We start from the raw sequence: 115,343 nt of genomic DNA, 5'->3' as shown, positions 1-115,343 counted from the left end.
GCGTACCGGAGGGCGGCGGCCAGCAGCCGGTCGCCGGTGGCTTCCCAGTGGGCGCGGGTGTATCCGGTGTGCGGGCTGAGGGTGCGGTCTTCCTCGGGGGCGGCGGGCAGCGGGTGTTCAGGCATGGGAGGGGCCACGTCTCCTGTTCGTTGCGTCAGTTTCCGAAAGTCCGTTCCGAGGCTTCCGAAAGCGGCTGCGATGGGCAGGTCGGGTCAGGCGAGCCGGGCCAGGTGTTCGGGCCGGACGGGGTGGGCGAAGGGGCGGCCGAGGGCGTACGACTCGATCTCGGTCAGTGCCAGGTCGGCGAGGCGGCGCAGTTCGCCGCCCTTCGAGCCGGCGATGTGCGGGGTGATGAGGACGTTCGGGCAGTCCCACAGCGGGGAGTCGGCGGGCAGTACCTCCGGCTCGGTGACGTCCAGGACCGCGTTGATGCGCCCGGACACCACCTCGCCGGTGAGAGCGGTCTGGTCGACGACCGCGCCGCGCGCGGTGTTGATCAGCGTGGCGCCCGTGCGGAGCCGGCCCAGCAGTTCGCGGCCGACCAGGCCGCGGGTCTCGGGCAGCAGCGGTGTGTGCACGCTGAGGACGTCGCTGACCGTGAACAGATCGGGCAGGGAGACCGGCTCCGCCCCGAGATCGCGCGCCTCGGTGTCCGTGACGAAGGGGTCGTGGAGCAGCACGTTGAGATCGTGCGGGCGGAGCAGGTCGATGACACGGCGTCCGATGACGGAGGCGCTCAGGATGCCCACGGTCCTGCGGTAGTTGCCCGCGTCGGGGTGGCGTGCGTTCCAGTCGATGCGCCGGCGCTCGGTGCGGTAGGTCCGGGCGGTGTCGAGGACGCGTTTGTTGGCGAGCAGGATCATGGCGAGGGTGTACTCGGCGACCGGCACGGCGTTGGCCGCGGCGGCGGAGGACACGGTGAGGCCGCGCTCCCAGCAGGCGGCGGTGATGTGGTGGCGTACGGTCCCGGCGGTGTGCACGACGGCGCGCAGCCGGGGCGCGGCGTCGAGTACCGCCGCGTCGATGGGCGGGCAGCCCCAGCCGGTGACGAGCAACTCGGCGTCGGCGAGCGCGCGATGGGCGGCGGGGGTGGTGAGGTCGTCCAGGACGAGCTGCGGATCGATGTCGGTGAGGGCGGCCAGCCGGGCCCGTACATCCGCGTCGAGGACCTGCTCCGCGGTCCTGTGTGCCATGGCGAGCACGGCACGCGGGCGTGGACGGGGCCGGAGGTCGGGGTGGGTCACTGGATGCTCCTACGGATCAACTGGGGCTCCTTGCACATCACTTGACGGCACATCACTTGACGCTTCCGGCGGTCAGGCCGGACTTCCAGTAACGCTGCAGCGTGACGAACGCGACGATCAGCGGGACGACGGCGAGCAGCGAGCCGATGACGACGAGCGGGTAGTACTCGGGCGAGACGGTGGCGGAGCTGTTCCAGGTGTAGAGCCCAAGGCTCAGCGGATACAGGTGCTGGTCGGAGAGCATCACCATCGGCAGGAAGAAGTTGTTCCAGATGGCGGTGAGCTGGAAGAGGAAGACGGTGACGAATCCGGGTCCGAGCATGCGCAGACTGACGCGTACGTACGTCTGCAGTTCGCCGGCGCCGTCCACGCGGGACGCCTCCAGTACCTCGTTGGGTACGTAGCCGCTGCTGAGCAGGCGGGCGAGGTAGACGCCGAAGGGGTTGAAGAGGACGGGGATGAAGACCGCCCAGAAGGTGTTGACCAGGCCGATCTCGGAGGCCACCAGATAGAGCGGGAGGGCGAGCACGGTCTGCGGGACCATGACGCCGGTGAGGACGAGACCGAACAGCTTCTCCTTGTGCCGGAACTCGTACTTGTCGAAGGCGTATCCGGCGGAAACGCTGATGAGGGAGCCGACGAGGGCGCCGCCGACCGCGTACAGCAGGCTGTTGAGGTACCACTCGCCGTAGAGGCCGCCGTCCATGGCGAACAGGTCGGAGAGGTTGCGGGAGAGGGAGAAGTCGCCGAGGGAGAAGATGTCGCTGCCGAAGAGGGCGTCGGCGTTCTTGGTGGACGCGAACAGCAGCCACAGGGCGGGCAGCATCGTGTAGAGGGCGGCTATGAGGATGACGGCGTTGGCGACGCCGCGGCTGGTGAGTCCGGACTTCCCGAAGGGGCGGCCGAGTGGCTTGGCGGGCGGCCCGCCGGAGGTGGTCGTGGGTGAGGTGGTCGTGGGAGTCGTCGTGGTCATTTCGCGCTCCGTTCCCGGCGGCCGGCCCAGCGCGTCACGGCGAACGACAGGGCGCAGGTGACGACGAGGAGGATGACGGAGGCCGCGGAGGCGAGTCCGTAGTTGTTGCGGCGGAAGGCCGCGTCGTAGATGTACATGTTCGGTGTGAAGCGGGAGTTGACCATCGGCGTGGCCTGGTTCATCAGCATGGGCTCGGTGAACAGCTGCAGGGCACCGATGAGGGAGAACATGCACACCATGAGGACGGACCCCCTGATGATGGGGATCTTGACCTGGAACGCGGTGCGGATGCCTCCGGCCCCGTCGATCCTGGCCGCTTCCAGCACCTCGCGCGGAAGCGCCTGGAGGGCGGCGTAGAAGATCACCATGTTGTAGCCGAGGCCGCTCCACAGGGCGATGTTGACGATCGACGGGAGCACGGTGTGCAGGCCCAGGAAGTCGATGGTGATGTCGGCCTCGGCGAAGAGCTTGATGACCGGGCTGAGCCCCGGTGTGTAGAGGTACAGCCAGATGACCGCCGCGATGATGCCGGGCACGGCGTGCGGCAGGTAGAGCAGCATCTGGGCGGTGCGCCGCAGCCGGATCAGTCCGGAGTCGAGCAGCAGGGCGAGGCCCAGGGAGCCGGCGACGACGAGCGGGACGAAGATCACGCAGTACAGGGCGATCGAGCCGAAGCCGGAGACGAAACTCGGGTCCTGCAGTACGGCGAGGTAGCTGCGCAGTCCGGTGAAGATGGTGCGACCGCCGCCGAAGCCGAGGCCGTCGTGGTCCTCGGAGAAGAAGCTGAGGTAGACGGCGTAGCCGACGGGGACGAGGAACACGGCGACGAGCAGTGCCGTGAACGGGGCGAGGAGCGTGACGTAGGCGAACCTCTGCTGTCGGCGTCCGGCTCTGCGGGTGCGGGCGGGGTCCGCCGGTGGCGGTGTGGTCCCCGCCCGTTTTCTGGGAGTCGTCAGTGTGCTCACGGATGCACCTCGGATCCAACCTGATGTGCGGCTCTGGAGGGGTGGTGTGCGGGCGCGTGGTGTGCGGGGGCCTGGTGTGACGCGGCGGCGTGTGGCACGGCGGCCGGTCAGCGGGTGGTGACGGACAGACCGAGGCTCTTCAGGTCGGGCAGGGTCTTGCTCTGTGCCTCCCGGAGGGCCTCCAGGATGGTTCCGCTGCCGACACCGGCCCGCGCGAGGCCGTCGTCGCCGGAGCTGATCGTCGAGACCATGCGCGGTCCCCACTTCCATCGGGTGGAGATCAGCTCGGCCTCCCGCTGGAAGAGGGAGAAGATGTCCTGGCCGCCGTAGTAGCTGGTGTCCATCTCCTTGCGGGCGACCGGGACCAGATCGGGCACGGTCGGATACGCGCTGCTGACACCGCTGGCGAGCTTGGCCTTCAGCGCGTCCGGGCTGGTGACCATCCACGTGATGAACTCCAGGGCCTCCTCGGGGTGCTCGCTGTCCTTGGTGACCATGAAGGTCGAGCCGCCCTGGGTGCCCAGGGACGGCTTCTCCGGGTCCCACTGCGGGGAGGGGGCGATGGCCCATTTGCCCTTGCCGCCCGGGGTGGAGGCCATCATCGAGCCCGCCGCCCAGGCGCCCGCCAGCCAGCCGGCCGTCTCACCGCTCTGCAGATGCGCCCGCCACTGCTGACTGGACGAGGGCTCGACCCGCACCAGGTCGTCGTCCACGAGGCGCTGCCAGTACGCGGCGACCTTGCGGGTGGGGGCGTCGTCCATGGAGACGTTCCAGGACGTGTCGGAGGTGTCGTACCACTGGGCGCCGGCCTGCCAGCTGAGGCCGGCCATGGCGAGGGTGCCGCCGGTGGTGAAGAGGGAGGCGATACGGGAGTCGGGCCTGACCTTCTTCAGCTTGCGGGCCGAACTCTCGAACTCCGCCCAGGTCCTGGGCACAGGGATGTCGTACTTGGTGAACAGGTCCTTGCGGTAGAGGAAGACCATCGGCTCGATGTCGACCGGCAGGGCGTAGGTGCGCCCCTCGAACGTGGTCAGGTCCATCGCCTGCGGCAGGATCTTGCGGCGCACCGAGTCGGGCAGCATGTCCGTGATGTCGCGGGGCACACCGTCGATGGCGTAACTGGGCAGCTGGGGATACTCGATGGTGGCGACGTCGGGGGCGTTGCCCGCCCGGGCGGCGTTGCTGAGTTTGGCCCAGCCACCCTGGTCGCCCGAGGGGACCTGCTCGAAGTCGACCTTGATCCGGGTGTGGGTGCGGTTGTACTCGTCCACGACCTCCTGGCTGCCGCGCAGCGCCGACCAGAAGGTGACGTGCACCGGCCCGTCTCCGGCGCTGTCCGCCTTCCCGCCGCCGGAGCAGCCCGCCGCCAGCAGCATGGCGAAGATCGTGAGCAGTGCCGTCACGGCCGCACCTGAGCGTCTGACTGCTGGGCGTTGAGCAGGCATGGGCCCTCCCGCGTCGTTGCTGGGTCATGGGCATCCTCAGCGTCAGACGAAAAAGGCGTCAATACATCGAACAGAAGAAACTGAAGCGGTCAAACGAACAAAATGGAGCACCAGGCGACTTCCGACGGGGGTCAGACCACCGGCGCGGCCGTGGACTCCCTGATCACGAGACCCGGCAGCAGTTCCACGTGCCGGGTGGCCCCGGGCCGCAGCCCGCCGCCCGCCATGTCGAGCCGGCGCAGCAACAGCTCGATGCCGGTCCGGCCCAGCTCCGTCTTGGGCGGGGCGACGGCCGTCAGCGGGACCGGCCCCATGTCGGCGACCACGTCGTTGTAGGCGACCACCGAGCAGCGTCCCGGCACGTCGATTCCCGCCGCCAGCAGGCGTTGCACCAGCATCAGAGCGTCCATGTCGCTGTGAATCAGCACCGCCGTCGCGCCGCTCTCCCCGACCGCCTCGACCAGGTCGGCCGCCCGTGGATCGGCGACGCGCGGGTCGGGTCCCGCGGTGCTCGAACTGAGAATCGTGGGGCATCCCTCCGCGAGCCCCCGGGCGGCGGTCTGCTCGGCGAACTCGGCGCGGATGACCCGCGCGGTGGGGCTGTCGTCGCGCGCCGCCAGCACGATCCGCCGGTGCCCGAGGCCGACCAGGTGCCCGAGCGCCAGATGCACGCCGTACGCGTGGTCCGTACGCACACAGTCCAGTGAGTAGATCCCGCCGGACCGGGCGGGGCGCCGCTCCACCAGCACCGCGGGGACGTCCAGGGCGGCCAGCCACGAGTGGTCCGCCTCCGCCTCCGCGCGGGTGCGCCAGTGCGGTGACAGCAGCAGGCCGCGCGCTCCGGCGTCCACCGCCTGGCGCACCGCGTCGCGCTCCGACCCGCCGTCACCTGCGGTGATGTGCAGCGCCAGCCGCAGACCGGCCTTCGCCGCGGCCTCCCGCGCGCCCTGCACGGCCTCGGTGAGATAGGTGTTGCTCTCCGGTACGACCATGGCGACCGCGTCGCCGCCGACAGGAGCCTCCTCGGGCACCGGCCGCAGTGAGCGCGCCACCCCATGCCCGCGGCGCACCTCCCCGCGCCGGGCCAGGTCCTCGACGTCCCGGCGCACGGTCACCACGGAGACGCCGAGTTCGCCGGCGAGATCGGTGATGCGCGCGACACCCCGCTCCCGCACCGTCTCCGCGATCCGGTCCTGCCGCGTCCGCGCCGACTCCCGCATGTCCCCACCGCTCCCGCCCACATCGGCCGCGCCGCCCGGCCCCACCACCGCACGGCGGCTCGCGCGATCGAGTTTCGCGCGATGTCCTCATCGTAGCGATCAATCGATCAAAGTGACGGCCACGGCCGAGGTTCGTTGGACCGGTCACTGGACCGGGCGGGCGGTTTCCGGCGTGCGGCCCAAACATCGAAGAATGAACGTCAAATGAACGCCGACGGAGGGAATCGCATCTACCTCCCCAGTAGCCCCTCCCGTCCCGCCCGATCTGCCCGCTCTGCCCCAGGAACAGCCTTCATGCGCGTACAGCCGTTCTCCGTGGTCGCCACCGCACCCGCCGGCCCGGACGGTGTTCTCGACGTCCCCCGGAAGCCCGCGTACCGGCCGCTCCGGTTGTGGGCGGGCCGCGTCCCGGTGATCGCGGTCCTCGCCGTCCTTCCGCTGTACGGGGTGTGGGCGACGGTCCTCGCGACGGGCGGCGGCGACCTCGCGGCCCAGTACGCCTGGGCGGGCTTCTTCGCCCGGAACCCGGACTCGGTGTACGGACTGTTCTGGTACGGCGGTACGCACACCGCCAACTACAGCGTGCTGTCCCCTCCGTTGATGGCGATGCTGGGCGTACGGACCGCCTCCGTCCTGGCCGGGGTGGCCGCCACCTGGCTGCTGGGCTCGCTGCTGGAGCGGACCGTCGCCAGGGTGCCGCTGTGGCCCGCGCTGCTCGGCGCTCTCGGACTGTGGGCCAACGTCGCCTCGGGGCGCACCACGTTCGCCCTCGGGCTGGCCTTCGGACTCGCGGGACTGCTGGCCGTGGCGGGCCGTCCGGAGCGGCGGGACCGGCTGACCGGGGGCGCCCTGGGAGCGCTGCTGGCCACCCTGGCCAGTCCGGTGGCCGGGCTGTTCCTGCTGGTGGCCGGTGCCGGGTATCTGCTCGACCGGCGGTACGCCAAGTGCCTCGCCCTCTCGGTGCCGCCCGTCGTCGTCTGCGCGTCGACGGCATTGCTGTTTCCCTTCCAGGGCGAGCAGCCCATGCCCGCGGTCCGCGTGCTGCTGCCCCTGCTGCTGGCCGGCGCGGTGCTGTGGGCGGCTCCCCGCGGGTGGCGGGTGCTGCGGGGCGGGGCGGCCGTGTACGCCGTCGGAGTCGTACTGACCTGTCTCGTCCCCTCGCCCATCGGCACCAACGTGGAACGGCTCGCGGCACTCTTCGCCCCGGCGGTGCTGCTCCTGTGCCTGCGGGGCGCGGCCGGGTCCGGTGACGCCTTGTCCGCCCTGCGGACGGCCTTCGTACGGCGGGCTTTCGTACGGCAGGCCTCCTGGTGGCGGACCTCCGTGTGGCAGGCCTCCTGGTGGCAAACCTCCTCGTGGCAGACCTCTTGGTGGCGGACCTCCCCGCGCTGGGTCGCCCCGGTCGCGCTCGCGCTCGCCGCGTCGGTCGCCTGGACCACCACGACGACCGCCAACGACCTGCGGGTCACCACATCGGTGCCGGCCTGGGCCACGCACACCGCCGGGGTGCTCGCCGAGCTCGACCGGCTCGACGCGGATCGCGACCGGGTCGAGGTGGTGCCCGCCCGCAACCACCGCGAGGCCACCCTCTTCGCGCCGCACGCGCAGCTGATGCGGGGCTGGAACCGGCAGTTGGACGTCGAGCGGGGACGGCTGTTCTACGAGGGCGCGCTCGACGCTCCGCGCTATCACGCCTGGCTGCGCCACTGGGCCGTGGGTTACGTCGTCGTGCCCGACGGGACGCCCGACGGTCCCGCCGAGCACGAGGCCGCCCTCGTCACCTCGGGTCAGGACTGGCTGGAGCCGGTGTGGCACGACGCGTACTGGAGGATCTACCGCGTCCGGGACGCGGAGCCGCTCGTCTCGGCTCCGGCGCGGGTGGTGCGGGCGGGCGAGGCGGCCGTGGTGCTGAGGGTGCCGGGGCCCGGGACGGTGACCGTCCGGGTCCGGTACTCGCCGTGGCTGCGGGCCGCCGGGGCCTGCGTACGGCAGGACGGTCCCTGGACACGGCTGACCGTGCGGCGGGCGGGGCTGTACCGGCTGGACTCCAGCTATGTGGACGGGCCCGCGGACGAGGACGGTTGCCTGCCGGCCGAGGACGGCTCCCGGCAGGGATCGCGGTGACCCGACTCGGACGACCGTGGCCCTGCACGGGCAGCAGCGGCACAGGCGGCAGCGGCACGGGCGGCGGCCGGTGAACCCGAACCGGGCCCGCCCGCCGGTCTCCTGGGACTCGGCGGGCGGGCCCGGCCCGGTACGTGCTCGTCGGCGGTCAGCCGACGAGCGTGATGTCCTGCTGTTGCCTCGCGTGGAAGTAGGGCAGCGGAAGCCCGCCGCCGGAGCGCAGTTCCATCACCGTGGCCTCGACACGGGCGGCGCCCGGCTTGAACCGTCCCGGCTCGGTGCGGTCGGTGTTCGTCCAGCGGTGCTCGGCACCGTCGCAGACCGCGCTGGTGCCCCCGACCCCCTTCCGTGACTTGCCCTCGCCCTGGCCCAGCGAGGAGCTCACGAAGACCGGTCCGCGGCTGCCTGTGCAGCGGTAGGTGCCGGAGAGGGTGACCCTGCCGTCCGCGGCGACACGGCCCGTCGGGTCGATTGTCACCGTCTCGAACGGCGCGGACAGTCGGGAGGGTTCGAGCGAGGGGGCGACCGCGTGCGCGGACGACGGGGCAGCGAGCAGCAGCAGCGCGGCACCGGTGGCTGTGGCCATGACCTGGCGCAATGGCATTGGAGTACCTCCTGGAGTGGGGGTCTCCACAGGTACCGGCCCGGTGTGCTCGCGCGCGTGATCCTCACCCCTTTGGTGGCGAGTCCGCGCCAACCGTCCTGGGCACGTCCGAGTGTTGTCCGCGTGTTGTCACGCTTCCCTTCCCGCTGTTCCGATGAGTTCGCGGCAGGAGGATGGTCTGTCCGTAAGAGGCGGCGACAACGCCGCCGAACCCTTCGCACGTGGAGGTACGCCATGTGTTCCCACCAGTCTTCGTGCCCGCCCGCCGACCGCTCCGAGCGCTCCCACCGCGACGAGGCACACATCGTCTCCGCCCACCCCGAGCAGGGCTGGTATCTGCTGTGCGACGGCGCGATCGTCTTCGACGACACCGGCGCGCTGCTGCCCGACGGCAGTGTCGTCGCCCCGCACCGCGTGCCGGCCGGGCAGCTGACCATCGCGGCCTGACGCTCCCCGGATCCTGCCCGGCGCAGGCCGGGCCGCAGGGCGGCAAGGGCCGGCTATCGCGGCCCATTGACTGCCGTCAAGAAGCCGATACGCTCCTGGTGCGACCCCACCACGACAAGGGGGGCGAACCACCATGGAGCCCAGGAACCTCAGGAACCCCCGGGACGTCGACACCTTCCCGCGCGACAGTCTGCCGCCGCCGGACCAGTGGCCCGAGCTCCGCTTCGACCTCCCGGAACTGCGCCCGGAACTGCGCTTTCCCGAGCGCCTCGACTGCGCCGTGGAGCTCCTCGCCCACACCGCCCCGGACCGCCCGGTCTTCCGTACCGCCTCCGGTGACACCTGGACGTACGGCGAGCTCCGTACCCGCGTCGACCGCGTCGCGCACGCCCTGACCGGCGAACTCGGTGTGGTGCCCGGCAACCGCGTCCTGCTGCGGGGGCCCACGACACCCTGGCCGGCGACATGCTGGCTTGCTGTCCTCCGGTCGGTGGACGACCTGGCGAAGGCGGAGATCCCCGGCCTCCGGATCACCACGTACGGCGACGACTCCCCCGACGACCTCCTGAACCGGGCGTCAACCCGGCACGTGCGGAAGGCGGTTCCGTACGAACGGAAAACGATCCCGTGCCCGCGGAAGGTGATCAAGCGTGATGGTGACGATCTAGAGTGATCAACGTGTCCGAGCAGCACACTCCCCGGTCCCTCATCGTCACCTTCTACGGCGCGTACGGCCGCTTCGCCCCTGGTCCCGTACCCGTGGCCGAACTGATCCGGCTTCTCGCCGCGGTCGGCGTGGACGCGCCCTCCGTGCGTTCGTCGGTGTCCCGGCTCAAACGCCGCGGGCTGCTCGTGCCGGCGCGCACGGCGTCGGGCGCGGCCGGGTACGTACTGTCGCCGGACGCGCGGCAGCTCCTCGACGACGGCGACCGCAGGGTCTACGCGGCCTCACCCCCCGAGGACGACGGCTGGGTGCTCGCCGTGTTCTCCGTGCCCGAGTCCGAGCGGCAGAAACGTCACGTACTGCGTTCCCGTCTGTCCGGTCTCGGTTTCGGGACGGCCGCCCCCGGGGTGTGGCTCGCGCCGGCCCGCCTCTACGAGGAGACCCGCCACACGCTGGAACGGCTGCGGCTCGACGCGTACGTGGAACTGTTCCGCGGCGAGCACCTGGGCTTCGCGGCGACGGCCGACGCGGTCGCCCGCTGGTGGGACCTGGCCGCGATCGCCAAGCAGCACGAGGCGTTTCTCGACGCCCACGCGCGCGTGCTGCACGACTGGGAGGCGCGGGACGACATCCCCGAGGAGGAGGCGTACCGCGACTACCTGCTCGCCCTGGACACGTGGCGCCATCTCCCGTACGCCGATCCCGGGCTGTCTCCCGCGCTGCTGCCCGAGGACTGGCCGGGCGCGCGCTCGGCGGCCGTCTTTCGGGCGCTGCACGAGCGGCTGCGGGACGCGGGGGCGGCCTTCGCGGGCGTGCCGGAGAGCGCCCCCAAACCCGAAACCATGTGACACCGGCCACACTCTGGACCGCTAAGGCAACGCTCAGGCTGCTCAGTCCCTCTTCTCATAATCCTTACCTAGCGTCGTGACGCATGAGTCTGATGCGCAGTCTGAACCGGGCGCTCTCCGCCACCACCGGCCTCCAGGTGCGTAGGGCCACCGCCGTCGCGCCGCCCCGGCCGAAGAAGACGGCGGCGAAACCCGGGAAGCGGCCCACGCCGGTGTACCGATGTCCCGCGCCCGTGGACCTCGCCACGGACCGGCTGCTTCGGGAGCCGGTCTTCATCATGTCGCCGGTGCGTTCCGGCTCGACCCTGCTGCGGATGCTCCTGAACGCGCACTCACGGTTCCACTCTCCGCACGAGCTGCACATCCGCCGCCTGGAGGTCGACTTCGGCAGCAGGCTGTCGCAGCGCGCGATGAGCGCCCTCGACCTGGAGCGCGGCGATCTGGAGCATCTGCTCTGGGACCGGGTCATGCACCGCGAACTGGTCAGGTCCGGCAAGGACTTCATCGTCGAGAAGACGCCCAGCAACGCGTTCGTGTACCGGCGCATCCGGGACTGCTGGCCCGACGCCCGCTTCGTCTTCCTGCTCCGCCACCCGGTGTCCATCGCCCGGTCCTGGCACGAGGGCGACCCCGGCAGGCGGACCTTCGACGAGGCCGCCGCCGACGCGCTGCGCTACATGCGGGCCGTCGACAACGCCCGCAAGGGGATCACCGGCGGCCACACCCTGCGCTACGAGGACATCACCGCCGGCCCCGAGAAGGAGATGGCCCGCCTCTGCGCCTTCCTGAACGTGGACTTCGAGCCGTCGATGCTCGACTACGGCAGGAAGGACGACACACAGGTAGCGAAGGGCCTCGGCGACTGGCGGGACAAGATCCGCACCGGCCAGGTGCAGAGCGGCCGGGCCCTGCCCGCCGAGGACGAGATACCGGAGATCCTGCGACCGATGTGCGAGGCCTGGGGCTACACCTCGTGAAGCCGCACGCCGAGATAGCCGAGGTCTGGCCGCGCGACGGGCGCGTCAGACTCGTCGGACACATCCACGGGCACCCCGCCGAGGGCGAGTGGCGGCTGCTGCTCACCCTCCGGAGCCACGCGGAACAGCGCCTCGACTATCCCGCGCAGGTGAAGGGCGACCGTTTCGAGGGCGAACTGCCCGTCGCCGACCTGGCGGCGGCGACCGGCACCGCCGACACCGCCGAAGCCGGGATCGGGGCCAGGGCCGGGATCGAGGTCGAGGAGTGGGACATCCATCTCACCGACGGCGAGGTGGAGTTGCGGGCCGGACGGCGGCTCGACGACATCCACGGCAAGAAAAAGATCATGGTCTTCCCCGAGCAACGGGTACGCGGCTTCGGCGTGCGTCCGTACTACACGGTGAAGGACAACCTTTCGCTGGAGTGCCGCACGGGAGCCGCGACATGACGATCCATCAGATCGGAGGGCGGCCCAAGGTCCGCTATCTGCTCCTGCACGCGTACGGGCGCGGCGGCACCATCCGCACGGTGATGAACCAGGCCAACTCCCTGGTGCAGGCGGGCTGGCAGGTCGAGCTGGTGAGCGCGCTGCGCCGCCGTGACGACCTCCAGTTCCCGCTCGACCCAAGGGTGACGGTCACAACGGTCGTCGACCTGCGCGAGGAGGCGCACACCCCGCCGTCGGGCCTGGCCGGCCGCTGGCAGGACTGGCGCCGGGGCCGGCTCACCGGGCAGCCCGCGCGGCACATCCCCTCCGGCGAGTTCGGCTACCGCTACTTCAACCGGTATGTGGAGCAGCGGCTGATCGCGTACCTCTCCTCGCTGTGCGACGGGGTGCTGGTGACCACGCGGCCCGCGCTCAACTTCCTGGCCGCGGAGCACGCGACGGGCGGCGTGGTGCGTGTCGCGCAGGAGCACATGAACCACGGCACGCACAAGCAGGACGTGCGGCAGCGCATCCGGGAGACCTACGCGCGCTTCGACGCGGTCGCCGTCCTGACGGAACGCGACCGCGAGGAGTACGAGCAACTGCTGCCCGGCACCCGGGTCGTACGCATCCCCAACGCCGTGCACTCCCTCGACCAGGTGCCCTCGGACCACCGCTCGAAGATCGCGGTGGCGGCGGGCCGGCTCTTCCCGCAGAAGGGCTTCGACCTGCTGATCCCGGCGTGGGCGAAGCTCGTCGAGACCTACCCCGACTGGCAGTTGAGGATCTACGGCAGCGGCGAGAAGAAGGCCGAGCTGCGCGAGCTCATCGAGGAGCACCACCTCTACAACCACGTGTTCCTGATGGGCCACACGGACCGGCTCGACGACGAACTCGCCAAGGCCTCCTTCTACGTGCTCAGTTCGCGCTTCGAGGGGCTGCCGATGGTGATGATCGAGGCGATGAGCCACTCGCTCCCGGTGGTGAGCTTCGACTGCCCGACCGGGCCCTCGGACGTGCTCACACACGGAGTCGACGGTCTGCTGGTCGCGCCGGAGGACCCCGACGCGCTCGCCGACGCCATGGCCAGGCTGATGGGCGACCGGGCGCTGCGGGCGGACATGGGCGTCGCCGCCGTACTGACGGCGGCCTCGTACGGACCGGACGCCGTGCACCCCCGCTGGGAGGCCCTCTTCCGCGAACTCCACGAGGTTCGCGAACTCCACGACCTCCACGAACTTTCCGACCAACGGCACCGCGTCGCGGGCGCCTCGAAGGGACAGCGCGCATGACCACCACGGCCAGGGGCCGTCAGAAGCCCCCCACCGCCCAGGGAGCCACCATCTGGCTCACCGGGCTGCCGAGCGCGGGCAAGACGACCATCGCCCGCTTCCTCGCCGGCCGGCTGCGGTCCGAGGGACACCGCGTGGAGGTCCTCGACGGCGACGAGATCCGCCGCTTCCTCTCCGCCGGCCTCGGCTTCTCCCGCGAGGACCGCAACACCAACGTGCAGCGCATCGGCCTGGTCGCCGAAGTCCTCGCGCGCAACGGGGTGCTGGCGGTGGTACCGGTCATCGCGCCGTACGCCGACAGCCGCGAGGCGGTGCGCAAACGGCACGAGGCCAGCGGCACGCCGTACATCGAGGTGCATGTCGCCACTCCGGTCGAGGTGTGCAGCGAGCGGGACGTGAAGGGTCTGTACGCGCGGCAGGCGGCGGGGCAGCTGACCGGCCTCACCGGGATCGACGACCCGTACGAGCCGCCGCTGGACCCCGCACTGTCCCTGGAGACGCAGTCGCAGACGCCCGAGGAGTCGGCGGACGCGGTGCACGCGGTGCTGACGGCCAGGGGGCTCGTGTGACACCGGGCCCGACGACCGCCGACCCGACCACCGACCCGACCGCCGACCGTATGCACGCGCTTCCGCAGCACGCCCTTGCGCAGCAGGACGCGCTCCCCCGGCACGCGCTCTCGCATCTGGACGCTCTGGAGTCCGAGGCGGTGCACATCTTCCGCGAGGTGGCGGGGGAGTTCGAGCGGCCGGTGATCCTGTTCTCCGGCGGCAAGGACTCCATCGTCATGCTGCACCTGGCGCTCAAGGCGTTCGCGCCCGCTCCGGTGCCGTTCTCGCTGCTGCATGTGGACACAGGACACAACTTTCCGGAAGTCCTTGAGTACCGGGACCATGTGGTGGCCGCACATGGGCTGCGGCTCCATGTGGCCTCCGTACAGGACTACATCGACCGGGGTGTGCTGAGGGAACGCCCGGACGGGACGCGTAACCCGCTGCAGACGGTGCCGCTGACGGAGAAGATCCAGGCCGAGCGGTTCGACGCGGTGTTCGGCGGCGGACGCCGGGACGAGGAGAAGGCCCGCGCCAAAGAGCGGGTGTTCTCGCTGCGCGACGAGTTCTCGCAGTGGGACCCGCGCCGCCAGCGGCCCGAGCTGTGGAACCTCTACAACGGACGCCACGCCCCCGGCGAGCACGTCCGCGTCTTCCCCCTGTCCAACTGGACCGAGCTCGACGTCTGGCAGTACATCGCCCGCGAGGGCATCGAGCTGCCGGAGATCTACTTCGCGCACGAGCGGGAGGTCTTCCAGCGGGCCGGCATGTGGCTGACCGTCGGCGAGTGGGGCGGCCCGAAGGGCAGCGAGACCGTCGAGAAGCGACAGGTCCGCTACCGGACCGTGGGCGACATGTCCTGCACGGGTGCCGTCGACTCGGACGCGGTGACCCTCGACCAGGTCATCGCCGAGATCGCCGCCTCCCGGCTCACCGAGCGCGGCGCCACCCGCGCCGACGACAAGATGTCCGAGGCCGCGATGGAAGACCGCAAGCGCGAGGGGTACTTCTAAAGATGACCAGCACCACCGTGGACACCCTGCGGTTCGCGACCGCCGGGTCCGTAGACGACGGCAAGTCCACCCTGGTCGGCAGACTGCTGCACGACTCCAAGTCGGTCCTCACCGACCAGCTGGAGGCCGTGGAACACGCCTCCCGCAACCGCGGCCAGGACACACCCGACCTCGCACTGCTCACCGACGGCCTGCGCGCCGAGCGCGAGCAGGGCATCACCATCGACGTGGCCTACCGCTACTTCGCCACCGCCCGGCGCCGGTTCATCCTCGCCGACACCCCCGGACACGTGCAGTACACCCGCAACATGGTCACCGGCGCCTCCACGGCCGAACTGGCGATCATCCTGGTCGACGCCCGCAACGGCGTCGTCGAGCAGACCCGCCGCCACGCCGCGATCGCCGCGCTGCTGCGCGTCCCGCACATCGTGCTGGCCGTCAACAAGATGGATCTCGTCGGATACGAGGAGAAGGAGTTCGAGCGGATCGTCGAGGACTTCGCGGGCCACGCCGCCGAGTTGGACCTGCCCGGTTTCACACCGATCCCCGTGTCGGCCCTGGCGGGCGACAACGTGGTGGACCGCTCGACGCGCATGGACTGGTACGAGGGTCCGGCGCTGCTCCGGCATCTGGAGTCCGTCCCGGCCGGCGGCGACCGCTCGGGCGAACCCGCGCGCTTCCCCGTCCAGTACGTGATCCGGCACGCCGAGATCCGTTACTACGCGGGCCAGTTGGCCTCCGGCTCGCTGCGCGTGGGGGACCGCGTGACGGTCCACCCGTCCGGCGAGACGTCCACGATCACCGGCATCGACGTACTCGGCGAGGACGCGCGGGAGGCGTACGCCCCGCAGTCACTGACCCTGCGCCTGGCCGACCAGCGCGATGTCTCGCGCGGCGACATGATCACGACCGGGGCGGACGTGCCCGCGCTCACCCGGGACGTCCGGGCCGCCGTCTGCCATCTGGCCGACCGTCGACTGCGGGTCGGAGACCGGGTCCTGGTCAGGCACACGACCCGTACGGTCAAGGCGATCGTGAAGGAGCTGGGCGGGGCCGCCGAGCTGGCCGCCAACGACCTGGGCGGGATCACCCTGCGCACCGCCGAGCCGCTCGCGCTCGACGACTACGCGGACTCGCGCCGCACCGGAGCGTTCATCCTGGTCGACCCGGCGGACGGGGCGACGCTGACGGCCGGGATGGTCGATCTGGGGGAGGCCGGCTCGCCCGCGTGAGCCGGTCTCCCCCACGCCCACCACCCGTCCGTCCGGACAGGGCCGTGGGAGGTCAGGCACCGACGTGCCTGGCCTCCCACGGCCCTGTTTTGTTTTGGTGACTTCCGTCATGGATGCGCGACAACGCGGTCACGGAGTCACGACTCGTCGATAGGCCGGTAACGACGGGTGCAGAACGCGGGATGCGGACCGTTCACCTGGGTAAGCAGCCCGATACCAGGTCGAACGTCCCGAAAAAAGCCCGCCGAGCGCCTCTGTCCGGTTGCGTCGTACCATTCCTAAAGTTGAAAGCAGGACATCCTGCTCCATGAACGGACCCGCCTTGCACGATCCCCACGCTCCAGCCTCCTGGCGCATCGCTCTACCGCACACCGCTGCGGCAGTGCCTGTTGCCCGTGCCCTGGTCCGTACCGCGCTCGCCGAGCTGGAACACGCCGCCGACAGCGACACCGCCGAACTGCTCACCGCGGAGCTGGTGGCGAACGCCGTGGAGCACACCAAGGGCGACCGGCCCATAGAGCTGGTCGTGGAGCTGCTGCCGACCGGCTGCCAGGTCGAGGTGCACGACCCGGACCCGGCCCCGCCGGGCGATCTCACGATCCCCGACCCGTCGGGCGAGCCCGACCCCTGGCAGGAGCACGGCCGCGGGCTGCTGCTGATCCGCGCCCTCAGCTCGTCGTGCGGGCACCGCCCCACGGACTCCGGGAAGGCGGTCTGGTTCAGACTGCCGGTGGTGCCGCACCAGCGGAACCCGCTGTAGCGCAGGCGTCACCCGCCGCGCCCGCCGCACCCCTCGCAGCCGTCACGGCCCTAGCGACCCTCACAGCCCTTCACAGCCCTCACAGCCCTCAGGCGAGGGTCGCCACCAGCATCGCCTTGATCGTGTGCAGCCGGTTCTCCGCCTCGTCGAAGACGACCGAGTGGGCCGACTCGAAGACCTCGTCGGTGACCTCCAGCGAGTCCAGGCCATGCCGCTCGTGAATGTCGCGGCCGACCTTGGTGCCCAGGTCGTGGAAGGCCGGCAGACAGTGCAGGAACTTGACGTCCGCGTTGCCGGTGGCCCGCAGGACGTCCATCGTCACCGCGTACGGGCCGAGGGCGACGATGCGCTCGTCCCAGACCTCCTTGGGCTCCCCCATGGACACCCAGACGTCGGTGGCGACGAAGTCGGCGCCCGCGACCCCCTCCGCGACGTCCTCGGTGAGCGTGATCCGCGCCCCGCTGCGCACGGCGAGCTCGCGCGCCCGCTCGACGATCTCCTCGGCCGGCCAGTAGGCCTTCGGCGCGACGATCCGTACGTCCATGCCGAGCAGCGCGCCGGTGACCAGGTAGGAGTTGCCCATGTTGAAGCGCGCGTCGCCGAGGTAGGCGAAGGCGGTCCGGTTCAGCGGCTTGGTGGTGTGCTCGGTCATCGTGAGGACGTCGGCGAGCATCTGCGTCGGGTGCCAGGCGTCGGTCAGACCGTTGTAGACGGGCACGCCCGCGTGGGCGGCCAGCTCCTCGACACCCTCCTGGCTGTCCCCGCGGTACTGGATCGCGTGGAACATCCGGCCGAGCACCCGCGCGGTGTCCTTCACGGACTCCTTGTGTCCTATCTGCGAGCCCGAGGGATCGAGGTAGGTGGTGGAAGCTCCCTGGTCCGCGGCCGCGACCTCGAACGCGCAGCGCGTGCGCGTCGAGGTCTTCTCGAAGATCAGCGCGATGTTCCGGCCCCGCAGGTACTGGGTCTCCGTCCCGGCCTTCTTCGCCGCCTTCAGCTCTGCGGCGAGCCCGATCAGGCCGCGGAACTCCTCCTCCGTGAAGTCCAGCTCCTTCAGGAAGTGGCGGCCGGCGAGGGCGTACGGGACTGTCGCCATGGGGGCGCTCCAGGGTTACGTAAACAGGGACTCTTGGAATTCTATACGATGGTCCACATTTCTATACGGAATAATTGTCGAGACGTAGGACTCACTTTCGAGGCCCCGGACCTCCGGTTCGGCCGCTAGCCGACCGGATCCCGCACCACCGGACAGCTCATGCACCGCGGACCGCCCCTCCCCCGCCCCAGCTCGCTGCCGGGGATCTCGATCACCTCGATGCCCTGCTTGCGCAGATGCGTGTTCGTGGTCTGGTTCCGCTCGTACGCGACGACGACGCCCGGCTCGACCGCGAGGACGTTGCAGCCGTCGTCCCACTGCTCGCGCTCGGCGGCGTGGACGTCCTGCGTGGCGGTCAGCACGCGGATCCGGTCGAGCCCCAGCGCGGCGGCGATCGCGCGGTGCATGTGCTCCGGCGGATGGTCGGTGACCTTCAGCTCCTTGTCGCCGACGCCCGGTTCGATGGTGTACGAGCGGAGCATGCCGAGCCCCGCATACTGGGTGAAGGTGTCGCCGTCGACCATCGTCATCACCGTGTCGAGGTGCATGAGGGCGCGCTTCTTGGGCATGTCGAGCGCCACGATGGTCTGCGCCGAGCCGGTGGCGAACAGCTTGTGCGCGAGCATCTCCACGGCCTGGGGCGTCGTCCGCTCGCTCATCCCGATGAGCACGGCGCCGTTGCCGATCACGAGCACGTCGCCGCCCTCGATGGTGGACGGGTAGTCGGCCTGCCCCTCGGACCAGACATGGAACGGCTCGTCCTGGAACAGCGGGTGGTGCCGGTAGATCGCCTCGAAGTGCACGGTCTCGCGCTGGCGGGCGGGCCAGCGCATGGCGTTGATGGAGACGCCGTCGTAGATCCAGGCGGAGGTGTCGCGGGTGAAGAGGTGGTTGGGGAGGGGGCCGAGGAGGAAGTCGTCGAGCTCCATGACGTGGAAGCGCACGGAGGTCGGCTCGGGGTGCGCCTCCAGGAACTCGCGCTTGGTCATACCGCCGACCAGCGCCTCCGCCAGCTCGCCCGCGGGCAGCGACTCGAACGAGGCTCTGAGGTGGTCGGTGGCCAGCGGCCCGTACTCCTTCTCGTCGAAGACCCTGTCCAGGACGAGCGATCTGGCCGCCGGGATCGCCAGGGCCTCGGTCAGCAGGTCGCCGAAGAGGTGGACGGTGACTCCGCGGTCGCGGAGCACGTCGGCGAAACCGTCGTGCTCCGCGCGGGCCCTGCGCACCCACAGCACGTCGTCGAAGAGCAGGGCGTCCTTGTTGCTTGGGGTGAGCCTTTTGAGCTCAAGATCCGGCCGGTGCAGGATGACGCGGCGCAGCCGCCCGGCTTCGGAGTCGACGTGGAATCCCATGCCTCCATCCTGACCACCGGTGACCGTCTTCACCCCCCGGTCGACCGTTTCCGCGTTTTCTCGTTCTCGTCCCCTTGACGATTAAAGGTGGCGGCGATTATCGTCGTGTTGACGAAAATGAATGAGGGGGACGCACACACATGGCCGACATCACCCGGCGCCTGGGCTGGCGCCATCTGCGCGGTGCGCCGACGGCACACGTCCGGCACCACCGGGGCGGCAAGCTGCTGCACGACGGGCCGGGACTCAGCTTCTGGTTCCGCGCGCTCACCGCGGCACTCTCCGAAGTCCCGGTCGACGACCGGGAGTTGGCGATGACCTTCCACGCCCGTACGTCCGACTTCCAGGACGTGGCGGTGCAGGCGACGGTCACCTACCGGGTCAGCGACCCGGAACTCGCCGCCGCCCGGCTGGACTTCTCCATCGACCCGGACACCGGGGTGTGGCGGGGCGCGCCACTGGAACAGCTGGGCACGCTGCTCACGGAGACGGCCCAGCAGCACGCACTCGACGTCCTCGCCCGTACGACACTGTCGGCGGCCCTGGCCGACGGGGTGGCGGCGGTCCGCGAGCGCGTCGCCGCCGGTCTGGGCGCGGAGCCCCGCCTGCCGGCCACCGGTATCGAGGTGGTCGCGGTGCGCGTGGTGGCGCTGCGCCCGGAGCCCGAGGTGGAGCGCGCCCTGCGCACGCCGGCCCGGGAACTGATCCAGCAGGAAGCCGACCGGGCCACGTACGAGCGCCGGGCGGTGGCCGTCGAGCGGGAGCGGGCCATCGCCGAGAACGAACTGGCCAGCCAGATCGAACTCGCCCGCCGCGAGGAGCAGTTGGTCGACCAGCGCGGCACGAACGCCCGTCGCGAGGCAGAGGAGCACGCGGCGGCGGACGCGGTACGGGCGGGTGCGGAGGCGGCCCGGACGGTACGGCTTGCCCAGGCGGAGGCCGAGCGGTCGGTGAAGCTGGCGGAGGCGGAAGCGGAGCGGTCGGTCAGGCTCACCGAGGCCGAGGCGGCACGCACCGTGAAACTGGCCGATGCCGAGGCCGCCCGGTCCGTACGGCTCGCTCGTGCCGAGGCCGAGGGTGCGCGCGAGGTGGGCGAGGCACGGGCGCAGGCCCAGGCGGCGTGGCTGCGAGTGCACGGCGAGGTGGACGTGGCGACCCTGCACGCCCTCACCGGGACACGGCTCGCGGAGAACCTGCCGAACATCGAGAGCGTGACGGTGTCGCCGGACGTGCTCACCGGGCTGCTCGCCAGGTTCGGGACCGGAGAGCGGGCGTGAGTCTCGCACCGCGGATCGTGGTGGTCCATCGGACCACGGAGTACGCCGAGTTGGTGGCCCACCACGGCACGCACGGACAGGCCGCGTTCTTCCTCTCCTCCCGGGGCCGGGACATCGCGGAGATCGCCGAACGCCATCACCGAACCCGGCGCGCGCTGACCGACGTCACCTCGGCGATTCCGCTGACCTGGCGTCAGACGCTGGTCGAGCGGCGCGACTTGGACCGTTTCCTGTTCGCGCCGGAGGACGTGGTGGTCGTGGTCGGCCAGGACGGTCTGGTGGCGAACGTCGCCAAGTACCTCGCCGGCCAGCCGGTGTTGGGCATCGACGCCGACCCAGGCCGCAACCCTGGTGTCCTGGTCCGGCACCGCCCTGCGGACGCGCCGACTCTGCTCCCGGCGGCCCTCACCAGTGCCGTCGAGGAACTCACCATGGTGGAGGCCGTCGCCGACGACACGCAGCGGCTGGTCGCGCTCAACGAGATCTATCTCGGCGCCGTCGGCCATCAGACGGCCAGATACCGCCTGGGCCTGGAGGGCGACGGGGGTGTTGTCGAGGCCCAGGCGTCCTCCGGGGTGCTGGTGGGAACCGGCACCGGGGCGACCGGATGGCTCCGGTCGGTGTGGCAGGAGCGGGGCAGCTCCCTGCCCCTGCCACGCCCCACGGAGGACCGCCTGGTGTGGTTCGTCCGCGAGGCATGGCCGTCACCGGCGACCGGCACGTCCCGGGTCGCCGGCCAGCTCTCGGCCTCGTCCCACCTCAGCCTCACCGTCGAGTCCGAACGACTGATCGCGTTCGGGGACGGGATGGAGGGAGATGCGGTGGAACTGACCTGGGGGCAGACCGTGCGGGTGGGGGTGTGCGGGGAGCGGTTGCGGTTGGTGGGCTGAGACGCCCACCCGCTGCGCGGCGGCTGGAGCGGTCGGCTCGGCAACTGAGGTTCAGCCGGGGGACTTTGAGGCTGCGGACCGGTAGCTCCGGTGGGGAGGCCGCCACGCCGCCTCCCCACCCTCGGTGGATGCCTACAACCGCGGGTCCACCGGCTCCGACTCCAGCGCCAGCACCCCGAACACCGCCTCATGCACCCGCCACAGCGGCTCCCCCTCCGCGAGCCGGTCCAGGGCCTCCAGGCCGAGGGCGTACTCCCGCAGCGCCAGCGACCGCTTGTGGTTGAGGAAACGGCCGCGCAGGCGGTCGAGGTTCTCGGGACGGGTGTACTCCGGTCCGTAGATGATCCGCAGGTACTCCCGGCCCCGGCACTTGATACCGGGCTGCACCAGCCGCCCGTTCCCACCCCGCACCACGGCCCGATCGGGCTTGACGACCATGCCCTCGCCGCCGCGGCCGGTCATCTCCAGCCACCAGTCGACCCCGGCCCGCACCGACTCGGGATCCCCCGTGTCGACGAAGAGGCGCCGAGTGGTCTGAAGGAGCCCGGACGGGTCGTCCGCCACCAGCCGGTCGATCAGCGCGAGCTGCTCCTCGTGCGGCAGGGCCGCGAGACTCCGGCCCCGCACGGCGAGAATCTGGAAGGGCGCGAGACGAACACCGTCGAGACCGGACGTGGTCCAGCAGTAGCGCCGGTACGCGTCGGTGAACGAGGCGGCGTCGACGGCCCGTTCGCGCTGCTTGGTCAGCAGCTCCTGTACGTCGACACCACGCGCCGCGGCGCCTTCGAGCGCGGCCACCGCTCCCGGGAAGACAGCTCCGGCCGCCGCACCCACCGCGGCGTACTGCGAGCGCAGCAGCCCGGAGGCCTTGAGCGACCAGGGCAGCAACTCGGCGTCGAGCAGCACCCAGTCCGTCTCCAGCTCCTCCCACAGACCCGCCTCGGTGACGGCGGCCCGCACCCGCCCGAGGATCTCCTCGGTGACGGCGGAGTCGTCGAAGAAGGGGCGCCCGGTACGGGTGTAGAGCGCGCCCGACACCCCGGTCGCGCCGAACCGCTCGCGCGCGGTCTCCTCGTCCCGGCAGACCAGCGCCACCGCCCGCGACCCCATGTGCTTCTCCTCGCACACGACCCGCGCGACCCCGTCGGCCGCGTACTGCGCGAAGGCCTCGACCGGGTGCTCCAGATAGCCCTCCACCTTGGAGGTCGCCGTGGGTGCCATGGTCGGCGGCAGATACGGCATCAGCCGCGGGTCCACGGCGAAGCGGCTCATGACCTCCAGGGCCGCGGCCGCGTTCTCCTCGCGTACGGAGACACGTCCGGCGTGCCGGGTCTCGACGACCCGGCGGCCGTGCACGTCCGCGAGGTCCAGCGGACGCCCCTCGTGTCCGCCGGGCGCCTCGGAGGCCAGCGGCTTGGTCGGCTCGTACCAGACCCGTTCGGCCGGTACGTCGACGAGTTCGCGCTCCGGCCAGCGCAGCGCGGTGAGCTTGCCGCCGAACACGGCACCGGTGTCCAGGCAGATGGTGTTGTTCAGCCAGGTGGCCTCCGGGACGGGAGTGTGGCCGTAGACGACGGCCGCCCGGCCCCGGTAGTCCTCGGCCCACGGGTAGCGCACCGGCAGCCCGAACTCGTCGGTCTCGCCGGTGGTGTCGCCGTACAGCGCGTGCGAGCGGACCCGGCCCGACGTACGCCCGTGGTACTTCTCGGGCAGTCCCGCGTGGCAGACGACGAGCCGGCCGCCGTCGAGGACGTAGTGGCTGACCAGCCCGTCCACGAACTCCCGTACCCGCTCCTTGAATTCGTCGCTCTCGCCCTCCATCTGCTCGATGGTCTCGGCGAGGCCGTGGGTGTGCTGGACCTTGCGGCCCTTGAGGTAACGGCCGTACTTGTTCTCGTGGTTGCCCGGCACGCACAGGGCGGCGCCCGAACCGACCATGGACATCACCCGGCGCAGCACGCCCGGGGTGTCCGGGCCGCGGTCCACGAGGTCGCCGACGAACACGGCCGTGCGGCCCTCGGGGTGCACGCCGTCCGCGTACCCCAACTTGCCGAGCAGCGACTCCAGTTCGGAGGCGCAGCCGTGGATGTCGCCGATGATGTCGAACGGACCGGCGAGGTGGGTCAGGTCGTTGTACCGCTTCTCGGTGCGGACCTCGGCGCTCTCGATCTCCGCCACACCCCGCAGGACGTGCACCTTCCTGAACCCCTCGCGCTCCAAGTGCCGCAGGGAGCGCCGGAGTTCACGGGTGTGGCGCTGGATGACGCGGCGCGGCATGTCGGCGCGGTCGGTGCGGGAGGCGTTGCGCTCGGCGCACACCTCCTCGGGCACGTCGAGCACGACGGCGATGGGCAGTACGTCGTGCTTCCTGGCGAGGTCGATGAGCTGCTTACGGCTCTCCTGCTGCACGTTGGTCGCGTCGACGACCGTACGCCGACCCGCCGCGAGGCGCTTGCCCGCGATGTAGTGCAGGACGTCGAAGGCGTCGCCGCTGGCGCTCTGGTCGTTCTCGTCGTCGGCGACGAGGCCGCGGCAGAAGTCCGACGAGATCACCTCGGTCGGCTTGAAGTGCCTGCGGGCGAAGGTGGACTTGCCCGACCCGGACGCGCCGATCAGCACGACGAGGGACAGGTCGGTGACGGGCAGGGAACGAACCTTGTCGTCGGTACTGGTCATGCGGCCTTCTCCTCCTTCGTGTTCTGGTCCTTCGTGTTCAGGGCGCCCACCGTGAAAACGGCCATCTGTGTGGGCGGTCCGACCTCGGGGTCGTCCGGTCCGACCGGCACGAACTCCACGCCGTACCCGTGCCGTTCGGCCACCGTCCCCGCCCAGCCGCGGAACTCCTCGCGCGTCCACTCGAAGCGGTGGTCGCCGTGCCGGACATGGCCGGCGGGGAGGGTCTCCCAGCGGACGTTGTACTCGACGTTCGGCGTCGTCACGATGACGGTCCTCGGGCGCGCCGAACCGAACACCGCGTACTCCAGGGCGGGCAGCCGCGGCAGGTCGAGGTGCTCGATGACCTCGCTGAGCACGGCGGCGTCGTACCCCTTGAGCCGCTTGTCGGTGTAGGCGAGCGAGCCCTGGAAGAGCTGGACGCGCTCGGACTGCCGCTCGCCCATCCGGTCCAGCTTGAGTCGCCGCGAGGCGATGGTGAGCGCGCGCATCGAGACATCGACCCCGACGATCTCGGTGAACCGCGTGTCCTTGAGCAGCTCCTGCACCAACTGGCCCTGCCCACAACCCAGATCGAGGACCCGTGCGGCATCGGTGCCCTTCAGCGCGCCGACGATCGCGTCCCGCCGCTGGACGGCGAGCGGTACGGGCTTCTCCTCGGTGTCCGTCTGCTCGTCGACGGCGTTGTCGATCTCCTCGACCACGCTGTCGTCCGTCTCCGCGAGCCGGACGAGTTCGAGGCGCTCCATGGCCTGCCGGGTCAGCGACCAACGGCGGGACAGATAGCGGCTGGTGATCAGCTTCTGCTCCGGGTGCTCCGGCAGCCAGCCCTCCCCGGCCCGCAACAGCTTGTCGACCTCGTCGGACGACACCCAGTAGTGCTTGGCGTCGTCGAGCACCGGCAGCAGGACGTACAGATGCCGCAGCGCGTCGGCGAGCCGCTGCTCACCCTCCAGTACGAGGCTCACGTACCGCGAGTCGCCCCACTCGGGGAACTCGGTGTCCAGCGCCACGGGTTCGGCACGCACCGTCCAGCCGAGCGGCTCGAACAGCGCCCGTACGAGATCGGCGCCGCCGCGCGCCGGCAGTGCGGGCACCTCGACGCGCAGGGGCAGCGGGCGCGCGGGCAGGTCGGGCTTCGCCTGGCAGGTGCCCTTCATCGCGCTGGAGAACACGCTGCTCAGCGCCACGGCGAGCAGGGACGAGGCGGCGTACGGCCGGTCGTTGACGTACTGCGCGAGAGCCGCGTCCGGGGCTCCGCCGCGGCCCTTGCCCTTGCCGCGCCGGACCAGTGCCACCGCGTCGACCTCCAGCAGCAGCGCCGCCGTGCAGCGCTCCACACTCGCCTCGGGGTAGACGACATGCGCCTTGCCGTAGGAGGTGGAGAACGCCTGCGCCTTGTCGGGATGCTTGTGCAACAGGAAACCGAGGTCGGTCGCGGGGCGGTCTGGGGTGCCAGAGGTACTGATCGTCAGGAACACGGTGGTCTGCCTCGAAACGTCTTTCAGAACCGCTTCTGAACTGCGGAAATCGGGGGTGCCGCCGTCCGGCACCGTGCCCAACGTACAGCCAACCTCTCCGGAGAAGTCAGGCATTTTCCGTCCCCCGCGTACGGCAGGCGAGCGGCTCCCGGGCTGCACGCGGGTGGCTTCCGGGCCGTACGCGGACGGCTCCCGGGCCGATCGGACCGGACGCCTGGCCGGTCGGACCGGGAGCTTGGCCGGTCGGGCGACGTGGTGGCGTGCGGTGTCCGTCTAACGTCGGTCTCGTCAGGCCACACCAGCCCGAGGGGGACGTTCGATGCATCAGCGACCGACGACCGGAGCGCACGCCGACGCCAACGCCAGTGCCAGTGCCAGTTCCGCGATGGCCGGATTGGCCGGTGCGCCCACGGAGTTCGAGCTCGACGTCGTGGAACTGCTCGTGGAGGCGATCGGCGACGCGGTGAAGTCCGAGTCGCCGGCCGTGGGCACCGAGAACCTGCTGTCCGCGCTCGTGATGGGTGAGACGGAAGCCGGTTCGGCGATAGCCCCCGGGATGCGGAAGGCCGGCTCGCTCAGCGGTCTGGTCGCGGGCCGGGCCGGGAGCGGCGGGGCGGCCTGGGCGAACGACGACGGATACGGCAGCACTCCGGTGGAGGTGGACGCCACCGCCGAGGACGACGCCGAGGTCACCGCCGCCTGGCGCGAGGCACAGTGGCGCCTCGGGCTCAAGGCCGGCGAATCGCGTGGCTCGCGCAAGGCGAAGGAACCGGCCGGCGAGAGCGGCCGGCCGCTGCCCGGGATGACCGACGCGACACGGATGTGCCTGCTGCTCGCGCTCAGGTCGGCCCGCGCCGAAGGGACGGTCGCGGTGCGCTGCCGGCACGTGGCGCGGGCCCTGCTGAACCTGCCGGCGAGCCGCGCCCGGGAAGCGCTGGTCGTGGAGCGGCTGGACCCGGCCGCCGCGGCCACGGCGCTCGACGCACTGGACGCGAAGGCCTCGGCGGAGACCGAGGGACCGGAATCCCGTGGCGTCCTGCTTCTCCGCCGGGCCGGCACGCTGGGCAAGAGCGGCAACCGCCTGTCCCGGGCGATCACGTCGTGGACCGCCGGGTCGTCCATCTACGGCTCACCGGTGATCTTCGCGGTGAGCGTCGAGGCCGCACGGCAGGTGGCGCGGTACGGGCGCGGCAGGACGGAGCCCGTGGACCTCCTGCTGGGAATCCTGGCCCTGGACCGGGCTTTGGCCGTTGCCGGACGGTCGCTGCCCGAGGATCTGGCATCCGTCAGCACGGCCGCCGAACTGCTGCGCAGGCACGGCGTACGACACGGGTCCCTGGCCCGTTCGGCGACCGTCGACGTGCCGGCCGGCGGCCTCGACCAGACACAGCTCTCCGACTCCGCCCAGCAGGCCAGGGCGGTCGCGCAGCTCATCGCCGCCGAGCAGGGTGCGCCCACGGTCGGTACGGTCCATCTGCTGGCCGCGCTGCTCGAAGCACCCGCGGTCGACGCGGAGGCGGGGGACGAGGGCCGTACGGTCGGACGGCTGCTGACCGCCGAGCGGGTGGACACCGCCGCGCTGCGGGCGGAGCTGGGTCCGCGGCCGGGCGCGTGACAGCGGGGAGGGACCGCCGGGCAGCGACCTGTCCTGGCGCGGATACCGTTCCCTCCGGCGGATCCGTGACGCGCGGATCCGTGATGCCGGGGGCAGAGGCGAGCATGAGTCAAGTGACGCAAGAGGAACGGCAGTTGCCCGGACCGCCAGGGCGCGGGCCGGGCGACGCGGCACAGTGGCTGCGCCGCGAGGCGGCCGAGATCCGGGCCGCGGTACGAGCCGCTCCACGCCGTACGGTCGTCGCCGAGGGCCTGGTGTGTGTGCTGGCGGCGGCCTTCGGGCTGTTCCCGCTGCTGCTGATACCGCCGGACCGGCCGGTCCTCGCGGTGCTGGAGGCGTTGTGGGCGACACTGCTCGTCGCCGCGCGGCGCGGCCGGCCGGTCGCCGCGGTCCTGGGCACCTTCCCACTGCCGGCGGGCGCCAACGTATGGGTGCTGGCGGTGGTACCGCTGATCGTGCTGTCCGCCACCCGCCGCATCGCGCCGCCGCGCCGCGCGTGGCGGATCGTCGGGGTGACCTGCGCCGCACTCGGCGGACTGACCGTCGCCGTGGGCCTGTTCCGGTGGGAGACCCTGCCGATGACGCTGGCGGAGAACGCCGTCTCCGCCGTACTCCTGCTGCTGCTCCCCACCCTGGCCGGCACGATGCTGGGCCGGCGACGGCCCCTGGTCGACCTGCTGCGGGAGCGCAACGCCTATCTGGAACAGACCCGTACGCTGACCGCCGCGGCGGCCCGGCTGGAGGAACGGACCCGGATCGCACGGGAGATGCACGACCTCCTGGGCCACCGGCTGAGCCTCATCTCGGTGCACGCCGGGGCGCTGGAACTCGCAGCCGCACGCCAGGCCCCTCCGCTGGCCGGACAGGTGGAGCTGCTGCGCACGACCGCGGGGACGGCCATGGAGGAGCTCCGCGAGATCCTCGGTGTCCTGCGGCACGCGGACGTGTCGGACCTGTCGGACGAGACCGGGGGCGACCGGGGAACGTACGAGGACATCGCCGCTCTGGTGGCCCAGTCCCGGCAGACGGGTGGCGGCCCGGTCGAGCTGGTCTGGTCGGTTCCCGACACGGTCGAGGCGGGCGCCCGCGTCCGGCAGGCGGTTCACCGGGTGGTCCGCGAAGCGCTGACGAACGTACTGAAACACGCGTCCGGCGCGCCGACCCTGGTGGAGGTCAAGGGCACGGACGCGGGGACCGAGGTGTACGTCACCAACGGGGTGCCGCGCGTGCCTGGCGACTCCCGGGGCGGAACGAGCAGCGGGCTGGCCGGACTTCAGGAGCGGATCTCGTTGCTCGGCGGCACCTTCGGGGCGGGTGCCCTGCCGGACGGCGGGTTCCGCGTGACGGCGTGGCTGCCGTCCCACACGACGAACGGCCCCGTGCCCGCGCCCAACGGGCCTGTGCCCACGCCTTCGGAGGCCTACGCCGCCCCGTTGTCGGCCCAGACCCTGACCTGGCCGCGGGTCCTCGGCGCCGGCTGCGCGGCGGTGCTCGTGGTCCTGCCCACGGCGGGCTTCCTGATCGTCCTGCTGGTGTTGGCGGCCCTAGGATGAGCTGATGATCCGAGTGCTGGTCGCCGACGACGAAGCGCTGATGCGCGTCGGAATCCGGCTGATCCTGGAGAACGCCGACGACATCGAGGTCGTTGCCGAAGCGGGTGACGGCCTGGAGGCCGCTGCGGCCTGCCGCGCCCAGGACATCGACGTCGCCCTGCTCGACATCCAGATGCCGACCAGGGACGGCATCGCGGCCGCCGAGGACATCGCCCGGCTCTCGCCCCGTACGTGTGTGGTGATGCTGACGGCGTTCGGCGAGGAGGCCAGTGTGACGCGGGCCCTGCGGGCCGGGGCGAGCGGTTTCCTCCTCAAGGACACCGGTCCCGCCGAACTGATCCGCGCCGTACAGCTCGCCGCGAAGGGCGAACCGGTCCTCGCACCCCGGATCACGCGCCAACTGCTCGAACGGCACGTGCGGTCCGGCCGTGACACCGAGGCCGCCCTGCGCAGGACCGAGGAACTGACCCCGGCCGAACGGGATGTCCTGCGGCTGCTCGGTACGGGCCTGTCCAACGCGGAGATCGCCGACCAGCTGTACATGAGCGCCGGCACGGTCAAGGCCCACATCAGCCGGATCCTGACCCGCACCGGCTGCGCCAACCGCGTCCAGGCGGCGGTCCTGGCCCATGACGCGGGGATGCTGGCCGACGGCGGCTGCTGAGACGGGGTCCACGGCACGGGCAGGGGACGCTCGCGGCGTCGGCCTCGGTCCCGGCTTCGGTCCTGGTCCCGGTCCCGGTCCCTGCCAAAGGTGCTTCCGTCGGCCAGGGACCGGGGCGAATCCCACAACGGTCACCGGCCGACGGGCTGCCGGAGCGCGGCGACCACCCGGTTACTGCAGCTGGGACTGCACCTGGGAGGAGATCAGGTCCAGGTGGTCCAGGTCGTCGAGGTCGAGGATCTGGAGGTAGACCCGCTGGGAACCGATCTCCGCGTACCGGCCGATCCTTTCGACGACCTCGCCCGGCGTACCGGCCAGCCCGTTCGCCTTCAGCTCCTCCACCTCGCGGCCGATCGCGGCGGCGCGGCGGGCGACCTCCGCGTCGTCCTTTCCCACGCAGGCGACGAGCGCGTTGGAGTAGACGAGGTCGGTGCCCTTGCGGCCGGTCGCCTCGGCCGCCGCCCGCACCCGGCCGAACTGGCGCCCGCTGTCCTCGATCGACGCGAACGGCATGTTGAACTCGTCGGCGTAGCGGCCCGCGAGGCGCGGGGTGCGGGTGGCACCGTGGCCGCCGATGAGCACCGGCACCTTGGGCTGGGCCGGCTTCGGCAGCGCGGGCGAGTCGGTGAGCTGGTAGTACGTGCCGTCGAAGCTGAAGGTCTCGCCGACCTTCATCTCCCACAGCCCGGTGACGATCGCCAGCTGCTCCTCCAGACGGGCGAACTTCTCCTTCGGGAAGGGGATGCCGTACGCCTTGTGCTCCTCCTCGAACCAGCCCGCGCCCAGGCCCAGTTCGACGCGGCCGCCGGACATCTGGTCGACCTGGGCGACCTGGATCGCCAGGACGCCGGGCAGGCGGAACGTACCGGCGGTCATCAGTGTGCCGAGGCGGATGCGCTTGGTCTCGCGGGCGAGTCCGGCGAGGGTGATCCAGGCGTCCGTGGGGCCCGGAAGGCCGTCCGCGGAACCCATGCGGAGGTAGTGGTCGGAACGGAAAAACGCGTCGAAGCCGAGGTCTTCGGTGGCCTTGGCGACAGCGAGAAGGGTGTCGTAGGTGGCGCCCTGCTGGGGCTCGGTGAAGATTCGAAGATCCATGCCTCCATCCTGCACGGTCGAACGTCGGTCAACCCCATCGGTCCCGCCGGTCCTCCGCGTCCCCGGTCGGGTGAAAATCCGTCAACCGTGGGCGCGGGGGGAGACCGCGCCAGTGACCCGTCCGGACAGTGATCGTTGGCTCGGGCGGAGCCGGACCGCCCGGCACCCGTCGCCGGCGGTCGGCCGGTGCGTTGCTGGTTCTCCCCGTGGGGGAGGGCGAAGGCCGAGGAGGCCGTCATGTCCCAGGAAGCCGTTCCGTCGTCGCAGCCCAAGGGTTTGCTGCAGCAGATGGAGGAGCTGATGGCGGCGCTCAACGCGGATCTGTCGCAACTCGACGCGGATTTCCAACAGTCGGCCGAGCACCCGGCTCCGGCCGAGGGACCCGACCGCACCTGATCTGTTCGCCCCCGCCGCCCCTACCCATTCCCGTCACTTTTCGGGGGCCAGCCCCCGAACCCCCGCTCCTCAAACGCCGGAGGGGCTGAATAACCTAAGGGGCGCGGGGAACTGCGCAATCTTTTAGCGGGGGTTCGGGGGCGGAGCCCCTGAGTCAGGGACGGGAATGGGTAGGGGCGGCGGGGGCGAAAAAAGCCCTACCCCGCCGCCGCCCCCTGATCCCGTACCGCGAGTCTTCGCAGCATCTCCAGCACCCGGTCCCTGGACTCGTCCGCCGCGTCGATCGCTTCCATGCACTGCCAGTACGTCCCCTCGTCGCTGGCCGCGCAGGCTATCCCCACGAGGGCTATCCCGACCTCGCCGAGCAGCCCGCCGAGGTCGAGAAGAGCAAGCCGCGCATCCCCGAGCTCGGTGAGCTGCGCGGCCCGCAGGTCCACCACATCGAGCACCGGCGCATCCAGCACCCCGCATCCCCGCCCCGCCAACTCGGTCAACCCCAGCGCCTCGCCCCGTAATTCGGGCGGCCCGGACACCGCCAGCCGACTGCCTATCGCCTGGGCGAGGGCCTGCGCCTGCCAGGCCTCCGCCATGATCCCGGGAGCGTCCGCGCTCCCCATCAGGGCACACCTGCTCGCGCCGATGAGCCGCACCGCGTCCATGCGCTGACCCCGTCTGTCCCGACGCGCTCTTCACACGCCTGCCCGAACTCCGCCTGCCACTACCCAGAGTGAAGTGCTTCGGGACGAAAAGCCAGAGGAAGCCTGAAATCTGTGGACACGGAATTGATTGTGGACAGATCAACAACTCCGGAGAGTGACAAACGGGGTCTTCAAGTCCCTTTTCGGAAACACCTCATGGAGTCGAGCGAACATGAAGCGGCCATCAAGCGGACGGTCACGACCCCTCCCCCACCGGAAACCTCCGTTCATTCCGGTCGATCTTCGCATCGAGCGCCGCAAGGACATCGATACCGAGCACCTCGCACACCTGCAGCAAGTACGCGAGCACGTCGGCGACTTCGTCCGTCACCCGGGACGCCCGCTCCGGGTCGTCCATCACCCGGGCCGACTCCTCGGGCGTCAACCACTGGAAGATCTCGACGAGTTCGGAGGCCTCCACACTGAGCGCGGCGACGAGGTTCTTGGGCGTGTGGTACTGCTGCCAGTTCCGCGCCGCCGCGAACTCGGCCAGCCTGCGCTGCAACATCGGCACATCAAGTTCGGTCACGGTTCAAGGTCTACCACCGTCACCCCGCCCACCCCCGCCGCCCAGGACGCGTCGCTCACGGCCCCCACCAGCCGGATGTGCCCGCGCTCGCACATCCGCGCCGCCAGCCGTACGAGCCCCTCCCGCTGCCGTACGTCCAGATCGCGGTCGAAGCCGTCGGCGAGGACGGTGAGCGTCTGCAGTGCCGCGGGCACCTCGCCCGCCGTGTCGACCTCCAGCACGCCCGGCCCGGTGAGCAGCACCAGGGACAGCGCGAGGTACCTCAACTCCCCGTCCCCCAGCCGCCCGAGCGGTGTGCGCAGCCCGTCGCCCCGGTCGAGCAGCGCCTGGACCGTCCCATCGATCCCGCCGGTCCTGCCGGTCTCGCCGGGTTGCCGCTCGGCCAGCAGGTCACGGACCGGTCCCGTGCATCCCGCGCGCACCGCGTCGACCAGCAGCCCATGCCGGCGACCGCACTCCGACCGCGTACGCCACAGCACTTCGGCGAGGTTGCCGCAGCCGCGCAGCAGCCGTCCCGCGCCGAGCGGCACCGCCGTGCGCATCGAGCGGGGCAGCGGATCGCAGGCGAAGACCGACCGCAATGCGACCACCATCTGCTCGGCGGCGGCGAGGACCTGGCGCTGGCCGTCCGTCTTTCCGGCGACGCGGAGCGGCAGGAGCGGCGTACCGAGACGGTCGTCGGGCAGGGGCGCCCGGGTCACCGGGGACGAGCCCGCCGTGTGCCAGGCCGCCTGCACGGAACGCCTGCTCGGGTCGCGCAGGGCGGTCTCCAGCAGGGTCAGTCCGCCGGCCGTCAACCGCTCGCCCACGATGCGCAGTTCGGGCTCGGCCTGCACGGCGACATCGAGCCGTACGGGACCCTCGGGGCCGTCCGCCGTGCAGCCGATGCGGAAGCCGCGCCGCCGCTGGGCGTCGGGGCGGGCCCGCTCGGGAACGCACGCGACCGGGTCCGGGAACACCTCGTCCAGTTCGGCGCCGCCGCCGAGCCGGGCGAGTGCCTCGTACGCCCGCAGGGCACTGGATTTGCCGCTGCCGCTGGGGCCGGCGAAGAGGCTGAGCGGTCCGAGCGGGAATCCGGCGCGGCGGTGCGCGGCGAACGCGGTGAGCCGCAGTTCGACGACGCTCGGCCGGTCCGGACGTGCCTCGGCCTTCGCGCGGGACCCGAGAGATGACACGGTCATATCCGGACGGTAGGGCTCCGCGACCAGGCGGAACCGTTTCGTCCGCGAAACCTTCCTACGAACGGGGTACCGGGTCGAGGGTTGACACCCCGGACCGCCGGAAATCACGCCTCGGAATCACGCCCGCGTGCAACACCCCGCACGTCACGCCCCCGGACCCGGAATCACGCCCCGCGCGCAACACTCAGCGCGTCACACCCCGGGAATCCCCGCCCCCTCCATCAGCCCCGCCACCTCGGTTCCCGGCGGCGTGAGCAGGAAGACGTTCCGGTCGACCCGGTGCATCCCGCTCGCGAGGCCGAAGACGACACCCGTACTGAAGTCGAGTACGCGCTTGGCGACGTCCGTCTCGGCGCTGGTGAGGTCCAGAAGGACCGGGATGCCGGCCATCAGGGTCTCGGCGACCTCGCGGGCGTCCGCGAAGACGTTGACCCGGAGCACCACGAAGCGGCGTCGCGCCTCGGTCTCGGCCTCCGGTATCGCCCGGTGGCCGACCGCCGAGGGCCAGGCGTCGCGACCACGCAGCGGTACGACCTGGGCGAGTCCTTCCCACTGTTCATCGGTGACGTCGTGGCGGTTCACCGGTTCCCCCCGACCTGACTCGCACTGATTGCCTGCACCGGGCAATTCTTGCGCATGATCACCCGTTCGGCCCAATGCGACACGGTCCGCGGCGGACCGCGCCCCTATGCGTCCGCTCACACCTCGGTCACACCTCCGGGTCCCCTCACACCTCGCCGACGGCGGCTGTGTGGCGCGTGTAACTCCTCAAGATCGCGTCACGTGACACAGGCGTAACGGGCAATTCGTACGCTCATGGACCGAGGTTCTCCTCGGAGAAGCTCGGAATGGCTCGGAATGGCTCGGAAGGCCGGAGAAAGGCAGCGTGTGAGCGCCACCACCCCCACCTCGCAGGTACGCACGGTCTGCTCGTACTGCGGTGTGGGCTGCGGCATGGTCCTCGACATCGGGATGGGCCCCGACGGACGGCGTACGGTCCTGAAGGCGTCCGGGGACAAGGCTCACCCCGCGAACTTCGGCCGGCTGTGCACGAAGGGCGCGACCACGGCCGACATGCTCGCCGCGCCGGGACGGCTGGCCACCGCCCTCGTACGGGACGACCGCGGCGCGGAGCCGGTGCCGGCGCCCGTGGACGCGGCGATCGCCGAGACAGCGCGGCGGCTGAAGGCGGTCATCGACGAGCACGGTCCCGACGCCTTCGCCTTCTACGTCTCGGGGCAGATGAGCCTGGAGGCCCAGTACCTGGCGAACAAGCTGGCCAAGGGCTTCGTACGGACGAACCAGATCGAGTCGAACTCGCGGCTGTGCATGGCGAGCGCTGGCACCGGCTACAAGCTGTCGCTCGGGGCCGACGGGCCGCCCGGCTCGTACCAGGACTTCGAGAAGGCGGACGTCTTCCTCGTCATCGGCTCGAACATGGCCGACTGCCACCCGATTCTGTTCCTGCGGATGATGGACCGGGTGAAGTCGGCGGGCGCGAAGGTGATCGTCGTCGATCCGCGGCGCACCGCCACCGCCGACAAGGCCGATCTGTTCCTGCGGATCAGGCCGGGGACGGATCTGGCCCTGCTGAACGGGCTGCTGTACCTGCTTCACGAGAACGGGCACACGGATCCCGAGTTCATCGCGGACCGCACCGAGGGCTGGGAGGACATGCCCGGCTTCCTCGCCGACTACCCGCCCGCGGCCGTCGCGGAGACCACCGGCATACCGGAGGACGACATCCGTGCGGCCGCGCGGCTGATCGGCGAAGCGGGCGAGTGGATGAGCCTGTGGACCATGGGGCTCAACCAGTCCACACACGGCACCTGGAACACGAACGCGCTGGTCAACCTGCATCTCGCCACCGGTGCGATCTGCCGCCCGGGGTCCGGGCCCTTCTCGCTCACCGGGCAGCCCAATGCCATGGGCGGCCGCGAGATGGGGTACATGGGGCCCGGCCTGCCGGGGCAGCGGTCCGTGCTCGTCGACGACGAGCGTGCCTTCGTCGAGGAGCTGTGGGAGCTGCCGCCCGACACCCTCCGCAAGGACGGGGTCGGCAAGGGCACGATCGAGATGTTCCAGAAGATGGCCGACGGCGAGATCAAGGCCTGCTGGATCATCTGCACCAACCCCGTCGCCTCGGTCGCCAACCGCCGGACCGTCATCGAGGGTCTTGAGGCCGCCGAGTTCGTCGTCACGCAGGACGTCTTCGCCGAGACCGAGACCAACGCGTACGCCGATGTCGTCCTCCCCGGCGCGATGTGGACCGAGACCGAGGGCGTCCTCATCAACAGCGAGCGCAACCTCACGCTCGCCCGCGCCGCCGTGGAACCGCCGGGCGAGGCGCTCGCGGACTGGCGGCTCATCGCGCGGGTCGCCTGCGCGATGGGGTACGAGAAGGGGTTCTCCTACGAGAGCGCGGAGGAGATCTTCGAGGAGATCAAGCGCGCGTGGAACCCGAAGACCGGCTGGGATCTGCGGGGTGTGACGTACGAGCGGCTGCGGGAGACGTCCGTGCAGTGGCCGGCCGCGCGGGTGGAGGGGTCCGACCGGAACCCGATCCGGTACATCGACTCCGGAGGCCCCGTTTTTCCCACGGCCAGTGGGCGGGCCGTGTTCCATGCCCGGCCTCATCTGCCCGCCGCCGAGATGCCGGACGACGACTTTCCCTTCGCACTGAACACCGGGCGGCTTCAGCACCAGTGGCACACGCTCACCAAGACGGGGCGGGTGGCCAAGCTCAACAAGCTCAATCCCGGGCCGTTCGTGGAGGTGCATCCGGAGGACGCGGCGGCGCTCGGCGTGGCCGAGGGTGACCGGGTCGAGGTCGCCTCGCGGCGGGGGCGGGCCGTGCTGCCCGCGGTGGTGACGGACCGGGTTCAGCCTGGGTGTCTGTTCGCGCCGTTCCACTGGAACGATCTGTTCGGGGAGTATCTGAGCGTTAATGCCGTCACTAGTGACGCCGTTGATCCTTTGTCGTTTCAGCCGGAGTTGAAGGTGTGTGCGGTGTCGGTGGTGAGGGTTTCCTCCCCCAGCCCGCCCCTTCCCGAAAGCGGGGCTCTGCCCCGGACCCCGCTGGGGGCTCTGCCCCCAGGCCCCCGCTCCTCAAACGCCGGAGGGGCTGAAACTGCACGTGGCTCCGAAGCTGCCGGAGCCGGCCTTGTCAACGCCCTCGGACTCACCCCCACCCCTCCCCCCGTCCTCACCGCCCAGGAACGCCAGTACCTCACCGGATTCCTCGCCGGGATTCCGGCGGGTGCCCCCGGTGTGCCCGTGCTGCCGCCGGACGCGCCCTTCAGCCTTGACCACGCCCTGTGGGTGAACGGCGTCCTCGCCGGGATGTACTCGCGGGCGACGCAGACCGCTCAGACCCCGCAGGCCCCCGCCACTCCCCTCCGCGAAGTCGTCGTCCTCTGGGCCTCGCAGACCGGGAACGCCGAGGAGTTCGCGGTCGCGGCGGCCGAGCGGATCACCGCGACCGGGCACCGGGCGACGCTCCTCGGGATGGACGACGCCGACCCTCGTGCGCTGCCGCCGGGAGCGGATCTGCTGCTGATCACGAGCACGTTCGGCGACGGAGACGCGCCCGACAACGGCTCCGGCTTCTGGGCGGCGCTGGACGCGTCCGAGTCGCCGCGCATGGACGGCGTGCGCTATGCCGTACTGGCCCTCGGCGACTCCTCGTACGACGATTTCTGCGGGCACGGCCGCCGACTCGACCTGCGGCTGGGCGAGTTGGGAGGGGTGCGGCTCGCTCCGCGTACGGACTGTGAGCCGGACTACGAGCCCTCCGCGCAGGCCTGGCTCGACCAGGTGCTCACCGCGCTGGTGCCCGGTCAGCAGGGGCAGACACCCGCTCCCGCACCGGCTCCGAGCGCGGGTGCGGGCACGAGTGCGGGTGTGGGTGCGGGCTCCAGTGCCAGTGCGCCTTCGGTCTCGCGGAAGGCCGCCCCCGTCACCGCCCGGCTCATCGGCAACCGGCTGCTCAGCCTGCCGGGCGCGGGCAAGGAGGTCCGCCGGTTCACCTTCGACACGCGGGACAGCGAGACCCCGCTGTCGTACGAGGCCGGGGACGCGCTCGGCGTGCGGCCGGTCAACTCCCCCGCCCTGGTGGCGGAATGGCTGGAGGTGGCCGGACTGGACGCCTCGACGACCGTCGATGTGAACGGAGTTGGGCACACCTCCCTGGCCGACGCACTGGGCCGGCATCTCGACATCACCAGGATCACCCCGGACCTGCTGCGCTTCGTGGCCGAACGGACCGGTGACAACCGGGAGTTGAAGAGGCTGCTGCGTCCGGACAACAAGGACGGGCTGGCCAAGTGGAGTTGGGGACGGCAGGCCGTCGACGTCATCGCCGGGCACCCCGTACGGGCGAGCGCCCAGGAGTGGGCCGGGGTCCTGAAGCGGCTCCAGCCACGCCTGTACTCGATATCGTCCAGCCCGCTCGTCGACCCGCACCTCGTGTCGCTGACGGTGTCCGTCGTGCGGTACGAGAACCTCGGCGGACAGGTCCGGGGCGGTGTCTGCTCGCCCTTCCTCGCCGACGCCGAACCGGACACGCCGGTACCGGTGTTCGTGCAGCACTCCCCGCATTTCAGGCCCCCTGCGGATCCGGCGACCCCGACGGTGATGGTCGGGCCCGGCACCGGAGTCGCGCCCTTCGTCGGCTTCCTCCAGGAGCGGCGGGCCCTCGGTCACCGGGCGCCCAACTGGCTGTTCTTCGGCGAGCAGCACCGGGCCACCGACTTCTACTACGAGGACGAGCTGACGGCCTTCGTCGACGACGGCACCCTCACCCGTCTCGACACGGCGTTCTCCCGCGACCAGCGCGCCAAGGTCTACGTCCAGGACCGGATGCGCGAACACGGGCCGGAACTCTGGTCCTGGCTCCAGAGCGGCGCCCGCTTCTACGTCTGCGGCGACGCCTCCCGCATGGCCAAGGACGTCGACCGGGCCCTGCGGGACATCGCCGTCACACACGGCGGCCTGGGCGAGACCGAGGCCGCCGCGTACGTGAAGCAACTCGCGGCGGACAAGCGGTACGTGCGGGATGTCTACTGACAGATCGCCAGGAGCAGCCCCAGGAGCGAGGTCAGGGCCCGTGACCGCTCGGAGGGGAGAGTCACCGACGCAGGCCCGCCGGGGTCAGGCCTTGGCCTCGGCCGTCTCGGGAGTGGTGTCCGGTGCCGTGCCGGGCTCCGGCTCGGTGGCCGCCTTCGAGACCGGGATGAGGAACGCGACGGCCGCGGCCGCGAGGGCCACACCGGAGCCGATCAGCATGGCGACCCGGAACCCGTCCTCGGACGGCAGGGCGAACCCGCCGAAGTCCGTGGTCATCTGGGCCAGAACCACCGCCATCACGGCGGCCGACACCGAGCTGCCGATCGAGCGCATCAGCGTGTTGAAGCTGTTGGCGGAGGCCGTCTCCGACTGGGGCACCGCGCTCATGATGAGGGCCGGCATCGCGCCGTACGCGAAGCCGACGCCCGTGTTGGCGACGATGGTCACCGCGAGCAGGCCCAGCGGCGAGTCGGTGCCGATCATCGGCAGGGAGATGCCGTAGCCGAGGGAGATGATCAGGGCTCCGACGGTCAGGGTGACCTTGGGGCCGCGAGCGGCCGAGACCTTGGCGCCGATCGGCGACATCACCATCATCATCAGGCCCGCGGGGGCCATCCACAGGCCCATGGCCAGCATCGACTGGCCGAGACCGTAGCCGGTGGCCTCGGGCAGCTGGAGCAGCTGGGGCACGACCAGCGACTGGGCGTACATCGAGAAGCCGACCAGAATCGAGGCGATGTTCGTCATCAGCACCTGCGGGCGGGCGGTCACGCGCAGGTCGACCAGCGGCTCACGCGTCCGCAGCTCCCACCAGCCCCAGGCCAGCGGGACGACGACCGCGGTGCCGAGCAGTCCGAGGGTGGTGCCGCTCCCCCAGCCCCAGTCGGCGCCCTTGGAGACGCCGAGGAGCAGACAGACGAGCGCGACGCCCAGGCCGGCCGCGCCGAGCAGGTCGAAGCTGGTGCCCGCGGCGGTGTTCGCCCGGCCGACGGGCACGACGAACCAGATCAGGGTGCCGACCGCGAGGGCCAGGGCGGCGACGACCCAGAACAGCACGCGCCAGCTGGTGTTCTCGGCGATCGCCGCGGAGAACGGCAGGCCGAGCGCACCGCCCACGCCCATGGACGCGCTCATGATCGCGATGGACGAGCCCAGCTTCTCCTTCGGCACCACGTCGCGCAGGAGGCTGATGCCCAGGGGCACCACGCCCATGCCGAGGCCCTGCAGACCGCGTCCGGTGATCATCGGGATCACCGAGGAGGACAGGGCGCAGACGATCGAGCCCACGACGAGCGGTATCAGCGAGACCAGGAGCATGCGCCGCTTGCCGTACATGTCACCGAGGCGTCCCGCGACGGGCGTCGCCACCGCCGCGGCCAGCAGCGTGGCGGTGATCACCCACGAGGCGTTCGAGGCACTGGTGTCGAGCAGCTTCGGCAGGTCCCCGATCAGCGGTACGACCAGGGTCTGCGTGAGCGCGGCCACGATGCCCGCGAAGGCGAGGATGCCGACGACACCGTCTGAGCGGGACTCGGCCTTGGGACTGTCAGGACTTTCCACGGGGGGACTCTCCCTCTTGCGCTTCCGGATCACGGCGGGCGCGACGCACTGCACGGCAGGAATGCGGCATGCATAGAATGTGCATCGTACATGCCCAGTGCATCATGCATATTCGCGACGACGGCCGCGCGGCGCGATGCGGTGTCGCGCGGCGCGATGTCGCGGGGGTGCGGTGTCGCGCAGACGAGGGGACGTCCCGCCCCAGCAGGCCCAGAACCCCCTCCCGGGCCGCCCAACAACCTACGGAACCCGCATGGACAAGCCGACACCCCTGATCGAGTTCGAGGCCATGCTGCTCGGGCGCCACATCCACCTGCTCACCCCGCACGCACGGGGCCTGAACGGGCGGCTCGACCGCAGCGCCTATCTCCTGCTCAGCCGCATCCGGGCGGAGGGACCGATGTCCATCGGCCGGCTCAGCGCCGCCTTCGGGCTGGACGTCTCCACCCTCAACCGGCAGACCGCCGCCATGCTGCGCGCCGGCGTCGTGGAGCGCATCCCCGACCCGGACGGGGGCGTCGCCCGCAAGTTCGCCATCACCGCCGAGGGCGAGCGCCGCCTGACCGCCGACCGCGCCGAGAACATCCGGGGGCTGGAGAAGGTGGTGGCCGACTGGACACCGGAGGAGGTCACCGAGTTCGCGACCCTGCTCAGCCGCCTGAACCGAGACGTCGAACGCTACGACGGGCGCCCCTGGCCGCGGAGTTGAGATCAGGGGCTGTAGGGGCGATGTGTCGCTGCGACCTGATCCAGGCGACGCCCGCGAACTGCTTGACCCTCACTTCCCTACGCACGAATCCGACGGGTGACAGGCCCTCGGTTTCAGTGCACCGCCGGCCACCAGGTCGGTGGTGGCCAGCAGGTCATGCGGCACCCGGCCGGCTCTCGTCCACGCTTCACGATGACGGTGGCTCGACCGTGGTGTGCCAGCTGAACACCCGGTACCGCAGCGCTTCCGCGGTCGGCAGGTGTGAGTCCCTGACGCCCTCGCAGACCTCGTCCAGCAACGCGCTCAGAGCAGCGGGCTCCGACCGGCGGCGGCGTGCGACACCGCCCAGTGGGCTCAGGTCCAGTTCACGGTCGCCGACCAGGAGCAGCACGCTCTCCGGACGGCTGCCCACGGCCGGTACGTCCTCGGGCCACCAGATGTCCACCGGCGGGGACGACCATGCGAGTTCGCCGTCGTCCCCGCCGGCCGGTTCCATGGGGATGCCACTGGGCTGGTCGTAGGTGACCAAGGAGGTGCGGCCGCTCAGGCCCACCCCCAGCAGCCAGACGTACAGCTGGGCATGAGCGCGGCCCGCGACCAGGACCCGGTAACGGTCCCCCGTACGCAACCCGTCGTCGGCCCGGAACTCGCGGAAGTCATGGCTGCCCGGACTGGTCTCCACCTCCATCCGCGCCCGGAGACTCCCCGAGGGGAAGCCGTCGGGGCCCGGGTCCGTGAGTCCGCGCAGCCGCTCGCCCCGGGCGACCGTCTCCAACAGGTCGACGATCCTCCGAGCGGTGGACGGAGTCTCCGCCAAACCCGGCGTCTCCTCCGGACTGCGGTAGGCCAACCCTGCTCTGTCGGCCACTTCGAGCTTTCCCTCCCGTACCCGGACCAGTCCCAGAACCTCGCTCTCGCCGTCGGCCTCCGTCAGCCGGGGGGACGACGCGAGCCGCGTACGGAGGGCATCCGCCAAGGGACCGGTCACCTCGATGCGTACGGGATGACGTGTGTGGACGCGTACCGGGAGCGCGTGGGAGCCGGGCGGCAAGGGGGACGCGAGCACTCCTGGCGGCGGGTCCAGCAGGGCGTCGGCCGCGTCGACCGCCGTCACCCGGGCCTCCGCCTCGCTCCCGGGCCGCGTTCCGTCAGCGGGGAACACCAGTCGCACGAGGTCCATGGACCGCAGCCCGGACAAGACGCCTCCGACCACGCGCAGTTCACCGTCGTGCACCCGAAGCGGCAGCCGCTCGGGCTGTGGGGGCACCTCCAGGAAGAAGGGCAGCCTGCCCGATGGCCCGCCGGCATCGGGGCGTTGGAGCACCTGCGACTGCCGGACACGGTCGCGGATCCGGGCAATCAACACCGACCAGGGCACGGGACGTGAGTGGAAGTCCTCCAGCACCTGTGTCAGCGCGGCGGTGAACAGGCCCTGCCGCTCGTTCTCGAAGGCGACGCCCAGCCGCTGACACGCGACCAGCCTCACCACGTCCGGATCGGGCGGGCGCGGTGCGGTGGCGAGTCCGGCCGACCGCTCCACACCCGCCTCCACGGGTACGTCGCACCTCACGGACTTGATCCGCCATCCGCCCGGGGCGCGAACCATCCCGCCGGAGTGGCAGCAGTCCAGGATGCAGGTGACGTTCGGGGTGACCGTCGTCAGACGCCGCAGTACCGCGGTGAGTTCCTCGGCCAGGTAGCCGCGGAAGTCGGTGGGGGTACCGGACTCGTGGTCGCTGGGCACCAGGTACTGGAGGTGGGAGGGTCCCCCGGGATGGTGCGCGCGCAGGGCCGGGGGCAGGGGGAGGAGCGCACCGTGGCCCGAGTAGTAGACGACGACCGCGTCGCCCGTCTCCGCCTCGTCGGCCAGTCTCGTCAGCGCCTCGGTCATGCCGTGGTAGCCGGTCTCTGCGGGCTCCCGGCAGACACGCAGGTCCGTGAAGCCGCGGTCGGCCAGCAGCCGTTCCATGACGGTCACGTCCTCGGCCACGCCGGTCAGGTCGTAGGTCTGGGCTCCGATGAGCAGGCCACGCCTTGTCATGCGGCTACCTCACTTCGCTGTTTCCCGGTACTTCTCTGGTTCCCGGTACTTCTCTGTTTCCGGGTTGCGGGTCGACGCTCCTCAGGTGCCCACGTGGATGAAGGGCGCCCAGTGGAACGGGTGGTGCGGGTCGGTCCCGACCGGAGCGGAGCGGAGGCCGCTGTCGCGGGCCCGTACCCGTCGGCCGGCGGGATCCGCGGTCACGTCGGCACGCTCGGCGAGCCCGGCGTACTCCTCCTCCCGCTCCTCCGGTGAGGCTCTGCGGACCTCACGCTGGGCACGGGCCAGCGCGGTACCCACCGGCGGACGGTCCGCCGAGGTCAGGTGCCGGTACATCCGCGTCATCACCAGACAGCCCGTCACGTCGTCGACCGGCCAGAGCGACACCACCGCGTGCCGAGCCCCGCTGATGACGGCCGTACGGGTCAGCCCGAGCACGTCACCTCCGGCGGTCGCGGTGCCGCGTCCGGTGTCACAGGCGGACAACACGAGGAGTTCGGGGGTGAGTTCGGGGCTCAGCAGGTCGTCCACGCCGAGGTGGTCCTGGCCCGCGAGTGCCAGGCGGCTCAGGTAGGGAGTCAGCTCCTGGACGTCGCCGTGGGTCGCCAGATGCAGTACGGAGCAGCCCGCGGCCTGCTCCAGGACTCTCTCCCGATCGGCGTTCGGCCCGGTGAGCGCCCGGCACCGGGGGAGCAGCCGTTCGACGGTGGCGACCTCCGTCACGGTGCCGGGCAGATACGCCAGACGACGCTCGGGAGCGGTGGCCGGAGCGCCGACCAGCAGCGCCGTCGCTTCCCTCCAGTCGGGCTCCGGCAAGCGGGGACCGGGCCGGGTGAGCAGGGACGCCGCGGGCAGGTAGGAGACGTCGTGGGTCAGGCCGAGGACCGTCCCGCCCATGGGCAGGGCGTGGAACGGGACCAGGGAGAGCCGGGCGGGAGGTACGACCACGACCCTTCCGTAGCGGGAGAGGAGCGGTTCGCAGAAGCCGAGCAGGGCGTCGGAGAGCGCCCCTCCCGCCTCCGTCACGTCGGCACCCGACGCGCACGCGGCGTGGAAGCGACGGGCCATCGCCACCAGGTCGTCCGCCGACCGCTGACGACGGTCGGCGAGCACCCCTTCACGGGTCACTGCCCAGCCGACCAGGTCCTGGGCGAGGAGGTGGTATTGGAGGAGCACGGTGTCCGGTGGCAGTGCGCGTGCCACGGCGGCGGCGTCGGGCACCGTGCCGGGTTCCCGCCGGGCGGTGAACGCACCCGGGGCGAGCCGGCGCACTTCGGCCTCGGCCGTGCCGAGGGTCCGTTCGGTCTCGGTGAGGCGGCGCTGCACGGATTGCTCGTCGGCCGCGCCCGCCGGCCCCTGGGCCTGTTGCCCGGCCGGGGCCGGGCCGGTGCCCCGCAGATCGGCCGCCGCCTCCTCGAACCGCGCGGCCCACCGGGCTTCCGCCTGGAGCCAGCCACGTACCGCTCGTTGTGCCGCGGGCCGTCCGGCGGCGCTGTCGAGGGCGTGCACGGAGTCGAGGAAACCGGACCGGGCACGTTCCGCGGTCGCGAACGTCATGGCCTTCCCGCCGGGCAACTCCCACTGGGCCAGCACGGCGGTGTGATACGCGCGGGCCACCACCGGGTCGTCGGCCGACGCCGCCCGCAGGGTGTCCCGTCCCATCCTCGACCGGTGTTCCTCGTAGGCGGTGACGGCCTCCAGAGCCCGGTCCGCGGCGCCCCGCGGGTCGCCGAGGGCGAGGAGCGCCTCCGCCGCGATCGCGGACCTGTCCCAGGGCTTGTCCGGGTCCACTCCGTCCGTCCCGATGCGCCGTTCCGCCTCCGCGGCCCGCTCGGGCTGTCGCAGCCGTAACCGGAGCGCCGCCGACTGGAGTGCCGTCAGCGCGCCGCGTGCCTCCAGTCCGTCGGCCTCGCCCCGCGCCTCCTCGATGCGGCCCAACTCCACCAGGAGCGCACAGCGCGCGACGGAAGGCGGTGTACCGCGCTCGACGAGCGCCTCCGCCTCCCTCGCGGCACGTTCGGCCGGGGCCGACAGACCTGCCGACCTGTGCCGACGCAGCCGGTGCAGTTTCTCCACGGCATGTGTGGAACCCAGTCCGGCCCGCATCCCTTCCAGGGCATCGCGCAGGGGTCGCTCCGCGGCCGTGGGTCCGTCCTGCTCGCGCAGCAGACGCTCCCCGAGACCGATCACTCGTACGAGCCGGGGCCGGGCGGCGGCGACGATCTCCGGGTCGCCCAGCCCCACCGCCTCGTTGAGGAAGAGTTCGGCTGCGACCACCGCGGACAGCCAGGCGTTGATCATCGGGACCGAAACCCGCCATCGAGCGGAACCGGGCCGGGCGGCCTGCCCGTCGGAAGCCTCCCGGCACCGGTCCTCCAGCTGTCGCTCCCGGGCACGCAACTCGATGTCGGCGAATACGAGGGAGGCCAGCCGGTGGCGGGCCTCGTGGTACGCCCCCATCGGGCTCGTCCTCGGTGCGGTCGCCTGGTGAACGGCGGCGGGCACGGGCCCTCCCGCGACCGTCGGCAAGACCGGTTCGGCGAGCCTCTGCGCCAGCTCGTCCGCCTCCCGGCCGCGGACGATGTGACTCTGCCGGGTCCAGTCTCCGGCCCGCGCGGCAACCAGGTGGGCCATACCCAGAAGCCAGGAACCGCTGCCCACGGTCGCCGCCCAGTGGCGGACCTCCGCCACGTCATCGACGGGCAGCGGCCGGCCGTCCTCCACCGCGTCCAGCATCCGGTGCACCTTGAGCAGCGCCACGCACGCCCGGTCGTCGGCGACTTCGGCCAGGGTCAGCGCGCGGTCGACGCATGCGGTGCGGTCGTCCGGTTTCCGGCGCAGTCGGGCCACATGAGCGAGGCGCAGCTGGGCCGCTGCCCGCCCCCTGGACGCGCCTGCCTTTCGGAACAGCGCGTCGGCCTCCGCGTAGTGCTTCGCGGCGCGGTCGAGTGTCCGCCGCCCGGCGGAGAGGGGCAGAAGGCGTTCCGGGGCGCCGGGCGTCCCGAGTTCCGCGTCACCCGCCAGCAGCGACGACATCGCGGCCAGGGCCTGATCCCCGGGCAGGAGCCGCAGCGCCTCTTGGCGCAGCGCCTCACACCGGCGTCGGTCCCCCGCCCGGGCCCGCACGTCTCCCGCGACCAGCAGATGGTAGGCGACCGGTGCCACGAGGCCACCCTCGGCGATCTCCCGTGGCACCTCGTCGAACCATCGCACGGCCTCACCCACCTCCTCGGTGCCTCCGACCAGCGCGATCACCTCAGGGGGCTGGGCATCGAGGATCTCCCCGCTCCCCAGGACGGCACGGGCGACGAGCAGGTCGGGCAGGTACCGGGCGGCGAGGAAGGCGGGTAGCCGCAGCCCGGGATCCCTGGCGAGGATGGTCAGACGGGCGTGCGTTCCGTCCATGGCCTTCAGCAGGGCCGACTCGTCCCGGGCCGTCAGGGCCCAGCCGACCGGGCCACCGGGACTCCAGTTGACGTCCATGGCGGTGGCCGCGGTCCGCAGGGCACGCGTCACCAGATCGTCGTACGTCTCCTCGGGTTCGGGATCGTCCAGCACGGCCAGCGCCCGTCTGGGTTCACCGGCGGCGAGGGCGGCCCCCGCCGTCAGCCAGCCGCGCACGGGCTCGGCCCAGAGTGCGGGACTGACGGCGGCGGGATCGAGGCCCCTGAGGTCGGTCATCAGGAGATGCACGAGCAGCCGGATGCCGTCCGCCGTGTGCCGGCCCTCGTAGGTCACTTGAGCTTCCTGATGACCAGGACGAGCAGGAGGGTCAGCACGATCGTTCCGGCGGCTCGCGCCAGTCGCCGGGACCGGCCTGGTGCGGCCTGTCCTGTTGTCCCGCCGCGAGTCGGCTCAGGAGGTACAGGACCTCGTCCGCCCTCCCCAGAAACGGTTCCAGTCCGGCGACCAGTGCGCAGACCGAGGGCCGACAGGACTGCGGAAAGGGCCGCGGTGGCGAATCGTCGGAGGCGCGATAGGTGACGACCCCAGGGGGTCGTCACAGTGCTCCCTTCCATGGGGTACGGGTCGAGCTCCACGACCCGTACGGTCTCGCCGGTCTCCGGAGCGCCGAACGACGGCAGGGGGCTCACCGGACGGGTGGTCGTGTCGGCCTCGAAGAACGCCCGTACGTCCGCTCCGCATCGGCGGTGCACTTCGGCGAGGAGTTCCTGTGTGGCGGGCGGCCCGGAAGACGTCCGGCAGACGACCCCCTCGATCAGGGGCGTGCGCCGGGGCCCGCTCATCGCGTATTCGCCGTCCAGGCCCACGTCGGAGGCCTTGAGATAGACGACCCGGTACAGCAGGCGCAGCGACTCGGACTCGCGTACCCGGTACTCGCGTCGGTAGACGGCGTCATCGGTGGGGTCGCCGGCCGTCACGTCGTGGAGCAGGGAGTACCTGTCCTCGTCCACGAGGAAGTCCGGCGCGGCCACGATCCGGAAACCGGTGTTGACGGACCGGGTGAGAGCGAACGGCCACACCTGTACTGGCTCGGAGTGCTTCATGCCGTGGTCCACGACGATTCCCCCTTGATGAGCCGTGAGCCCGGGTGCTCGGCCTCGAACTCGGCGAGCTTGGCGTGGAACAGCGCGACCAGGCCGTTGAGCGCCTCCTTCTCGGAGGTGGCCTGCAGCATGCGGTCGCGCAGCTGGGTGATGTCCTGTTCGACCCGGTCGCCGTAGGCGGACATCTGGGTCTCCACGAACTGGAGAAAGGCCTCGGCCATGTGGTCCCGTACCAGGCGCATCACGGGTGACCTCGCTGCGGCCGCGCGCAGGAACGTCCGTGCCAGCGGCATCCTGTCCCTGGCCATGCGCACCCACGCGAGTCGCTGACTGCGCTGGTCGATCTGCTGGGACTGGGATGCCGTCGCCTGTCGCTCCATGTCCTTCAGCTGGGCCTCGAAGAGATCCAGCAGCACCGCCATGAACGGGATTTCCACGTTCAACGGCGCGGGAAATCCGCCCTTCTTGACCATCGTCATGCCGTCGGGTCCGAGAGCGGCGAAGTCCGGGCCCACGGAACTGACCGGGATGAAACGCACCCCCTTGGTACCGGCCGGAGACCGCAGCATGGTCTCGACGACGTCCCTGAAGTCCGGGTGCCGCAGGAGGCAGTCCATGACCGCCTGCACCGTGTGCCCCGCTGCCGAGAGGACGTCCCACTTGGTGATGACGAAGTGGACGATGCCCCGGCTCTTCATCATGTGGCTGAAGACGGCGACGAGATCCTCCGTCAGCCGCGGGTCTCCGTCCAGGAATCGCAGCACCTTGACCCCGTCCAGCAGGACGAGGAGGAATTCGGACTCCTCGATCCGGCTGAGGACCCGGCTCCCTGTTTCCACGCGCCCGTCCGGCTCGGTGAGATGCTCACCCGAGTAGTCCAGGTAGGTGATGGAGAAAGGGCTGTAGATCTCGTTGCGCGCGGTGCGGACGGAGCACGAGAACTCCCACTCCGATATCTCGGACCGGCGTGCGGGGTCCGGCCAGACGTCGGGGCTCGTGACCGTCTGGTAGATCCTGTTCAGCCTGGTCGACTGTTCCGGTGGCAGCTGGACATGGAACCCCAGGTCCGGTCGCGGGATCGCCAGTCTGCGGAACAGACTGGCGAGGTAGACGGTCTTGCCGGACTCGGCGGGGCCGAGCACGGTGACGGGAATGGCAGGCATGCAGCGCCTCGCAATGGCTTCACATGGTGGTCTCGCCTGACGCACGGGCGAGTACGGCGAACCGTGCGAGACGCTCCCCCGTACCCCTGCCGGTAGTGAAGCGTTCCGACGGCCGTCCGAACCGGTCGCAGTGCGGGTTCGGGAGAAGATCGGCGAAAGAAACGGTTCGGCGGGACGCGCACGAAGAACTCGTCGCCGGCCGGGCCCCCGGCTCAGTGAGCGGCGGCGATCGTCCGCAGTGCCGGAACGGAGTGGACGGTGAGGCGGCAGCGTCCGTAGCTGACGGCTCGCGCGGTCCTCAACTCCTGCAGCGCGTGCTGCACACGCCGTTCCCGCGCTCCGATGAACTCCCCCCACTCCGCGTGGGTCAGCCCGGGCCTGACCGACAGCCCTTCCGGTGTCCGGGCCCCGTACTGCTCCGTCAGATCCAGTACGGCGCGACACAGACGCGCGATGACGGGACCGCGGGTGAACTGGGTGCGGCGGCGGACCGCGGTACGACTGCGATGGGCCATGCTCCGGCTGACAGCCAACCCGGCTGCCGGGTACCGGGCCAGCCAGCCCAGCCACTCGTCCTGCGATATCCGCCGGACGGACACTCGCTCGGCCGCCGTGACCGTGGCCGAACGGGGCTCGTTGTCGAATGCCGCGGTCTCCCCCAGCACATCACCGGCGGCACGGATGTCCACCAAGAAGGTCACGCCCTGATCATCCGTCGTCGTCACTTTGGCGAAGCCGTTCAGCAGGACGAGCACGAACGTGTCCGTGGCGCCTTCGAGCAGCATGATCTCGCCGGCCTCGTAGGAGCGCGCGGTGCCGGCCTGCAGCAGGGCCGACCGCGCATGGACGGCGGACACCGGGTCCGTCCCGGCCGCGCCGTTCAGCTCCGACAGCAGGGTGCCTCGCGGGCAGCCGGCCGGTGCCGGACGAATCACCGGCCCGTGTCCCCCACCCGGTTGCTGCGCACTGTGCACACCGTCCCCCTCGCAGACGTCCGACCTGCGCGAAACCTAGCCGAGCTGAGGGACATACGACCCAAGGTGTGAACTTGGGCATGAAGTCGTACGTTTCTGTCTCGCCGTAGCTCTGACGCCGACCGATACCGACCATCTCGCTCGGAAGTTGGCCGACGCCGGCACTACGACCACCTGCGCCGATGGTTGTCCACACGTCGGCTCCGGACGGGTGGACAAGCACGTGAAGTCTCTGGCGGAGACGGTTCTCTTGATCGAAAACCCGTCTACCAGGGGCTTTACCTCGCCGTCAGCCCAACTGCACAACCTGCGGCGGCAGGTTGGCAAGGGTAACCTGGCTTGAATTCGTACGCGTACGGGATCAACCTTCCGGCGTCGGTCGTGGCCGAGCACCGCCTTCACTGCGTTTCCGCTGATAGAGCCCCGCCCTTTCCGGAATCCGGGTTTGCACTTGTCCTGAAAACGGCGACGCCCAGGGCGTCAAGGGGTGCGAATGAGTCACGTTTACAGCGACCCGCAACGGCGATTCTGAGCTTGATTTCCCTGATGACTATTGTAGTATTTATTTCCGTTCGATCGCCTGACTGCAGGGGATTCAGGGAGGTCATGACGGGGGAGTCCCGACGTCCAGGACAGAACACTTCGGCGGGAAACGGCGTGACGCCGCCGCGAAGGTCCACGACGTTATTTGCATGTTCTTAACATGCGCCAACACCGCGTAACTCCCATCATGTGACAGCTGGGCCGCTCAAGGGAGCCGGCCCGGCCCCGAATCATGCGCATGCTCGGCCAGAGTCAAGAAACTCTACTCAGCATCGGCAACAGGGGGAAGAAATGGGAATCAACGTACTGGTATCCGACAAGATGAATGTGTCCCGCTACGCGCTCACCGCCCTGCTCGAACAGGGCAAGGGGATTCAGGTCGTCGGATCGGTGGCCGGCAATCCTGATGCAATCGAGTTCGCCGATACACGCCATCCGGATGTCGTGATCTTCAGCTTCGACGGCGCGGACGGCAACGTTATCACCGTCGCCGAGAAGATCACCGGCCTTCCGAGGTGTCGATGTCTGCTGCTCGCCGAATCATTCACCCGGCCGGTCATACGCCAGGCATTCACCGCCGGAATCGCCGGAATGGTACAGCAGAGCGCCTCCCCGTACCGTCTATTCGAATCCGTCCATCGGGTACATCAAGGAGAAAGAGTCTTCGACACGGAGCTGACCGTGGCCGTGCTGGGAAATGACGACTGTCCGCTTTCCCAGCGGCAACTCTCCGTACTTGAGCGGCTGGCCCAGGGTGACACGCTCAGCGAGATCGCGGCACAGTTGCACATCTCCGACGGGACCGTGCGGAACTATCTCCTTTCCGCGGTGACGAAACTGGGCGCGCGTAACCGAATCGACGCGCTGCGTATCGCACGGGAAGCGCACTGGATCTGACATGTAGGACACCTCAACGCCACCTCCGGATCACTTCACGGTCATCTCTCGGGGTGCCTTTGTGTACGCCGCTGAACTGTGGCGATGTTCCGCGCACCAGGCAGAATCCCGGGATTTCCCATTCATACGTACGGAGGACCGATCATGGCGGATATCTCTCGCAGCGAAGAACTGATCATCGCCATCACGATGGCCGATATTGCCATCATCCTCGTCGTCGGATCCATCCTGGGTTGGCTGGTCCGATACGTACGCCAGCCGCCCGTCGTCGGCGAGATCATCGCCGGAATCGCCCTGGGGCCGAGTCTTCTCGGCCTGTTACCCGGGGATCTCCCCTCCCTGATCTTCCCGAGCGAAGTACGGCCGTATCTGTCGGCGATAGCCCAGGTCGGACTGCTCGTCTTCATGTTCGGAATTGGTTGGGAATTCGACAAAAAGTTACTGAAGGGCCGGGGCAGTACCGCGGCGGCGGTCTCCGTCACCTCGGTCGTGGTCCCGTTCAGCCTGGCGATCGGACTTGCGGCGCTGCTGTACCAGCGGCACGAAACCGTGAACGGAGATCAGGTCTCCTTCACCGCGTTCGCCCTGTTCATGGGTGCAGCGATGTCGATCACCGCTTTTCCCGTGCTGGCCCGGATGCTGACCGAACACGGAATGCTGGGAACACGGGTCGGCGCACTCGCACTGGCCAGCGCGGCCATCGACGATGTCATCGCCTGGTGCCTGCTCGCTCTGGTCGCGGCGATCGTGACCGCGTCCGGCGGCGCCGGGGACCTCGCGCAAACGGTGATATTCTCCGCGCTCTACATCACGGGGATGCTGGTCTTCGTGCGCCCGTTCCTGTCATTCCTCATGCGCCACTGTGGCCGTGACCGCATGACACCGCAGCTCATCGTCGTACTCGTCGCCGGGCTGTTCCTGTCGTCCTGTGCGACGACCTGGATCGGGATCCACGCGATATTCGGTGCATTCGCCTTGGGATTCATCATGCCGAGCGAGTACCGCGGCGTGTTCGGCGAAGAGGCCAGAAAGCCGTTCGCGGGGATCAGCATGGTGCTGCTGCCGGTCTTCTTCATCGTCACAGGACTGAATGTCGATATCGGGGCGTTGTCCGGACGCGATCTGATCGAACTGGCCGCCATCATCGCCGTCGCCTGCGCCGGCAAGATGATCGGCGCGTCCATGGTCGGGAGACTGTCCGGAATGCCGTGGCGGGAGGCCGGCACCCTCGGCATCCTGATGAACACCCGCGGCCTCACCGAACTGATCATCCTCAACGCCGGCGTCAGCCTCGGCGTCCTGGACAGCCGGATGTTCACCATGATGGTCGTGATGGCGTTGTTCACGACCGCGCTCACGGGACCGTTCCTCCCGAAGCCCTCGGTACGCGTCGGCCAGGCCGGACTCCGGACCCGCCCGGAGGAACTGGCCGGGGCGATCCGCTAGGCGCGGGCCGGCACACAGAGCGATCGCCGCCATGGCAGTGGATGCCATGGCGGCGATTCGCCGTACGAAGTCGATTCAGTCCAGCAGGAGTTCGGGCGCGTGCAGCTCCAGCCAGACATGCAGGTCGAGCATCCGCTCGACGTTGGACCGTACGGCCATCGACATGGCCGCCGGATCCTGTGACCCGATCTGCTGCGCCCAGGCACGGTCGACCAGCGCGAAGACCTGCGCGTCCGGTTCCGACACCAGCTCCTTCACCTGCTGCTGCAGATGAGCGGCGTACCCCGGATTCTGGGGCGAGGGGAACGGGCTCTTGACCCGCTCCAGCACCGAACGCGGCAGCACATGCGCCGCGGCCTGGCGGAGCAGGCTCTTCTCCTGGCCGTCGAACGACTTCATCGCCCAGGGCGTGTTGTAGACGTACTCGACGAGTTCATGACTGCAGAAGGGCACCCGCACCTCCAGCCCGACCGCCATCGACAGCCGGTCCTTGCGGTCCAGCAGCCCCCGGACGAATCGCGTGAGATGCATATGGCTCGTCATGCGCATGAGCCGGTCGAACTCGGATTCGCCGTCGAGATACTCGACCTGCGCGCGCGCCGTCGCGAACTGGTCGGCGGTGTAGGCCGCCACGTCGAGCCGGGCCCGCAGGCCGGGTTCGATGTGATCGGTCCGGGCCGCGAGACTCATCGGCGGGATGAACATCATCCACGGGAAGGTGTCCCCGCGCAGGGCCTCCGGGTGGTGGAACCAGGGATAGCCGCCGAACAGTTCGTCGGCCGACTCGCCCGACAACGCCACCGTCGAGTGCTCCCGGATCGCTTTGAACAGCAGATACAGGGAGCTGTCGAGATCTCCGAACCCGTTCGGGATGTCCCGGGCGCCGACCGTCGCGCGGCGCACCGCGGGGTCCGAGATGTCGGACGGATCGAGCATCACATCCCGGTGCGCGGAGCCCACATGAGCCGCGACGTCACGGACGAACGGCGCGTCGGACGTCTCGCGCATCTCGTCCGGGACGAAGTTCTTCTCCTGGCCGACGAAGTCCACCGAGAAGCTGCGCACCTGTTCACCGCGCATGCCCAGCCGCTCCGCCGCCAGCCCGGTGATCGCGCTGGAGTCCAGACCTCCCGAGAGCAGGACGCCCTGGGGCACATCGGAGATCAGCTGCCGGTCGACGATGCCGGTGAGCAGTTCCCGCACTCGGGCCACGGTGCCCTCGCGGTCGTCGGTGTGCTCGACCGCGCTCAGCCGCCAGTAGGTCCGCTCCCGCAGCCCACCCCGGTCGACGTTGATCAGCGTGCCGGGCACCATCTCGTGCATGCCCTTCCACAGCGCCCAGCCCGGGGTCTTGGTCTGCGCGACCAACTCCCGCAGCCCGTCGGCGTCGACCGCCTTCCGTACGAGGGGGTTCGCCAGGATCGCCTTGGGCTCGGAGCCGAACAGCACTCCGTCGGGCGTCGGGTAGTAGAAGAGCGGCTTGATCCCCATGCGGTCGCGCACGAGGAGCAGCCGCCGTTCGCGACCGTCCCAGATCGCGAACGCGTACATGCCGTCCAGATGGTCGACGACGCTCTCGCCCCACTGCAGATAGCCGCGGAGCACGACCTCGGTGTCGCTGTCCGTCCGGAACGGATGGCCCAACGCCTTGAGCCGGTCGCGCAGTTCCTGGAAGTTGTAGACCTCCCCGGAGTAGACCAGCACGATGTCACCGGCCGGCGTGCTCACCGTCATCGGCTGCGCTCCGCCGGGCAGGTCGATGACCGCGAGGCGTCGATGCCCGAGCCCGACCTCTGTACGCACATAGGTGCCGCGGCCGTCCGGCCCGCGACAGGCCATCGTCCCGGTCATCGCATCGAGCACATCACCCCGGTGCGTCAGATCGGCCTCGAACGACACCCAGCCTGCTATCCCGCACATCTCACGTCCTCTTTTCCATGGCGCCTATTTCCAATGAAGCAAGAACGCACGAATACGGCCAAACTAGCAGCGGCGCCATTACCCGACAATGTTCGTTTCACCCCGGCCGGCGTGGATTTTCCACGGCTGCGGAATGCTAGGATCGACCCACCCGTATGGAGGATGAGATGCCCGCAGAAAAATCCCGCGCCAAGGCCGTCGGCCGGCCACCTCATCTGTCCCTCGATGCCATCATCGCCGCGGCGGAACATATTCTGCAGACCGAGGGCGCGGGAAAGCTTTCCATGCGGCGCCTGGCGAACGAATTGAACAGCGCGCCGATGGCGCTCTACTACCACGTTCGCAACAAGGACGAACTGCTTCTGCTGCTGATGGAGGCCCAGGCCCGGCGCATCCCGCACCCGGAGCTGCCGGAGGACCCCCGGGAGCGGCTGATCGCGGTGTCGATCATGCTCTACGAGCTGCTCGCCGACCGGCTGTGGATCGTGCAGGTGGTGGCCGGCGGCGACCTCATCGCCCCGTCGGCGCTCTGGTTCGTCGAGGAGATGATCAGTGCGACCGTGGACTACGGACACACGCCGGAGCACGCCGTGTACATCTACCGGACGATCTGGTTCGCCATCGTCGGCGATCTGATCATCCGTGCGAACGGCAATCAGCGACGCGGCCGGGCCACCGGACCGACCTACGAGGACCAGGTCGTCGCCGGCCTGATGAGCGGTACGCACCCCCGGCTGGCGGCGGTCGCCGATCGATGGGCCGAGCTCAACGCCCGTGACACCCACCGCCAGGGCCTGACGGCGATCATCGACGGGCTGCTGCGGTCGGAGGAGACCGTGGAGGGCCGGTAGTCGGCGGCTTCACGGGGCGGACGGCCAGGGGACCGACATCTTCTCGGACGCCGTCCGCGCGCACGCCGCCAGGACTCCGACGACCGCGTCGCGGTGTTCGTCCAGGTAGAAGTGCCCGCCCTGGAAGGTGCGGAACGCGCATCCGGCGTCGGTGACCTCGCGCCACCCCTGGGCCTCGGCCGCTGTGATCTCCGGGTCCTGGTCGCCGTACAGCACCGTGACCGGAGTCCGCAGCCGCGCGCCGGGCGACGGCCGATAGGTCTCGCTCAAGCGGTAGTCGCTCCGGATCATGGGCAGGAAGGTCCGGACGAGCGGGGCGTCGTCGAGGAGGTCGAGCCGCGTCGCGTCGGTGCGGCGCAGTTCCTCGATCAGCTCCTCGTCGCTGCCGAGGTGGATCCGGCCCGGCCGCGTCAGCGCCGGGGCGGGGTGACCGGACACGGCCAGGCCCATCGGCGGGTCCCCCGCCGCCGTCAGATGTCGGGCGACCTCATAGGCGACGACGGCCCCCATGCTGTGCCCGAACAGAATCGTCGGGACCGGCGGCCCGTCGAGCGGGAGATCGGCCGCCAATACGGCGGCTAGCCTTTGAATATCGTCCGGCACCGATTCGGCGAATCTATCCTCCCGGCCCGGGTACTGAACGGCGAAGAATTCGATGTCCCAAGGTGCCGACCGGTCCCACGAACGGTAATAGCTCGCACTGCCGCCGCCGTGCGGAAAGAGAAGCACGCGGGCCCGGGCATAGGGGCGGGACGCGAGCCGGCGAAATGCTCCGGCCCGCCGGTCCCCCGACAAGGAATCGATACGCATACCCACTCATTCACTCGCTGCCGGTGCCATGGAAATGTTCCAGAATTCGGCGTAGCGGCCGCTCCGGGCGAGAAGCTCGTCGTGGCTGCCCTCCTCCACGATGTGGCCGCCCTCCAGGAAGAGGACGCGGTCGGCGCGCTGCACGGTCCGCATCCGGTGGGCGACCATCACCACGGTCCGCCCGGCCATCAGGCGCTCGATGCCCTCGTGGACGGCGGTCTCGTTGACCGGGTCGAGGGCGGAGGTCACCTCGTCCAGCAGGACGATCGGCACGTTCTTCAGCAACGCCCGTGCGATGGAGACGCGTTGGCGCTCACCGCCCGACAGCAGCGCGCCGCCCTCGCCGACGTTCGCCTCCCATCCGCCGGGCAGCCGCTCGATGACCTCGTCGAGCCGGGCCGCGGTCGCCGCCGCCCGGACGTCGGCCTCGTCGGCGTCGGGACGGCCGAGGCGCACGTTCTCCTCGATGGTGCCGTCGAAGAGATAGACGTCCTGGAAGACGATGGCGATCTGTGCCATCAGCACCTCGGTGTCGATCCCGCGCACATCCACGCCGCCCACGCGAACCGCGCCGGAGTCCACGTCGTAGAACCGGGCGAGCAACTGGAGCAGGGTGCTCTTGCCCGCACCCGACAGTCCGACCACTGCGAGCCGCTGTCCTTGGGGCACGGAGAAGGACACCTCGTCGAACACCGTGCGTTCGCCGTGCCGGAAGGTGACGGACTCGAACGCCAGGTCGTGGTCGACCGGCCGGACGGGCTCATGGGGTTCCGGCAGCGGCGGGGTGCTCAGGACCTTGTCGAGCCGCTCCAGCTCGGACGTGGCGCCGCGGAGCCCCGCGCCGATGTCCGACAGCGACAGCAGCGGATCGGCGCAGCGGGCCGCGAGCACCAGGATCGTCAGGACCTCCGCCGCTCCGATGCTCCCGCCGAGCGCGAGGGAGGTGCCCAGCGCCAGCACCGCGGTGAAGGCCACCTGCACCGCGACCGTCAGGCCCACCGCGCCGGGCAGCATCGCCAGCACGGTGCGCCGGGAGGAGCGCTGGACCTCCTGGAGCGAGTCGTCGAGCAGCTTGAAGCGCTCTCCGGTGCGGCCGCCGGCGCGCAGCACCGGCTGGGCCTGGAGGAACTCGATGACGCGGTCCGATGCCTCCTTGTCCCGTTCGTGGCGGTCCGCGTCGGTGCCCGCCATCGAGCGCGCGGTCCACTTCTGGATCGCCACCACGACGGGTGCGGCGAGCAACGCGGCCACGCCCAGCTGCCAGTTGAAGGCGATCATCACGGCGACGATCGTCAGGGGGGTCACCAGGGCGGAGATGAACGGGGCCAGCAGGTGCGCGGAGACGCCCATCGCCTGGAGCAGGCCGCGGCTGGCCATGACGGAGACCTCGCCGACCCGGCCGGCGTTGTACCAGCCGATCGGCAGCCGGGCCAGGTGCTCGCCCAGCCGGTAGTACATGCCGTGCAGCATCTTGGTGCCGACGCGCATGCCGGAGAGGTCGCTGACATAGCGCAGCACGGCGTAGACCGCGACCGCCGCCCCGAACGCGATCAGCCACGGCACGGCGTCGTCCGGCGTGCTGCCGAACAGTTCCCGCAGCACCGGGACGAGCAGCGCGTAGGAAAGACCCTCGACCATCGCGGTGATCGTCATCAGGACCACGGTGCGGCGCATCGCCTGGGCGTACTCGGGTCCGAGCACGCGCAGCAGCGTTCGAATCATCGGGGCTGTCCTCCTTGGGATCGCCAGAACTCGGCGAACTTTCCTTCCTGCGTCAGCAGTTCGGCGGGTCGGCCCCGCTCGACGATCGACCCGTTCTCCAGCATCACGACGGTGTCGGCGTCGGCGACCGTCTCCGGGCGATGGGCGATGACCAGAAGCGTCCGCTCGCCGCCCAGGCTCGCCAGGGCCTGGCGGATCGCCTGTTCGGTCTGCGGGTCGGCGAAGGCGGTCGCCTCGTCGAGCACCAGGACGGGTGTGTCGGCCAGCAGCGCGCGGGCGAGGGAGATCCGCTGGGCCTCGCCGCCCGAGAGCTTGACGTCCTCGCCGATCACCGTCTCGTAGCCGCCCGGCATGTCGAGGATCCGGTCGTGGATGTGGGCCAGCTTGGCGGCGCGCACCACATCGTCGCGCTCGGCGTGCGGCACCGCGAGCGCGATGTTGTCCGCGACCGAGGCGCGCAGCAGGCGGACGTCCTGGAAGACGAAGGAGACCGTGCGGTAGAGCTGCCGGCTGCCGATCTCGCGCAGGTCGACGCCGCCGATGGCGACCGAGCCCTGGCTCGGGTCGAAGAACCGCGGCAGCAGCTGGACCAGGGTCGACTTCCCGCTTCCCGACGGTCCGACGAGCGCGGTGAAGGTCCCCGGCTCCAGCACCAGGTCGACCCCGCGCAGCACCTCGCGGTCCTCTTCGTAGCCGAAGCGGACATCGCGCAGTTCCACCCGGTGTCCCTGGGGCGCGACCGGATGCGCGGGCTCCGGAAGCGCCGGGACGTCGAGGACTTCCTTGATCCGGCCGACCGCGCGGCCGGCGGCCTGCATGTCGTCGAAGCCGTGGCCCAGGGCCGCCACCGGGGCCGTCAGGCCCAGGCCGAGCAGCAGGAAGGGCAGCAGGTCGGCCGGGGCCAGGCTGCCGGACGTGATCATGGACGTGCCGCCGATCAGGACGACGAGCAGCACGAACGGCGGGGACAGCGCCAGCTGCATCCCGGCGGCGACCAGGGACATGCCGCGCACCCACCGGAAGAACGTCCCGACGAAGTCGTCGACGGCGGTGAGGAACTTCCCGTGGGCGCGCTCGGATCCGCCGAACGCCTTGACCACCGAGATGCCCTGCACGAACTCGACGACGGAGCTGGCGATCCGCCCCATGGCCTCGTCGAACTCCTCCTGCTCGCGCGTCCTGGCGGGGAGCATCAGCAGCGGGACCAGGAGAATGGCCATCACCACCGGGATCAGCGTGATCAGCGTGAGCCGCCAGTCGATGGTGAACAGATAGACCAGCGACACCAGCGGCACCACGAACGCGGAGACGAGCTCGCCGGGCGCATGGGCGATGAGGGGGTGCACGGCGCTCACGTCCTCCCCCACCACCTTGGCCAGCTCACCGGTCTTGCGGCGGGAGAACCAGCCGATCGGCACGCGGCCGAGCCGGTCGGCGAGCTGCCGACGGAACGTCAGCTGCGCCTGGCTGTCCAGCACATGGCCGAGTCCCGAGGACGCGGCGGTGAACAGCAGCCGCACGAACAGGCCGGCCGCGCCCAGGATCACGGCCGTCCAGACGTGCCCCTCGTCGATCGGGCCCGGCGCCAGCAGGGTGCGGCCCAGCTCGACGACCGCCAGCAGCGGCGCGAGTCCCGCGAGAGCGCCGATCACCTGCAGGATCGCGACGGCCGCGAACTTACGGACATGAGGACGCAGCAGCCTGGACAGGCTCTGCTTCTCCACGGAGTCGGAGTCCGACGTCGGCGTGGACAGCCCCCCCGCTCCAACAGCGTCGATCGCGCTCATCACTCTCCAATCGTACGCGTACGAATATCACTGTACCCGGCTGTGGGCCCGGGGGGACAGGGATTCCGGCCAGAGATCGTCGACTGTCAGCGGCTTCCCGGATTCGGGCTCGGCGGCCTCGGGATAGCCCAGGGCCTCGGTCAGCTCCTTCCAGGCGCGGGCGACGGCCAGATGGCGCTGCTGGCCGTGCAGCGGGTCCACGCCCGCCTCGACGCGTTCGCGCAGCTCGTCCAGGACGGTCAGCACCCCGTCGCCCCACACGTCGTGGACGGCGTCCTCCCAGGTGGGCGTCCTGGCGGGACCCACATGGGCGCCGGTGGGACCGGAATCGTCCGCCCACCCCGGCGCGGAGCCCGACCGGCCCGGGAAGAACCGCCCCTCCGGGTTCGACGGCAGGCGCAGCACCGGGCTCCAGATCACCGGACCGTGGGTGTTGGCCAGCATCAGGTTGCCCGCGTCGGTGCCGATGGTGATCCGGTGCAGGAACAGGCTGGTGCTGTCGTCACCCGCCTGCATCCGGTTCTCCACCCGCAGCGTCAGCGGAACACCCGCGATCCGGGCGTCCACCCCGACCAGCGGGCGGCCGGCGCGCGCACCGACCCCGGTGATCGACCAGGGCCGCAGCCCGTCGAAGATCCCGGCGAGGATGTCGAGCAGGTCGAAGGAGACCTGCACCGCGCACAGGGCGTCGACGAACACCGGTTTGCGCAGCCGGACCAGCTCGCGGGCGGCCGAGGTGAACCGCCGGACCGGTTCGAGGTGCGGGTAGAAGGTGTTCAGCAGGTACTGGGTCCCACACCGGCGCGCCACCCGCAGGCAGTCCGCCAGCTCGTCCGGGTGGACCGGATGCTCCTGGAGCACATGGATGCCGCGTTCGAGCAGGGCCTTGGCCAGTTCCGCGCCGCGCCCGCCGCCGACCGCGGTCGACACCACGACACAGGCCGCGTCGACGTCGTCGGGCAGCTGCTCGACCGCGTCGTACAGCGGGACGCCGTACTCCTCGGCGAGCGCCGTGGAACGGGCGCTGCCCCGCGCCAGGATGCCGACGAGCCGGAAGCGCTCGGGCGCCCGTGCGAGCGCCGCGGCGTACACCTGGCCGAAACGGGTGCCGCAGACGACGACGCGCATCGGGCGGGTCATCGGCGCTCCGCGGGCCGCGCGGTGAGTGCGTCCGCCAGGCGCGCCACATGGGGCGGCCGGAGGCAGCTGAAGTGATCGCCCGGCACGTCGACCACCGTCACGTCCCCCAGGCACATCCCGCGCCAGAACGCGCTCGTGTCGTCCGTGGGTCCGAGGACGCCCGGCGTGGGCTCGACGGGGCGCAGGAAGGTGATGTCCCCCGCGTACGGCAGCGGATCGTACTGCGCCACCGCGTCGAGGATCCGTGCGAAGACCGCCGGATCGGCGCTCGTCGTCCGGGTGAAGGCGTGGTCGACGGCGAGGTCCTCGCGCGGCGGGGAGGGAATGCGGTGGCTGGACACCAGGGTCAGCCGTCGTACCGTCACATCGGCCCCGCTCAGGGCGCGGGCCAGCTCCAGGGCGATCGGGCCGCCGAGGCAGTAGCCGATGATCTCCACGCCGTCGAACCCGGCGGCCCGCACCTCGCGGGCGTATCCGGCGGCCAGGTCCTCGACAAGGTCCGGTGCGGCGAGGTCGGGTGCGGCGAGGTCGGGGCGAGTAGCGCCGCCCGGCACGGCGATCCCGAACAGGGGCGCGTCCGCGCCGAGTTCGGTGATGAGCGCGTCGTACGGCGCCAGGGTGCCCGATCCGTCGTGCACCAGCAGCCGCACCGGTCCCGCCCCGGATCCGGCGAGCGGGATCAGCGACGAGGTGCGGGTCGCCGGGGCCGCCTCCGTGGCCGGAGCCGCCTCGGCGTCGGACCGCAGCCACCGGGCCAGGCCGGCCACCGTGGGGGTGTCCAGCAGGGCGCGGAGCAGGGTGTCGAAGGTGAGGTGCGCGGCCTCGGGCACGAGTTCGCGGACCCGCCCGACGAACCGGGCCGCCAGCAGCGAGTCCCCGCCGACGTCGAAGAATCCCGCTTCGCGACTCGGCGGCTCGGCTCCGAGGGCCTCGGCCCACAGGTCGGCGATCCGTCGCTCGACGCCCGGGTGCGGCGGCTCGGAGGACTCGTCGCGCGGCGCGGTGGGCGTCGGGGCCGAGGCGAGCAGCTTCTTCCGGTCGACCTTGCCGTTCGGGGTCAGCGGCAGCGTCTCGACGAGGCGCACCCGTGCGGGGATCATGTGCGCCGGCAGCCGGTCGGCCACCCATCCGACGAGTTCCGCGGGCTCGACGGATCCGGACTCCCGCCGGGGGATCACGAAGGCGACCAGGGCCCGTTCGAAGGCGCTGTCGCCCGTCGCAAGGACCACCGACGTGCCCACCATCGGGTGCTCGCCGAGCACGGCCTCGATCTCGCCCAGTTCGATCCGGTGTCCGCGGATCTTGACCTGCTGGTCCGCGCGGCCGAGGAACTCGATCTCACCGGACGGCAGGTAGCGGCCGAGGTCGCCGGTGCGGTAGAGCCGCTCCTTCGTCTCCGGGTGGTGGACGAAGCGCTCCGCCGTCCGCTCGGGGTCGTTCAGATAGCCGGTCGCCAGGCCGGTGCCCGCGATGTACAGCTCGCCGGCGACCAGGTCGGGCCGGTCGCGCAGCGCGGTGTCGAGCACGTGGAAGCGCTGGTTCGCCAGGGGGATGCCGTACGGGATGCTGCGCCAGTGGGGTTCTACGGTCGTGACGGGGTGGTGGATCGACCAGATCGCCGCCTCCGTCGCCCCGCCCAGGCTGATCAGTTCGGTGCCGGGCAGGTGCCGTCCGGCGTGGCCGGGCAGGGTCAGCGGGATCCAGTCGCCCGACAGCATCGCCAGCCGGAGGCTCTCCGGACGGGCGGGTTCGGCGTCGAGGTAGTGCAGCAGCATCTGGAGCTGCGCGGGCACCGAGTTCCACAGCGTCACTCCGTGCTCGGCCACCGCCTCGGCCCAGTGCGAGGGGTCGCCGCGGCGCGCGGGGTCCGGCAGGACGAGGGCCGCGCCGACGGCCGGCGGGCCGAACAGGTCGTAGACGGACAGGTCGAAGCTCAGCGCCGCCAGCCCCAGGACGCGGTCGGACTCACCGACGCCGAAGCGGTGGTTGATGTCGAGCACCGTGTTGAGGGCGGCGCGGTGGCTGATCATCACGCCCTTGGGCACCCCGGTCGAACCCGAGGTGTGCATGACGTAGGCGAGGTCGTCGGGCGCGACGCGGGGGCCTTCGGGGATCTCGGCGAGCGGGACGGGCCGTAGCCCTGCCACGGCCACCGCTCGTACGCCTTCGGGGAGTTCACCGGTCGTGACGTCGGCGACGACGGCGAACCCGGCGCCGCTGTCGGTGAGGATGCGGTCGCGTCGGATCCTGGGCTGGCCGGAGTCGACCGGGACGTACACGCCGCCCGCGAGCAGCACCCCGAGCACCGCGACGGCCTGGTCCCGGCACTTGTCGATGAGGACGCCGACGAAGTCACCGGGGCGGCACCCCTCGGCCCGGAGCCGCGTCGCCACCGCGGCGGCCCCTCCCAGCCATTGCGCGTACGTCAGCGTCCCGGCGGTGTCGATCACCGCGACCCGGTCGGGGAACGCGCGCGCACGGGCGACGAGCGGATCGTGCAGCAGGCCCCCGGGCACCGGCGCGGCGGTCGCGTTCACCTCGGCGCGCCGGGTGCGCTGGCGTTCCGGCAGCGGCTGGGGATCCACCGCGGTCCAGGGCTCGGTGCCCTCGGCCAGCCGGTGCAGCAACGCCTCGAACGCGGCGAACATGTCGTCCACCATGCCGTCGGGGAAGGTCCCCTCGCGGATGTCCCAGTTCACATCCAGGCCGCCGAACTGGTCGCCCACCTGGCAGTCGATCCAGACCTGCGGTGTCTGGCTGATGCCGTACGACGGCCGCGGCTTCCTGCCCGCGGCCGACACCGCGTCGCCGCCGACCCCGATGCTGCCGGTGAACACCACCGGCAGCATCGCCTCCTCGCGCCCCCGCCGCCGGGCGATCTCGCGCAGTACCTCGACCCCGCTGCACAGCCGGTGGTCGAGGTCGTCGAAGAGCCGCTCGCCCAGGGCACGGGCGCGCTCCGCGAAGCTCGTCCGTTCCTCGCGGTCGACCGCGAGCAGGCTCAGCGAGGTGAAGTCGCCCAGCAGCCGGTCCACCCCCGGGTGCAGCGGCAGGCGGTGGAGCACGGGCAGTCCGACGCAGAAGCGCGGTGTGCCGCTCCAGCGGCCGATCGTCTCCACGTAGGCCGCGAGCACCGCGTTGGCCGGAGTGCTGCCCTGCTCGGCGGCGCGGGCCTTGAGCGCCTGCCACACGCGGTCGTCCAGTGTCGTCGTCAGACGGCGGAAGCGCGGTGCCGTCGTCGCCGGATCGTGGTCGTCGCGCAGCGGCAGGGCGGGCGGTCCCGGCAGTTCGTCGACCCGGTTCCACCAGTACGCGCGGTCGCGGGTGTACCGGTCGGTATCGCGCAGCCGGCGCTCGGCGAACACGTAGTCCCGGTAGGTGGCGTCGATCTCGGGCAGGGCGCAGTCCGGCTGCTGGTAGCGGCGGTCCAGCTCGGAAAGCACCTGCTGGATGCTGAGCCAGTCCAGCGCCATGAAGTCCACCGACAGATGCAGGACGCTCCGGTCGGCGGCCAGGGTCAGGCGCAGCTCGTGCATGGGGCGCTCGCCCGTGGGGTGCACGGCGTGCGACAGCTCGTCGCGCACTCCGGCGAAGGCCTTGGCGACCTCGTCGTCGGAGGCGTCACGCAGGTCGGCGACCGCGATACGGGTGTCCTCCGGTTCGGGCAGGACGCGTTGCGTGCCGTCCTCGTGGACGACGGTCCGCAGGGCGTCGTGGCGGCGCACCAGACCGTCCCAGGCGCTCTGCAGCCGGGCCGGGTCCAGGCCGGCCGGGTAGTCCAGCTCCTGGTAGAGGTGGCAGGAGACGCCGCCGTAACCGAAGGCCGGGTTGCGGCCGAAGAGGTAGGCGGACTGGATGTCGGTCAACGGGAAGGGCCGGTCCCGTTCGTCGGGCCGGTCCTGCCATACGGGGTCCTCCTCGCGGCTCGCTCCGGTGTCCGCCACGAGGGTCAGCAGTTCCGCCTTGTGGCGGCGCAGCTCCGTCAGACGCCGGTCGTCCATGACGCCCCGGGGGGCGCGGAAGCGCAGGTTCTCGCCCTCGCGCCACAGCTGGATCCCGGCGTCGGAGAACTCCTTGAGCAGGTCGTTGGCGTTCACACCGCACCCTCTTCGTATGCGTCGGCGGCACGGAGCCGGTCGATCAGTGCGCTGAGTCCCGCGACGGTCGGTGTACGGATGACGTCGCGCATGGGCAGTTCGACGCCCCAGGCCCCGCGCACCTCGGCGACGAAGCGGGTCGCGATCAGGCTGTCGCCGCCGAGCCTGAAGAAGTTCTCGTTGCGGCCCACCGACTCCAGTCCGACCAGCTTCGTCCACCGGTCGGCGACGAAGGTCTCGGTGTCGCCCCGCGGCGGATCGTCCACGTCACGCGGCCGGTCGACGGACTGTTCGAGGATGGTCCGCACCTGCCGCCGGTCGATCTTTCCGTTGGCGCTGAGCGGCAGTGCGGGCAGGACGGCGAAGTGGGCCGGGACCATGTGTTCCGGCAGCCGGTCGGCCACCCAGCCGCGCAGGCCGGCGGGATCGATCCCGTGGGCCGTCCCGGGCCGGTCCGCGCAGAGCAGGATCTCGCCGCCGGGCTCGGTGCGCAGGACCCGCACGCCGGTCAGGCCGGCCCCGGTGCAGGCCTGCCGCCACCGCTCGGCGTCGTACAGCCAGGGGGTTTCGGGGCGGCCCGCCGCGAACCTCCCCGCCCTTGCCTCCAACGGCAGGGCGGTGACGAGCGCGAGCGGCGTCGGGTGTGCCCGCTCCAGGAGGTGGAGGCGGCCGCCCGGGGCGAGCAGCAGGGCCAGGGTGGCCACGGCCAGGTCCGGGTCCGGCATGCGGTGCAGGACGTTGTTGGCCACGACGGCGTCGTAGGTGTGGAGATGCTGCACGGCGACGGCGTCGGGGCTCTGCCATGCGGTGCGGGTGCGGTGCCCCTGCTCCTCCAGCAGCGTCCGGGTCCTGGCCAGCGCCGGTTTCGAGGAGCCGAGCAGCATGTAGTCGACCGGGGCGGAGCCGAGTCCGGCGAGCAGGCGCGCGGTGCCACGGCCCCCTGCCACGTCCCACTCCGCGACGCGCGGGGTCGCGGAGCCGCCGCCGCGTGCCCGCAGGTCCTCGGCGACGGCCCGGAGGCAGTCGGCTGTCGCCGGCATCAGATCGCCGAGCGCCTCCGGGGCCAGTACCGGGTCGTCCAGCAGCGCGGTGGCGTCGGCGTCGCCGGAGACGATGGCCGACAGGAGCGGTCCGGCCCAGCGCAGCGCGGCGGCGACGGTCTCGAACGAGGTCCCGGCGGCGGCCTCGCGGGCCGACGCGATCCACTCCGGGCGCGTGACCTCGTCCCAGCGGGCGCCGTGCCGGTGCGTACCGTCGGCGGCGCGGACGAGCACATCGCGCTCGGTGAGATACGCGAACCAGATGTCCACGACCGGGCGTTGTCCGTCGCAGACCGACGGGCGGACGCCGTCGGATCCGGTCAGCGGTGCGACGACTTCCGCCAACAGCGCTTCCACCAGGCGGTGTTCGAGCTGATGCGGGTCGGTCTCGCCGATTTCCCGGGGCGGCAGGAACGGGTTCCGGGTACGGTCGGGTTCCGCGTGGACCCGGTCCGGTGCGGACGAGCGCTCGACCACGGCGGCGACGAGTTCCCTGCGCCCTTCGGCGACCGGAACGGCCACGGCCTGGGCCACCTCGGGGTGCCCCTGGAGGCAGGATTCGATCTCCCCCAGTTCGACCCGGAAGCCGTTGATCTTCACCTGGTGGTCGAGGCGTCCGAGGAACTCCAGGTTGCCGTCGGGCCAGTAGCGGCCGAGGTCCCCGGTGCGGTACCAGCGCTCGCCCCGGTGTTCGGGGAAGCGTGCCGCGGTCAGCTCGGGGTCGCCCCGGTAGCCGAGCGCGACCCCCGCGCCGCCGATCCAGAGTTCGCCGGGCACCCAGTCGGGGCAGTCCCGGCCCCGCCCGTCCACCACCCGGAACTTCTGGTTCCGCAGCGGTTTCCCGTACGGGATCGAGCGCCAGCCCGCCGGTACCTCGGTGACCTCGTACGCGTTCGACCAGATCGCGGCCTCGGTCGCGCCGCCGAGCGAGATGAACCGGCAGCGGCCGTCCGTCGCCCGCGCCAGCCGTTCGGGCAGGTCGAGCCCGATCCAGTCGCCGGACAGCAGGGCCAGGCGCAGCGAGCCGGGGAACGGGGAGCCGTCCGCCGCGGTCAACGCCATTTCGAGCAGGGCCGGGACGGTGTTCCAGACGGTCACCGCGTGCCGTTCGCACAGCGTCAGCCACTCGGTGGCGTCGCGCCGCCCGGACTCCGGGACCAGGACGGCGGCCCCGCCCACCGCGAGGAAGCCGAAGACGTCCCACACGGAGAGGTCGAAATCCAGCGCGGACACCGCCAGCACCCGGTCGTCCGCCCCGATCCCGAACCGCTCGTTGAGGTCCTCGACGGTGTTGACCGCGGCGCGATGGCTGACCTCGACGCCCTTGGGCAGGCCGGTGGAGCCCGAGGTGAAGATCACGTACGCGGGGTCCCCCGGTTCGGCCGGCACCGGTGCGCCCAGCGGTGGTGTGCGGAGCGCCCTCTCGATCGGGAGCACCTCGACACCCGCTTCGGTCGCGCCCAGGGCCCCGCTGCCGTCGAGGACGACCTCCGCGCCGCTCAGTTCCAGGATGCGGGCCCGCCGCTCCGCGGGCTGGTCGACGCCGACCGGGACGTACGCCGCGCCCGCCGCGAGCACCCCGAGCACCGCCGCGATCTGCCGCGGTCCCTTCGGGGCGATCACGGCGACGTACGATCCGCGGCCGATTCCGCGCCCGGCGAGCGCGGCGGAGATGCCGAGCGCGTCCCGGGCCAGCTCGTCGTGCGTCATCGACGCGTCGTCGCCCCAGAGCAGGGCGGGCCGCGCGGCGCGGTCGGCGGCCCGCTCGAAGAACGCCGTGTGCAGGAGGTTGCCGGTCATGGTCCGGGTGGAGGCGTTGACCGCCTCCCGGGTGGCCCGCTGCGCGGCGGGCAACGGCGTCTTCGAGGGCGCGGTCTCCCACTCCCCGTCGATCAGCTCGCGGACCAGCGCCTCGTACGCCGCCATCATCGTGTCGAGGAGGCCGTCGGGGAACAGCTCCTCGACGGCGTCCCAGACCATCCGCACACTGCCGTCCCGGGTGCGGTAGATCTGGTGGTCGAGCCAGACCTGCGGCGTCTGGGAGATCATCCAGCTCGCGTCGCCGAAGCGCTCGGCGAACACGTCCGGGATCAGCGGCGCCGACAGGTCCAGGGAGAACACCACGGGCGCGGTGCGGGGCGCGTCCGGGTCGGAGCGGGCGAGGTCGCGCAGGACGTCGACGCCGCTGTAGGCGGCGTGCCCGATGTCCTCGTGCACCTGCTTCTGCACGGCACGCGCGCACTCCTGGAAGCCGGACCCGGAGAGGTCCACCTCCAGCAGCACCAGACCGGTGAAGTCGCCCACGACGCGCTCGATCTCGGGGTGCGCGCCGAGATCGCGGTCGAACAGCGGCAGGCCGAGCAGGAAGCGCTCGTCGCCGGACCACCGGCTCAGGATCATGGCGTACGCGGTGGCCAGCACCACCGACGGGGTCAGGCCCGCCTTGTTCCCCCGCCGCTCCAGGGCGCTCCACTCGTCGGCCGTGAGGTCGAAGTACCGGCGGGCGAAGCGCGGGGCGGCGACGGCCAGGGGGTCGATCGCCAGGGGCAGCTTCGGGCCGCCCGGCAGCGTCGGCACCCGCCGCTGCCAGTACGGGCGGGCCCGCTCGCTCTCGGTCCGGCGGCCTGCGGCCTGGTCCGCGAGATACCGGCCGAAGGTGTAGCCGACCTCGTCGAGGCTGTCGGGGTCCTCGTACAGGGCGGTCAACTCGCCGAGCAGCAGCCGGAAACTGGCCAGGTCGGCGACCAGGAGGTCGGTGTTGAAGTGCAGCCGGTCGACCCCGCCGGGCAGCCGCGTCAGCTGGACGTCGATGACCTCGCCTCGGCCGACGTCCAGCACCCGGTGCGACAGCCGCTCGCGCAGCTCCAGCGCCGCCGCCTCCGCCTCGGCGGCCGGCCGGGCGCGGAGGTCGTGGACGGTCAAGCCGGGCCACGGGGACCGGGGCAGGACCTGCTGGGTCGCGTCGTCGGCGAAGCGCGCCCGGAGCATCGGATGCCGTGCGAGCAGCGCCCGCACGGCCCGCTCCAGACGGTCCGGCTCGATCGGCCGGACCCCGTCGAACTCCATGTAGTTGTGACAGCCGACGCCGCCGAGGGGCTGGCCCTCGGCACGGCCGATCAGATACGCCTGCTGCACCGCGGTCAGCGGGAAGCTCCGATCCGCCTCGTCGTCGTGCTTCTCGACGGCCTCCGGCGCCGGTTCGCCGCCCTCCAGGGGGGTCAGCATCCCGGGCCAGGCCGACAACCGGGGGTCCTCGGCCAGCTCGGCGAACGAGGCGTCGAGGCCCTCCCGGTTGAGCCGGCTCACCAGCCGCATCAGGTCCATGGACTGCAGGCCGAGCTCAAAAAGGTTGCAGTCGTCGTCCGCCGCGGTCAGCTCGATGCCGAGCACACCGGCTACCACTTCGCGCAGGGCTTGAAGGTCCATGTCCCCGCTCACTCAGACCGCGCCGGAGCGCATGGCGGCGAAGTACTCGTTCTGGGTGGGGAGTTCCTGGACGAGCTTGTCCGCCTTCAGCCGGATGCGCTCGAACTCCGCGATCGCCGCCCGCTCGTCGGCCATGTCGAGTGCGGGCGAGTGCCGGACCTCGATGCCGCCGGTGCCCAGCAGGATGCAGTTGTACGAGTACGGCGGCAGCCCGTGGTAGTGCGGGAAGACGGTCTGCGCGTCCGGCACCTTGTGCTTCCAGTTCTCGATGCGCTCGGCCAGCTCGTCGGGGACCCTGCGCGTCTTGGTGTCCTTCCAGTACTGGTTGTCGGCGCGCTTGGCGCCCACGTAGTGCAGCACCAGGAACTCGCGGACGCCGTCCTGCACATGCTCGATCGACTCGTTGTAGAGGTTGCGCAGGCGGTGGTCGTCGCGGCCGGAGGGGAAGTACTTCACGATCTGCTCGATGGCGTGGTGGATGAAGAAGATGCCGGTCGACTCCAGCGGCTCCACGAAGCCGCTCGACAGTCCGATGCCCACGCAGTTCTTCACCCAGGAGCGGCGGCTGCGGCCGATGCGCATCTTGATGTGGTTCGCCTCGACGTCCTCGGCGCCGGGGCCGATGAACTCGCGCAGCGTGCGCTCCGCCTCCTCGGGCGTGGTGTAGTCACTGGCGTAGACGTAGCCGGAGCCGATGCGGCTGATCAGCGGGATGGTCCAGATCCACCCCGCCTCCTGGGCGGTCGCGGTGGTGCAGGGCCGCAGCGGCTCGCGGTCCATGTCCAGCGGCACCTGGAGGGCGACCGCGCGGTCGTTGGGCAGCGTGTCCTGGTACGAGACGAAGGGCTCGTCGAGCGCCTTGTTCAGCAGGAGCGCGCGGAATCCCGTGCAGTCCACGAACAGATCGCCCTCCAGCCGCCCGTGCTCGGCCGTCTGCACATGGGCGATGGACCCGTCCCCGTCGAGCACGACGTCCGTGACGTCGTCGGTGATGTGGCGGACGCCGCGCTCGGTGGCGTAGGTCGTCAAGTACTTGGCCAGCAGGGCCGCTTCGAAGTGGTAGGCGTAAGGGAACTGCGTCCCCTGGTACTCCACGATAGTCGACCGGGCCGAGGTCTCCTCGCGCTGCTGCTCGACGAAGCCCTGGTCGATCAGCTTGCCGTCGAGGTAGCGGGGCGAGCGCTCGGCGTCGCACAGCGACGCCATGACGAAACAGTCCTTGTCGAACCGGCTCGTGGTCGGGCTGCGCAGCCACCAGTCGCTGAGCGGGAACCCGTCGACCGAGCCGAGCTGCTCGAACGGGTGGTAGAAGTGATGGCCCGGCTCACGCCAGTTCTCGAACCGCACGGCCAGCTTGTAGGTGGCGTTGCAGGCCGGCATCCAGTCCGACTCGGACAGCTTGAGGAACTCGAAGAAGTGCCTGATGTCGCTGAACGTGGCCTCGCCGACGCCGATGGTGCCGACCCTGGCCGATTCCACGACGGTTACGTCGATCCGCTCGCCGAACGCGGCCGCCAGGTAGGACGCCGTCATCCAGCCCGCCGTGCCGCCGCCGACGACCACGACCCGCTTCGTCCTGCCCGGGTCGCTCGCCCGCTGCTTGCCAGCACCGTCAACAGTCATTACTGCGTACTCCTTGTATGAGTTCCGGAAAGAGGGTGCGTTCCATCGAGCCCCACAGATACGCGGCGCCCGACGAGCCCGCCGTGCCGGCCACATCGCCGAGCAGCGCCTCCGCCAGGGCGGCGTGCCGCCCCCGGCAGAAGCGCATCGAGGCGTCGAAGGCGGCCATCGCGTCATGGATCCGCTTGACGTCCTCGCCGGCCCGGTCGCGGTATTCGCCGAACGCGGCGTCCAGCGACTGCTCGTCGAGACGTGCGAGCAGCCGGTCCCGGTCCCGGTCGGTCAGCCCGGCGATGTTCAGCATCCGCCGGTCCCTGGCCCCGCACAGGAACTCGATCTCGCGGAACTGGACGGACTGGAAGCCGCTGGACGTCCCGAGCGTCGCCCGGACGGCATCGAACTCGTCCGGCGTCAACGCGTGCAGGGCGTCGAAGTGCTGGGTGACCGCCGCCATGATCCGGGGCAGCCGGTCGAGATGTGCGCATGCCTCTGTGCCCTGCCCTTCGGCGAGGGCACGGCGGGCGGCCTCCAGGTGGCGCAGGACGACCGCGAACCAGATCTCACAGGCCTGGTGGGCGCCGAAGAACAGGGCGCGTTCCGGGGTCTCGTGCACCCGGGCGACCTCAAGGAGCTCGTCCAGCCTCAGTCGTTCTCCGTACGCCGGACAGTGGCCGGCTTCCGCCTGGTCGCTCACCGCGTCCGCTCCTCGCGCAGAAGCTTCTTGTCGATCTTCCCGACGGGCGTACGGGGGAAGTCGGGCACGACGACCAGGTCGTCCGGCAGCTTGTAGGTCGCCAGCCCGCGATCGCGGATGTGCTCCCTGATCGTGCGCAGCGAGAGCGCCCCGGCGTCGGTGCCCGCGGTGAGGACGGCGAACACGCAGAGGCGCTCGTCGCGTTCCTCGTCCGGTACGCCGACGACCGCGGCGTCCCGGACCAGCGGGTGGGTCAGCACATGGCTCTCGACCTCCTCGGCGGAGACCTTCTCGCCGAGGTGGTGGATGATGTCCTTCAGCCGGCCCTCGATGACGATGTTCCCGTCGCCGGTCGTGCGGGCCAGGTCGCCGGTGCGGTAGAACCCGTCGGTGGTGAACGCCCGGCGGTTGGCCTCCGGTCCGGCGAAATAGCCCCGGATCGTGTACGGGCCCCGGGTGAGCAGTTCGCCGGTCGTGCCGGGGGCGACCTCGTGGTCGTCGGCGTCGACGATCCTGATCTCGTCGTCGGGGGACAGCGGCCTGCCCTCGGTGCCGAAGACGACCTCCTGCGGATCGTCGAGCCGGGTGTGGGTGATCAGTCCCTCGGCGGTGCCGAACACATTCATGATCCGGCAGCCGAGGTTCTTGCTGACCCGTGCCGCCGCGTTGGGGCCGAACTTCGAACTGCCCACCTGGATGGTCATGCCGGTCATGTCGACCGGGTCGCCGGGCGCCTGCTCCGCCCAGAGCAGCGCCAGGGCGGGCACCAGCGCGGTGTGCGTGACGCCCTCCTTCCCGATGAGCGGGAACACCAGGCCGGGGCTGGGGTTGGCGGCCAGCACGGCCTTCCCGCCGACGAGCAGCGCGCCCAGCACGCCGGGGCAGCCGAGCGCGGCGTTGTGCGGTACGGGGTTCGCGGCGAGGTAGACGCTGTCCTCGTCGAACCCGGTCGCCTCGGCGCACGCGAGCATGTTGTACGCGTAGTCGTCGTGGGTCCGGGGGATCAGCTTCGGCGCCCCGGTGGTCCCGCCCGACAGCAGCAGCAGCGCCACCTCGGAGGCGTCGACCGGCTCCATGTCCCGGGGCGTGCAGGCGGCCAGCCGGGACAGCGGTGTGTGCTCCTCCGCCTCTCCGGCGATCACGATGTGCCGCAGCCCCGGCGCGTCGGCGCGCACCTCGCGGGCCAGCTTGCGGTGGTCGAAGCCCTGCAGACGGTCCGGGCCGACGTAGGCCACCGCCTCCGAGGCGCGGACCAGGTGGAGGATCTCGTCCCTGCGATGTCCGGGCAGCGCCATCACGGGGATGGCCCCGATGCGGAACAGCCCGATCATGGTGGAAAGGAATTCGATGACGTTCGGCAGATGCAGCACGACCCGGTCGTGCCTGCGGACGCCGAGTTCCGCCAGGCCGGACGCGATACGGTCGGCCTCGTCGAGCAACTCCGGGTAGGTGACCCGGCGTCTGCCGTCCACGGCGGCGATCTTGTGCGGGTGGCGCTCGGCACTGTCGGCCACCCGTTGCCGGAGGGGGACCCCCGTCCAGTAGCCGGCTTTCCGGTATCTCTCCGCGAAGTCGGGTGGCCACGGCACGAACCCGTCCAGCATGCGTCCTCCTCGGTTGCGACGCCTTCAGAGTCGGGCAGGGGCTCCGGAGCCGCATCAATCCCCAACAGAGCTTTGAAAGTTTTGGCCGGGGAGGCCGACGGCTTGGCGAACCTCGACTCGTGAACCGAGTACGAGCGCAGGGGCGGAACTGGGTACGGGTCATCAGCGGCGAGGAGCGCCCGACGGCCCGGCTGGTCTGCTTCCCCTACTCCGGTGGTACCGCGGCGGCCTACCGTGACTGGCCCTCCGCGCTGCCGACGGGCGTCGAACTGCTCGCCGTGCAGTATCCGGGCCAGGCGGACCGCATCCGCGAGTCGCCCGCGGGCTCCATCGCCGAGATCGCGTCGTGCGTGGCCGCCGAACTCTCCCGGCGGGATCCTGTCCACTGCGTCCTGTACGGGCACAGCCTGGGCGCGCTGGCCGCGTACGAGACGGCGGGACTGCTCCAGGCGGCCGGCCTCCCCGCACACGGGCTGGTCGTCTCTGGTTCGCTCGCACCGGGGCAGGCGCTCGGCGGCCGGATCCATCTCGCCGGTGACGCCGAACTCTGGTCCACCCTGCGGGACTTCGGCGGGATCGACCCGTCGATCGCGGACGACCTGGAGCTGCGGGACCTGCTGCTGCCGACCCTGCGGGCGTATATCGCACTCACCGAGACCTACCGGCCGCCGACGCGTCCGGAGCCGCTGCGCTGCCCGGTCCACTGCCACTACAACACCGAGGATCCTCTGGTGGACGCCGCGCGGGTCGAGCCGTGGGCCGCGGTCACCACCGGCCGGACCAGCGTACGGAGCAGGCCCGGCGGGCACTTCGGAGTGCTCCAGGAGCCTGCGGAACTGATCGCCGACATCACCGGAGTCCTCCAGGAAGTCCCGACGCTGCCATGACCCTTGCCGGAAAGTCCGTCATCATCACCGGTGCGGCCACGGGCATCGGCCGGGGCATCGCGGAATGCGTGCTGAAGGAGGGCGCCGACGTCACGGTGGTCGGCCGCCGCGAGGAACCGCTGCGGGAGCTGGCCGAGCGGTTCGGGGACGCGGTCCACGTCGTGGCACAGGACGTCGCCGCGCCCGGGGCCGCCGAACGGATCGTCGCCGCCGCGACGATGAGATTCGGCGGGATCGACGCCGTGGTCAACAACGCCGGCCTGGCCCGGTTCGGCACCCTGGACGCGGTCGACGCCGCGCTGTTCGACGCGATGTTCGCCGTCAACGTCCGTGCGCCCGCCGAACTGATCCGCTGCGCCCTGCCGCATCTTCGGGACCGCCGGGGCAGCATCGTCAACATCTCGTCCGTCGGCGGCGTCCTGGCCATGCCGGGGCGGGCTTTCTACGGCGCGACCAAGGCGGCCCTCAACAGCCTGACCCGTTCCCTGGCGGTGGAGCTCGCGCCGGACGTGCGGGTGAACGCCATCCTGCCCGGACCGGTACTGACGCCGATGTGGGACGGGACCGGCCTGGACGCGGCAGGCACCGAGCGGATGCGGGAGGGGCTGATCGCGTCGACCCCCATGGGGCGGTTCGGGGAGGACCGGGAGATCGGCCGGTGGGTCTGCCTGCTGATCGACCCCGAGGTGTCGGGCTGGGTCACCGGCGCCCTGATGCCCGTCGACGGCGGACGTACGGCATGACCCGACCAACCGGCCGAGAACACTCTCACAAACAAAGGGGTACGAGCGTGAGTTCAGAGAACAGGTCCGTCGCCGGCTCCATTCCTTCGTCCTGCCTGGTCAGCATCTTCTGGGCGGCGGAGAAGCTCGCGAAGGAGACCGGCGTCGACGTGGTGAAGCTGCACGTCGGCGACCCGTACTTCGATCCGTCCGAAGACGTCGCCCAGGCCTTCGTGGACGCCGTGCGGCGCGGCGACACCAAGTACACCGGGGTCGAGGGCCTGCCCGCGCTGCGGGAGGCGGCGGCCGAGAAGCTGCGCATGGACAACGGTCTGGACAGCGACGTCGACAGGCTGCTGATCTCGCCCGGTTCGGCCCAGGGTCTGACCGGCCTCCTCCAGGCGCTCGCCGAGCCCGGCGCGGAGATCCTGCTGCCGGAGCTGCACTGGCCGGTCCATCTGCAGCAGAGCCTGCTCGCGGGCTTCCGCCCGGTGCTGTATCCGCTCGGCCCCGACTTCCGGCCCGATCCCGAGCGGATCGCGGCCGCCGCGACGCCCCGCACCCGGGTCCTGCTGATCAACTCGCCGGCCAACCCGACCGGAGCCGTCCTCGACGGCGACGAGATCCGCACCCTGCTGGACCTGGCGCGCCGGAACCGCTGGCAGGTCATCAGCGACGAGGCCTATGAGCACTTCTGTTACGAGGGGGAGCACATCTCGGTCGCCTCCTTCGAGCGTGAGGTCCCGGTCGCCGAGCGGATCGTGCACAGCGTCTTCACCTTCTCCAAGGGCTTCGCGATGACCGGCTACCGGCTGGGCTACGTGGCGCCGGCCACCGATCGCATGGCCGACGTCATGAAGGTCGTCCAGGAGGCCGGGATCATCGGCACGTCGACCCCGGTGCAGCACGCGGGCATCGCCGCGCTGAACAGCCGGGCGGACTCGACGGCGACCAACCGCAAGCTGGTGCAGCGCAACCGGGACGTGGCGCTGCCGCCGCTGATCAAGGCCGGGCTGCTGCGGGAGCTGCCCGCCGGCGGCTGGTACGCGATGCTCGACGTGAGCCGGTCCGGGCTGGACGCCGAGTCGTTCGCGATGCGGCTGCTGGAGCGCAAGGGCGTCGCGGTGGTGGCGGGCAACGGGTTCGCCATGCGCCCCGACGTCGACGAGCAGGGCCGCATCCGCTCCCACGACTATGCGCCCTGGGCACGGCATCTGGTCCGGATCGCGTTCTGCGTGGATCCGGTGGCGTTGGAGACCGGTGTGCAGCGGATCATCGAGTTCGTCGAGGAATGCGCCGCCGAAGCGAAGGGATGACCGGCATGGCGAACTCCCCGGCCGGCACGGCGACACGGGCGACCGTCGACCAGGCGGCCTTCCGTTCCCTCATGACGGCGCATCCGGTCGGCGTCACGATCGTGACCACCGTGGGGCCCGATGCCGAGCCGTGGGGCATGACCTGCTCCTCGTTGTGCGGCGTCTCGCTCCAGCCGGCCACATTGCTGGTCTGTCTGCGGGACCGGAGTCCGACGCTGGCCGCGTTGCGGCACACGTCCGCGTTCGCCGTCAACCTCCTGCACGACCGGGCCGAACCGGTGGCGCGGCTGTTCTCCTCCGGGGCCCCGGACCGGTTCGAGAAGGCCGCCTGGGTCCCGGATCCGGAGTCCGGGGTCCCGCATCTGATCGAGGACGCCCACACGATCGCGGACTGCGAGGTCAGCGAGACGCTGACGGTCGGGGACCATGTCGTGGTCTTCGGGCGGGTGCACCGGGTGGCGAGCCACGCGACCCGGCCGGCCGGTCCGCTGCTGTACGGGATGCGGCGGTACTGGTCGCTGCCGGATGCGGCGGACGACGGGAGCGGACAGTGACCCGGGCGCGCATCCCCGACTGCCCGCTGGCCCGCACGGTCGAGGTGATCGACCGGTGGTGGACCCTGGAGATCCTGCACGTGGTCCTCGGCGGCCACACCCGGTTCTCCTCGATCCGCCGGGATCTGGAGACCCCCGCCGACGTTCTGGCGGACCGGATCGCCGCGCTGAGGGCGAAGGGCCTGCTGGAAATCGACGACACCGCCGGCGACACCGCCGAGCCGGACGACCCGACGTACCGGCCCACCGATCTGGGCCGCTCGCTGCGCCCGCTCCTCCTGGTCATGGCGGCCTTCGGGAACCACCGGCTGGCCCCGGAGGACCGCAGCGTCGTCCTGGTCGACAAGGAGACGGGCAGGGAGGTGGACCCGGTCGTGGTCGACCGGGCGACCGGCCGCCGGGTCGACACCGCCGGCTTCGTCTTCGCCCGTGGCCCGAAGGCCGGCGAACAGGTCGCCGCCCGCTATCCGGAGGCCCGGGCCGGGCGGTGACCCGCACGGCCACCGGACCGGCCGCACTCCGCGGGCCGGTGATCCGCCCGTCGGCCGTACGCCCCGGCGTACGGCCGACAGTCGCGCGGCCCGGACTCCTCCGGGGCGCTCCACCCAGCGGGAAGGAATCATCAGACATGACCCGGACCGATCTCGGCGCACGCTCTCTGGACCTCACCGATCCGGCCGCGTTCGTCGACAACGACGTACACGCGTACTGGCGTGACGTACGGGCCCGCAATCCCGTCCACTGGCACGAGCCGACCGACCGCAACCCGGGGTTCTGGGTGGTGTCGCGGTACGCCGATGTGCAGCCGCTGTACACCGACGGGGCCCTCGGCTCCGCCCGGGGCAACGTCCTCGACGTCGTCCTGCGCGGCGACGACTCGGCCGGCGGGAGCATGGTGGCGGTGACCGACGCCCCGCGCCACCGGCCGTTGCGCAACCTCATGTTCAGCGCGTTCACCCCGCGGGTCCTGGGCGAGGTCGTCGAGGAGGTCGGGCGGCGCACCACCGAGCTGGTGTCCTCGGTCGTCGGGCGGGGCACCTTCGACTTCGCCGCCGAGATCGCCGACCGGATCCCGATGAACACGATCTGCGATCTGCTGTCCATTCCGGCGGCGGACCGCGAGGAGTTGCTGCGCTGGAACAAGATGGCGCTCTCGTCGGTCGACGCCGCGTACGACGAGCTCGACGCGATCGCCGCCCGCAACGAGATCGTGCTCTATTTCATGGACTTGGCGCAGGAGCGCCGCGACCGGCCCGGTGACGATGTCATCAGCCTGCTCGCCGCCGCCGAGGTGGAGGGCCGCCCGCTCACCGTCGAGGAACTCGCGGTCAACTGCTACAGCCTGATCCTCGGCGGCGACGAGACGTCCCGGGTCTCGGCGATCAGCGGGGTGCTCGCCCTGATCGACCATCCCGGCCAGTGGCGGGCCCTGCGGACGGGCGAGGTCTCCGTCGAGTCGGCGGTGGAGGAGGTCCTCCGCTGGTCGACGCCCTCCTTCCATGTGGCCCGCACCGCCCTCCGGGACCTGGAGATCGACGGCAGCGCGGTGCGCGCCGGCGACATCGTCACGCTGTGGACCGTCTCCGCCAACAACGACGAGGCGGTCTTCGACGAGCCGCGCAGGTTCACGCTGTCCCGCTCGCCCAACAAGCACCTCTCGTTCGGCCACGGCCCGCACTACTGCCTGGGCGCGTTCCTCGCCCGCGCGGAGCTGAGGATGCTGCTGACCGCCCTGGTGGCCCAGGTCGGCCGGATGGAGCTGTGCGGCACGCCCCGGCCGATCTATTCGAACTTCCTCAACGGCTACGACGACCTGCCGGTGCGCTTCGAGGGCCGCTGACGCCGGATCAGGCGCGCTCGGTCCGCTCGGCCCGCTCGACGATGCTCGCCAGCTCCCCGATGCTCTCGGCCGCGAGCATGTCGCGCATCGGCACGGCCACGCCGAGCTCCGAGCGCACCCGCCGGGCCAGCTGCGCGGCGAGCACCGAGTGGCCGCCCAGGTCGAAGAAGTTGTCCTCGGGCGCCGCGTGGCCGATCTTCAGCGTCTCGTTCACCATGGCGCAGAGGATCTCTTCGTACGATCCCTCGCCGCCCGCTCCGACGGGGTCAGCGGTGGCCGGCGTCATGGCGTCGGGCGTCATGGCGCCGGGAGCGACGCGCGCCGCCCGCTGCTCCAGTTCCCGGCGGTCGATCTTCCCGTTCAGCAGGGTCGGGAACCGGTCCAGCATGACGACGGCCGACGGGACCATGTGCTCGGGCAGGGCCTCGCGGGCGTGTGCGCGCAGCTGGTCCTCCGTCACCTCGTGGCGCGCCGAGGGCTTGACGTAGGCGACGATGCGCTGGGAGGAGGCTTCTTCGCCGCTCACCACCGCGACGACGATCTCCACGGCCCGATGGCTCTCCAACCGCGCCTCGACCTCGCCCAGTTCGACGCGGAAGCCGCGCACCTTGACCTGGTTGTCGACCCGGCCGGTGAAGAAGAGCTCACCGTCGGAGCCGCGTCGGCCCCGGTCGCCCGACCGGTACATCCTGCTGCCGGGCGGGCCGTACGGATCCGCGACGAAGCGGGACGCGGTCAGGCCCGGACGGTTGAGGTAGCCCCGGGCCACGCCCGAGCCCGCCAGGTACAGCTCGCCGTCCGTGCCGTCGCGCAGGTCGCCCAGCGACCCGTCGAGCACGTACACCGTGCCGCCGTCCCACGGCGTGCCGATGGACACGTCCTCCTGGATGCCGTCGATCGGCCCGCCGATCGACGCGCCCACGGTCACCTCGGTCGGGCCGTAGCCGTTGTAGAGGCGTCTGTCCTTGGACCACTCCGCCGCCAGGGACCTCGTGCAGACGTCGCCGGTGGAGGTGATCGTGCCGCCGAGCAGCAGCCCCTCGCTGTCGGTGATGCCCAGCGCCACCGGCGGCATGACCGCGTGGTCGACCTCGTGTTTCAGCATGGTCTCGCGCAGCGACTCCCCCGGCATCAGGTCGTGCTGCTCGGCCATGACGAGTGCCCCGCCGTTCAGCAGGGCCAGCGTGAAGTCCCAGAACCAGGCGTCGAAGCTGAAGGAGGCCCATTGCAGCACCCGCTCGCCGGGGCGGACCCCGAACACCCTCGCCTGGGTCGAGACCAGGTCGGCCACGCCGGAGTGGGTGACGGCGACGCCCTTGGGCACGCCGGTCGAACCGGAGGTGTAGATGACGTACATCAGGTGGGCCGGGCGCAGCGGTGCGAGGCGCTCGTCCTGAGTGACGTCGGCGCCGCTCTCCTGCTCGCAGGCGGCCTCGAAGGACGGGTCGCCGAGCACGACCTCGGGCACGTCCAGGCGCAGCGAGGTGACGTCCTCCGTGCGCAGCAGCATGACCGGCTCGGCGTCCACGACCATGTGCGTCAGCCGGTCGGCCGGATAGGCCGGGTCGAGCGGGAGATACGCGCCGCCGGCCTTCAGTACGGCGAGCACCGCGACGATCAGCCGCACCGAACGCGGCACGGCGATCGCGACGAGGCGGTCGGGTCCGACGCCGGCCGCGATCAGCCGTCTGGCGAGACGGTTGGCGCGGGCGTTCAGCTCCGCGTAGTCGACAACGGTGTCACCGAAGAGGACCGACGGAGCATCGGGCACCTCGGCGACCTGGGACTCGAAGAAATCCGAGAGAACTCTCAACTCCGCCTCCGGCGCGGGCTTCCGGCGTGATGGGCATGGACAGTGGCGTGCTGCGCAGGGGTGTCGGACACCCCGGTCCGGTTGGCCCGGCCGGCTCGACCGGCTCGGCTAGTCCGGCTCGGCTAGTCCGGCTCGATGGTGAAGCCGCGTCCCCAGACGTTGCGCAGGGTGAGGCCGACGGGCTGCAGGCGTCGGCGCAGCCGGAGCACGTGCAGGTCGATCGCGTTGCTGGACGCGCTGGCTCCGCACTGCTCCAGGATCTTCCCGAGTTCATTGCGGTAGACCACCTGGCAGTACCGGGAGATCAGCGGGGACAGGATCTCGCACTGGAGCATCGAGAGTGTGACGGACGAGTCCCGGAAGAAGAGGATGCCCGCCGGATCGAGCACGGGCTTCTCGTTGAGGACGACTCGGGCCTCCAACTGGCTGACCCGGGCCTGGAGATCCTCCGGAACGATGGGCGGGCGCACCCAGTCCTCGTAGAGTCCGATCCGTTCCGGCGGCGGAGCGCCGTGCTCCACGACCAGAAGGCACAGCCGCCGTCGTGCCCGGCATTCCTCACGGATTTTGCTTTCGGCGGGCCAGCGGACGAATCTCACCCAGCTCTTCACATCTGTGGTCACGGACAGTCTCCTTGCCCGCCCGCGTCCCGCAGACTCTTCGGCCGCATATCCGTCCATGACCGTTCGATATGGTCAAGAATCTTCTCCTGGGCGGCCGGTCCGTACACCGTGCGCCAGCCTGCGGGAATTTCCAATCCCTGAGGCCAGAGCGAATACTGCTCTTCGTCATTGCACAGCGCCAGATATTCTCGACTGTCGTCCTCGAATGGATTGAACATGCGCGCAACCCTCTCCCCCGACCTGGAACCACCTCTCGAAGGTACAGCAGGGGCCCGAACCAGCGAAGCATTAAATTTCCATATGCGCCCGTGCAATCCGCATTCCCTTTTGAGCGATCTTCACCATGGTTCTTCCAGAACGAACCATTTATCATCAATCATCGATTCCGTGAACCAGCCCGCAGGGGGCCCGCGATGCCTTTGGACCGCTTTTTACGCAGCTTGATCGCCTGGCAGGGCGCCGGGGGGCCGCCGATTCCGGATCGCGCCCTGACGGTCGAACAGGCCCGTGAGCGATACCGGGCGAGCTCGGCACGCCCCCACCGGGAGGACGGACACCCCCGCGCGGCCGTCGCCTCCGCCGATCGCACGATCGACACCGAGGACGGATCCTCGATCCGGTGCAGGGTGTACACCCCGGAATCGGACGAGCGCCGGGTGATCACTTTTCTGCACGGTGGCGGCTGGGTGCTGGGCGACCTCGACAGCCACGACCGGGCCTGTCGGATGCTCGCGGCGTCGCTGGACTCCGTCGTCGTCTCCGTCGGCTACCGACGGCCCCCGGAGTTCCCCTACCCCATTCCGCTGCGCGACGCCGTCGCCGCGACCCGCTGGACGGCCGAGTCGTTCCCGGGCCGTGAGCATGTGGTGGCCGGCGACAGCGCGGGGGCCAGCCTTTCGCTGGGCGTGGCCATGGACGCGCGCGACACCGGGGGCCCGGACCTCGCCGCGCTGCTGCTGGTGTACCCGCCGGTGGATCCGAGCCTGCGGATCGCCGCGGCCTGCGCGCACGCCGAGGGGTACCTGCTGAGCGTCGAGGACATGGCCTGGAACTACGAGATGTACGTCCCCGACCCGGAGCGGCGCGGCGATCCCGCCGTCGACCTGCTCAACGCCGACCTGCGGGGCCTGCCGCCGACGGTGCTGGCCACGGCGGAGTTCGATCCGCTCCACGACGAGGGGGTGCGGCTGGCCGAGAAACTGGCGGCCTCGGGCGTCTCCGTACGCCATGTTCCCGGGCCGGGACTCGTCCACGGCTATTTCCTGATGCAGGACATGGTGCCCGCGGCGGCCGCGTGCAGCCGGCTGGTCGTCGGGGAGCTGCACGCGGTGCTGAGGTCGCTCAGCGCGCCGCGCGCCACATGAAACGGGTGTCGACGTCGAGGATCGTCTCCCGGGAGACGATCTCGAAGCCGAACTTCTGGTAGAGCACGACGTTGCGGTCGACATCCGTCTGGAGGAAGACGGGTGTCCCCTGCTTGTCGACCCCGTCGAGGAACGTCCTGAGCAGCGCCGTCCCGACCCCGTGCCCCTGCTCGTCCGGGTGGACGGCGACCGGTCCGATGTGCCAGTGGGCCTCGCGGGGCTCGTGCTTGGCCCTCGAACTCATCACCTTGAAGGCGCGGGGCAAGTTGAATCCGATCGTCCGGATCATCATCGGCGCCGTCTTGAGCTTCTCACCCAGCTTCATCTGGCAGTGCGGCCATTCCGCGGCGTTCAGGATGCCGACGAGCCGGCCCTCGCGTTCGGCGCCGAGCACATGGCTGAAAGGGCTCCCGAGCTTGATGATGCGTGTTCCCTGTTCCATCGCCCGGGTGGCTTTTTCCTGATCCCCGCGCACGGTGGCCAGATTGCTCGGATTGTCGGCGAAGGCGAGTCCGACTATTCGGCATGCGACTTCCAACTCGGCCGCAGCCATGGGCCGCACGGTCACATCGCTCACTTCAACCCCCAGGATGCAATCACCAACGGTATTCGATTCGGCCCGATCATCGCCTGAATATCTGAGCTGTTCAACCGGTACGGGAAAAGTCGACGCCCAAATCGGCGGGAGTGGCGGGCGGCCCGATTGTTCAGGCCCTCCCGCGCACACCTGCCCCACCGGCAGCGTCCTGATCCCGGCCGCGAGGGCGTGGAGCCTGCCGTGGTCCGTCGCGAGCAGAGCCGAGCGGTCGAGGTCCGGCCGGCTGTCGGCATCCGGTCCCGCCACCGGGGCGTCGAGTGCGACCCGCTCGACCACAGGCATCCTCCCGTAGGGGTTTCCGCACCTGTACGACTCCCCATTGGCGGCGCTCCGGGGTCCGGCCGGCAAGGCCCACGGGCGGGCCGACATGTCGCGCTTCGGCCTCGTGTCGCGCCTGTGCGGGCAAGCGCGACAGGCGGTGAAAGCGCGACAGGTCGGGGGTGCTCTTCCCCTGCCGGGGAGGCGTCCCTTTCTGCAGTACTTGGAGCCATGCCGGAGCTACCTGCCATCAGAAGAGCCCCTCGAAGCCTGCCTCTCGCAGGCCATGCCGTACCTCTGCTCGTACAGCCGCTGGAATTCCTGAAGTCACTCCCGGCACTCGGCGACCTGGTGAGAGTCAGGATGGGTCCCGGCGACGCCTATGTGCCCTGCGATCCCGCCCTGTTCCGGCAGATACTCAAGGACACCCGGCTCTACGACAAGGGCGGGCTGTTCTACGACCGGGGCCGCGAGGCCGTGGGAAACGGCCTGGTCACCAGCCGCTGGGCCGATCACCGTCGGCAACGCCCGCTGATGCAGCCGTCGTTCGACCACCGGCACATCGGCCACTACGCCGAACTGATGGCGGACGAGACGGAAGCCCTGATGCGCTCCTGGCGATCGGGCGAGGTCGTCGACGTCGACAAGGCGATGGCAGGACTCACTCTTCGCATCACGACCAGATCCCTTTTCTCGGTGCCCGCGGACCACGCGTTGGTGGCCCAGGTGGAGAAATGGCTGCCGATCCTCATGGACGGCTTCTTCCGGCGCATGTTCGTCCCGGCGCGGGTCCTGTCGCTCGTGCCCACGAAGATGAACCGGCAATACCCCCGCGCGATCGCGGAGATGCGCAAGCTCACCGAAGAGATCATCGACGAGGTGCGGCGCAAGAAGGACGAGGACCCCGGCCTGCTCGCGAGCCTGATGAACGCGCGCGACGAGACCACCGGAGCCCCGCTCGGAACGCAGGAGATCTTCGACCAGGTCCTGATCCTGCTGATCGCCGGGTCGGAGACCACCGCGACGGCGCTGGCGTTCACCTTCCATCTGCTCGGCGCGCACCCCGAGATCGGCGCCCGCCTGCGGGAGGAGGTCGACGGCGCGCTCGGCGGCCGGACGCCCCGCTTCGAGGATCTCTCCGGGCTGACGTTCACGAGGCAGGTGCTCATGGAGAGCCTTCGCCTCTATCCGCCGGCGTGGATGTTCACCCGGTCCACCACCACGGCCTGCGAACTCGGCGGGCACTCGTTCCCCGAGGGAACCACCTTCCTGCTCAGCCCCTACATCCTGCAGCACGACCCGGAGTTGTTCCCCCGGCCGGAGAGGTTCGATCCGGATCGCTGGCTGCCCGGCGCGATGAGCGACGTCGCACGCCGGTCGGTGCTGCCCTTCGGCGCGGGCGGCAGGAAGTGCATCGGCGACCAGTTCGCGCTCAACGAGGCGATGTTGGCCGTCGCGGGGATCGCCGGCCGCTGGAACCTGACCCCGGTCGGTGACCGGCCGATGCGGCCCATCGCCCGCGCCACGCTCAAGACGGGCCCTCTCCCGATGAGGCTCCAGGAACGCCCGCACGCACCGGTGCGGAATGCGACGACCCCCGATCTCCGAGACCAGAGGTAGCCGGATCATGAACGTGACATCCTTCGCAGCCCTGCGTGACGCGGCTCAGGACATCGTCGACGAGATGATCGCCGATCCCTACGGACTCACCTCGCCGTCGGTGTACGAGACCGCGCGGATGGTGGCGTCCGCCCCCTGGCTGGAGGGCCATCGGCAGCGCGTGGAGTTCCTGCTGGCCCAGCAGCACGAGGACGGAACGTGGGGCGGGCCGGCGGCCTACGGGCTGCTGCCCACGCTCAGCGCCGTCGACGCCCTGCTGTCCGTCGCCGGTACGCAGGACGCGCGGCGGGTCGCCGGGGCCGTGGAGTCGGGGCTGGCCGCGCTGGCCGGGCGGTTCCCCCGGAACGCCGAACTGCCGGACACCATCGCCGTGGAGCTGCTGGTGCCCTGGCTGATCGAGCAGATCGATCAGCGGCTCTCCCGGATGGACGACCGGGGCGATCTGCCCGGCCGTCTGGACCTCCGGGCCGATACGGGAACGCTGAGCGGGATCCGCGAGCTGCTGCGTCAGCACACCGGCATACCGGAGAAGACCTGGCACTCGCTGGAGGCCCTCGGCGCCCCGGCCGTGCGGTCCGGCACGGTGAGGCCGGTGGGCGGGGCGGTGGGAGCCTCCCCTGCCGCCACCTCCGCCTGGCTGGGCGATCCGCCTCATACGGACGCCGCGAAGGCGAGCCTGGAGTATCTGCATCAGACCCAGGCACGTCATGGCGGCCCCGTCTCGGGCATCACCTCGATCAGCTACTTCGAACTGGCCTGGGTGGTGACAGCGTTGTCCGGCTCCGGCCTGGACGTGGACATCCCCGCCCAGGTCCCGGACACTCTGCGGACCGCGCTGGGGACGAGCGGACTGTCCGCCGGCCCAGGTCTCCCGGCCGACTCCGACGACACGTCGGCCGCCCTGCACGCCCTCGATCTCCTCGGGAAGCCGGAATCGGTCGACTGCCTGTGGTCGTACGACACCGGCCTCTACTTCACCTGCTTCCCGAAGGAACGCACCCCTTCCACCTCGACGAACGCACACGTCCTCGTCGCCCTGGCGGATCGCTGCGGAGAGGGCGACACGCGCTACGACCGCGCCGCCGAGCGGGTGGGCGGCTGGCTCGTCGAGCAGCAGCAGCCGGACGGCCGGTGGATGGACAAGTGGCACGCCTCTCCGTACTACGCGACCGCCTGCGGCGCCGCCGCCATGGCCCGCCTGGACGGGCCGCGCACGTCCGCCGCCCTGGACGACGCCATCCGCTGGGTGCTCGACACCCAGCACGCCGACGGGTCATGGGGGCGCTGGGAGGGCACCGGCGAGGAGACCGCCTACGCCCTTCAGGTGCTGAACCACCGCGCCGCCCCCGACCGTCCGGCCCTCGAAGCGATCCGGGCGGGCAGGGCGTTCCTGTCGGGCCATGTCGAGGACGACCGCGAGAATCCTCCGCTGTGGCACGACAAGGACCTGTACACACCGGTCCGGGTCATCCGCGCCGAGATCCTCGGCACCCTGGCAGCGACGCGGCGCCTGGCCGAGGCCGAGAAGCAGGCACGACCGTGACCCGGCCCCTTGGCGACCTCTCCCTCCCCTCCGCGGCGCAATGTGTGCCCGTCACCGTGCTGGCGCTGAAGGTCCTGGCCGATCTGCGGTCCTGGGCGGCGGAGTACCCGCAGGTCCTCGGGGCCACGCCGATCGAGGCCCTGGCGATCTCCACGGCGGCGATCAGCCCGTGGCGCGGCGCGAACGAGCTCCGGCTGTCGGCCCGGATGTACGTGTGGGCCTACGCCCTGGACGACCACGTCGAGCAGAACGTCCGGAGCCTCGACGAACTCGACGACCTGTTCGGTCGCTGCGAGGCCATCGTCCGGGGCGGCGACCGGGACGACGGCCATCCCCTGCTGGCCTCCCTGTCCGGCTGGCAGTCCGCTCTGGAGCGCGCTCCCCACTACCCGAAACTGGCCGGCCTGTGGGGCGACCGATTTGCCGAGGCACTGCGCGGCGAGCGGTACGACTGGACCGCGGGCCTGGCCAGGGACCGCGGCGAGGGCCCTTCCGATCCGCAGGAGTACCTGACGTACGCCGCCAGCTCCAATGCGTGGATCACCCACTTCCCGCGCTGGGCGACCAGCGACCGGGACGATCTCCTCGAAGTCCTGCCGGTCCTGGACAACGCCCTGGAGGCGATCGAGGTCGCCGTGCGCCTCTCCAACGACCTGGCCACCTTCGAGCGGGAGCGGGCCGAGCCCGGTCAGAACAACATCCTGATGTACGACACCTCACCCGCCTGGGTGCACGACGAACTCGACCGGCATTCCCGCAACGCGCAGGAGCAGCTCGACCCGCTGGCGACGGCCGGGTTCGCACCCGCTGTCGAACTGCTCCGCCTGCTCGACTGGTCGGTCACCTTCTACAGCGGCGCCGACTTCCGGGGATGGGGGTCCGACCGCGATCTCACCGGGCCCTCCGGCATATGAACCCACGTGTACGGAGGGCCGGCCATGCGTCGCGGTCCGAACAGCCCGTCACCACTCGCCCCTCCATCGGCGACTCGCACCCGCGGCGCGGCCGGGCGACTGCCGGGACCCTCCTCGGCCCGGCCCGAAAGTGATGCCTCCTTCGGCGGTTTCCCTCCGTGCCACGCCCTCACGGACGCGGCCCACACGATCTTGACGAACAGGAGCAACGACACATGAGCCCCACCACCAACCTTCGCGAGCTGGGGTCCGACGCCCTGGACTCGGTTCATCTGCGCGGCCTGATCGACGAGCGACTGAACGCCTTCCTCGATGCCAAGTGCGGCAGGGACACGGATGTCCACCTGGTCTCGCTCATCGAGCACCTGCGTGGCTTCCTGGCTGCGGGCGGCAAGCGCATACGGCCGCTCCTGTGCATGGTGGGCTGGCACGCGGCGGGCGGATACGGCGAAACGGAGCCCGTCATCGGCGCGGCGGCCTCGCTCGAACTCTTCCACGCCTTCACCCTCATCCACGACGACGTGATGGACGCCTCCGACACCCGGCGCGGCCGTCCGACCCTCCACCGCACGCTGGAGACGGGTGCGAACGGCACGACCGCCGAGCGGTTCGGCACCAACAGCGCGATCCTGCTCGGCGACCTGGTCATGGTGTGGTCGGACGAGCTGCTGTACTCCAGCGGCCTCGACCAGCAGCAACTGGTCGCCGTCCGACCGCTGTTGGACGCCATGCGTACCGAGGTGATGATCGGTCAGTACCGGGATCTGCTGGCCACCGGGCAGCCCACCGCGGACGTCGAACGGGCGCTGGCAGTGATCCGCTACAAAACGGCCAAGTACACCGTGGAGCGGCCGCTGCACATCGGCGCGGCCCTTGCCGGGGCGGACCAGTCCCTGCTGGACGTCTGCACCGCCTACGCGCTTCCGATCGGAGAGGCCTTCCAACTGCGCGACGACCTGCTCGGCGTCTTCGGCGACCCGTCCAAGACCGGCAAGTCGACCCTCGACGACCTGCGGGAGGGCAAGGCGACAGCCCTGATGGCACACGCCCTGCACGCCGCCGACGCCGAGCAGGCGCGGGTGCTGAGGTCCCTGGTCGGCGACCCGGACCTGGACGAAGCAGGTGCCGAGACGGTCCGCGGGGTGCTACGGGCCACGGGCGCCGCCGACAAGGTGGAGCAGATGATCACCGATCGGGTGCAGCGTGCCCGGCGGGTCCTGGACGAGGCCCCGTTCCCGGACGAGGTCAGGAAGACCCTCGACACCTTCGTCACCACCACAACACTCAGGACCACGTGAGCACCACGTCGGCGCGGGTCACCACCGTCTCGGCGCCGCCACGGACGCGGTCTCGCGAGCACGCACCGGCGGATGCGGCTCGACGCCCTGACTCGCCCCGCGCGATGACGTCGCATGACGCGACACGCGGTCGAACGGGCTTGCTTCGTTCCTTCCCAGAAGTCTGGATGACGCGATCTCAATGAAATTTCGACAAGGGGAGCTGAGTACGTCGACACCACCGGCCTCGGTGGCGGGGACAGCGGAAAGCCGCCGCGCTCGCTCGGTCGGCACCGGCCGCGCCCACGCCAAGTTGATTCTGCTGGGGGAGCACGCGGTCGTCTACGGAGCCCCGGCGCTCGCCCTGCCCGTTCCGCAGCTGTCGATCACCGCCAGCGCCGGGTTCTCCACCCGCGGTGGGGAACCGGCCGGTGTGTCCTTCACGATGACCGGATCCGCCTGGAAGCAGGTCGGAACGCAGGCATCCGAGGGGCTGCGCCGGCTGACCACCGATTTCAGGGCGTCCATGGGCATCGACGACGGCCGGCACCTCGATGTGATCATCGACGGTTCGATCCCGCTCGGCAGGGGACTTGGCTCCAGCGCGGCCTGCGCCCGTGCCGTCGTCCTCGCCCTGGCCGACCTCTGCGGCCGCGAGGTCTCGCAGCGGACGACGTTCGACCTGGTACAGGCCGCCGAGAACGTGATGCACGGCAGGGCCAGCGGCGTCGACGCCGTCACCGTCGGCGCGAGCGCCCCGTTGCTGTTCCAGGCGGGCGAGGCCAGCACCCTGCGTGTCGGCTGCGACGCGCTGTTCGTCATCGCGGACAGCGGCGCCGTCGGCAGCACCAAAGAAGCGGTCGACAAGCTGCGGGAGAGGTTCCGACTCCACGCCGGAACACAGGAGACGTTCGTACGCCGGGCGTCCGAACTGACTCGCGAAGCCGTGGCCACCCTCGCCGCCGGCAAGCCGGAGGAACTCGGCTCCCTGCTGACGGAGTACCACGGACTGCTCCGCGAGGCCGGGCTGAGCACCGACCGGATCGAGGCGATGGTGAGTGCCGCGCTCGCCGCGGACAGCCTGGGCGCCAAGATCACCGGCGGCGGACTGGGCGGCTGCGTCCTCGCGCTGACCCAGCCCGAGCAGGCGAGAGAGGTCACCCGGCGGCTGCACGAAGCGGGGGCCGTGCAGACGTGGATCGTCCCACTGAGGAGGCTCGTCACTCATGCCTGAGCAACAGATCACCGCGCTCCGCCCGCGGGAACAGCCGGGCGCGAACGGGGTCACCGCCGTCGCGCACCCGAACATCGCGCTGATCAAGTACTGGGGGAAGCGTGACGAGCGCCTCCACCTCCCTTGGACCAGCAGCCTGTCGATGACCCTGGACATCTTCCCCACGACCACCCGTGTCCACCTCGACGCCGAGGCCACGGACGACGAAGTGACCTTCAACGGCGCACCCGCGGCAGGCGAGGAACGGCGGCGCATCGCCGCATTCCTCGACCTGGTGCGCCGGCGGGCCGGGCTCACGCACCGGGCCGTCGTCGACACCCGCAACACCGTACCCACCGGGGCCGGCCTGGCGTCCTCCGCCGGCGGGTTCGCCGCGCTTGCCGTCGCCGCCGCCACCGCGTACGGACTGGACCTCGACGACACCGGGCTCTCCCGCCTGGCCCGCCGCGGCTCCGGCTCGGCCTCGCGGTCGATCTTCGGCGGCTTCGCCGTCTGGAACGCCGGCACCCCCACGTCGCCGCCTGCGGAGGCCGACCTCAGCTCCTACGCCGAGCCGGTACGGGCGGGCGACCTCGACCCCGCACTGGTCATCGCGGTGGTCGACGCCGGTCCCAAGGAGGTGTCCAGCCGCGCGGCCATGCGCCACACCGTCGAGACCTCACCCCTGTTCGAGCCCTGGGCCGCGTCGAGCCGGGACGACCTGACCGAGATGAGAGAGGCGCTCCTGCGCGCCGACCTCGACGCGGTGGGGGAGATCGCCGAGCGCAACTCCCTCGGCATGCACGCGACCATGCTGGGCGCGCGCCCAGCGGTGCGCTACCTTTCGCCCGCCTCGCTCACCGTCCTCGACAGCGTGCTGCGGCTTCGGCGCGACGGCATATCGGCCTACGCGACCATGGACGCCGGACCGAACGTCAAGGTGCTCTGCCGTCGCACGGACGCCGACCGGGTCGCCGAGGCCGTGCGCGACGCCGCCGCGGGCGGCACCGTGCACATCGCCGGGCCGGGGCAGGGCGCCCGCCTGGTGGACGAGGGCGAACGATGACCTCCGGGCGAACGGTCGTCCGCAGCGCGCCCGGCAAGCTGTTCGTCGCGGGCGAGTACGCGGTGGTGGAGCCCGGTACCCCAGCCGTCCTGGTGGCCGTGGACCGGGAGATCACCGTCACGGTGACCCTCTCCGACGCGGCCGGCATCGTGATCTCCTCCGATCTCGTCCCCCGAGCGGTGAACTGGCGATGGCTCGACGGACGGCTCCACGCTCCCGGCACGGAGAACGGGGAACCCGACGAAAACGGCGTACACGGCGTACACGGCGCGCGCGGCGCACTGGCACACGTGGTGTCAGCGGTGGAGACCGTGCAACGACTGCTGGCCGAACGCGGCCTGCCCCTGCCCGGGCTGGACATCTCGATCAGCAGCCGGCTGCATGACAACGGCCGCAAGTACGGCCTGGGGTCGAGCGGTGCGGTGACCGTGGCCACGATCGACGCCATCACGTCCCTGTGCGGACCGGACCTCTCACTCGACGCCCGGTACCGCCTGGCCGTGATCTCCTCGGCCGGGATCGACCCCAAGGGCTCCGGCGGTGACCTCGCCGCCAGTACATGGGGCGGCTGGATCGCGTACCAGGCACCCGACCGGGCCTTCGTGCTCGACCTCACCCGCCGCCACGGCATCGAGGAAGCGCTGCGCACGCCCTGGCCGGGCCACTCGGTCCGAAGGCTTCCGGCCCCACGCGGCCTCACCCTCGAAGTCGGCTGGACCGGCAGCCCGGCCTCCACCACCTCGCTCGTGTCGGGTCTGCACCGCCGGACCTGGCGCGGCACCGCGTCGCACCGCACGTTCGTGGAGACCTCCACCGACTTCGTACGCGCCTCGATCACCGCCCTTGAGGCCGGTGACGACCAGGGCCTGCTGCGTCAGATCCGCCGGGCCCGGCAGGAGCTGGCCCGCCTCGACGACGAGGTCGGGCTCGGCATCTTCACACCCGAGCTGACAGCACTGTGCGCGGCCGCCGAAACCGCCGGCGGCGCGGCCAAGCCGTCGGGCGCCGGCGGCGGCGACTGCGGCATCGCCCTGCTCGACGCCGAGGCCCTGCACGACATCTCACAGGTACGGCAGCGGTGGGCCGCGGCCGGGGTGCTGCCCCTGCCCGTCCGGCCCGCCCCGGAAGGGATCGAGCAATGAGCGCTCAGCGCAAGGACGACCACGTCCGGCTCGCCATCGAGCAACAGGCCGTCCGCAGCGGGATCAACCAGTTCGACGAGGTGTCCTTCGTCCACCACGCCCTGGCCGGCATCGACCGGCCGCAGGTGTCCCTGGGCACGACCTTCGCCGGGATCTCCTGGCAGGTGCCGCTCTACATCAACGCGATGACCGGCGGCACTGCCAGGACCGGCGTCATCAACCGGGGCCTGGCGACGGCCGCCCGCGAGACCGGGGTACCCCTCGCGTCGGGCTCCGTGCACGCCTACCTCAAGGACCCGACGTGCGCCGACACCTTCCGCGTCCTGCGCCAGGAGAACCCCCGCGGGTTCGTCATGGCCAATGTGAACGCGACGGCATCGGTCGCCGACACCCGGCGTGCCATCGATCTGCTGGAGGCCGACGCCCTGCAGATCCACGTCAACACGGCGCAGGAGACGGCGATGCCGGAGGGCGACCGGTCCTTCGGATCCTGGGTCTCGCAGATCGAGAAGATCACGGCGGCCGTCGACCTGCCCGTGATCGTCAAGGAGGTCGGCAACGGCCTGAGCCGCGAAACCGTCCTGACGCTGCGTCAGCTGGGTGTCCGTGTGGCGGACCTCGGCGGCCGGGGCGGCACCGACTTCGCCCGCATCGAGAACGGCCGGCGCCCGCTCGGCGACTACGCCTTCCTCCACGACTGGGGCCAGTCCACCGCCGCCTGCCTCCTGGACGCGCAGGGCACCGGTCTCCCCGTGCTCGCCTCCGGCGGCGTCCGCCATCCCCTCGACGCCGCCCGCGCCCTGGCCCTGGGCGCCTCCGGCGTCGGGGCCTCAGGAGTGTTCCTGCGCACCCTGCTCGACGGCGGTGTCGAGGCGCTGATCGCACAGATCACGAACTGGCTGGACCAGCTCGCGGCCCTGCAGACCATGCTCGGCGCGCGCACCCCCGCCGAGCTCGCGAGCAAGGACCTGCTGATCCACGGCACCCTCCGTTCCTTCTGCGCCGACCGGGACATCGACACGGGGCGACTCGCCCGGCGTACCCGATCGGCCGACGCCCTCCACGATTCGACGGGAAGAGCACGATGACCGACACGCACGCCATTGCCAGTGTCCCCATGAAGTGGGTCGGACCCCTTCGCATCTCCGGGAACGTCGCCAACACCGAGACGCACGTCCCCCTCGCCACCTACGAGACGCCGCTGTGGCCCTCCGTGGGCCGCGGAGCGAAGGTGTCCATGCTCACCGAGCAGGGCATCGCCGCCACCCTCGTCGACGAGCGGATGACCCGCTCGGTGCTCGTCGAGGCGACCGACGCCCAGACCGCCTACACGGCCGCCCGCACCATCGAGGCGCGGATCGAGGAACTGCGCGCCGTGGTCCGCACCTGCAGCCGGTTCGCCGAGCTGCTCCAGATCCGGCACGAGATCGCGGGCAACCTGCTGTTCATCCGGTTCGAGTTCAGCACCGGCGACGCCTCCGGCCACAACATGGCCACGCTCGCCTCCGACACCCTTCTGACGCACCTGCTGCGGACCATTCCGGGAATCTCGTACGGATCGATCTCCGGGAACTACTGCACGGACAAGAAGGCGACCGCGATCAACGGCATCCTCGGCCGCGGGAAGAACGTGGTCACGGAACTGCTCGTCCCGCGCGACGTGGTGGAACGCGTCCTGCACACCACCGCCGCCAAGATCGTCGAACTGAACATCCGCAAGAACCTGCTCGGGACCCTGCTGGCCGGCGGCATCCGCTCGGCCAACGCCCACTACGCCAACATGCTGCTCGGGTTCTACCTGGCCACCGGCCAGGACGCGGCCAACATCGTCGAGGGCTCCCAGGGCGTCACCCTGGCCGAGGACCGCGACGGCGACCTCTACTTCTCCTGCAACCTGCCCAACCTGATCGTCGGCACCGTGGGCAACGGCAAGGGCCTGGAGTTCGTGGAGACGAACCTGACCCGCCTCGGCTGCCGCGAAGACCGCGCACCCGGCGAGAACGCGCGCCGGCTCGCCGTCATCGCGGCGGCGACGGTCCTCTGCGGCGAGCTCTCGCTGCTCGCCGCGCAGACCAACCCGGGCGAACTCATGCGTGCACACGTCGAACTGGAGCGCGACAACAAGACAGTAAAGGTCGGTGTCTGAGCATGTCCCACGACGCTTTCTTCGGAATCCACGATCTGTCCTTCGCGACGACCGAGTACGTCCTGTCGCACGAGGCGCTCGCCGAGTACAACGGCACCGAGATCGGCAAATACCACATCGGCATCGGCCAGCGGTCGATGAGCGTGCCCGCCGCGGACGAGGACATCGTCACGCTGGGCGCCACCGCCGCCGCCCCCATCATCGCCCGGCACGGTTCCGAGCGGATCCGCACGGTGGTCTTCGCGACGGAATCCTCGATCGACCAGGCGAAGTCCGCCGGCATCTACGTGCATTCGCTGCTCGGCCTGCAATCGGCCTGCCGCGTCGTCGAACTGAAGCAGGCCTGCTACGGAGCCACGGCCGCCCTGCAGTTCGCCATCGGACTCGTACGGCGCGACCCCGACCAGCAGGTCCTCGTGATCGCGAGCGACGTCTCCAAGTACGAACTGGACAGCCCCGGCGAGGCGACCCAGGGCGCCGCCGCGGTGGCGATGCTGGTCGGTGCCGACCCCGCCCTGGTCCGCATCGAGAACCCCTCGGGACTGTTCACCGCCGACGTCATGGACTTCTGGCGGCCGAACTACCTCACCACCGCCCTGGTCGACGGGCAGGAATCCGTCGAAGCGTATCTGCAGGCGGTCGCGGGGAGCTGGAAGGACTACGGCGAGCAGGGCGGCCGCGCACTCGACGAGTTCGCCGCGTTCTGCTACCACCAGCCGTTCACGAAGATGGCCTACAAGGCACACCGCCACCTGCTCAACCACGCGGGCCACGAAACCGACAAGGCCGACGTCGAGCGCGCCATCGGGCAGACCGTGGCCTACAACACCACCATCGGCAACAGCTACACCGCCTCGGTGTACCTCGCTCTCGCCGCGCTGCTCGACCAGGCGGACGACCTGGCCGACCGGCCCGTCGGCTTTCTCAGCTACGGCTCCGGCAGCGTCGCCGAGTTCTTCGCGGGCACAGTCGTCCCCGGCTACCGCGAACACCTGCGGACCGAGGCGAACCTGGAGGCGATGGCCCGGCGCAAGCCGGTCGGCCACGCCCGCTACCGCGAGCTGCACGAGCGGTCCTTCCCGGCCGACGGAGGAGACCACTCCACCCCGCAGCAGACCACAGGGCCCTTCCGCCTGGCCGGCCTCAGCGGTCACAAGCGCATCTACCGGACGCGCTAGGACACCTGCGGCCCCCCGCGTGCGGGGCAGCCTCCTCGGCTGCCCCGCACGTGCCCGCCACGGCCGCACGCCGGTTCTTCACACACCGTTCGCCATACCACTTGAGGGGAGGGCAGCCGCATGACCGACGTGAGGATCCTCGGTACGGGTGCCTATGTGCCGGACCGAATCGTGTCCAATGACGAGGTCGCCGCGGCGGCCGGGGTCGACGACGCGTGGATCATCGGCAAGACCGGCATCCGGGAACGGCGATGGGCTGCCGACGACCAGGCCACCTCGGACCTGGCCACCGCCGCGGGGCGTGCCGCGCTGCGGTCGGCCGGCATCACCGCCGAGGACCTGTCCGTGATCGTGGTCGCCACGTCCACACCCGACCGGCCACAACCGCCCACCGCCGCCTACGTACAGGAGCGGCTCGGCGCGACCGGCGCGGCCGCGTTCGACGTCAACGCGGTCTGCTCCGGCCTGGTGTTCGCGCTCTCCGCCGCCGAGGGCGTACTCACCCGCACCGGCGGCCACGCACTGGTCATCGGCGCGGACCTGTACTCCCGCATCCTGAACCGGGCCGACCGCAGGACCGTGATCCTGTTCGGGGACGGCGCCGGAGCGGTGGTCCTGGGGCCGTCGGCCGACCACGGACGACGTGTCCGGCACCTCGCGCTGCACTCGTTCGGCGAACTGTCGGGTCTCATCGAGGTGCCCGCCGGCGGCAGCCGCATGCCCGTGGACCAGGCAGTCCTCGACGCGGGGCTTCAGTACTTCGCGATGGACGGGCGAGGCGTGCGGAGCTTCGTCGGTGACCAACTGCCGCAGCTGGTCAAGGGATTCCTGCACGAATGCGGTGTCGTACCCGACGACATCGACCACTTTGTACCGCACCAGGCCAACGGCACCATGCTGGACAGCTTCTTCGCCGACTTGGAACTGCCTCGCGCGACCATGCACCGCACGCTGACGCACTACGCCAACACGGGAGCCGCCTCCATCCCGATCACCCTGGACACGGCCGCCCGCGCCGGCGCCTTCACCCCCGGCGACCTGATCCTCATGGCCGGCTTCGGCGGCGGCATGTCGGCGGGATTCGCGCTGGTCGAGTGGTGAGAGAACGCAGGCCGGTGGGTTTCTGTCACGGTTGACGGCTTTCGGGTCGAGGCGGGAGTGCCGCCCGGGACCCGGCGCAGCGTCCAGTCGTACCTCGGCCATGTGCCCCGGGTACGCAATCGATTCCGAAAGCAAGGGGAGCAAGTGACAGACCGTCCGTTCTACGTGCTGCTGGGGCCGGACTGCGCCGGGAAGTCCTCGGTGATGGCGGAGCTCTCGGCGGCGCTGCCCGGCTGGCAGACCCTGTCGACCGACGACGACCTCGTGGCCGGGGAGCACCGTCTGATCTCGCAGCTGCGCCGGAACGTCGTCCGGGACGTACTGCCGGGCCTGGGGCCCACCTACTCCGCCGACTTCCTCGCGAGTCTGCTGGGCACCGCCGTCGTGCACCTGAGGGATCAGCTCGAACGGCTGGAGCCGGACGTGCCGGTCCTGATGGACTCGTACTACTACAAGATCCTCGCGAAGTGCCGACTCTCCGGGCTTGAAGGGCACCCCCTGTACACCTGGTGGCGTTCCTTTCCCCAGCCGCGCGGAGTGATCTATCTGGACGTCTCGCCCGAGACCGCCTGGCGTCGCTCGGGACGCGGAGCACGGCTCAACCCCCTCGAGCACTTCGGCGACCGGCCCGAGTGGTTCGGCTTCGAGAGCTATCAGAAGAACCTCGGGAAGCTGTTGCTGGAGGAAACGGGACGGCTGCCCGTCACGGTGGTCGAGGAGCGTTCCGGGAAGGCTGCGACCGCCGCGGCCGTGCGGGAGGTCCTCGCGGCATGAGCGAGACCCAGGGCTGGGGCACACCCGGCCACGCCGACCGCTACCGGCAGCGGGTGTTCGCCGAGCGGGCGCGGCTGAGCGCGGGCCTCGACGACCTGACGCAACAGCAACAACGCGTGCTGGACGATCTGTTGGAGTTCAACGGCGGTACCGAGTTCGGACGCCGCCACGGCTTCGCCGCGATCCGTACCCTGAAGGACTACCGGGCGGCCGTGCCCGTCCAGGACTACGCGGCGCACGCCCCGCTGATCGAACGCATGGCGGCGGGCGAGCCGAACCTGCTGACCGCGGACGCGCCGGTGGTGTACTTCACCAGCAGCGGAAGCACCGGGGACCACAAGAAGATCCCGGTCACCCGCCGCTTCATGAAAACCGTCTTCTTCCCCTTCTACTACGCGGCCTGGGCGCCGTTGATCGAAAGTCTCCCGGAGCTCATGGAGCGCCCGGACGCGGTGCTGAACCTCAAGCACGATCCGCTCGCCGTTCCTCCCGTCACGGCCGGCGGGCGTCCCCATGTGGGGGCCAGCCAGATCGACTTCGGCGCGGCGTTCGGCGAACCGCTCTCGGCCGAACTGGGCACCGCCGCCCCCTGGGCCACCCTTCCCGTGGACGTCGCGCCCGACGACCACCTGGAGAAGATGTACCTGCGGTTGCGACTGGCGGTGCAGAGCGACGTGCGGGGCCTCATCGGGATCAACCCGGCGATGATCGCGGCCGTGCCCTATCAGCTCGAACTGTGGTGGCAGCGCATCGTCAAGGAGGTCCGCGACGGGACCCTGGGCGGTGTGCCGTACGGGGACCCCGATCCGGAGCGCGCCGCCCGGCTGGAGTTCCTCGCCGGCCACTTCGGACGGCCGAGCCCGGCTCACGTCTGGCCGCGGGTTCGAGCGTTGTTTGGCTGGTCGACCGGCGTGGCCTCCCTGTACATGCCGGGCCTGCGTGACCGGTTCGGGGCTGGAGTCAGGGTCCTGCCCGCGCCGGTGGCCGCGTCGGAGGGGCCGGTGGCGGTGCCGCTCGACCGGCACCCCGCCGCGGGCAGCCTCGTCCCCTCCGCCGCCGTGTACGAGTTCGTGGACGCCGACGAGGACCTCGGCCCCGGCGCCGAGACGCTCGTGGCGGAGGAGCTCGAACCGCACCGGGACTACCACGTTCTCTTCAGCCACGTCGGAGGCCTCTACCGGTACGCCGTCGGTGACGTGGTCCGCGTGGTGGACCGTGTCCGGGGGGTGCCGCGGGTCCTGTACGCGGGCCGTGCCACCCGGTCGGACGCGGCCGGGGAACGGCTGCGCGAGGCCCAGGTGGTGCGGGCGTTGGGAGCAGCACTGGCGAGCACCGGCCTCGCGCTGCGCAACGTGGCGTGCCGGGTGGAGGACGCGGCGGGCGAGGCGCCCCGGTATGTGTTCGCGGTGGCCCCGGAGGCTCCGTGGCTGGAGTCCGAGACCGTGCGGTTCGCCGGACTGCTCGATGCGGCGCTCGCCGCCGAGTCCCCGGGATACGCCAGGGCTCTGCGGGAGCGGCGGCTCGGTGCCGCGAGGCTGCGGCTGCTGCACGTCGACGCCTTCCAGCGCGAGTGGCACGCCCGCGTGGCGGACGGCGTCCGGCCCACCCAGGTCAAGGACCGGCTGTTCCGGCAGGACGAGAGCCAGTGGCGGCGACTGATCGCCGCGTCCGACGCACTACGAGGAGTACGCACATGATGCATGTCCAGGATCCCGTCGACCCCGTGGAGAAGACTGCCCTGCTGACCGCCGCCCTGCGCGCCGCCGAGAGCCGGCGCGAGGACCGGCTCTACAGGGATCCGTACGCGGCCGCGCTGGTGGGGGACGCAGGCCCCCGGCTCCTGGCGGAGATCCGTGCCGCGACCTTCCCGCCGGACGGGCCGCGAAGCGTGCCCAGCACCCCCGACTACAACGCGATCCGCACCAGGTTCTTCGACGACCTCCTCCAAGAGGCCGTACAGGACCGGGAGATGACCCAGCTCGTCGTGGCCCCGGCCGGCATGGACTCCCGTGCCTACCGGCTTCCCTGGCCGCGACACCTGCGGTACTTCGAGGTCGACCGGCAGTCGGTGCTCGCGTTCAAGGAGGAGCGCCTGCGCGGGGTCGACCCGCGCGTCGACCACGTCACCGTCGCCGTCGACCTGACCGCGGACGACTGGGAGGACCGGCTCCGCGCCTCCGGATACGACCCGGGCACGCCGTCCACCTGGCTGCTCGAAGGGCTGCTGTACTACATCCCTGAGAAGGACACCGAGCGCATGCTGGAGCGGGTCTCCGCATTCTGTGCTCCGGGCAGCCGCATCGCCGCCGACCTCGTCAACTCCGCGGCCCTCACCCTCCCGCAGATGCGTCCCCTCCTGGACGTCTTCAGTGGCTGGGGCTGCCCCTGGCTCTTCGGCAGCGACGAGCCCGAGGCGCTCTTCGATCGGTACGGCTTCGACGTGGCCGCGGTCCAGCCCGGTGAGCCCGGAGGCCACTTCGGACGCTGGCCGGACCCGGTCCCCGACCGCTCCGTCAAGGACGTGCGGCGGGTGTTCTTCGTGCACGGCCGACGCCGGTGACCGGGCCCGTCGTGGTGGGCGGCAGCGTGGCGGGGCTCGCTGCCGGCCTCGCCCTGGCGTTACGGGGCCTGCCCGTCCGGGTGCTGGAGCAGGCGCCCGTACCGCCGGAAGGGCCGCCGGAGAAGGCGGCCGAGCTGTGGAAGAGGCCCACTGTCGCGCAGAGCGGCCACTCCCACATCCTGACCTCGCTCGGCGTACGGGTGCTGCGGGCCCACGTTCCTCAGGTGCTCGACGCCGCTTTGGAGGCCGGCGCACGCATGCTCGACCTGATGCGGGCGCTGCCGGTACGGGCCGACGATGGGATCCGCCGCCAGGGCGACGAGGAACTCGTGGCCCTCGCCGTGCGCCGCCCGGTCTTCGAACTCGTCCTGCGCCAGGCGCTGCGGTCGCTGCCGAACGTCACGATCAGCCATGGCGTCAAGGTCATAGGCCTGCGCACGACGCCCTCGGGGGACCGGGTGACGGGCCTGGTGACCGGCGACGGCGAGGACATCCCCACGCATGCCGTCGTGGACGCCACCGGACGCCGGTCGGCGTCGCGGTCCTGGCTCACCGCCGCCGGACTGCCCCCGGCAGCCACGAGGACCGCCCCCGTCCGGGTGCGCGCCTTCACCCGCTTCTACCGGCTCAGGTCCCCCGGCACGCTGCCCGGACCGCTCAACCGCGGCAACGCGGCGGGCGGCATCTGGGACCACTACGCGGCGGTCGCACACCTCGCCGACAACGACACGTACGCCCTGACCGTCGGCGTGCCCACCGCGGATCCGGCGACGACAGGCCTGCGGCATCCGGCCGCCTTCACCGCGGTCGCCCGTCTTTCGCCGCACCTCGCCGCCTGGGCCGATCCCGCGGTCGGGGAGCCGATCAGCGCGGTGCGGCCCATCACCCTGCCGCCCAACACGCTGCACTGCGCACCCGACGCCGGCGCCGGACCGATAGCGGGCCTGTACCCGGTCGGGGACGCCGCGTGTGTCACCGACCCGCTCTTCGGGCGGGGCATGTCGCTGGCCCTGCGGCACGCGTTCCTGCTCGCGGAGTTCCTGGCGGACGAGCCGGCGGCCGAGGAGCAGGGTGAACGTGCCGCACGCATCGCCGACGGCGTCTACCGGCCGTGGTACGAGCAGGCCGTCCGCGAGGACACGGCACGCACGGCCCTGTGGCGGGCGAGGGTCACGGGATGCCCGCCGCCGGCGGCATCGGAGCCCGGCCGCGCAGCACTGTCCGAAGTCGCCCGGGCGGCCGCCGCCGACGGGACCGTGTGGCGCGGCCTCACCCGCGTGCTGATGGGCCTGGAGACCGTCGAGGACGTCTTCGACGACGAGGCGTTCCGCCGACGGGTACGGACAGCCCCCGAACCGGCCGCGGCCGCGCCGCGCCCACCGACGCGGGAGGAACTGGTCGCCGCCGTCAGAAACGAGGTGCGCGGATGACCGCATCGGACCGTCCCCGGACGCGCCGTCGAAAGGTGCTGCTCGCACCCGTCACGGTCACCCCGGCCAAACCGCTGACACCCAGTCACCTCAAAGGTCTGCTGTGGACCGACGTCATGTTCCGGGCCACCGCGCCGCTCGCGGACGTGACCTACCGCTACAGCCCCACGACCTACCACCTCACCGAACAGACCCTGGGATTCTGGGAGTTCCTCGACCGCACACAGCAGGGCCTGCCGTACGCCTCGCTGTCCGAGGAGGAGATCGGCGAGCTGTACGTCCGGTTCCGGGCCTGCGCACCCCCACCGGCCGACGCCCTGCGCCCCTACGCGCACCAGGTCGAGAGCAACGGATGGGTGCACCCGGCCAGTGAACGCGTCCTGCGCCTGTGGCGCGAGCACTACGCCCAACTCGGCCTCCACGACCCCGGCCTGACGGTCCATCAACCGCCCGGGCTCGGCACGGAGGAGATGATCGAACGGCTCGTCGCCCTCGGCCTGGGACTCGACCAGCGCTCCAGCGGCGGTCCCGTGTACCTCGACGCCACTCGGCACGGTCTGCCCCTGCGCCAGATCGTGACGGCGGACGGCCGCCCGAACTACCTTGCCTGCGCCCTGCGGGAACTGCTTCCGCTGGCACCCGCGTACGACGAGGTCGTGCTCCTGTACGACACCGAGCTCGACGCGGACTACCAGCTGCTGCAGCGCGCGCTGACCCAGCTGGGGCCGCTGGTGCACCGCGTCCCGATCGGTCGCGTGCCCATCGACGGCACGATCAGTTCGGCGCGGCACGGCGGCTGGCACGCCCACACGGCGGGCGCCCTGCTCCGGGCCGTCGGCACGGAGGCCGACGCGGACGTACGCCGGCTCGGCGTACGGCTGTACTTCGTCGCCGTCCTCGGTCCCGGACAGGCGCAGTCCTTCCGCACCGACCTGCTTCACAGGAGCCTGGACCGGGCGCGGCAGCTGCTGCGCCGGACGACCGAGCGCGGGCCCGGCACTTCGCCGCTCGTGGACGACCTGCGCCGGCACCGGCGCGACCACACCCATGTCGATCCCTATCGGCTCACCTCGTCCCTGCTGGCCCGGGCCCGCCACACCATCGACCGCGACCTGCTCTCCACGGTGTACCTATGACCCTCTCCCCCGAGCTGCTGCTCACCGTCGCCGCCGAGCGCCTGCGGGCCGCCCGCCCCGACCTCTCGGCCCGCGCGACCCCGGTCACCCCGCGCTCCCTGCTCGCGGCGAAGGAGCAGATCGCGGACGACGCCGTCGGCCTGACCGACGGGGTGTCGGCGGTCGCCGTCGTCCGCGACGTCCGACTCGCCTCCTGGGTACGGGAGACCTGCGCGTTCGTGCTGTCCCTGCCGCCGGAGCAGGCCGACGCCTGGCGCCGCTCCTTCACCCGGACCCTCTACCTGGCCGGCCGCCCCGACAACCTGAGCGAGCGGTTCACTTTCGCGCACATCGCCGCCGACGGCTCGGCCGCCTGGACCGGCCCGCTGCCGGACGACGCCACGACCGGCCTGCGCAGACTGCTCAAGACGTTCAGCGGACGAGGTCCACTGACGGACTGGCGACCCGTCACCGTCGACCTGCAGCGCACGGCCCGTCACCGGGACCGCAGACCCGTCCACCGCGACCTGTACCTCGCCACGGCGCACCTCACCGTCTCCGACGCACTGGTCCACCTCGGACACCTGCTGTCCGAGGCGGTCATCGACGGAACGGTCGGACCCGGCGACCGGCTGACCCTGCGTGCGGTACCACGCCTGACGGAACTGCCCAAGCCCTACGCGGCCCTGCGCGTCGACACCGACCGCCGCCACCCGTACGAACTCCAGGCATACGCCGGACTGACGCAGGAGAACTGACGTGCCGAAAGCCCCACCCCCCACCGCCGTCCGCCCGTTCCGCATCGGAGTCCACGGCTCGCCCCACCAGGCCCGGCAGATCGTCGCCGCGGCCGGGTACGAGGACGAGCGGGTGAGCTACGTGCCCTACGACGTCCGGGAGCCGTTCCGGCTGCTGCGCGCCGGGGAACTGGACGTCATGCTCGTGAAGTTCGGGCTGCGCGAACCGGACATCGCCACCGGCAGGACCGTCGTCCTCGACGGCAGAGCCGTCCTGGTCCGGACGGGCCATCCCCTGGCCGGCCACGAGTCCATCTCCGTCGAGGACCTCACCGCCTACGACGCCTTCCGCTGCCCGGGGGACTTCCCCGCCTACGTCTGGGACCAGGTCGTGCCGCCCCGCACTCCGCGGGGAGTGCCGATCCGCCGCATCCACCCCATGGGCAGCGTCGCCGGCATGGTTGCGATCCTCGGCGGATCGGACGCCGTCCACCTGTCGTTCCGGTCGCTGGAGGCGGTCGTGCCGCCCGGGATCAGGGTCGTCCCCGTGCGGGACCTCCCGCCGGCCCCGGTCTCCCTCGCCAGGCTGCGGAACACGCCGCCGCCGCCGGAACTCGCCGCGTTCCTCGCCGCCGCCGAACGGAGCGCGGCCCGGTGAGCGCCGCAGACGGGACGCCGATCGTCCTCCTGCACGCGCTGCCCCTGGACTCCTCGATGTGGCGGGCGCAGACCCGGGCCCTGGCCGCCCGCGGGCACACCGTCCTGGCACTCGACCAACGCGGCTTCGGTCAGGAGCCGTTGGGCTCCGCATCGCCCTCCCTCGATGTCGTCGCCGACGACCTCGCGGCCGCGCTGGACCGGCGGGGCATCGAGCACGTGGTTCTCGTCGGCTGTTCGATGGGCGGTTACACGACGATGGCGTTCCTGCGCCGCCACCCCGGACGGGTCCGCGCCCTGGCCCTGCTGTCCACCCGCGCCACGGCCGACAGCCCCGAGGCCTCCGCCCGGCGCAGGTCCTTCGCCGACGGGATACGGGACAGTGCCACGCGTGACCGGCTCGTCGAGGCCACCACGCCCGCCCTCCTCGGCGCCACCAGCCGGCACCGGCGCCCCGCGACGCTCGCCGAGGTCCTCGCGACCGCGGGGGCCGCCGACCCCGAGGCGGTCGCCTGGGCGCAGCAGGCCATCGCCGCGCGGCCCGACTCGCTCGACGTCCTGCGGGCGACCGACGTGCCGGCGCTGGTCGTCGTGGGCGACGAGGACGAACTCGTCTCCGTCGCCGAGGGCCGGGCGGCGGCGGACGCGCTGCCGCGCGGGAAGCTCGTCGTCCTGCCCGGCGTCGGCCACCTCCCGCCGCTCGAAGCCCCCGACCCGACCACGGACCTGCTCACCGCGCTGCACGACGCCGCCGCAGCCATGCTGCGCACTGCAAGAGAAGGACGGTAGGGATGCTCACGACGGACCACAGCTCCTGGGGCTACACGGCCTCCACCGGACTCGGGTTCACCCACGAGGACATCGTCGACGCCCATTTCGAGGCCTGTGCCGGCCCGTACCGTGCGACGTTGGACGCGGCCGGTATCCGGGCCGGGTGGCGTGTGCTCGACGCCGGATGCGGCACAGGCGCCTTCCTGCCCTGGCTGGCGGACGCGGTCGGCCCCGAGGGACGGGTCTTCGCCCTGGACCTCGCCGAGGAGAACGCCGAACGCGCCGCCGCTCGCATGCGGACCCACGACACACCGTGGAAGCCGGATGTCCGACAGGGCGACATCCTCCGACTGCCCTATCCCGACGACTCGTTCGACGCCGTCTGGTGCGCCAACACCACGCAGTACCTGAGCGACGAGGAACTCTCCCGCGCCCTGGCCGAGTTCCGCCGTGTGGTGCGCCCTGGCGGGACCGTGGCGGTCAAGGACCTCGACGCCGCGCTGATCACCGTTCGCCCCGGAGACCCCTTCCAATTCACGGACTTCTTCCGCGAGGCCGCCGGAACGCCCGGGTACGCAAGGCAGTTGCTCCGCACCGGGGAGTTGTACCGGTGGCTGGGTGAGGCCGGGCTGACCGGGGTGCGCCAGCACACCGTGCTGATCGAGCACTTCGCGCCGATGTCCGAGGTGGTGCTGCGCTTCTACACGCGGGCGTGCGCCCGGGTGGCCGGCATGGCGGCGGCCGCGGGATCCGACGGAGCGTGGCGGGCATTCCTCGACCCGGACGATCCGGCCCACCGCCTGCGCGACCCGCGGGGATACATCAGAGAGGGCAACACCGTGACGGTGGGAAGCGTACCGATGTCGCCCTCGTGAGGGGGCCGCGGAGCCGGCCGGGGCCGTGCATTTCGAGGTGCAAGCGCTTCTCCCGCTGGAGGGGCGGCGAAGGCTCATCCGCGTCGGCAGGGAAGACCGGGTGCGCGGCAAGCTGATCCGCAGCCTCTGAGACGGCTTTCGGAGCGCAGAGCGGGGTCGAGAAGGGCCGGAGGGGTGGGCAACCACGCTGCTCCGTAGCCGGCGTACTCCGGCCGCCGGTCGCGAGCGGCGTGAGCAGGGCGCCGGAGATCCGGCGACCTCCTCGGCCCGGGTCCTGTCCGGCCGGTGTGGATGGGCGCGAGTCCGCCGTGCGCTCGGCGGCGCCGCGGACTACCTCCGGCGGTTGGCCCGGCGCCGGCGAGGCAGGCGCCGAGCGGGGACGGCACCACCCCTCGCTGACCCCCTTCCCGTCGCAGAGCCACCGCGCCGGGGGCCGGCGGCACGACGACCGGTCTGGACTTCTCCGGGGCTGCCCCCGATTTCCTCGTAAAGGTCGGCCCGGAGGACGACTGCAGATGCGTTACGCAGCATGACGGCTCGCGCCGAGTGCACCTGGCTGGTGAGCGAACGGTCCCATGCGGCCCACCGAGCGTCCCCAGGCAGGATCGTTCTGGCCTGGGGATACGCGTTTCGTGGCAGCGGCTCCCGCGTCCGGCGGGGAGCCTTCGGGTGATCCCGTACCCCCGCGGCACGTCCGCCCGGTGGCGGCTCCTCCGTATGCCGGGGGCCCGGCGGCCCGGAAAGTCCTGCGGCCCATTGCCTTTTCTTGCATATTCCTTTGCGATCCTCGAAACGTCGGCAAGGTGTGGCCCCCGGCGGCCGGGCCCGCACGATCCATGATCGCCCATGTGAAATCCATAGGGGTCAGTGGAGAACCGATCTGTCGTGCGGGATCGCCCGGCCGTTACTGTCAGGCTGTCCGCAGATTCACCGTGACCTCGCGTCTTTGATGACGGGCGCCGAGCCGTCGGCGCGGTCGTTCTGTTCGGGAGATTGACTGTGTCGCGTAAAGCTGCAACCGAAAATATCGCCTGGGAGAAGGTGGCGAACTCCATCGAGTTCGTGCCCGCCGAGTATTCCAGCAGGAACCAACCGGAATCCGTGGCTCAGGAAATGCTGCGCTGTGAGCCGGAAGAGATCGACAGGCTCGTCGACGCGGGGCTTCCGTTCGAGCGGCGATCCGGGGTGCGCTGTTTCGACGCCAACGATCTGTACAACCTCGGCATGTACTCGAACAGTGCGAGGACACAGCCGGAGCTGACTTTCCGTCTGCTCTTCCGGTTCGCCCGGCGGCCGGTGGACGAACTCCTGCGTGCCAAGGAATGGGACTTCCGGGTCGCGCTGGAATGCGTCGACTGCCCGGAAGAGGCTCCCTGGCGTCTGGAGGAGCCGGACGTCCTCCGGTTCGGTGGGAGCGTCGCCGGTGCCACGGGGCCGTCGGCGAGCCGGGGGTCGGCGCAGTACGCGGCGACGGTGACGACGACCGGCGCCCGGACCCCGGTGGTCTCGCCCGTGCTGCGGCGGCTGACCGGCGAGTACCTGGACGCCGGCTACCGCTGGCAGATGATCCCCGTACCCATGCAGGCGCACCCGGATCAGGTGCACGCCATGGGCGCCACGAGCTGCATCGCGGCGAGTCTGCACCTGGCCGAGAGCTTTCGCGCGGCCGGGTACCGGGCCGAGGCGAAGCGGGGCTGGTTCTGCGGTGTGCTCGGCGGAGCCCTCGACCTGCCGCACGCGTGCGTCGAGGTCGAGGACGACGACGGTGCGGTCAAGACCGTCGACATCGCCAAGGCCCAACTGGCCGCCCGGCTCTCGCCGGACACCGAGCAGTTCCAGGAACTGTGCCTCGGGTCGATCTACAACAAGGTGATTCCGTCCACGGCATCCGGGAATGCGCCCTTCGGCCATCACGACTGTGGTTCGCAGCTGCCGATCCAGGTTCATACGGATATCCAGGCAGTGCGTTGAATACGGAAGCCCGCGTCACTCTACGGGGAAGATGAGAACATATGGCCGTACGAGACATTGAGCCGATCTCACTCGACCTGGATCGGCTCGAGCAAATGGCCGAATCCAGCTACTACAATCCGTACACGATTTTCGACTGGCCCGAGAAGATCGAGCCCGAAAAGCCGTGGATGAGTGAGAATCTGACCACGCTGGCGGGCACGCCGATGTGGGACGAGCTCACCCGTGATCAGCAATTGGATTTGACCAAGTACGAAGCGATCAACTTCTTCAGCCTCAACATTCACGGCATCCGTGAATTGATGAGCGAAGTGGTGATGCGCATCCACGAGCGGGCCTATGCGGACGTCTCGGAGTTTCTGCACCACTTCATCGGCGAAGAGAACGAGCACATGTGGTTCTTCGCCCGGTTCTGCCTGCGGTACGGCGGCAAGCTGTACCCGGCGCAGCCGACGTTGCGGGCCGATTCCGTGTCCCACCTCTCGCCGGTGGCCCGTGAGGCGATCATCTTCGCGCGCATCCTGATCTTCGAGGAGATCGTCGACCACTTCAACGCGCACATGGCGACCGACGAGGCCCTGCCGCACATCGCCCGCGAGATCAACCGCGTGCACCACCAGGACGAGAGCAGGCACGTCGCGTTCGGCCGGATGATCTTCACCGATCTGCTGGGCCAGGTGGCCAAGCGCGACCCGGCGGAGGTGCCGGCGGTCGCCGCGTACCTGGAGAGCTATCTCCAGTACAGCATCGGCACCCTCTACAACCCCGCCGCCTACCGCGACGCGGGCATCCCGGACGGGCTGGCGCTGCGGCGCCGCGCGCTGGAGCACCCCGCCCGGCTGCTGGCGCACGATCAGATCCTGAAGCGGACCAGGAAGTTCCTGACCAGGGCGGGCGCCGGAAAGGAACTGATCGCATGACGGCCGATCCGATGCAGGACGTCCGGGCCTTCATCCTGGAGCGCAACCCGACGATCGGCCTGCTGGCCCCCCAGATGGATCTGATCGACAGCCGGGCCATCAACTCCCTGGCCTTCGTCGACTTCATCTTCCTGCTGGAGGAGCTGACCGGCGAGTTGATCGATCCGGAAGATCTGGACCTGGACGACTTCCGCAGCCTCGATGCGATCGAAGCCCGATTCTTCAAGCAGAAGGCAGCGCAATGACCACGACGACCGACAACGGCCTGAAGGTACTCGACGGCAGCCAGCTGCGGTTGTTGCGGGCGATCGACACGGCGTTCCTGCGCCTGGCCCGCACCTGGGAGGCCCCGGAGTACCGGTTCCCGTTCCTGATCGGGAGCAAGGACCTCGACACCTTCGACTATTTCGACAACTTCCCCCATCTGGGACTGGCGGCCACCCGGCTGGATCCGAAGCGCCTCGGGGCCCTGCTGGCCGAAGCGCCCCGGCCGTTGGACCGGATTCCGGCCGAGGTGATGGAGCCGACCGGCTTCGCGCTGCCGTCAGCCGCCTGCTACGCGGTCTACCTCGATCTGGCCGGCTCCGAGCTGCCCCCGGACGGGACGCTGCGGACCACACTCGGAACCTGCTTCCGCAACGAGGACCACTACGACGGTCTGCAGCGGCTCCTCGGCTTCTCCATGCGGGAGATCGTCTTCATCGGACCCGAGGACGGGGCCAAGCAGCATCTGCTCCGTGCCAAGGACGCCGTGACGACCCTGTGCGCCGAGCTCGGGCTGGACGTCCATCTGGAGGTCGCCACCGATCCGTTCTTCGACAAGAACGGCGGCAAGGCCAAGATGCAGCGTCTGTTCCCGGTGAAGGAGGAGTTCGTCGTCGACGGGCTGGCGATCGGCTCGGTGAACTACCACCGGAACTTCTTCGGCGAACGGTGCTCGATCCGGGCCGGCGACGACCTGGCGCACACCAGCTGTCTCGCCTTCGGCCTGGAGCGCTGGGTGCACGCCCTGACGGAGCGGTTCGGCAGCGCCGAGGCCGCCGCGTCCGCGGTGGAGCGTCTGGGCTGATGCGGAACACGCTGGCCGAGGTGCTCGGCGTCGAAGTGAGCCTGCTCCAGTCGGGCATGGGAGGTGTCGCGGGGCCGGAACTGGCGTGCGCGGTGTCCAACGCCGGGGCGGCGGGTTGCGTGGGCGGCTACAAACTGGCCGGCGACGGGCTGTCGGCCGTGCTCGCCCGGCTGACCGCGGGGACCGACCGGCCCGTCGGCGTGAACCTCATTCCGGAGGTGGTCGGGCCACAAGAGCTCGACCGGCAGGTCACGCAGGTGCTCGACGAGACGCCCCGGCAGGTGTACCTGTCCCTCTTCGGCATGCCGGACGACGCCGTGTTCGATCGGATCAACGCGGCGGGACGGCACCTCGTCGTCCAGGTCGGGACCGTGCAGGACGGTGTGCGGGCCGCCGGACACGGCTCCGTGGTGGTGGCGCAGGGTATCGAGGCGGGCGGCCATCTCCTGGGCGAGACCCGCCGGGACGCCATGGTCACCGCGTTGCGCGAGGAGCTGCCGGAGGCCTGCATCGTCGCCGCCGGCGGCATCGGATCACCGGCCAAGGCCGCCAGGGTCCTGTCCGCGGGCGCCGACGGTGTACTGCTCGGCACCGCCTTCGTCGTCGCGCACGAGTCGCGGGCCCACCCCTACTTCAAGAAAGCGGTGAGCACCGCCAACGAGACCGACACGGTGATCTCCGACGTCTACGAGATCGGGTGGCCGGGCAGGCGTCACCGTGTGCTGGAGACGTCCGCCACCCGCGACGCGAAACAGGCCAGGAAATTCATCGGCCGGACGGTGGTCGAGGGAAAGCCGTATCTGATACCGCGGTTCAGCGCCGCGGCGCCGACGGAGGCGACCAGCGGCCGGATCGAGGAAATGGCGATGTACTGCGGGCTGTCCTGCGGCGCCATTTCCGGTGGACAGCCGGCGGCCGAGATCGTCGCCGACTTCGCTCGCATCCTTCGAGGTGTCGAGATCTTCGAAACAGGAACAGGATAGAGATTCCATGTCAATCGTCGAGAACATGTCCCGGCTGGATCTGTCATACCGTGACGACGCGCCGCGAATTCGCACCAGGGAGGGCGTGGAGCTCTATTGCGAGTCCCGCGGTGAAGGCACCGTCATCACCCCGCTCCCCAATCTCGTCGCGACCGCGCCGATCTGGCGCGGGTTCACCGGGGAACTGGCCCAGCACCACCGCGTCCTGGTCTACGACCTGGCCAATCACGGGGCCTCCTCGCGGGTCGAGAAGGAGCCGACCTGGGAGGAGCACGCGGCCGATCTGATCGCGATGCTCGACGCGCTGGAGATCGAGTCGACCTATCTGATCGGCTCGTCCACCACCACGGTCTTCGCCCGGGACATGGCGCTGTGGCACCCGGACCGCGTCAAGGGCCTGGTGCTGTCGGGCCCGGTCTTCGGCCCGCAGGGCATGCGCCGCCAGAAGCAGTTGCAGCGGAACTGGCTGCGGACGCTGGAGAGCCACGGTCTCGCGGCCGTGTTCGACCACCTCTACCCCGAGATGTTCAGCTCGGAGATGAACGAGGCGCTCGGCACCCCGGGCTTCCTGGGGCTGCGGGAGGCCTTCATGGCGGTCTCCGACCCGGAGGAGCTGGCCCAGAGCTTCAAGAGCGCCGCGAACGACACCCACAGCCCCGACCTGCCGCCGCGTATCGCCGCACCCACGCTGGTCGTCGTGGGCGACGACGACCTCCTGCTGAGCCCGACGGGCGCCCAGGAGCTGGCCGACCAGTTCCAGGACGGCACCTGCCGGATCATTCCGAAGGCCGGTCACCAGCCCTTCTTCGACGACGCCGGGGCCTTCCAGCAGATCATCCTCGAATTCGTCAAGGACGTGGAATCGCGTGTCTGACGGGACACTCGAGGTCCGGCAGCGCATCCGGGCGCTGCTCGTCGATCTGTTCGGCAACGACCGCCTCGTCGGCAATGTGTCGGACGCCGTGTCCCTCCGTCAGGCGGGCATGTCCTCCACCGCGCTGGTCAGCCTGCTGGTGGCGATGGAGGACGCGTTCGGCTTCGAATGGGACGAGGACGTCCGGCCCGAGGCGCTCCGCTCGATCGAGTCGCTGGCCGACCACGTCGTGTCGCTGCGTTGACCGAGGCGTACGGAGCGGCGGGGCCGGAGGTTCCCGCCGGCGCGGCTGCGGCCGCGGCGGGCGTATGGCCCCGATGGCGGCCGGTGCACCGGCCGTTCGGGCCGCGTCAGCAGTTCACGGCGGGCCGCCGGGCGGCCTCGGCGGCGCTGGCGGCGGCCGGGGCGGCCGATCGGATCGTCCCCCGTGATCCCGGCGGCCGGCCGCGCTTCCCGCGCGGATTCGCCGGATCCATCTCCCACACCGACCGCCTGGCGGTCGCGGTGGTGGTCCCCGGCGCGGCGGCGGTCGGCGTGGACATCGAGAGCGCGGTCATCAGCCCTCGTGCGACCGCGTTCGTCCTGAGCGGGCAGGAGAGGCTGAAACTGCTGCCGCCGGCCGGAAAATACACGCCGCGTGAGTTGTTCGCGGCCAAGGAAGCGGCTTTCAAAGCGCTGTCCGGCACCGGGTCTCTGGGCGATTTCCTGTTCTGGCGGATCGAATTGCACCCGGCCGACGGCGCTTTGACCGCGTCCTACCGCGGAGTTCCGGTGACCGTATGGATCAACTCCGAAGAGGATCTGTCGCTCGCCCTGGCCATTTCGCCCGGGTGAGTTCTCCACAACTCACGATCACAGATGCAATTGTCACTATTTCCCGATCAATCAGATTGGTAGCCTCCCATTTGGCCGACAGAAAGGCCGACAGAAGGCTCGGGAAATACGCGGCGATCGTGGGGGGCTGGTACGCGTCATGACGAAGCCTAAGGTGCCGAACAGGCTGTTACGGGGACTGCTGGCCGAGGCGGGCTGGACCGAGGACTTCCTCGCCCGGCAGGTCAACGCGGTGGCCGCCGAGTCCGGTGTGGTGATGCGGCTGGACCGGCGGTCGGTGACGCACTGGCTGGCCGGCCGGCGCCCCCGTTCGCCGGTGCCCGAGCTGATCGCCGAGGCGATCTCGCGCGGGCTGCGCCGTCCGGTCGGCCTCGCCGACCTGGGGCTCGCCGGGCCGGCCACCGGTCCGGTCGTCCGGGAGGAGTGGGAGCCGAAACCTCGCTCCCGCGCCGCTGCCGACCGGACGCCGGACGCCGATGCCCCGCCCCCGGACGTCGGTTCGGTACTGACCGGCCTGGCGCAGTCCGGCGAGAGCCGGCGTCGGATGCTGTCCGCCACCGCCTACCGCGTCGCCGCTCTCGACGTGCCCGGGTGGGCGCAGGCCGCGGCCGGTCCGCCCGGGCTGCCGCCCTGGCCGGACCCGTCGTGCGCGCAGCGGCTGGAGCCGGGGCAAGTGGCCACGGCCGAGCAGATGGTACGGCTCTTCTCCGACCTCGACGACTCCTTCGGCGGCGGCCACGCCCGCGCGGAACTGTCCTGCTATCTGGCCTTCGACATCGCTCCCAGGCTCTATGCCGCCGGGACCCCGGCGCTGCGGCGCAGGTTCTTCACGGCCGCCACTCAGCTCACCTATCTGGCCGCGTTCATGTGCTTCGACGACGGGTGCCACGGGCTGGGCCAGCAGTACTACCGGGCCGCTCTGAGGCTGGCCGGCGAGAACAACGACCCGGCCGGCTACGCCGTCACACTGCGGGGGCTGTCGGTTCAGGCGCAGAGTCTGGGGCACCGTCAGCACGCCGTCGACCTCGCCGAGTCCGCGGCGACGATCAGCAGGTCCGCCACCGGCCCGGCCCGCCAGGCGTTCTTCCTGGGCCAGGTCGCGGTGGCCGCCGCCGCCGTTGGGAACCGGCACCACGCGCTGACCGCCATCTCGGCCGCGGAACGGCGTCTGGACCAGGCGTGCTCCCGGACGGCGGCGGACGGCGGCGGCACCCTGGGCCGGTACCACCCCGCGTCGCTGGCGAACCAGGAGGCGGCCGTGCGAACCCTGCTCGGTGACCGTAAGGGAGCGATCGCCACGCTCACCGAAGCCGCCCGCCACCGGCCGCAGCAGGAGCGCCGCTCGCGCGCCCTCGGCCACGCCCGGCTTGCCGGGCTGCATCTGGATCAGGGCGATCTCGACCAGGCCGTCACCGTCTGGCACGCCTTTCTCGACGACTCGACGTTCCTGACGTGCGGGCGCGCCACCACCGCGATGAACGCCCTGCGATCCCGGCTTCATCCGCAGCGCACCCACCGCGCCGTCAGGCAGTTGCTGGTCCGCACCGCCACCGCCTGGACTCCGGAGACGGTGGCCTCGTAAGTGCCGACGACATCCAGTTCAGCCATCCGAGGTGAATGATCATGAATCGAACGATGCGGGTGGAACGCTTCTCCGTCAGCGGGGTCCGGCCGGGGGAGATCGTGGTGGCCACCGGCACAACGCATCCCGAGCGGGGAACGGTCGGCTCGCCCGCGGCTCCGCTGCTCGCCGCGGCGCTGGGACGCGGCGAACCCGATCCCGGTGGACGGCGGATCCGGCTCCATCCGATGGACGGGACGGCAGAAGCCTCCGGCACCGGCGACGCGGTGCTCGTGATGGCCTCCTACCTGGAGCTGGACGGCCGGGCCGTCGGCCTGGGCGCGGCCGCGCACGCGGATGACCGCGCGGCCGTGGACATCTGCGCGGAGCTTGTCGCGCAGTGGGCCGGGCTGTTGCGGTCGCGCCGTCTGCTGGTGGCGGCGCCCGAACCCGACTGCGCGGGTGCCCGGGCGGGTGTCGAGGCCACCCTCCGGGCGGCCCGCGAGGCGCGGCGGGACGTGCCGGTGTACGTGTACGGCCGGCCGGTCGCCGCGGTCGACCGGATCGCGCGGCTCACCGAGGCCGGTGTCGCGTTCGCGGACGATCTGGACGCCGTACCGGACAGCGCAGTGGTGGCGTTCCCGCCGCACGGCGTACCCCTGCCGGTGCGGGCGGAGGCCGCCGCACGCGGGCTCGGGGTGGTGGACACGACCTGCCCGCTGGCCGCTCTGGCCCATCGCGACGTCGAGGTCTATGCCCACCGTGGCGACACGGTGGTGCTGATGACCGGGGCCCGCGACACCGCGGGGGAACTGGTGTCTGTGTCGCAGGCCCCGGAGTCGGTGCTGACGATGCGGGATGCCGCACAGGCGTCCGATCTTCAGCGGTTCGGGGTCGATCCGGAGAGGCTTTCCCTCGTGGTGCAGACCGGGATCGCGGTCGATGACGCGGCCGGGATGATCACTGCTCTGCGCGAGCGCTACCCCCGTGTGCGCGGGCAGCACTACGACGCGCTCTGCTACGCCGCCACCGACCGGGCGGCGGCCGTCCGCTCGGTGGCCGAGGCCGTCGACCTGACGCTGGTCCTGGGGGCCGCCGACGATCCGGACGCCGGTCATCTGGAGGCGGAAGCCGCCGCGGGCGGCCGGGCCGTCCGCCGCCTGGCGGCCGCGGGTGATCTCACGGCCGCCTGGCTGACCGGTGTGAACGCGATCGGCGTGGTTCCCGCCCGGTCGGCCCCCGGGGCTCTGATGCCCCAGGTGCTCGATGCCCTGGCGGGGCTGGGGCCGCTCTCCGTCACCAGCCGGGAGGTCAGGACCAGCCCCCGCCCGGGTGTCGACGGTGCGGCGCCCGGCTTTCCCGCCCTGCCGGGCGGGACCGTCGTCGACGCGTGAGATCCGGTTCATGACGTGGCGTTCGCCGACCGTTCCTCGCCGACTTCGCCGGCCTTCGCTTCGGCCTCCGGCCTGGGCACCTTGACGTTCGGCAGGGCCAGCGCGATCAGGGAGACGACGACCATGACGCCCGCACAGATCAGGAAGGCGACGCTGTACCCGTGAACGAGCGCCTCGACGGGATCGGAGTCGCCGACCGCGTCGGTGGTCGCGGTGGCGGCGATGGTCGACAGCACGGCGAGGCCGACCGCTCCGCCGACCTGGCGGGAGGTGTTGAGCAGCCCGGAGGCCGCGCCGGCGTCCTCGGGATCGACGTCGGAAGTGCCGGTGAGCGTGATCGACAGGAGCAGGAAGCCCAGGCCGATGCCGACGATCAGGGTCGGCCCGAGGATGTGGGCCAGGAAGACCGGGGGACGGGCGGGCACCGCGGCCAGCCAGGCCATACCGGCCGCGACCACGAGCCCACCCATGATGATCAGGTTCCGGGGGCCGAGGACGAGGACGACCTTGCGGGAGACGAAGCCGCCGACGATGACGATGAGGGTCACCGGAACCATGGCCATACCGGCTCGCAGGGCGCTGTAGCCGATGGCCTGCTGCAGGTACAGGGAGATGAAGAAGAAGGACGCGTTGAGGACCACTCCCAGCATGAGCATGATCAGGTTTCCGAGCAGCAGACTGCGCAGTCGGAGCAGCGCCCGGGGGATGAGCGGCTGGGAGCTGGTCAGCTGCAC

The 115,343-nt window shown here is 70.9% G+C and carries 95 protein-coding genes and 1 pseudogene (2 of these 96 cut by a window edge); 59 read left to right on the top strand and 37 right to left on the bottom strand.

The window, feature by feature from the left end; translation table 11 throughout:
- The 6 genes from ACFWXQ_RS09165 to ACFWXQ_RS09140 all read right to left on the bottom strand — a co-directional run.
- On the bottom strand, positions 1 to 125 hold the start of the coding sequence (locus ACFWXQ_RS09165; protein WP_383952717.1) for a DUF2264 domain-containing protein. 1,834 nt of this gene lie to the left of the window's left edge; only the first 125 of its 1,959 coding nucleotides appear in the window; its start codon is at positions 123 to 125; its stop codon lies beyond the left edge, outside the window.
- Positions 126 to 212: 87 nt separating this feature from the next.
- On the bottom strand, positions 213 to 1,193 hold the full coding sequence (locus tag ACFWXQ_RS09160; protein ID WP_383952719.1) for a hydroxyacid dehydrogenase: 981 nt from the start codon (positions 1,191 to 1,193) through the stop codon (positions 213 to 215).
- A 103-nt stretch (positions 1,194 to 1,296) separates the two neighbouring features.
- Positions 1,297 to 2,217 carry a carbohydrate ABC transporter permease gene (locus tag ACFWXQ_RS09155; RefSeq protein WP_383952721.1) on the bottom strand — a complete coding sequence of 307 codons (921 nt, stop codon included), beginning with the start codon at positions 2,215 to 2,217 and terminating at the stop codon, positions 1,297 to 1,299.
- Positions 2,214 to 3,182 carry a carbohydrate ABC transporter permease gene (locus ACFWXQ_RS09150; RefSeq protein WP_383952723.1) on the bottom strand — a complete coding sequence of 323 codons (969 nt, stop codon included), beginning with the start codon at positions 3,180 to 3,182 and terminating at the stop codon, positions 2,214 to 2,216. Before ACFWXQ_RS09150 ends, ACFWXQ_RS09155 begins: the two co-directional genes overlap by 4 nt.
- Before the next feature lie 107 nt (positions 3,183 to 3,289).
- Positions 3,290 to 4,627, bottom strand: a complete 1,338-nt coding sequence (locus ACFWXQ_RS09145) for an ABC transporter substrate-binding protein (protein ID WP_383952725.1) — start codon at positions 4,625 to 4,627, stop codon at positions 3,290 to 3,292.
- Between the two features lie 131 nt (positions 4,628 to 4,758).
- Positions 4,759 to 5,847: a LacI family DNA-binding transcriptional regulator gene (locus tag ACFWXQ_RS09140; protein WP_386267879.1), complete on the bottom strand. Its 1,089-nt coding sequence runs from the start codon at positions 5,845 to 5,847 to the stop codon at positions 4,759 to 4,761.
- A 294-nt stretch (positions 5,848 to 6,141) separates the two neighbouring features.
- On the opposite strand from ACFWXQ_RS09140, the gene ACFWXQ_RS09135 reads away from it, so the two are divergent.
- A complete protein-coding gene (locus ACFWXQ_RS09135; protein ID WP_383957197.1) occupies positions 6,142 to 7,971 on the top strand; it encodes a hypothetical protein in 1,830 nt (609 codons plus the stop codon).
- A 148-nt stretch (positions 7,972 to 8,119) separates the two neighbouring features.
- Here the strand turns inward: ACFWXQ_RS09135 and ACFWXQ_RS09130 are convergent, their stop codons facing one another.
- Positions 8,120 to 8,575, bottom strand: a complete 456-nt coding sequence (locus ACFWXQ_RS09130; protein ID WP_383954963.1) for a DUF6299 family protein — start codon at positions 8,573 to 8,575, stop codon at positions 8,120 to 8,122.
- A gap of 234 nt (positions 8,576 to 8,809) precedes the next feature.
- On the opposite strand from ACFWXQ_RS09130, the gene ACFWXQ_RS09125 reads away from it, so the two are divergent.
- The 10 genes and pseudogenes from ACFWXQ_RS09125 (at position 8,810) to ACFWXQ_RS09080 (ending at position 16,787) form a co-directional block, all read left to right on the top strand.
- Entirely contained in the window at positions 8,810 to 9,022 is a 213-nt protein-coding gene (locus ACFWXQ_RS09125; RefSeq protein WP_383954965.1) for a DUF5999 family protein, read from the top strand.
- A 133-nt stretch (positions 9,023 to 9,155) separates the two neighbouring features.
- Positions 9,156 to 9,596, top strand: a pseudogene (locus ACFWXQ_RS09120) (AMP-binding protein); the annotation flags it as partial.
- A gap of 95 nt (positions 9,597 to 9,691) precedes the next feature.
- Entirely contained in the window at positions 9,692 to 10,534 is an 843-nt protein-coding gene (locus tag ACFWXQ_RS09115) for a PaaX family transcriptional regulator C-terminal domain-containing protein (protein ID WP_383954967.1), read from the top strand.
- 83 nt (positions 10,535 to 10,617) lie between these two features.
- Positions 10,618 to 11,511 carry a sulfotransferase family protein gene (locus ACFWXQ_RS09110; protein ID WP_383954969.1) on the top strand — a complete coding sequence of 298 codons (894 nt, stop codon included), beginning with the start codon at positions 10,618 to 10,620 and terminating at the stop codon, positions 11,509 to 11,511.
- A complete protein-coding gene (locus ACFWXQ_RS09105) occupies positions 11,508 to 11,960 on the top strand; it encodes a hypothetical protein (protein ID WP_383954971.1) in 453 nt (150 codons plus the stop codon). Before ACFWXQ_RS09110 ends, ACFWXQ_RS09105 begins: the two co-directional genes overlap by 4 nt.
- Positions 11,957 to 13,231, top strand: a complete 1,275-nt coding sequence (locus ACFWXQ_RS09100) for a glycosyltransferase family 4 protein (RefSeq protein WP_383954973.1) — start codon at positions 11,957 to 11,959, stop codon at positions 13,229 to 13,231. Before ACFWXQ_RS09105 ends, ACFWXQ_RS09100 begins: the two co-directional genes overlap by 4 nt.
- On the top strand, positions 13,228 to 13,800 hold the full coding sequence (cysC, locus tag ACFWXQ_RS09095; RefSeq protein WP_383954975.1) for an adenylyl-sulfate kinase: 573 nt from the start codon (positions 13,228 to 13,230) through the stop codon (positions 13,798 to 13,800). The genes ACFWXQ_RS09100 and cysC overlap by 4 nt, the downstream gene beginning before the upstream one ends.
- 50 nt (positions 13,801 to 13,850) lie before the next feature.
- Positions 13,851 to 14,795, top strand: coding sequence for a sulfate adenylyltransferase subunit CysD (gene cysD / locus ACFWXQ_RS09090; RefSeq protein ID WP_383954979.1), 945 nt, complete (start codon positions 13,851 to 13,853; stop codon positions 14,793 to 14,795).
- 2 nt (positions 14,796 to 14,797) lie between these two features.
- Positions 14,798 to 16,027, top strand: a complete 1,230-nt coding sequence (locus ACFWXQ_RS09085) for a sulfate adenylyltransferase subunit 1 (RefSeq protein ID WP_383957463.1) — start codon at positions 14,798 to 14,800, stop codon at positions 16,025 to 16,027.
- 307 nt (positions 16,028 to 16,334) lie between these two features.
- On the top strand, positions 16,335 to 16,787 hold the full coding sequence (locus ACFWXQ_RS09080) for an ATP-binding protein (RefSeq protein WP_143638338.1): 453 nt from the start codon (positions 16,335 to 16,337) through the stop codon (positions 16,785 to 16,787).
- Positions 16,788 to 16,875: 88 nt separating this feature from the next.
- On the opposite strand, the gene argF is transcribed toward ACFWXQ_RS09080, so the two are convergent.
- Positions 16,876 to 17,883: an ornithine carbamoyltransferase gene (gene argF, locus ACFWXQ_RS09075; RefSeq protein ID WP_383952755.1), complete on the bottom strand. Its 1,008-nt coding sequence runs from the start codon at positions 17,881 to 17,883 to the stop codon at positions 16,876 to 16,878.
- A 125-nt stretch (positions 17,884 to 18,008) separates the two neighbouring features.
- A complete protein-coding gene (locus ACFWXQ_RS09070; RefSeq protein WP_383952757.1) occupies positions 18,009 to 19,235 on the bottom strand; it encodes an arginine deiminase in 1,227 nt (408 codons plus the stop codon).
- Between the two features lie 140 nt (positions 19,236 to 19,375).
- On the opposite strand from ACFWXQ_RS09070, the gene ACFWXQ_RS09065 reads away from it, so the two are divergent.
- Complete coding sequence (locus ACFWXQ_RS09065; protein WP_383952759.1) at positions 19,376 to 20,512, top strand: SPFH domain-containing protein; 1,137 nt, start codon at positions 19,376 to 19,378, stop codon at positions 20,510 to 20,512.
- A complete protein-coding gene (locus tag ACFWXQ_RS09060) occupies positions 20,509 to 21,402 on the top strand; it encodes a hypothetical protein (RefSeq protein WP_383952761.1) in 894 nt (297 codons plus the stop codon). The genes ACFWXQ_RS09065 and ACFWXQ_RS09060 overlap by 4 nt, the downstream gene beginning before the upstream one ends.
- A gap of 132 nt (positions 21,403 to 21,534) precedes the next feature.
- Here ACFWXQ_RS09060 and ACFWXQ_RS09055 read toward each other — a convergent pair whose 3' ends face one another.
- Together ACFWXQ_RS09055 and ACFWXQ_RS09050 are read right to left on the bottom strand one after the other, a co-directional pair.
- Positions 21,535 to 24,078, bottom strand: a complete 2,544-nt coding sequence (locus ACFWXQ_RS09055; protein ID WP_383952763.1) for a polynucleotide kinase-phosphatase — start codon at positions 24,076 to 24,078, stop codon at positions 21,535 to 21,537.
- Entirely contained in the window at positions 24,075 to 25,556 is a 1,482-nt protein-coding gene (locus tag ACFWXQ_RS09050; RefSeq protein ID WP_383952765.1) for a 3' terminal RNA ribose 2'-O-methyltransferase Hen1, read from the bottom strand. The genes ACFWXQ_RS09055 and ACFWXQ_RS09050 overlap by 4 nt, the downstream gene beginning before the upstream one ends.
- A gap of 319 nt (positions 25,557 to 25,875) precedes the next feature.
- Between ACFWXQ_RS09050 and ACFWXQ_RS09045 the strand changes: the two genes are divergently transcribed.
- The 3 genes from ACFWXQ_RS09045 (at position 25,876) to ACFWXQ_RS09035 (ending at position 29,388) form a co-directional block, all read left to right on the top strand.
- Entirely contained in the window at positions 25,876 to 27,171 is a 1,296-nt protein-coding gene (locus ACFWXQ_RS09045; protein WP_383952767.1) for a hypothetical protein, read from the top strand.
- A gap of 113 nt (positions 27,172 to 27,284) precedes the next feature.
- Positions 27,285 to 28,724: a sensor histidine kinase gene (locus tag ACFWXQ_RS09040; RefSeq protein WP_383952769.1), complete on the top strand. Its 1,440-nt coding sequence runs from the start codon at positions 27,285 to 27,287 to the stop codon at positions 28,722 to 28,724.
- A 4-nt stretch (positions 28,725 to 28,728) separates the two neighbouring features.
- On the top strand, positions 28,729 to 29,388 hold the full coding sequence (locus tag ACFWXQ_RS09035) for a response regulator (RefSeq protein ID WP_383952771.1): 660 nt from the start codon (positions 28,729 to 28,731) through the stop codon (positions 29,386 to 29,388).
- A gap of 171 nt (positions 29,389 to 29,559) precedes the next feature.
- Here ACFWXQ_RS09035 and ACFWXQ_RS09030 read toward each other — a convergent pair whose 3' ends face one another.
- A complete protein-coding gene (locus tag ACFWXQ_RS09030; protein ID WP_383952773.1) occupies positions 29,560 to 30,483 on the bottom strand; it encodes an LLM class F420-dependent oxidoreductase in 924 nt (307 codons plus the stop codon).
- 237 nt (positions 30,484 to 30,720) lie between these two features.
- On the opposite strand from ACFWXQ_RS09030, the gene ACFWXQ_RS09025 reads away from it, so the two are divergent.
- Complete coding sequence (locus ACFWXQ_RS09025; protein WP_383952775.1) at positions 30,721 to 30,879, top strand: hypothetical protein; 159 nt, start codon at positions 30,721 to 30,723, stop codon at positions 30,877 to 30,879.
- Positions 30,880 to 31,076: 197 nt separating this feature from the next.
- Here ACFWXQ_RS09025 and ACFWXQ_RS09020 read toward each other — a convergent pair whose 3' ends face one another.
- The 4 genes from ACFWXQ_RS09020 to ACFWXQ_RS09005 all read right to left on the bottom strand — a co-directional run bounded on the left by ACFWXQ_RS09020 (position 31,077) and on the right by ACFWXQ_RS09005 (position 33,869).
- Entirely contained in the window at positions 31,077 to 31,538 is a 462-nt protein-coding gene (locus tag ACFWXQ_RS09020; protein WP_383956393.1) for a DUF6099 family protein, read from the bottom strand.
- A gap of 235 nt (positions 31,539 to 31,773) precedes the next feature.
- Complete coding sequence (locus ACFWXQ_RS09015; RefSeq protein WP_383956396.1) at positions 31,774 to 32,106, bottom strand: nucleotide pyrophosphohydrolase; 333 nt, start codon at positions 32,104 to 32,106, stop codon at positions 31,774 to 31,776.
- On the bottom strand, positions 32,103 to 33,287 hold the full coding sequence (locus ACFWXQ_RS09010; RefSeq protein WP_383956399.1) for an ATP-binding protein: 1,185 nt from the start codon (positions 33,285 to 33,287) through the stop codon (positions 32,103 to 32,105). The genes ACFWXQ_RS09015 and ACFWXQ_RS09010 overlap by 4 nt, the downstream gene beginning before the upstream one ends.
- Positions 33,288 to 33,479: 192 nt before the next feature.
- The gene (locus ACFWXQ_RS09005; RefSeq protein ID WP_383956401.1) at positions 33,480 to 33,869 is read right to left on the bottom strand and encodes a cell division protein SepF; all 390 of its coding nucleotides are present in this window, start codon (positions 33,867 to 33,869) and stop codon (positions 33,480 to 33,482) included.
- 372 nt (positions 33,870 to 34,241) lie between these two features.
- Between ACFWXQ_RS09005 and ACFWXQ_RS09000 the strand changes: the two genes are divergently transcribed.
- Positions 34,242 to 38,354 carry a molybdopterin-dependent oxidoreductase gene (locus ACFWXQ_RS09000; protein ID WP_386267982.1) on the top strand — a complete coding sequence of 1,371 codons (4,113 nt, stop codon included), beginning with the start codon at positions 34,242 to 34,244 and terminating at the stop codon, positions 38,352 to 38,354.
- A gap of 84 nt (positions 38,355 to 38,438) precedes the next feature.
- Here the strand turns inward: ACFWXQ_RS09000 and ACFWXQ_RS08995 are convergent, their stop codons facing one another.
- The gene (locus ACFWXQ_RS08995) at positions 38,439 to 39,914 is read right to left on the bottom strand and encodes an MFS transporter (protein WP_386267873.1); all 1,476 of its coding nucleotides are present in this window, start codon (positions 39,912 to 39,914) and stop codon (positions 38,439 to 38,441) included.
- Between the two features lie 253 nt (positions 39,915 to 40,167).
- Here ACFWXQ_RS08995 and ACFWXQ_RS08990 point away from each other — a divergent pair, with 253 nt between their 5' ends.
- Complete coding sequence (locus tag ACFWXQ_RS08990) at positions 40,168 to 40,623, top strand: MarR family winged helix-turn-helix transcriptional regulator (RefSeq protein WP_383937033.1); 456 nt, start codon at positions 40,168 to 40,170, stop codon at positions 40,621 to 40,623.
- Between the two features lie 187 nt (positions 40,624 to 40,810).
- Here ACFWXQ_RS08990 and ACFWXQ_RS08985 read toward each other — a convergent pair whose 3' ends face one another.
- The 5 genes from ACFWXQ_RS08985 to ACFWXQ_RS08965 all read right to left on the bottom strand — a co-directional run bounded on the left by ACFWXQ_RS08985 (position 40,811) and on the right by ACFWXQ_RS08965 (position 49,270).
- The gene (locus ACFWXQ_RS08985; protein WP_383937031.1) at positions 40,811 to 42,664 is read right to left on the bottom strand and encodes a caspase domain-containing protein; all 1,854 of its coding nucleotides are present in this window, start codon (positions 42,662 to 42,664) and stop codon (positions 40,811 to 40,813) included.
- Between the two features lie 81 nt (positions 42,665 to 42,745).
- The gene (locus ACFWXQ_RS08980; RefSeq protein ID WP_383937029.1) at positions 42,746 to 46,402 is read right to left on the bottom strand and encodes a CHAT domain-containing protein; all 3,657 of its coding nucleotides are present in this window, start codon (positions 46,400 to 46,402) and stop codon (positions 42,746 to 42,748) included.
- Positions 46,399 to 47,184 (bottom strand): hypothetical protein, encoded by a 786-nt coding sequence (locus ACFWXQ_RS08975; protein WP_383937027.1) that lies wholly within the window; start codon positions 47,182 to 47,184, stop codon positions 46,399 to 46,401. Before ACFWXQ_RS08975 ends, ACFWXQ_RS08980 begins: the two co-directional genes overlap by 4 nt.
- A complete protein-coding gene (locus ACFWXQ_RS08970) occupies positions 47,169 to 48,335 on the bottom strand; it encodes a hypothetical protein (protein WP_383937025.1) in 1,167 nt (388 codons plus the stop codon). The genes ACFWXQ_RS08975 and ACFWXQ_RS08970 overlap by 16 nt, the downstream gene beginning before the upstream one ends.
- Positions 48,336 to 48,547: 212 nt before the next feature.
- Positions 48,548 to 49,270, bottom strand: a complete 723-nt coding sequence (locus ACFWXQ_RS08965; RefSeq protein WP_383937023.1) for a Crp/Fnr family transcriptional regulator — start codon at positions 49,268 to 49,270, stop codon at positions 48,548 to 48,550.
- Positions 49,271 to 50,143: 873 nt separating this feature from the next.
- Between ACFWXQ_RS08965 and ACFWXQ_RS08960 the strand changes: the two genes are divergently transcribed.
- Positions 50,144 to 50,749 (top strand): response regulator transcription factor, encoded by a 606-nt coding sequence (locus tag ACFWXQ_RS08960; protein WP_383937021.1) that lies wholly within the window; start codon positions 50,144 to 50,146, stop codon positions 50,747 to 50,749.
- Between the two features lie 84 nt (positions 50,750 to 50,833).
- A complete protein-coding gene (locus ACFWXQ_RS08955) occupies positions 50,834 to 52,195 on the top strand; it encodes a cation:proton antiporter (RefSeq protein ID WP_383937043.1) in 1,362 nt (453 codons plus the stop codon).
- 75 nt (positions 52,196 to 52,270) lie between these two features.
- Here ACFWXQ_RS08955 and asnB read toward each other — a convergent pair whose 3' ends face one another.
- Complete coding sequence (gene asnB, locus ACFWXQ_RS08950; RefSeq protein WP_383937019.1) at positions 52,271 to 54,115, bottom strand: asparagine synthase (glutamine-hydrolyzing); 1,845 nt, start codon at positions 54,113 to 54,115, stop codon at positions 52,271 to 52,273.
- A gap of 167 nt (positions 54,116 to 54,282) precedes the next feature.
- On the opposite strand from asnB, the gene ACFWXQ_RS08945 reads away from it, so the two are divergent.
- Positions 54,283 to 54,966 (top strand): TetR/AcrR family transcriptional regulator, encoded by a 684-nt coding sequence (locus ACFWXQ_RS08945; RefSeq protein WP_383937017.1) that lies wholly within the window; start codon positions 54,283 to 54,285, stop codon positions 54,964 to 54,966.
- A 9-nt stretch (positions 54,967 to 54,975) separates the two neighbouring features.
- Here ACFWXQ_RS08945 and ACFWXQ_RS08940 read toward each other — a convergent pair whose 3' ends face one another.
- From ACFWXQ_RS08940 to ACFWXQ_RS08900, 9 genes are all read right to left on the bottom strand, one after another.
- Complete coding sequence (locus tag ACFWXQ_RS08940) at positions 54,976 to 55,776, bottom strand: thioesterase II family protein (RefSeq protein WP_383937015.1); 801 nt, start codon at positions 55,774 to 55,776, stop codon at positions 54,976 to 54,978.
- 6 nt (positions 55,777 to 55,782) lie between these two features.
- On the bottom strand, positions 55,783 to 57,498 hold the full coding sequence (locus tag ACFWXQ_RS08935) for an ABC transporter ATP-binding protein (RefSeq protein WP_383937013.1): 1,716 nt from the start codon (positions 57,496 to 57,498) through the stop codon (positions 55,783 to 55,785).
- Positions 57,495 to 59,207, bottom strand: a complete 1,713-nt coding sequence (locus ACFWXQ_RS08930; protein WP_383937041.1) for an ABC transporter ATP-binding protein — start codon at positions 59,205 to 59,207, stop codon at positions 57,495 to 57,497. Before ACFWXQ_RS08930 ends, ACFWXQ_RS08935 begins: the two co-directional genes overlap by 4 nt.
- Before the next feature lie 105 nt (positions 59,208 to 59,312).
- On the bottom strand, positions 59,313 to 60,425 hold the full coding sequence (locus ACFWXQ_RS08925) for a Gfo/Idh/MocA family oxidoreductase (protein ID WP_383937012.1): 1,113 nt from the start codon (positions 60,423 to 60,425) through the stop codon (positions 59,313 to 59,315).
- Positions 60,422 to 64,522: an amino acid adenylation domain-containing protein gene (locus tag ACFWXQ_RS08920; protein ID WP_383937010.1), complete on the bottom strand. Its 4,101-nt coding sequence runs from the start codon at positions 64,520 to 64,522 to the stop codon at positions 60,422 to 60,424. Before ACFWXQ_RS08920 ends, ACFWXQ_RS08925 begins: the two co-directional genes overlap by 4 nt.
- A complete protein-coding gene (locus tag ACFWXQ_RS08915; RefSeq protein ID WP_383937008.1) occupies positions 64,519 to 68,988 on the bottom strand; it encodes an amino acid adenylation domain-containing protein in 4,470 nt (1,489 codons plus the stop codon). The genes ACFWXQ_RS08920 and ACFWXQ_RS08915 overlap by 4 nt, the downstream gene beginning before the upstream one ends.
- A gap of 12 nt (positions 68,989 to 69,000) precedes the next feature.
- The gene (locus ACFWXQ_RS08910; RefSeq protein WP_383937006.1) at positions 69,001 to 70,611 is read right to left on the bottom strand and encodes a tryptophan halogenase family protein; all 1,611 of its coding nucleotides are present in this window, start codon (positions 70,609 to 70,611) and stop codon (positions 69,001 to 69,003) included.
- The gene (locus ACFWXQ_RS08905; protein ID WP_383937004.1) at positions 70,601 to 71,305 is read right to left on the bottom strand and encodes a tryptophan 2,3-dioxygenase family protein; all 705 of its coding nucleotides are present in this window, start codon (positions 71,303 to 71,305) and stop codon (positions 70,601 to 70,603) included. The genes ACFWXQ_RS08910 and ACFWXQ_RS08905 overlap by 11 nt, the downstream gene beginning before the upstream one ends.
- Positions 71,302 to 72,909, bottom strand: a complete 1,608-nt coding sequence (locus ACFWXQ_RS08900) for a (2,3-dihydroxybenzoyl)adenylate synthase (protein WP_383937003.1) — start codon at positions 72,907 to 72,909, stop codon at positions 71,302 to 71,304. Before ACFWXQ_RS08900 ends, ACFWXQ_RS08905 begins: the two co-directional genes overlap by 4 nt.
- A 119-nt stretch (positions 72,910 to 73,028) precedes the next feature.
- On the opposite strand from ACFWXQ_RS08900, the gene ACFWXQ_RS08895 reads away from it, so the two are divergent.
- From ACFWXQ_RS08895 to ACFWXQ_RS08870, 6 genes are all read left to right on the top strand, one after another.
- Entirely contained in the window at positions 73,029 to 73,796 is a 768-nt protein-coding gene (locus ACFWXQ_RS08895) for a thioesterase II family protein (RefSeq protein ID WP_383937001.1), read from the top strand.
- Positions 73,793 to 74,539 carry an SDR family NAD(P)-dependent oxidoreductase gene (locus ACFWXQ_RS08890; protein ID WP_383936999.1) on the top strand — a complete coding sequence of 249 codons (747 nt, stop codon included), beginning with the start codon at positions 73,793 to 73,795 and terminating at the stop codon, positions 74,537 to 74,539. Before ACFWXQ_RS08895 ends, ACFWXQ_RS08890 begins: the two co-directional genes overlap by 4 nt.
- A gap of 47 nt (positions 74,540 to 74,586) precedes the next feature.
- Positions 74,587 to 75,834 carry a pyridoxal phosphate-dependent aminotransferase gene (locus ACFWXQ_RS08885; RefSeq protein WP_383936998.1) on the top strand — a complete coding sequence of 416 codons (1,248 nt, stop codon included), beginning with the start codon at positions 74,587 to 74,589 and terminating at the stop codon, positions 75,832 to 75,834.
- Between the two features lie 5 nt (positions 75,835 to 75,839).
- Positions 75,840 to 76,388, top strand: coding sequence for a flavin reductase family protein (locus ACFWXQ_RS08880; protein ID WP_383936996.1), 549 nt, complete (start codon positions 75,840 to 75,842; stop codon positions 76,386 to 76,388).
- A complete protein-coding gene (locus tag ACFWXQ_RS08875) occupies positions 76,385 to 76,879 on the top strand; it encodes a winged helix-turn-helix transcriptional regulator (RefSeq protein WP_383936995.1) in 495 nt (164 codons plus the stop codon). Before ACFWXQ_RS08880 ends, ACFWXQ_RS08875 begins: the two co-directional genes overlap by 4 nt.
- A 137-nt stretch (positions 76,880 to 77,016) precedes the next feature.
- Positions 77,017 to 78,228 carry a cytochrome P450 gene (locus ACFWXQ_RS08870; protein WP_383936993.1) on the top strand — a complete coding sequence of 404 codons (1,212 nt, stop codon included), beginning with the start codon at positions 77,017 to 77,019 and terminating at the stop codon, positions 78,226 to 78,228.
- A 7-nt stretch (positions 78,229 to 78,235) separates the two neighbouring features.
- Here the strand turns inward: ACFWXQ_RS08870 and ACFWXQ_RS08865 are convergent, their stop codons facing one another.
- The 3 genes from ACFWXQ_RS08865 to ACFWXQ_RS08855 form a co-directional block, all read right to left on the bottom strand.
- Positions 78,236 to 80,041, bottom strand: a complete 1,806-nt coding sequence (locus ACFWXQ_RS08865; protein WP_386267864.1) for a non-ribosomal peptide synthetase — start codon at positions 80,039 to 80,041, stop codon at positions 78,236 to 78,238.
- Between the two features lie 122 nt (positions 80,042 to 80,163).
- Positions 80,164 to 80,664: a winged helix-turn-helix domain-containing protein gene (locus ACFWXQ_RS08860; protein WP_383936991.1), complete on the bottom strand. Its 501-nt coding sequence runs from the start codon at positions 80,662 to 80,664 to the stop codon at positions 80,164 to 80,166.
- A complete protein-coding gene (locus ACFWXQ_RS08855) occupies positions 80,661 to 80,882 on the bottom strand; it encodes an MbtH family protein (protein WP_383936989.1) in 222 nt (73 codons plus the stop codon). Before ACFWXQ_RS08855 ends, ACFWXQ_RS08860 begins: the two co-directional genes overlap by 4 nt.
- A gap of 222 nt (positions 80,883 to 81,104) precedes the next feature.
- Here ACFWXQ_RS08855 and ACFWXQ_RS08850 point away from each other — a divergent pair, with 222 nt between their 5' ends.
- A complete protein-coding gene (locus ACFWXQ_RS08850; protein WP_383936987.1) occupies positions 81,105 to 82,028 on the top strand; it encodes an alpha/beta hydrolase in 924 nt (307 codons plus the stop codon).
- Here the strand turns inward: ACFWXQ_RS08850 and ACFWXQ_RS08845 are convergent.
- Positions 82,006 to 82,902, bottom strand: coding sequence for a GNAT family N-acetyltransferase (locus ACFWXQ_RS08845; protein WP_383936985.1), 897 nt, complete (start codon positions 82,900 to 82,902; stop codon positions 82,006 to 82,008). The genes ACFWXQ_RS08850 and ACFWXQ_RS08845 overlap by 23 nt on opposite strands.
- A 213-nt stretch (positions 82,903 to 83,115) precedes the next feature.
- Here ACFWXQ_RS08845 and ACFWXQ_RS08840 point away from each other — a divergent pair, with 213 nt between their 5' ends.
- From ACFWXQ_RS08840 to ACFWXQ_RS08695, 30 genes are all read left to right on the top strand, one after another.
- Complete coding sequence (locus tag ACFWXQ_RS08840) at positions 83,116 to 84,504, top strand: cytochrome P450 (protein ID WP_383936983.1); 1,389 nt, start codon at positions 83,116 to 83,118, stop codon at positions 84,502 to 84,504.
- Between the two features lie 7 nt (positions 84,505 to 84,511).
- Positions 84,512 to 86,047 (top strand): prenyltransferase/squalene oxidase repeat-containing protein, encoded by a 1,536-nt coding sequence (locus tag ACFWXQ_RS08835; RefSeq protein WP_383936981.1) that lies wholly within the window; start codon positions 84,512 to 84,514, stop codon positions 86,045 to 86,047.
- A 44-nt stretch (positions 86,048 to 86,091) separates the two neighbouring features.
- On the top strand, positions 86,092 to 86,961 hold the full coding sequence (locus ACFWXQ_RS08830) for a terpene synthase family protein (protein ID WP_383936979.1): 870 nt from the start codon (positions 86,092 to 86,094) through the stop codon (positions 86,959 to 86,961).
- Positions 86,962 to 87,176: 215 nt separating this feature from the next.
- On the top strand, positions 87,177 to 88,259 hold the full coding sequence (locus tag ACFWXQ_RS08825; RefSeq protein WP_383936977.1) for a polyprenyl synthetase family protein: 1,083 nt from the start codon (positions 87,177 to 87,179) through the stop codon (positions 88,257 to 88,259).
- A gap of 181 nt (positions 88,260 to 88,440) precedes the next feature.
- Positions 88,441 to 89,472, top strand: a complete 1,032-nt coding sequence (gene mvk / locus ACFWXQ_RS08820) for a mevalonate kinase (protein ID WP_383936975.1) — start codon at positions 88,441 to 88,443, stop codon at positions 89,470 to 89,472.
- On the top strand, positions 89,465 to 90,517 hold the full coding sequence (gene mvaD / locus ACFWXQ_RS08815) for a diphosphomevalonate decarboxylase (RefSeq protein WP_383936973.1): 1,053 nt from the start codon (positions 89,465 to 89,467) through the stop codon (positions 90,515 to 90,517). The genes mvk and mvaD overlap by 8 nt, the downstream gene beginning before the upstream one ends.
- The gene (locus tag ACFWXQ_RS08810) at positions 90,514 to 91,659 is read left to right on the top strand and encodes a phosphomevalonate kinase (RefSeq protein ID WP_383936971.1); all 1,146 of its coding nucleotides are present in this window, start codon (positions 90,514 to 90,516) and stop codon (positions 91,657 to 91,659) included. Before mvaD ends, ACFWXQ_RS08810 begins: the two co-directional genes overlap by 4 nt.
- A complete protein-coding gene (gene fni, locus ACFWXQ_RS08805; RefSeq protein WP_383936969.1) occupies positions 91,656 to 92,747 on the top strand; it encodes a type 2 isopentenyl-diphosphate Delta-isomerase in 1,092 nt (363 codons plus the stop codon). The genes ACFWXQ_RS08810 and fni overlap by 4 nt, the downstream gene beginning before the upstream one ends.
- Positions 92,744 to 93,805, top strand: a complete 1,062-nt coding sequence (locus tag ACFWXQ_RS08800) for a hydroxymethylglutaryl-CoA reductase (RefSeq protein WP_383936967.1) — start codon at positions 92,744 to 92,746, stop codon at positions 93,803 to 93,805. Before fni ends, ACFWXQ_RS08800 begins: the two co-directional genes overlap by 4 nt.
- A 2-nt stretch (positions 93,806 to 93,807) precedes the next feature.
- Positions 93,808 to 94,983, top strand: a complete 1,176-nt coding sequence (locus ACFWXQ_RS08795) for a hydroxymethylglutaryl-CoA synthase (protein ID WP_383936965.1) — start codon at positions 93,808 to 93,810, stop codon at positions 94,981 to 94,983.
- A 120-nt stretch (positions 94,984 to 95,103) separates the two neighbouring features.
- The gene (locus ACFWXQ_RS08790; RefSeq protein ID WP_383936963.1) at positions 95,104 to 96,084 is read left to right on the top strand and encodes a 3-oxoacyl-ACP synthase III family protein; all 981 of its coding nucleotides are present in this window, start codon (positions 95,104 to 95,106) and stop codon (positions 96,082 to 96,084) included.
- 144 nt (positions 96,085 to 96,228) lie between these two features.
- On the top strand, positions 96,229 to 96,858 hold the full coding sequence (locus tag ACFWXQ_RS08785) for a hypothetical protein (protein WP_383936961.1): 630 nt from the start codon (positions 96,229 to 96,231) through the stop codon (positions 96,856 to 96,858).
- Positions 96,855 to 98,555, top strand: a complete 1,701-nt coding sequence (locus ACFWXQ_RS08780) for a GH3 auxin-responsive promoter family protein (protein WP_383936960.1) — start codon at positions 96,855 to 96,857, stop codon at positions 98,553 to 98,555. The genes ACFWXQ_RS08785 and ACFWXQ_RS08780 overlap by 4 nt, the downstream gene beginning before the upstream one ends.
- Complete coding sequence (locus tag ACFWXQ_RS08775) at positions 98,552 to 99,418, top strand: class I SAM-dependent methyltransferase (RefSeq protein ID WP_383936958.1); 867 nt, start codon at positions 98,552 to 98,554, stop codon at positions 99,416 to 99,418. The genes ACFWXQ_RS08780 and ACFWXQ_RS08775 overlap by 4 nt, the downstream gene beginning before the upstream one ends.
- Positions 99,415 to 100,848, top strand: coding sequence for an NAD(P)/FAD-dependent oxidoreductase (locus tag ACFWXQ_RS08770; protein ID WP_383936956.1), 1,434 nt, complete (start codon positions 99,415 to 99,417; stop codon positions 100,846 to 100,848). Before ACFWXQ_RS08775 ends, ACFWXQ_RS08770 begins: the two co-directional genes overlap by 4 nt.
- The gene (locus ACFWXQ_RS08765; RefSeq protein ID WP_383936954.1) at positions 100,845 to 101,984 is read left to right on the top strand and encodes a hypothetical protein; all 1,140 of its coding nucleotides are present in this window, start codon (positions 100,845 to 100,847) and stop codon (positions 101,982 to 101,984) included. The genes ACFWXQ_RS08770 and ACFWXQ_RS08765 overlap by 4 nt, the downstream gene beginning before the upstream one ends.
- A complete protein-coding gene (locus tag ACFWXQ_RS08760; protein WP_383936953.1) occupies positions 101,981 to 102,721 on the top strand; it encodes a DUF6182 family protein in 741 nt (246 codons plus the stop codon). Before ACFWXQ_RS08765 ends, ACFWXQ_RS08760 begins: the two co-directional genes overlap by 4 nt.
- 1 nt (position 102,722) lies before the next feature.
- Positions 102,723 to 103,358, top strand: coding sequence for a LysR substrate-binding domain-containing protein (locus ACFWXQ_RS08755; protein WP_386267855.1), 636 nt, complete (start codon positions 102,723 to 102,725; stop codon positions 103,356 to 103,358).
- Positions 103,355 to 104,146 carry an alpha/beta fold hydrolase gene (locus tag ACFWXQ_RS08750; RefSeq protein WP_383936949.1) on the top strand — a complete coding sequence of 264 codons (792 nt, stop codon included), beginning with the start codon at positions 103,355 to 103,357 and terminating at the stop codon, positions 104,144 to 104,146. Before ACFWXQ_RS08755 ends, ACFWXQ_RS08750 begins: the two co-directional genes overlap by 4 nt.
- A 2-nt stretch (positions 104,147 to 104,148) precedes the next feature.
- On the top strand, positions 104,149 to 105,003 hold the full coding sequence (locus tag ACFWXQ_RS08745) for a class I SAM-dependent methyltransferase (RefSeq protein WP_383936948.1): 855 nt from the start codon (positions 104,149 to 104,151) through the stop codon (positions 105,001 to 105,003).
- A gap of 1,101 nt (positions 105,004 to 106,104) precedes the next feature.
- Positions 106,105 to 106,974 (top strand): hypothetical protein, encoded by an 870-nt coding sequence (locus ACFWXQ_RS08740; protein ID WP_386267853.1) that lies wholly within the window; start codon positions 106,105 to 106,107, stop codon positions 106,972 to 106,974.
- A gap of 41 nt (positions 106,975 to 107,015) precedes the next feature.
- Positions 107,016 to 107,894: a diiron oxygenase gene (locus ACFWXQ_RS08735; RefSeq protein ID WP_383936944.1), complete on the top strand. Its 879-nt coding sequence runs from the start codon at positions 107,016 to 107,018 to the stop codon at positions 107,892 to 107,894.
- Entirely contained in the window at positions 107,891 to 108,139 is a 249-nt protein-coding gene (locus ACFWXQ_RS08730; RefSeq protein ID WP_383936943.1) for an acyl carrier protein, read from the top strand. The genes ACFWXQ_RS08735 and ACFWXQ_RS08730 overlap by 4 nt, the downstream gene beginning before the upstream one ends.
- A complete protein-coding gene (locus ACFWXQ_RS08725; protein WP_383936941.1) occupies positions 108,136 to 108,963 on the top strand; it encodes a hypothetical protein in 828 nt (275 codons plus the stop codon). Before ACFWXQ_RS08730 ends, ACFWXQ_RS08725 begins: the two co-directional genes overlap by 4 nt.
- Positions 108,963 to 109,946 (top strand): NAD(P)H-dependent flavin oxidoreductase, encoded by a 984-nt coding sequence (locus ACFWXQ_RS08720; protein WP_383936939.1) that lies wholly within the window; start codon positions 108,963 to 108,965, stop codon positions 109,944 to 109,946. Before ACFWXQ_RS08725 ends, ACFWXQ_RS08720 begins: the two co-directional genes overlap by 1 nt.
- 7 nt (positions 109,947 to 109,953) lie before the next feature.
- Entirely contained in the window at positions 109,954 to 110,820 is an 867-nt protein-coding gene (locus ACFWXQ_RS08715) for an alpha/beta fold hydrolase (RefSeq protein ID WP_383936937.1), read from the top strand.
- Positions 110,813 to 111,064, top strand: coding sequence for a phosphopantetheine-binding protein (locus ACFWXQ_RS08710; protein WP_383936935.1), 252 nt, complete (start codon positions 110,813 to 110,815; stop codon positions 111,062 to 111,064). The genes ACFWXQ_RS08715 and ACFWXQ_RS08710 overlap by 8 nt, the downstream gene beginning before the upstream one ends.
- Positions 111,061 to 111,654, top strand: coding sequence for a 4'-phosphopantetheinyl transferase superfamily protein (locus tag ACFWXQ_RS08705; protein ID WP_383936933.1), 594 nt, complete (start codon positions 111,061 to 111,063; stop codon positions 111,652 to 111,654). The genes ACFWXQ_RS08710 and ACFWXQ_RS08705 overlap by 4 nt, the downstream gene beginning before the upstream one ends.
- Positions 111,655 to 111,793: 139 nt before the next feature.
- Positions 111,794 to 113,236: a hypothetical protein gene (locus ACFWXQ_RS08700; protein WP_383936931.1), complete on the top strand. Its 1,443-nt coding sequence runs from the start codon at positions 111,794 to 111,796 to the stop codon at positions 113,234 to 113,236.
- A gap of 41 nt (positions 113,237 to 113,277) precedes the next feature.
- Positions 113,278 to 114,609: a hypothetical protein gene (locus tag ACFWXQ_RS08695; RefSeq protein ID WP_383936929.1), complete on the top strand. Its 1,332-nt coding sequence runs from the start codon at positions 113,278 to 113,280 to the stop codon at positions 114,607 to 114,609.
- 8 nt (positions 114,610 to 114,617) lie between these two features.
- Here ACFWXQ_RS08695 and ACFWXQ_RS08690 read toward each other — a convergent pair whose 3' ends face one another.
- Positions 114,618 to 115,343, bottom strand: partial view of a DHA2 family efflux MFS transporter permease subunit gene (locus ACFWXQ_RS08690; RefSeq protein ID WP_383936927.1) — the 3' portion only. The gene runs 774 nt beyond the window's last position; the window shows 726 of its 1,500 coding nt (coding positions 775-1,500); the start codon falls outside the window, past its right edge; the stop codon is at positions 114,618 to 114,620.

Source organism: Streptomyces sp. NPDC058697, from assembly GCF_042715345.1.
GTDB lineage: Bacteria > Actinomycetota > Actinomycetes > Streptomycetales > Streptomycetaceae > Streptomyces > Streptomyces liliifuscus.
This window is presented reverse-complemented; position numbering and strand designations above follow the sequence as displayed.

Coding starts and splice junctions, on each gene's coding strand:
- ACFWXQ_RS08915 (WP_383937008.1), bottom strand. CDS start 68,988: ATGGACCTTCAAGCCCTGCGCGAAGTGGTAGCCGGTGTGCTCGGCATC.
- ACFWXQ_RS08760 (WP_383936953.1), top strand. CDS start 101,981: ATGACCCTCTCCCCCGAGCTGCTGCTCACCGTCGCCGCCGAGCGCCTG.
- ACFWXQ_RS08970 (WP_383937025.1), bottom strand. CDS start 48,335: ATGCCTGCCATTCCCGTCACCGTGCTCGGCCCCGCCGAGTCCGGCAAG.
- ACFWXQ_RS08900 (WP_383937003.1), bottom strand. CDS start 72,909: ATGCTGGACGGGTTCGTGCCGTGGCCACCCGACTTCGCGGAGAGATAC.
- ACFWXQ_RS08935 (WP_383937013.1), bottom strand. CDS start 57,498: ATGATTCGAACGCTGCTGCGCGTGCTCGGACCCGAGTACGCCCAGGCG.
- ACFWXQ_RS08840 (WP_383936983.1), top strand. CDS start 83,116: ATGCCGGAGCTACCTGCCATCAGAAGAGCCCCTCGAAGCCTGCCTCTC.
- ACFWXQ_RS09045 (WP_383952767.1), top strand. CDS start 25,876: ATGCATCAGCGACCGACGACCGGAGCGCACGCCGACGCCAACGCCAGT.
- ACFWXQ_RS08890 (WP_383936999.1), top strand. CDS start 73,793: ATGACCCTTGCCGGAAAGTCCGTCATCATCACCGGTGCGGCCACGGGC.
- ACFWXQ_RS08745 (WP_383936948.1), top strand. CDS start 104,149: ATGCTCACGACGGACCACAGCTCCTGGGGCTACACGGCCTCCACCGGA.
- ACFWXQ_RS08945 (WP_383937017.1), top strand. CDS start 54,283: ATGCCCGCAGAAAAATCCCGCGCCAAGGCCGTCGGCCGGCCACCTCAT.
- ACFWXQ_RS09085 (WP_383957463.1), top strand. CDS start 14,798: ATGACCAGCACCACCGTGGACACCCTGCGGTTCGCGACCGCCGGGTCC.
- ACFWXQ_RS08715 (WP_383936937.1), top strand. CDS start 109,954: ATGTCAATCGTCGAGAACATGTCCCGGCTGGATCTGTCATACCGTGAC.
- mvaD (WP_383936973.1), top strand. CDS start 89,465: ATGCCTGAGCAACAGATCACCGCGCTCCGCCCGCGGGAACAGCCGGGC.
- ACFWXQ_RS08795 (WP_383936965.1), top strand. CDS start 93,808: ATGTCCCACGACGCTTTCTTCGGAATCCACGATCTGTCCTTCGCGACG.
- fni (WP_383936969.1), top strand. CDS start 91,656: ATGAGCGCTCAGCGCAAGGACGACCACGTCCGGCTCGCCATCGAGCAA.
- ACFWXQ_RS08700 (WP_383936931.1), top strand. CDS start 111,794: ATGACGAAGCCTAAGGTGCCGAACAGGCTGTTACGGGGACTGCTGGCC.
- ACFWXQ_RS09155 (WP_383952721.1), bottom strand. CDS start 2,217: ATGACCACGACGACTCCCACGACCACCTCACCCACGACCACCTCCGGC.
- ACFWXQ_RS09125 (WP_383954965.1), top strand. CDS start 8,810: ATGTGTTCCCACCAGTCTTCGTGCCCGCCCGCCGACCGCTCCGAGCGC.
- ACFWXQ_RS08985 (WP_383937031.1), bottom strand. CDS start 42,664: ATGACAAGGCGTGGCCTGCTCATCGGAGCCCAGACCTACGACCTGACC.
- ACFWXQ_RS09160 (WP_383952719.1), bottom strand. CDS start 1,193: ATGGCACACAGGACCGCGGAGCAGGTCCTCGACGCGGATGTACGGGCC.
- ACFWXQ_RS09055 (WP_383952763.1), bottom strand. CDS start 24,078: ATGACCAGTACCGACGACAAGGTTCGTTCCCTGCCCGTCACCGACCTG.
- ACFWXQ_RS08910 (WP_383937006.1), bottom strand. CDS start 70,611: ATGACTGTTGACGGTGCTGGCAAGCAGCGGGCGAGCGACCCGGGCAGG.
- ACFWXQ_RS08780 (WP_383936960.1), top strand. CDS start 96,855: ATGAGCGAGACCCAGGGCTGGGGCACACCCGGCCACGCCGACCGCTAC.
- ACFWXQ_RS08810 (WP_383936971.1), top strand. CDS start 90,514: ATGACCTCCGGGCGAACGGTCGTCCGCAGCGCGCCCGGCAAGCTGTTC.
- ACFWXQ_RS08940 (WP_383937015.1), bottom strand. CDS start 55,776: ATGCGTATCGATTCCTTGTCGGGGGACCGGCGGGCCGGAGCATTTCGC.
- ACFWXQ_RS08870 (WP_383936993.1), top strand. CDS start 77,017: ATGACCCGGACCGATCTCGGCGCACGCTCTCTGGACCTCACCGATCCG.
- ACFWXQ_RS08960 (WP_383937021.1), top strand. CDS start 50,144: ATGGGAATCAACGTACTGGTATCCGACAAGATGAATGTGTCCCGCTAC.
- ACFWXQ_RS08730 (WP_383936943.1), top strand. CDS start 107,891: ATGACGGCCGATCCGATGCAGGACGTCCGGGCCTTCATCCTGGAGCGC.
- ACFWXQ_RS09025 (WP_383952775.1), top strand. CDS start 30,721: ATGTCCCAGGAAGCCGTTCCGTCGTCGCAGCCCAAGGGTTTGCTGCAG.
- ACFWXQ_RS09065 (WP_383952759.1), top strand. CDS start 19,376: ATGGCCGACATCACCCGGCGCCTGGGCTGGCGCCATCTGCGCGGTGCG.
- ACFWXQ_RS08695 (WP_383936929.1), top strand. CDS start 113,278: ATGAATCGAACGATGCGGGTGGAACGCTTCTCCGTCAGCGGGGTCCGG.
- ACFWXQ_RS08765 (WP_383936954.1), top strand. CDS start 100,845: ATGACCGCATCGGACCGTCCCCGGACGCGCCGTCGAAAGGTGCTGCTC.
- ACFWXQ_RS08735 (WP_383936944.1), top strand. CDS start 107,016: ATGGCCGTACGAGACATTGAGCCGATCTCACTCGACCTGGATCGGCTC.
- ACFWXQ_RS09145 (WP_383952725.1), bottom strand. CDS start 4,627: ATGCCTGCTCAACGCCCAGCAGTCAGACGCTCAGGTGCGGCCGTGACG.
- ACFWXQ_RS08990 (WP_383937033.1), top strand. CDS start 40,168: ATGGACAAGCCGACACCCCTGATCGAGTTCGAGGCCATGCTGCTCGGG.
- ACFWXQ_RS09020 (WP_383956393.1), bottom strand. CDS start 31,538: ATGGACGCGGTGCGGCTCATCGGCGCGAGCAGGTGTGCCCTGATGGGG.
- ACFWXQ_RS09000 (WP_386267982.1), top strand. CDS start 34,242: ATGGTCCTCGACATCGGGATGGGCCCCGACGGACGGCGTACGGTCCTG.
- ACFWXQ_RS08825 (WP_383936977.1), top strand. CDS start 87,177: ATGAGCCCCACCACCAACCTTCGCGAGCTGGGGTCCGACGCCCTGGAC.
- ACFWXQ_RS09110 (WP_383954969.1), top strand. CDS start 10,618: ATGAGTCTGATGCGCAGTCTGAACCGGGCGCTCTCCGCCACCACCGGC.
- ACFWXQ_RS08790 (WP_383936963.1), top strand. CDS start 95,104: ATGACCGACGTGAGGATCCTCGGTACGGGTGCCTATGTGCCGGACCGA.
- ACFWXQ_RS09080 (WP_143638338.1), top strand. CDS start 16,335: ATGAACGGACCCGCCTTGCACGATCCCCACGCTCCAGCCTCCTGGCGC.
- mvk (WP_383936975.1), top strand. CDS start 88,441: ATGAAATTTCGACAAGGGGAGCTGAGTACGTCGACACCACCGGCCTCG.
- ACFWXQ_RS09030 (WP_383952773.1), bottom strand. CDS start 30,483: ATGGATCTTCGAATCTTCACCGAGCCCCAGCAGGGCGCCACCTACGAC.
- ACFWXQ_RS08775 (WP_383936958.1), top strand. CDS start 98,552: ATGATGCATGTCCAGGATCCCGTCGACCCCGTGGAGAAGACTGCCCTG.
- ACFWXQ_RS08720 (WP_383936939.1), top strand. CDS start 108,963: ATGCGGAACACGCTGGCCGAGGTGCTCGGCGTCGAAGTGAGCCTGCTC.
- cysD (WP_383954979.1), top strand. CDS start 13,851: ATGCACGCGCTTCCGCAGCACGCCCTTGCGCAGCAGGACGCGCTCCCC.
- ACFWXQ_RS09070 (WP_383952757.1), bottom strand. CDS start 19,235: ATGGGATTCCACGTCGACTCCGAAGCCGGGCGGCTGCGCCGCGTCATC.
- ACFWXQ_RS08955 (WP_383937043.1), top strand. CDS start 50,834: ATGTTCCGCGCACCAGGCAGAATCCCGGGATTTCCCATTCATACGTAC.
- ACFWXQ_RS09010 (WP_383956399.1), bottom strand. CDS start 33,287: ATGACCGTGTCATCTCTCGGGTCCCGCGCGAAGGCCGAGGCACGTCCG.
- cysC (WP_383954975.1), top strand. CDS start 13,228: ATGACCACCACGGCCAGGGGCCGTCAGAAGCCCCCCACCGCCCAGGGA.
- ACFWXQ_RS09100 (WP_383954973.1), top strand. CDS start 11,957: ATGACGATCCATCAGATCGGAGGGCGGCCCAAGGTCCGCTATCTGCTC.
- ACFWXQ_RS08925 (WP_383937012.1), bottom strand. CDS start 60,425: ATGACCCGCCCGATGCGCGTCGTCGTCTGCGGCACCCGTTTCGGCCAG.
- ACFWXQ_RS09130 (WP_383954963.1), bottom strand. CDS start 8,575: ATGCCATTGCGCCAGGTCATGGCCACAGCCACCGGTGCCGCGCTGCTG.
- ACFWXQ_RS08800 (WP_383936967.1), top strand. CDS start 92,744: ATGACCGACACGCACGCCATTGCCAGTGTCCCCATGAAGTGGGTCGGA.
- ACFWXQ_RS09035 (WP_383952771.1), top strand. CDS start 28,729: ATGATCCGAGTGCTGGTCGCCGACGACGAAGCGCTGATGCGCGTCGGA.
- ACFWXQ_RS08835 (WP_383936981.1), top strand. CDS start 84,512: ATGAACGTGACATCCTTCGCAGCCCTGCGTGACGCGGCTCAGGACATC.
- ACFWXQ_RS09135 (WP_383957197.1), top strand. CDS start 6,142: ATGCGCGTACAGCCGTTCTCCGTGGTCGCCACCGCACCCGCCGGCCCG.
- ACFWXQ_RS08855 (WP_383936989.1), bottom strand. CDS start 80,882: ATGTTCAATCCATTCGAGGACGACAGTCGAGAATATCTGGCGCTGTGC.
- asnB (WP_383937019.1), bottom strand. CDS start 54,115: ATGTGCGGGATAGCAGGCTGGGTGTCGTTCGAGGCCGATCTGACGCAC.
- ACFWXQ_RS08880 (WP_383936996.1), top strand. CDS start 75,840: ATGGCGAACTCCCCGGCCGGCACGGCGACACGGGCGACCGTCGACCAG.
- ACFWXQ_RS09140 (WP_386267879.1), bottom strand. CDS start 5,847: ATGCGGGAGTCGGCGCGGACGCGGCAGGACCGGATCGCGGAGACGGTG.
- argF (WP_383952755.1), bottom strand. CDS start 17,883: ATGGCGACAGTCCCGTACGCCCTCGCCGGCCGCCACTTCCTGAAGGAG.
- ACFWXQ_RS08725 (WP_383936941.1), top strand. CDS start 108,136: ATGACCACGACGACCGACAACGGCCTGAAGGTACTCGACGGCAGCCAG.